At 64.4% G+C, this 115,343-nt stretch carries 98 protein-coding genes and 2 pseudogenes (1 of these 100 running past the window's edge); 43 read left to right on the top strand and 57 right to left on the bottom strand.

Features of this window, described 5'->3' with window-relative positions; translation table 11 throughout:
* The 3 genes from BLS11_RS16935 to BLS11_RS16925 form a co-directional block, all read left to right on the top strand.
* Positions 1–354 carry the 3' end of a glycerate kinase type-2 family protein gene (locus tag BLS11_RS16935; protein ID WP_092538979.1) on the top strand. 972 nt of this gene lie to the left of the window's left edge, so 354 of the gene's 1,326 nt are visible here — the last part of the coding sequence; the start codon falls outside the window, past its left edge; it ends in the stop codon at positions 352–354.
* Positions 355–498: 144 nt separating this feature from the next.
* Positions 499–1,848 carry a nickel pincer cofactor-dependent isomerase, group 22 gene (locus tag BLS11_RS16930; RefSeq protein ID WP_092538978.1) on the top strand — a complete coding sequence of 450 codons (1,350 nt, stop codon included), beginning with the start codon at positions 499–501 and terminating at the stop codon, positions 1,846–1,848.
* A gap of 297 nt (positions 1,849–2,145) precedes the next feature.
* Entirely contained in the window at positions 2,146–3,243 is a 1,098-nt protein-coding gene (locus tag BLS11_RS16925; protein ID WP_092538977.1) for a Gfo/Idh/MocA family protein, read from the top strand.
* Positions 3,244–3,318: 75 nt separating this feature from the next.
* On the opposite strand, the gene BLS11_RS16920 is transcribed toward BLS11_RS16925, so the two are convergent.
* The 8 genes from BLS11_RS16920 to BLS11_RS16890 form a co-directional block, all read right to left on the bottom strand.
* Positions 3,319–4,128 (bottom strand): aldo/keto reductase, encoded by an 810-nt coding sequence (locus BLS11_RS16920; RefSeq protein WP_092538976.1) that lies wholly within the window; start codon positions 4,126–4,128, stop codon positions 3,319–3,321.
* Between the two features lie 81 nt (positions 4,129–4,209).
* Entirely contained in the window at positions 4,210–6,264 is a 2,055-nt protein-coding gene (locus BLS11_RS16915) for an RICIN domain-containing protein (RefSeq protein ID WP_092538975.1), read from the bottom strand.
* A 175-nt stretch (positions 6,265–6,439) separates the two neighbouring features.
* Positions 6,440–6,613 (bottom strand): DUF8005 family protein, encoded by a 174-nt coding sequence (locus BLS11_RS19545; RefSeq protein WP_175454488.1) that lies wholly within the window; start codon positions 6,611–6,613, stop codon positions 6,440–6,442.
* Positions 6,613–7,764, bottom strand: coding sequence for an ABC transporter ATP-binding protein (locus BLS11_RS16910; protein WP_092538974.1), 1,152 nt, complete (start codon positions 7,762–7,764; stop codon positions 6,613–6,615). The genes BLS11_RS19545 and BLS11_RS16910 overlap by 1 nt, the downstream gene beginning before the upstream one ends.
* Before the next feature lie 6 nt (positions 7,765–7,770).
* Positions 7,771–8,682 (bottom strand): carbohydrate ABC transporter permease, encoded by a 912-nt coding sequence (locus tag BLS11_RS16905; RefSeq protein ID WP_092538973.1) that lies wholly within the window; start codon positions 8,680–8,682, stop codon positions 7,771–7,773.
* Positions 8,675–9,631: a carbohydrate ABC transporter permease gene (locus BLS11_RS16900; RefSeq protein WP_092538972.1), complete on the bottom strand. Its 957-nt coding sequence runs from the start codon at positions 9,629–9,631 to the stop codon at positions 8,675–8,677. Before BLS11_RS16900 ends, BLS11_RS16905 begins: the two co-directional genes overlap by 8 nt.
* Before the next feature lie 79 nt (positions 9,632–9,710).
* Complete coding sequence (locus tag BLS11_RS16895; protein ID WP_092538971.1) at positions 9,711–11,213, bottom strand: extracellular solute-binding protein; 1,503 nt, start codon at positions 11,211–11,213, stop codon at positions 9,711–9,713.
* 145 nt (positions 11,214–11,358) lie between these two features.
* A complete protein-coding gene (locus BLS11_RS16890) occupies positions 11,359–12,708 on the bottom strand; it encodes an extracellular solute-binding protein (protein WP_217629037.1) in 1,350 nt (449 codons plus the stop codon).
* A 302-nt stretch (positions 12,709–13,010) separates the two neighbouring features.
* Between BLS11_RS16890 and BLS11_RS16885 the strand changes: the two genes are divergently transcribed.
* From BLS11_RS16885 to BLS11_RS19765, 3 genes are all read left to right on the top strand, one after another.
* Positions 13,011–14,522 (top strand): hypothetical protein, encoded by a 1,512-nt coding sequence (locus BLS11_RS16885; protein ID WP_092538969.1) that lies wholly within the window; start codon positions 13,011–13,013, stop codon positions 14,520–14,522.
* A gap of 355 nt (positions 14,523–14,877) precedes the next feature.
* A complete protein-coding gene (locus tag BLS11_RS16880) occupies positions 14,878–15,645 on the top strand; it encodes an IclR family transcriptional regulator (protein WP_092538968.1) in 768 nt (255 codons plus the stop codon).
* 1,159 nt (positions 15,646–16,804) lie between these two features.
* The gene (locus tag BLS11_RS19765) at positions 16,805–17,113 is read left to right on the top strand and encodes a hypothetical protein (protein WP_139172817.1); all 309 of its coding nucleotides are present in this window, start codon (positions 16,805–16,807) and stop codon (positions 17,111–17,113) included.
* Positions 17,114–18,418: 1,305 nt separating this feature from the next.
* Here the strand turns inward: BLS11_RS19765 and BLS11_RS16870 are convergent.
* The 4 genes from BLS11_RS16870 to BLS11_RS16855 form a co-directional block, all read right to left on the bottom strand.
* The gene (locus tag BLS11_RS16870) at positions 18,419–19,000 is read right to left on the bottom strand and encodes a DUF8130 domain-containing protein (protein WP_092538966.1); all 582 of its coding nucleotides are present in this window, start codon (positions 18,998–19,000) and stop codon (positions 18,419–18,421) included.
* Positions 18,997–19,752, bottom strand: a complete 756-nt coding sequence (locus BLS11_RS16865) for an ABC transporter ATP-binding protein (RefSeq protein ID WP_092538965.1) — start codon at positions 19,750–19,752, stop codon at positions 18,997–18,999. The genes BLS11_RS16870 and BLS11_RS16865 overlap by 4 nt, the downstream gene beginning before the upstream one ends.
* Positions 19,749–20,633 carry an ABC transporter permease subunit gene (locus BLS11_RS16860; protein ID WP_092538964.1) on the bottom strand — a complete coding sequence of 295 codons (885 nt, stop codon included), beginning with the start codon at positions 20,631–20,633 and terminating at the stop codon, positions 19,749–19,751. The genes BLS11_RS16865 and BLS11_RS16860 overlap by 4 nt, the downstream gene beginning before the upstream one ends.
* A 203-nt stretch (positions 20,634–20,836) precedes the next feature.
* Complete coding sequence (locus BLS11_RS16855) at positions 20,837–21,655, bottom strand: DUF8102 family protein (protein ID WP_147280965.1); 819 nt, start codon at positions 21,653–21,655, stop codon at positions 20,837–20,839.
* Between the two features lie 154 nt (positions 21,656–21,809).
* On the opposite strand from BLS11_RS16855, the gene BLS11_RS16850 reads away from it, so the two are divergent.
* Together BLS11_RS16850 and BLS11_RS16845 are read left to right on the top strand one after the other, a co-directional pair.
* Entirely contained in the window at positions 21,810–22,763 is a 954-nt protein-coding gene (locus BLS11_RS16850) for an ABC transporter ATP-binding protein (protein WP_092539109.1), read from the top strand.
* A gap of 2 nt (positions 22,764–22,765) precedes the next feature.
* Positions 22,766–23,614: an ABC transporter permease gene (locus tag BLS11_RS16845; protein ID WP_175454486.1), complete on the top strand. Its 849-nt coding sequence runs from the start codon at positions 22,766–22,768 to the stop codon at positions 23,612–23,614.
* Positions 23,615–23,657: 43 nt separating this feature from the next.
* On the opposite strand, the gene BLS11_RS16840 is transcribed toward BLS11_RS16845, so the two are convergent.
* The 3 genes from BLS11_RS16840 to BLS11_RS16830 are packed head-to-tail and all read right to left on the bottom strand — an operon-like array spanning position 23,658 to position 26,687.
* Positions 23,658–24,179, bottom strand: coding sequence for a DUF7519 family protein (locus BLS11_RS16840; RefSeq protein ID WP_175454485.1), 522 nt, complete (start codon positions 24,177–24,179; stop codon positions 23,658–23,660).
* A complete protein-coding gene (locus BLS11_RS16835; protein WP_309473059.1) occupies positions 24,169–26,121 on the bottom strand; it encodes a DUF58 domain-containing protein in 1,953 nt (650 codons plus the stop codon). Before BLS11_RS16835 ends, BLS11_RS16840 begins: the two co-directional genes overlap by 11 nt.
* Positions 26,122–26,138: 17 nt before the next feature.
* The gene (locus BLS11_RS16830) at positions 26,139–26,687 is read right to left on the bottom strand and encodes a DUF4129 domain-containing protein (protein ID WP_175454484.1); all 549 of its coding nucleotides are present in this window, start codon (positions 26,685–26,687) and stop codon (positions 26,139–26,141) included.
* Positions 26,688–27,419: 732 nt separating this feature from the next.
* On the opposite strand from BLS11_RS16830, the gene BLS11_RS16825 reads away from it, so the two are divergent.
* Positions 27,420–27,869 (top strand): DUF5518 domain-containing protein, encoded by a 450-nt coding sequence (locus BLS11_RS16825; RefSeq protein ID WP_092538959.1) that lies wholly within the window; start codon positions 27,420–27,422, stop codon positions 27,867–27,869.
* Between the two features lie 63 nt (positions 27,870–27,932).
* Here the strand turns inward: BLS11_RS16825 and BLS11_RS16820 are convergent, their stop codons facing one another.
* A complete protein-coding gene (locus tag BLS11_RS16820) occupies positions 27,933–28,535 on the bottom strand; it encodes a hypothetical protein (RefSeq protein WP_217629036.1) in 603 nt (200 codons plus the stop codon).
* A gap of 384 nt (positions 28,536–28,919) precedes the next feature.
* On the opposite strand from BLS11_RS16820, the gene BLS11_RS16815 reads away from it, so the two are divergent.
* From BLS11_RS16815 to BLS11_RS19120, 3 genes and pseudogenes are all read left to right on the top strand, one after another.
* Positions 28,920–30,305 (top strand): DolP-mannose mannosyltransferase, encoded by a 1,386-nt coding sequence (locus tag BLS11_RS16815; protein ID WP_217629035.1) that lies wholly within the window; start codon positions 28,920–28,922, stop codon positions 30,303–30,305.
* Between the two features lie 620 nt (positions 30,306–30,925).
* Positions 30,926–32,116 carry an MFS transporter gene (locus BLS11_RS16810; RefSeq protein WP_092538957.1) on the top strand — a complete coding sequence of 397 codons (1,191 nt, stop codon included), beginning with the start codon at positions 30,926–30,928 and terminating at the stop codon, positions 32,114–32,116.
* 262 nt (positions 32,117–32,378) lie between these two features.
* Positions 32,379–32,498 (top strand): annotated as a pseudogene (locus BLS11_RS19120) (IclR family transcriptional regulator); the annotation flags it as partial.
* Positions 32,499–32,601: 103 nt separating this feature from the next.
* On the opposite strand, the gene BLS11_RS16800 reads toward BLS11_RS19120, so the two are convergent.
* The 3 genes from BLS11_RS16800 to BLS11_RS16790 all read right to left on the bottom strand — a co-directional run bounded on the left by BLS11_RS16800 (position 32,602) and on the right by BLS11_RS16790 (position 36,470).
* Positions 32,602–33,828, bottom strand: a complete 1,227-nt coding sequence (locus tag BLS11_RS16800; protein ID WP_092538955.1) for an iron-containing alcohol dehydrogenase family protein — start codon at positions 33,826–33,828, stop codon at positions 32,602–32,604.
* Positions 33,829–34,017: 189 nt separating this feature from the next.
* Positions 34,018–35,115, bottom strand: a complete 1,098-nt coding sequence (locus BLS11_RS16795) for a Gfo/Idh/MocA family protein (RefSeq protein ID WP_092538954.1) — start codon at positions 35,113–35,115, stop codon at positions 34,018–34,020.
* Between the two features lie 155 nt (positions 35,116–35,270).
* Positions 35,271–36,470: an AGE family epimerase/isomerase gene (locus tag BLS11_RS16790; RefSeq protein WP_092538953.1), complete on the bottom strand. Its 1,200-nt coding sequence runs from the start codon at positions 36,468–36,470 to the stop codon at positions 35,271–35,273.
* 126 nt (positions 36,471–36,596) lie between these two features.
* Here BLS11_RS16790 and BLS11_RS16785 point away from each other — a divergent pair, with 126 nt between their 5' ends.
* The gene (locus BLS11_RS16785) at positions 36,597–38,831 is read left to right on the top strand and encodes a glycoside hydrolase family 3 N-terminal domain-containing protein (RefSeq protein ID WP_092538952.1); all 2,235 of its coding nucleotides are present in this window, start codon (positions 36,597–36,599) and stop codon (positions 38,829–38,831) included.
* A gap of 76 nt (positions 38,832–38,907) precedes the next feature.
* Positions 38,908–39,588, top strand: a complete 681-nt coding sequence (locus BLS11_RS16780; RefSeq protein ID WP_092538951.1) for a hypothetical protein — start codon at positions 38,908–38,910, stop codon at positions 39,586–39,588.
* A 271-nt stretch (positions 39,589–39,859) separates the two neighbouring features.
* On the opposite strand, the gene BLS11_RS16775 is transcribed toward BLS11_RS16780, so the two are convergent.
* On the bottom strand, positions 39,860–40,708 hold the full coding sequence (locus BLS11_RS16775; protein ID WP_092538950.1) for a fumarylacetoacetate hydrolase family protein: 849 nt from the start codon (positions 40,706–40,708) through the stop codon (positions 39,860–39,862).
* A gap of 159 nt (positions 40,709–40,867) precedes the next feature.
* On the opposite strand from BLS11_RS16775, the gene BLS11_RS16770 reads away from it, so the two are divergent.
* A complete protein-coding gene (locus tag BLS11_RS16770; RefSeq protein WP_092538949.1) occupies positions 40,868–41,638 on the top strand; it encodes an IclR family transcriptional regulator in 771 nt (256 codons plus the stop codon).
* 716 nt (positions 41,639–42,354) lie between these two features.
* On the opposite strand, the gene BLS11_RS16765 is transcribed toward BLS11_RS16770, so the two are convergent.
* From BLS11_RS16765 to BLS11_RS16755, 3 genes are all read right to left on the bottom strand, one after another.
* On the bottom strand, positions 42,355–43,263 hold the full coding sequence (locus BLS11_RS16765; RefSeq protein ID WP_092538948.1) for an AEC family transporter: 909 nt from the start codon (positions 43,261–43,263) through the stop codon (positions 42,355–42,357).
* 137 nt (positions 43,264–43,400) lie between these two features.
* The gene (locus BLS11_RS16760; protein ID WP_092538947.1) at positions 43,401–44,432 is read right to left on the bottom strand and encodes an SGNH/GDSL hydrolase family protein; all 1,032 of its coding nucleotides are present in this window, start codon (positions 44,430–44,432) and stop codon (positions 43,401–43,403) included.
* 508 nt (positions 44,433–44,940) lie between these two features.
* A complete protein-coding gene (locus BLS11_RS16755; protein ID WP_092538946.1) occupies positions 44,941–45,879 on the bottom strand; it encodes a dihydrodipicolinate synthase family protein in 939 nt (312 codons plus the stop codon).
* A gap of 225 nt (positions 45,880–46,104) precedes the next feature.
* On the opposite strand from BLS11_RS16755, the gene BLS11_RS16750 reads away from it, so the two are divergent.
* The 3 genes from BLS11_RS16750 to BLS11_RS16740 all read left to right on the top strand — a co-directional run bounded on the left by BLS11_RS16750 (position 46,105) and on the right by BLS11_RS16740 (position 49,550).
* Positions 46,105–46,944, top strand: coding sequence for an NAD-dependent epimerase/dehydratase family protein (locus tag BLS11_RS16750; RefSeq protein ID WP_092538945.1), 840 nt, complete (start codon positions 46,105–46,107; stop codon positions 46,942–46,944).
* Between the two features lie 264 nt (positions 46,945–47,208).
* Entirely contained in the window at positions 47,209–48,822 is a 1,614-nt protein-coding gene (locus BLS11_RS16745) for a glycosyl hydrolase family 28 protein (RefSeq protein WP_092538944.1), read from the top strand.
* 206 nt (positions 48,823–49,028) lie between these two features.
* Positions 49,029–49,550 (top strand): GNAT family N-acetyltransferase, encoded by a 522-nt coding sequence (locus tag BLS11_RS16740; protein WP_092538943.1) that lies wholly within the window; start codon positions 49,029–49,031, stop codon positions 49,548–49,550.
* A gap of 233 nt (positions 49,551–49,783) precedes the next feature.
* On the opposite strand, the gene BLS11_RS16735 is transcribed toward BLS11_RS16740, so the two are convergent.
* Entirely contained in the window at positions 49,784–50,161 is a 378-nt protein-coding gene (locus tag BLS11_RS16735; RefSeq protein WP_092539106.1) for a RidA family protein, read from the bottom strand.
* Positions 50,162–50,571: 410 nt separating this feature from the next.
* Here BLS11_RS16735 and BLS11_RS16730 point away from each other — a divergent pair, with 410 nt between their 5' ends.
* From BLS11_RS16730 to BLS11_RS16720, 3 genes are all read left to right on the top strand, one after another.
* Complete coding sequence (locus tag BLS11_RS16730) at positions 50,572–51,291, top strand: helix-turn-helix domain-containing protein (protein WP_092538942.1); 720 nt, start codon at positions 50,572–50,574, stop codon at positions 51,289–51,291.
* Positions 51,292–51,407: 116 nt separating this feature from the next.
* Positions 51,408–51,797, top strand: a complete 390-nt coding sequence (locus tag BLS11_RS16725; RefSeq protein WP_092538941.1) for a DoxX family membrane protein — start codon at positions 51,408–51,410, stop codon at positions 51,795–51,797.
* A 621-nt stretch (positions 51,798–52,418) separates the two neighbouring features.
* Entirely contained in the window at positions 52,419–54,245 is a 1,827-nt protein-coding gene (locus BLS11_RS16720; RefSeq protein ID WP_092538940.1) for an ABC transporter substrate-binding protein, read from the top strand.
* Positions 54,246–54,450: 205 nt separating this feature from the next.
* Here the strand turns inward: BLS11_RS16720 and BLS11_RS16715 are convergent, their stop codons facing one another.
* A complete protein-coding gene (locus BLS11_RS16715) occupies positions 54,451–55,470 on the bottom strand; it encodes an SGNH/GDSL hydrolase family protein (RefSeq protein WP_092538939.1) in 1,020 nt (339 codons plus the stop codon).
* Positions 55,471–55,668: 198 nt separating this feature from the next.
* On the opposite strand from BLS11_RS16715, the gene BLS11_RS16710 reads away from it, so the two are divergent.
* Positions 55,669–58,023 carry a glycoside hydrolase family 2 TIM barrel-domain containing protein gene (locus BLS11_RS16710; protein WP_394327406.1) on the top strand — a complete coding sequence of 785 codons (2,355 nt, stop codon included), beginning with the start codon at positions 55,669–55,671 and terminating at the stop codon, positions 58,021–58,023.
* 252 nt (positions 58,024–58,275) lie between these two features.
* Here the strand turns inward: BLS11_RS16710 and BLS11_RS16705 are convergent, their stop codons facing one another.
* The 5 genes from BLS11_RS16705 to BLS11_RS16685 all read right to left on the bottom strand — a co-directional run bounded on the left by BLS11_RS16705 (position 58,276) and on the right by BLS11_RS16685 (position 63,731).
* Complete coding sequence (locus tag BLS11_RS16705; RefSeq protein ID WP_092538937.1) at positions 58,276–59,448, bottom strand: ABC transporter permease; 1,173 nt, start codon at positions 59,446–59,448, stop codon at positions 58,276–58,278.
* A gap of 85 nt (positions 59,449–59,533) precedes the next feature.
* Entirely contained in the window at positions 59,534–60,715 is a 1,182-nt protein-coding gene (locus BLS11_RS16700) for an ABC transporter permease (RefSeq protein WP_092538936.1), read from the bottom strand.
* Positions 60,716–60,803: 88 nt separating this feature from the next.
* On the bottom strand, positions 60,804–61,592 hold the full coding sequence (locus tag BLS11_RS16695; protein ID WP_092538935.1) for an ABC transporter ATP-binding protein: 789 nt from the start codon (positions 61,590–61,592) through the stop codon (positions 60,804–60,806).
* 6 nt (positions 61,593–61,598) lie between these two features.
* Entirely contained in the window at positions 61,599–62,774 is a 1,176-nt protein-coding gene (locus BLS11_RS16690) for a COG1361 family protein (protein WP_092538934.1), read from the bottom strand.
* Positions 62,775–62,942: 168 nt separating this feature from the next.
* Positions 62,943–63,731 (bottom strand): DUF6498-containing protein, encoded by a 789-nt coding sequence (locus tag BLS11_RS16685; protein ID WP_092538933.1) that lies wholly within the window; start codon positions 63,729–63,731, stop codon positions 62,943–62,945.
* Positions 63,732–63,841: 110 nt separating this feature from the next.
* Here BLS11_RS16685 and BLS11_RS16680 point away from each other — a divergent pair, with 110 nt between their 5' ends.
* The 4 genes from BLS11_RS16680 to gfo6 all read left to right on the top strand — a co-directional run bounded on the left by BLS11_RS16680 (position 63,842) and on the right by gfo6 (position 69,148).
* Positions 63,842–65,014 carry an outer membrane protein assembly factor BamB family protein gene (locus tag BLS11_RS16680; protein WP_092538932.1) on the top strand — a complete coding sequence of 391 codons (1,173 nt, stop codon included), beginning with the start codon at positions 63,842–63,844 and terminating at the stop codon, positions 65,012–65,014.
* The gene (locus BLS11_RS16675) at positions 65,004–66,281 is read left to right on the top strand and encodes an outer membrane protein assembly factor BamB family protein (protein WP_092538931.1); all 1,278 of its coding nucleotides are present in this window, start codon (positions 65,004–65,006) and stop codon (positions 66,279–66,281) included. The genes BLS11_RS16680 and BLS11_RS16675 overlap by 11 nt, the downstream gene beginning before the upstream one ends.
* A gap of 255 nt (positions 66,282–66,536) precedes the next feature.
* Positions 66,537–67,808, top strand: coding sequence for an Nramp family divalent metal transporter (locus BLS11_RS16670; protein ID WP_092538930.1), 1,272 nt, complete (start codon positions 66,537–66,539; stop codon positions 67,806–67,808).
* A 269-nt stretch (positions 67,809–68,077) separates the two neighbouring features.
* Positions 68,078–69,148 carry a D-xylose 1-dehydrogenase Gfo6 gene (gfo6, locus tag BLS11_RS16665; RefSeq protein ID WP_092538929.1) on the top strand — a complete coding sequence of 357 codons (1,071 nt, stop codon included), beginning with the start codon at positions 68,078–68,080 and terminating at the stop codon, positions 69,146–69,148.
* Between the two features lie 136 nt (positions 69,149–69,284).
* Here the strand turns inward: gfo6 and BLS11_RS19110 are convergent, their stop codons facing one another.
* Both BLS11_RS19110 and BLS11_RS16660 read right to left on the bottom strand, forming a co-directional pair.
* A complete protein-coding gene (locus BLS11_RS19110) occupies positions 69,285–69,560 on the bottom strand; it encodes a hypothetical protein (protein WP_139172815.1) in 276 nt (91 codons plus the stop codon).
* A 116-nt stretch (positions 69,561–69,676) separates the two neighbouring features.
* The gene (locus BLS11_RS16660; RefSeq protein WP_139172814.1) at positions 69,677–69,940 is read right to left on the bottom strand and encodes a hypothetical protein; all 264 of its coding nucleotides are present in this window, start codon (positions 69,938–69,940) and stop codon (positions 69,677–69,679) included.
* 222 nt (positions 69,941–70,162) lie between these two features.
* Between BLS11_RS16660 and BLS11_RS16655 the strand changes: the two genes are divergently transcribed.
* On the top strand, positions 70,163–71,335 hold the full coding sequence (locus BLS11_RS16655; RefSeq protein ID WP_092538927.1) for an inorganic phosphate transporter: 1,173 nt from the start codon (positions 70,163–70,165) through the stop codon (positions 71,333–71,335).
* 59 nt (positions 71,336–71,394) lie between these two features.
* Here the strand turns inward: BLS11_RS16655 and BLS11_RS20030 are convergent, their stop codons facing one another.
* Complete coding sequence (locus tag BLS11_RS20030) at positions 71,395–72,297, bottom strand: MarR family transcriptional regulator (protein WP_092538926.1); 903 nt, start codon at positions 72,295–72,297, stop codon at positions 71,395–71,397.
* Positions 72,298–72,665: 368 nt separating this feature from the next.
* On the opposite strand from BLS11_RS20030, the pseudogene BLS11_RS16645 reads away from it, so the two are divergent.
* The 3 genes and pseudogenes from BLS11_RS16645 to BLS11_RS16635 all read left to right on the top strand — a co-directional run.
* Positions 72,666–73,217 (top strand): annotated as a pseudogene (locus tag BLS11_RS16645) (amidohydrolase family protein); the annotation flags it as partial.
* 60 nt (positions 73,218–73,277) lie between these two features.
* Positions 73,278–74,084 carry a cyclase family protein gene (locus BLS11_RS16640; protein WP_092538924.1) on the top strand — a complete coding sequence of 269 codons (807 nt, stop codon included), beginning with the start codon at positions 73,278–73,280 and terminating at the stop codon, positions 74,082–74,084.
* Positions 74,081–75,049 (top strand): fumarylacetoacetate hydrolase family protein, encoded by a 969-nt coding sequence (locus BLS11_RS16635; protein WP_092538923.1) that lies wholly within the window; start codon positions 74,081–74,083, stop codon positions 75,047–75,049. The genes BLS11_RS16640 and BLS11_RS16635 overlap by 4 nt, the downstream gene beginning before the upstream one ends.
* A 130-nt stretch (positions 75,050–75,179) precedes the next feature.
* Here the strand turns inward: BLS11_RS16635 and rhcB are convergent, their stop codons facing one another.
* The 7 genes from rhcB to rhcE form a co-directional block, all read right to left on the bottom strand.
* A complete protein-coding gene (rhcB, locus tag BLS11_RS16630; RefSeq protein ID WP_092538922.1) occupies positions 75,180–75,977 on the bottom strand; it encodes an L-rhamnose 1-dehydrogenase in 798 nt (265 codons plus the stop codon).
* Between the two features lie 69 nt (positions 75,978–76,046).
* Positions 76,047–76,895: a 2,4-diketo-3-deoxy-L-rhamnonate hydrolase gene (gene rhcF / locus BLS11_RS16625; RefSeq protein WP_092538921.1), complete on the bottom strand. Its 849-nt coding sequence runs from the start codon at positions 76,893–76,895 to the stop codon at positions 76,047–76,049.
* A gap of 50 nt (positions 76,896–76,945) precedes the next feature.
* Positions 76,946–77,704: an IclR family transcriptional regulator gene (locus BLS11_RS16620; RefSeq protein ID WP_092538920.1), complete on the bottom strand. Its 759-nt coding sequence runs from the start codon at positions 77,702–77,704 to the stop codon at positions 76,946–76,948.
* A gap of 292 nt (positions 77,705–77,996) precedes the next feature.
* Positions 77,997–81,266, bottom strand: a complete 3,270-nt coding sequence (locus BLS11_RS16615; protein ID WP_092538919.1) for an alpha-L-rhamnosidase — start codon at positions 81,264–81,266, stop codon at positions 77,997–77,999.
* A 439-nt stretch (positions 81,267–81,705) separates the two neighbouring features.
* Positions 81,706–82,734, bottom strand: a complete 1,029-nt coding sequence (locus tag BLS11_RS16610) for an LLM class flavin-dependent oxidoreductase (RefSeq protein ID WP_092538918.1) — start codon at positions 82,732–82,734, stop codon at positions 81,706–81,708.
* Between the two features lie 2 nt (positions 82,735–82,736).
* Positions 82,737–83,942 (bottom strand): enolase C-terminal domain-like protein, encoded by a 1,206-nt coding sequence (locus tag BLS11_RS16605; protein WP_092538917.1) that lies wholly within the window; start codon positions 83,940–83,942, stop codon positions 82,737–82,739.
* A 125-nt stretch (positions 83,943–84,067) separates the two neighbouring features.
* Positions 84,068–85,102, bottom strand: coding sequence for a 2-keto-3-deoxy-L-rhamnonate dehydrogenase (gene rhcE, locus BLS11_RS16600; protein WP_092538916.1), 1,035 nt, complete (start codon positions 85,100–85,102; stop codon positions 84,068–84,070).
* 187 nt (positions 85,103–85,289) lie between these two features.
* Here rhcE and BLS11_RS16595 point away from each other — a divergent pair, with 187 nt between their 5' ends.
* From BLS11_RS16595 to BLS11_RS16580, 4 genes are all read left to right on the top strand, one after another.
* Positions 85,290–85,814 (top strand): LUD domain-containing protein, encoded by a 525-nt coding sequence (locus BLS11_RS16595; protein ID WP_092538915.1) that lies wholly within the window; start codon positions 85,290–85,292, stop codon positions 85,812–85,814.
* Positions 85,815–85,816: 2 nt separating this feature from the next.
* Complete coding sequence (locus BLS11_RS16590; protein ID WP_092538914.1) at positions 85,817–88,054, top strand: LUD domain-containing protein; 2,238 nt, start codon at positions 85,817–85,819, stop codon at positions 88,052–88,054.
* Positions 88,055–88,944: 890 nt separating this feature from the next.
* Positions 88,945–89,742: an IclR family transcriptional regulator gene (locus BLS11_RS16585; RefSeq protein WP_092538913.1), complete on the top strand. Its 798-nt coding sequence runs from the start codon at positions 88,945–88,947 to the stop codon at positions 89,740–89,742.
* Positions 89,743–90,152: 410 nt separating this feature from the next.
* Positions 90,153–90,551 carry a DUF7475 family protein gene (locus BLS11_RS16580; RefSeq protein ID WP_092538912.1) on the top strand — a complete coding sequence of 133 codons (399 nt, stop codon included), beginning with the start codon at positions 90,153–90,155 and terminating at the stop codon, positions 90,549–90,551.
* Positions 90,552–90,562: 11 nt separating this feature from the next.
* On the opposite strand, the gene BLS11_RS16575 is transcribed toward BLS11_RS16580, so the two are convergent.
* From BLS11_RS16575 to BLS11_RS16560, 4 genes are all read right to left on the bottom strand, one after another.
* Positions 90,563–91,492: an ABC transporter ATP-binding protein gene (locus tag BLS11_RS16575; RefSeq protein WP_092538911.1), complete on the bottom strand. Its 930-nt coding sequence runs from the start codon at positions 91,490–91,492 to the stop codon at positions 90,563–90,565.
* A complete protein-coding gene (locus tag BLS11_RS16570) occupies positions 91,492–92,604 on the bottom strand; it encodes a FecCD family ABC transporter permease (RefSeq protein WP_092538910.1) in 1,113 nt (370 codons plus the stop codon). Before BLS11_RS16570 ends, BLS11_RS16575 begins: the two co-directional genes overlap by 1 nt.
* Positions 92,605–92,607: 3 nt before the next feature.
* Positions 92,608–93,819: an ABC transporter substrate-binding protein gene (locus BLS11_RS16565; RefSeq protein ID WP_092538909.1), complete on the bottom strand. Its 1,212-nt coding sequence runs from the start codon at positions 93,817–93,819 to the stop codon at positions 92,608–92,610.
* A 776-nt stretch (positions 93,820–94,595) separates the two neighbouring features.
* Positions 94,596–94,877: a hypothetical protein gene (locus BLS11_RS16560; protein ID WP_092538908.1), complete on the bottom strand. Its 282-nt coding sequence runs from the start codon at positions 94,875–94,877 to the stop codon at positions 94,596–94,598.
* A gap of 449 nt (positions 94,878–95,326) precedes the next feature.
* On the opposite strand from BLS11_RS16560, the gene fer reads away from it, so the two are divergent.
* Complete coding sequence (fer, locus tag BLS11_RS19890) at positions 95,327–96,016, top strand: ferredoxin Fer (RefSeq protein WP_092538907.1); 690 nt, start codon at positions 95,327–95,329, stop codon at positions 96,014–96,016.
* Positions 96,017–96,045: 29 nt separating this feature from the next.
* On the opposite strand, the gene BLS11_RS16550 is transcribed toward fer, so the two are convergent.
* Positions 96,046–97,506, bottom strand: coding sequence for a C1 domain-containing protein (locus BLS11_RS16550; RefSeq protein ID WP_092538906.1), 1,461 nt, complete (start codon positions 97,504–97,506; stop codon positions 96,046–96,048).
* Positions 97,507–97,550: 44 nt separating this feature from the next.
* The gene (locus BLS11_RS16545; RefSeq protein ID WP_245698996.1) at positions 97,551–98,870 is read right to left on the bottom strand and encodes a cytochrome P450; all 1,320 of its coding nucleotides are present in this window, start codon (positions 98,868–98,870) and stop codon (positions 97,551–97,553) included.
* A gap of 139 nt (positions 98,871–99,009) precedes the next feature.
* Here BLS11_RS16545 and BLS11_RS16540 point away from each other — a divergent pair, with 139 nt between their 5' ends.
* The 3 genes from BLS11_RS16540 (at position 99,010) to BLS11_RS16530 (ending at position 102,361) form a co-directional block, all read left to right on the top strand.
* On the top strand, positions 99,010–99,669 hold the full coding sequence (locus BLS11_RS16540; RefSeq protein ID WP_092538904.1) for a helix-turn-helix domain-containing protein: 660 nt from the start codon (positions 99,010–99,012) through the stop codon (positions 99,667–99,669).
* A 159-nt stretch (positions 99,670–99,828) separates the two neighbouring features.
* Positions 99,829–100,707 (top strand): metallophosphoesterase, encoded by an 879-nt coding sequence (locus BLS11_RS19640; protein WP_217629034.1) that lies wholly within the window; start codon positions 99,829–99,831, stop codon positions 100,705–100,707.
* Between the two features lie 202 nt (positions 100,708–100,909).
* Positions 100,910–102,361 (top strand): MATE family efflux transporter, encoded by a 1,452-nt coding sequence (locus BLS11_RS16530; RefSeq protein ID WP_092538903.1) that lies wholly within the window; start codon positions 100,910–100,912, stop codon positions 102,359–102,361.
* 24 nt (positions 102,362–102,385) lie between these two features.
* Here the strand turns inward: BLS11_RS16530 and BLS11_RS16525 are convergent, their stop codons facing one another.
* Together BLS11_RS16525 and BLS11_RS16520 are read right to left on the bottom strand one after the other, a co-directional pair.
* Positions 102,386–102,865 carry a hypothetical protein gene (locus BLS11_RS16525; protein WP_092538902.1) on the bottom strand — a complete coding sequence of 160 codons (480 nt, stop codon included), beginning with the start codon at positions 102,863–102,865 and terminating at the stop codon, positions 102,386–102,388.
* A 114-nt stretch (positions 102,866–102,979) separates the two neighbouring features.
* Entirely contained in the window at positions 102,980–103,390 is a 411-nt protein-coding gene (locus BLS11_RS16520; protein WP_092538901.1) for a helix-turn-helix domain-containing protein, read from the bottom strand.
* Positions 103,391–103,524: 134 nt separating this feature from the next.
* On the opposite strand from BLS11_RS16520, the gene BLS11_RS16515 reads away from it, so the two are divergent.
* The gene (locus tag BLS11_RS16515) at positions 103,525–104,103 is read left to right on the top strand and encodes a DUF8170 family protein (RefSeq protein ID WP_092539105.1); all 579 of its coding nucleotides are present in this window, start codon (positions 103,525–103,527) and stop codon (positions 104,101–104,103) included.
* 212 nt (positions 104,104–104,315) lie between these two features.
* On the opposite strand, the gene BLS11_RS16510 is transcribed toward BLS11_RS16515, so the two are convergent.
* The 4 genes from BLS11_RS16510 to BLS11_RS16500 all read right to left on the bottom strand — a co-directional run bounded on the left by BLS11_RS16510 (position 104,316) and on the right by BLS11_RS16500 (position 107,067).
* Positions 104,316–105,155, bottom strand: a complete 840-nt coding sequence (locus tag BLS11_RS16510; RefSeq protein ID WP_092538900.1) for an ABC transporter permease — start codon at positions 105,153–105,155, stop codon at positions 104,316–104,318.
* Positions 105,152–106,210: an ATP-binding cassette domain-containing protein gene (locus BLS11_RS16505; RefSeq protein ID WP_092538899.1), complete on the bottom strand. Its 1,059-nt coding sequence runs from the start codon at positions 106,208–106,210 to the stop codon at positions 105,152–105,154. The genes BLS11_RS16510 and BLS11_RS16505 overlap by 4 nt, the downstream gene beginning before the upstream one ends.
* Entirely contained in the window at positions 106,207–106,359 is a 153-nt protein-coding gene (locus tag BLS11_RS19535; RefSeq protein ID WP_175454482.1) for a hypothetical protein, read from the bottom strand. Before BLS11_RS19535 ends, BLS11_RS16505 begins: the two co-directional genes overlap by 4 nt.
* A 234-nt stretch (positions 106,360–106,593) precedes the next feature.
* Complete coding sequence (locus BLS11_RS16500; RefSeq protein ID WP_092538898.1) at positions 106,594–107,067, bottom strand: FKBP-type peptidyl-prolyl cis-trans isomerase; 474 nt, start codon at positions 107,065–107,067, stop codon at positions 106,594–106,596.
* Positions 107,068–107,173: 106 nt separating this feature from the next.
* Between BLS11_RS16500 and BLS11_RS19885 the strand changes: the two genes are divergently transcribed.
* Positions 107,174–107,302, top strand: a complete 129-nt coding sequence (locus BLS11_RS19885; protein WP_258555548.1) for a hypothetical protein — start codon at positions 107,174–107,176, stop codon at positions 107,300–107,302.
* A gap of 68 nt (positions 107,303–107,370) precedes the next feature.
* On the opposite strand, the gene BLS11_RS16495 is transcribed toward BLS11_RS19885, so the two are convergent.
* A complete protein-coding gene (locus BLS11_RS16495) occupies positions 107,371–107,766 on the bottom strand; it encodes a DCC1-like thiol-disulfide oxidoreductase family protein (protein ID WP_092538897.1) in 396 nt (131 codons plus the stop codon).
* A gap of 189 nt (positions 107,767–107,955) precedes the next feature.
* Positions 107,956–108,645: an RNA ligase partner protein gene (locus BLS11_RS16490; RefSeq protein WP_092538896.1), complete on the bottom strand. Its 690-nt coding sequence runs from the start codon at positions 108,643–108,645 to the stop codon at positions 107,956–107,958.
* A 119-nt stretch (positions 108,646–108,764) separates the two neighbouring features.
* On the opposite strand from BLS11_RS16490, the gene BLS11_RS16485 reads away from it, so the two are divergent.
* Entirely contained in the window at positions 108,765–109,892 is a 1,128-nt protein-coding gene (locus BLS11_RS16485; RefSeq protein WP_092538895.1) for an RNA ligase, read from the top strand.
* Between the two features lie 125 nt (positions 109,893–110,017).
* Here the strand turns inward: BLS11_RS16485 and BLS11_RS16480 are convergent, their stop codons facing one another.
* The 3 genes from BLS11_RS16480 to BLS11_RS16470 all read right to left on the bottom strand — a co-directional run bounded on the left by BLS11_RS16480 (position 110,018) and on the right by BLS11_RS16470 (position 113,420).
* On the bottom strand, positions 110,018–110,476 hold the full coding sequence (locus tag BLS11_RS16480; protein WP_092538894.1) for a hypothetical protein: 459 nt from the start codon (positions 110,474–110,476) through the stop codon (positions 110,018–110,020).
* The gene (locus tag BLS11_RS16475; protein ID WP_092538893.1) at positions 110,476–111,414 is read right to left on the bottom strand and encodes a complex I NDUFA9 subunit family protein; all 939 of its coding nucleotides are present in this window, start codon (positions 111,412–111,414) and stop codon (positions 110,476–110,478) included. The genes BLS11_RS16480 and BLS11_RS16475 overlap by 1 nt, the downstream gene beginning before the upstream one ends.
* Before the next feature lie 143 nt (positions 111,415–111,557).
* On the bottom strand, positions 111,558–113,420 hold the full coding sequence (locus BLS11_RS16470; RefSeq protein WP_092539104.1) for a glycoside hydrolase family 15 protein: 1,863 nt from the start codon (positions 113,418–113,420) through the stop codon (positions 111,558–111,560).
* Between the two features lie 72 nt (positions 113,421–113,492).
* Between BLS11_RS16470 and BLS11_RS16465 the strand changes: the two genes are divergently transcribed.
* The gene (locus tag BLS11_RS16465) at positions 113,493–114,896 is read left to right on the top strand and encodes a dihydrolipoyl dehydrogenase family protein (RefSeq protein ID WP_092538892.1); all 1,404 of its coding nucleotides are present in this window, start codon (positions 113,493–113,495) and stop codon (positions 114,894–114,896) included.
* A gap of 83 nt (positions 114,897–114,979) precedes the next feature.
* A partial coding sequence (locus BLS11_RS16460) for an NAD-dependent epimerase/dehydratase family protein (protein ID WP_139172813.1) occupies positions 114,980–115,343 on the top strand: 364 nt, incomplete at its 3' end.

Here is a 115,343-nt window from a genome sequence, read left to right as displayed (position 1 = left end):
ACGGGAAATCCGGTCGAACCGCCGGCGGTCCTCCTCGGCGGCGGCGAGTGCACCGTCAGCGTCGCGGGCGAGGGGGGACGCGGCGGGCCGAACCAGGAACTCGTCCTCTCGGCGGCGCTCGAACTCGACGAACCGCACGTCGTCGCCGCCGTCGACACCGACGGCGAGGACGGAAGTTCGGACGTCGCGGGTGCGGTCGCCGACGACTCGACGGCGACGGACGCCGAGGACGCGCGGGCGCACCTCGCGGCGAACGACGCCGGGACGTACCTCTCCGACGCCGGTGCGACGATTCGCACGGGGCCGACCGGTACGAACGTCAACGACGTCGTCGTGGTCGTCGTCCCCGAGTGAGTTCCGTCGCCACTCGCTCACGACCGTATCGGTCAGCGTGCCGATGCCCTCGATTTCGGCTTCCGACTCGACTGACGAGGGGACGGACGCGTGCGCGTGGCGCTCACGGACAGGTTTATGTCGAAACATTTCGAATATTTCGCCATGAGCTCCGACAGCGGTGAGAGTCCGGCGAACCATCTCTCTGTTCCGGAGGACGTCATCCTCGAAGCGTGCGGACATCCGGAGTTACCCGAGATGGGAGTCATCGAACAGGTGTGGGAGACGGATCCGATCCCGCCCGGCGAGGTGGGCGAACGCGCCGCGGACGCCGTCGAATCGCTCTCCTTTGCCGGCGTCCCCGACGGCGGCACGGTGGCGCTCGGCGTCGGGAGTCGCGGCATCCACAACCTCCCCGACATCGTCGCGGGCGTCGTCGCCGCCGTCTCCGATGCGGGCTACGAACCGTTCGTCTTCCCGGCGATGGGAAGCCACGGCGGCGCGACCGGCGAGGGGCAACGGGAGATGCTGAACGAACTCGGCGTGACCGAGGAGCGAATCGGTTGCGAGATTCGGTCGAGCATGGACGTCGTCGAAGTCGGGCGGACGCCCGACCGCGACGTGCCGGTCGTCGCCGACGCCAACGCCGTCGAGGCCGACGCCATCGTCCCGATCAACCGCGTGAAGCCGCACACGGACTTCGACGGCTCCGTCGAGAGCGGTCTCTCGAAGATGCTCGTCATCGGGATGGGCAAACAGCGCGGCGCACAGATCGCCCACAAGTGGGCCGTCGACTGGAGTTTCCGGAACATGATCCCGGAGATAACGGAGCAGTTGTTGGCGGAACTCCCCGTCGTCGGCGGCGTCGCCATCGTCGAGGACCAACACGACGAGACGACGCTCGTCGAGGGGGTGCCGCCGAGCGGCTTCCTCGACCGGGAGCGGGAACTGCTGGAACTCGCGTACGACCTCATGCCGAAACTCCCGTTCGACGAACTCGACTTGGTGGTGTTCGACCGCCAGGGCAAGGAGATAAGCGGGCAGGGTATGGACACGAACGTCATCGGCAGGCGGCCGTTCTCCATCAACGAACCCGCCCCGGAGAAACCTGACATAAAGCGCATCTACACGCGCGCGTTGACGGAGAAGACCCACGGCAACGCGATGGGGATGGGTTCCGCCGACGTCGTCCACGAGGACATCGCCGCCGACCTGGAGGCGACGACGACGCTCATCAACGCGCTCACCGCCAGCACCATCCGCGGCGTGAAACTCCCGCCGGTCGTCGAGTCGGACCGCGCGGGGATGGTCGCCGCGCTTTCGACCATCGGCGTCGTCGACCCCGACACTGTGCGCGTGATCCGCGCCGCCGACACGATGCACCTGCACCGCATGTACGCCTCGACCGCGCTCGTCGAGGAGGCTCGTTCGCGCGACGACCTGCGCGTCGTCGAGGAACCCGAACCGATCGCGTTCGAGGACGGGCAGTTCGCCGCCCCGTCGCTCCGCGAATAACCGCTCTCCTCTCGGGTCACTCTCCGGGCGCACCGCCCGTCCCGAGTGGGGTCCCGGCGTCGCATTCTCGCGTCCGGTTCTATTCTCGCGGGAGTGCGTCGTTCCGTACGGAGACCGCACGTACGACGCGGACCGAGGCGGTGAGACGGCCCCCATTCAAAGATTTATTACGACTGGTACTGTTAGGTCAATCACGGCAATCCGAAAAAGCCGGTGGTGGACCGTTTCAGTAGCTGTGAATGCTGTATCCGGCTGCTACAGCGACATCCGCGACCGGTGACGGAGGTAGCTACAGCTATGACATATCGAGCAGGCGTCATCGGTACGGGCGGTATCGCAGGGATGGGTATCCTCGGCATGCACGACGAGGAGGCCATCGGAAAAGAGAAAATCGACGCGAGCCACGCCGGCGGGTACGCGAGCACCGACGAGATAGAACTCGTCGCCGTCGCGGACGTCGACGAGGAGAACCTCGCGACGTTCGGCGAGGCGTGGGACATCCCCACGGAGCGCCAGTATCTCGGCCACGAGTCGATGCTCGCGGAGGAGGACCTCGACGTGGTCTCCATCTGTACGCCGTCGTTTCTCCACCACGAACACGCGATAGACGCCGCGCGGTCGGCCGCCGCGCCCGACGTCATCTGGTGTGAGAAGCCCATCGCCTCGCAGGTCAGCGCCGCGGAGGAGATGGTGGCGGCCTGCGAGGAGACCGACACCGAACTGGTCGTCAACCACTCGTTCCGGTTCACCGACAAACTCCAGCGGCTTCACAACCTCATCCACGAGGAGAACCTGCTCGGCGAGGTCAAATCCGTGAGCACCCAGTACCGCATGGAACTGATGCGCAACTCGACGCACGTGCTCGATACGCTCGTCTACCTGTTAGACGCGCGCGCGGAACGGGTGAGCGGCTACATCACGGGCGAGAACGAGGCCCTCGACGCCTTAGACGTCGACGAGGAGGTCGTCGACGCCGGGGGCGGCGGGCACATCGTCATGGACGACGGGTCGTTCGTCACCGTCGACTGCACCATCCCCCGCGACATCTCGTCGATGACGTTCAACTTCATCGGGACCGAGGGGAAACTGTACATGAACAACGACGACGGCGAGTGGCGCTACTGGGCCTTAGAGGACGGCGAGCACGTCGAGCGACCGCTTCCCGGTGTCGACGGCGCGTGGACGTGGGAGGACGACTACAAGCGCTCGTTCGCGAACGCGGCGAGACACGTCGAGGACCTCCTGAACGGCGAGGCCGAGAACTACTCGCCGGGTGTCGACGCCGCTCGCTCGCTCGAAATCATCGTCGGGTTCTACCTCTCGCACTACACCTCTTCGACCATCGACGTTCCGCTGGCCAAACCGCTCCGCGAGATTTCGATCACGTCGTGGTGACCTCGTCGGCGTCCGCGCCGCGACGGTGAGGGCGGCCGGTCACCTGCTTCGATTCGATTCTACTTCTTCACTCGGTCACTCGTCCAGCCACGGCGCGCCCTCGCGCTCGACGAAGCGCTCGGACTGATCCAGGTCGTCTATCCGTTCGATCTCGTCGTCGTCGAGGTCGAGGTCGAGCGCGCCGAAGTTGTCGCGGATGTGTTCCTCGCTCGACGCCTTCGGGATGGCGCGGACGTTCTCCTTCGAGAGGAGCCACGCGAGAGACACCTGCGCCGGACTGGCGTCGTGCGCCTCGGCGATGTCGACGATCTCGTCGATGTCGAACACGTTACCGCGGGCCAGCGGCGAGTACGCGACGTGGTAGTAGTCGTGCTCTTTCGCGTGCGCCCGGAGTTCCTCCTGCGGGAGGAGCGGATGCGTCTCGGCCTGGTGGGCGAAAAGCGGCGCGTCGAGGTGGTCGACGGCCTCCTCGATCAGTTCGACGCTGAAGTTGCTGACGCCGACGTGGTCGATGAGGCCGCGGTCGACGAGTTCGTCGAACCCCGCCATCGTCTCGGCCGCGTCGTAGTTGCCGACCGGCCAGTGGACGTACAGCAAGTCGAGGTAGTCGAGGCCGAGACGGTCGAGGCTGACCTCCAGACCCTCGATGACCTCGTCGTGCGCGAGGCCGAACTTCTCGGCGTGGACCTTCGTCGCGACGAACACGTCGTCGCGGTCCACGTCGGCCGCGGCGATACCTTCGCCGACGGCCTCCTCGTTGCCGTAGTACTGCGCGGTGTCGATGTGACGGTACCCCATCTCGAGCGCGGTTCGGACGCTCTCGGCACAGGCGTCCGGGTCGGTGTTCTGCCACGTTCCGAGCCCTATCGCTGGTAAGTCGGCCATACCAAACGAGTCCTCTGGAGTCGGCATATTTCTTTGGGTCTCCGTCGGACCGGCCGCGCCGCTACCGCACGCCGCGACCGCTCACACCTCCTCGAACAGCCAGATCTGGTTCGCGCGCCCCTCCCAATCGCCTTCGACGACGTTAGCGCCGTCGTCGGTCGAACCGTCCTCGACCTGCAGTCGGCCGTCGTCGGTCTTGATCTGGTGGCCGTTCTCGTAGCGTTCGAGCGTGAACGACTGCCCGGTGCCCTGTCGGGCGTCCCCGTTCGAGACGGTGAGCCCCCGTCCGCTGTGTTCGGCCGCGATACCGGAGGCGTAGACCCGCCAGCCGGTATCCTCGCGGTCGCTGACGCTTACCTTCCATCTCTGGTGGGGTTCGTCGTTCCAGGTCCCCTGCTGTACGTTCGCGCCCATCGATTCGGCTCCGTCGGCGACCTCCATCACCTTCCCGCTGTGCGCCGCGACGATGCGGTAGGTCCCCGACTCGACGTCCGGGACGGACTCCTCCCAGATCTCATCTCTGTCGAACTCGCGGTCGGTCGTCCCTTGCGGCCGGTCGACGACGTACTCGAGCGTCACCGACTCGCCGGGGTCGGTCCGCCAGTCGAACACCAGATCCCACTGCGATCCGGTCCACTCGAACCACTCTTCCCAGGCGAACGCGGCGTCGGGTCCGTCCAGGGGTTGAGCGCGGACGGAGAGCGACGACGCCCGATGCGTCGTCACCCCCTCGACGCGCCCGGCGGGCGACGCGCCGGGGTCGAGCGTCACGGTCCCCGAGGCGAGGCCGCCGCCGACGTTTCTGTCGACGATAGTCGTCTCGGAGGCGACCTCGATCAGTTCCTCCGTCCCGCCGCCGCGGACGTCGTTGTCGAGGAACCGGTTGTGCAGGCACGCCCCTCGCTCTCTGATGGCGTGCGTCTGACTCCGCTCCTCTTCGGGGCGTTCGTCGACGATGCGGAGGTTGCCGAGCGAGATGGACTCGTTTATCTCCGAGGTGGTCCCCTGGAGACCGATCGACCAGATGTTGACGCCGGCGCCGTCGACGTTTTTGATGACGCCCCCGAGGATGTTGACGTTCCGCACGTCCACCAGCAGTATCCCCGCCTTCCGGCCGCCGTTGACGTGGACCTCGCCGACGGTCACGTCGCGCGTCCCCGTGATTATCGATACGCCGCGGACGCCGCCCCGACTGACGACGCGCCCGCAGGTGACGTTCCGACACCCGTTCGCCAACCGGAAGGTGGCGTAGTCGAACGTCGGGTTCTTCCCGATGACCTGTCCGACCGTCGCGTCGAACGTCTCGTTGAGGAGTAGGACCGAACTCCCCGGGTCGACGCCGACGACCTGTCCGATCTGGATTCGCGTGACGTCGTACGTCTCGATGCCGTGGTGACCCGTCTCGGCGACGTACGCGGTGTCTATCTGTACGTCCTCCGTCCCGCCCTGGATGCGAACGCCCTGCACCGTGACGCCCTCTATCCAGAGGTGACCGAGGCGGACCCGCGAGCAGTCGTCCACGAACACCGCTCTGCTCGCGGGCCCCTTCACCGTCAGCCGCGGAATCTCGACGTTCTCGGCGCCGACCGCGGAGAACAGGTCGTCGGTCTCGCCTTCGACCGTGATTTCGCCGGCCACGTCGACGGTCGTGTGGCTCGGCAGGTCGACGCCGGTGACCTCGTCCGTCGCGTCGACCACGCCGCCCGACGCGACGAGGACTCGCTCGGCCGTCTCCCGGTCGTCGCTCAGACTGTCCACCGCGGCCTGCACCGCGGCCATCAGTTCCTCCTCGGTGGCGACGGTTCCGTCCGGCCCGTCGGCCTGATAGACGCCCTCGGAGTCCCGCCAGACGACGACGTCCGCCTCACGTGCGCTGGTGTAGAGGTGGTCGGGGTCCGCGCTGCGGAGATTCGTCAGCCGGTTGCCGTCGGCGTCGACGTCGCCCTCCCACGTTCGCCAGGGTTGGTTCGCGTTCCCGCCGCCCTGCGCTTCCTGCCGTGCGAGCGCCGGTTCGCTCCCGACCGCACCGAACCCGGCCACCCCGAGCGCAGCCATCATCGCTCGGCGACCGAGTCGAAGTCCGTCCGATTCGATACCCGCCTCTTCGCGTCCGTCGGATTCTATCTCTCTCGTCATAGTATACTGAGGCGTGATAACACGCCACAATTATCTATCACGTTGCCGCGAATTATAAGTTAGGAACTGTCGACGGAACTGAACGAATTCGTCGCGCTCGGCGCTGAAAAGGGACGAAATCGACACAGCCAGCTCTCGGAACCGCTCGGATCGAACGGCGCGAATGGGGGGTGAGTTACACCAACTGCCGCCGCTTGTCGTCGTCCTCCTCGTCGCTGCGGATCCACGCGTACAGTTTGGGCAGGAAGCGATACCGAAGGTCGAAGTACAGCGACACCGCGCCGTAGGCCCAGAGGCCGAACAGAGCGGTCATCGCGACGATGTAGAGCATCCCCTCCGTCGTCAACATCAGACCTCACCTCCGACGGTCGTCTCGCCGCCGGACGTCGCCGATCCGACGAGACTGTGAGCGACGGCGTCGCCCGTCGTCCCTTCGAAGACGTGGATGTTGTCGCGGGCGAACACGACGTCGACGGTCTCGCCCGCTTCGAGCGTCTTGTCGGGGGCGGCGCTCATGAGCAGTTCTTTGGCGTCGTCACCCTCCCCGATGAGCAGGTAGGCGTACGTTTGGTCCCCGACCGGTTCGAGCACGTCGACGTTCACCGTGACCGGCGTACTCGGGTGCGCGAGGGCTCCGGCGTCCTCCGCGAGGTAGATGTCCTCAGGTCGGACGCCGACGGTGACGGAGTCGCCGTCCTGCAGTCCGATGGTCCCGGGGTCGAACCCGACGTCGAACTCCCCGACGTCGAGGGAGTTTCCGGACACGCGCCCGTCGAACATGTTCATCGACGGGCTCCCGATGAACTGCGCGACGAAGGTGTTCGCGGGCTGGTTGTAGCAGACCAGCGGGGGCGAACACTGCTGGAGTTCCCCGTCGTTGATGATGGCGATTCGGTCGGACATCGTCATCGCCTCCTCCTGGTCGTGCGTCACGTAGATGGAGGTGACGCCGAGTTCCTTCTGGAGTCGCTGGATCTCGGTCCGCATCGAGACTCGGAGCTTGGCGTCGAGGTTCGCCAGCGGTTCGTCCATCAGGAACACCTCGGGTTCGCGCACGATGGCGCGGGCGATACCGACGCGCTGCTGTTGTCCGCCGGAGAGTTCGTCCGGGCTCCGGTCGAGCATCCCCTCCAACTGGACGATTTCGACCGCCTCCTGCACCCGCCGGTCGATCTCCTCTTTGTCGTAGTTGCGCAGTCTGAGACCGAACGAGATGTTCTCGTAGACGGTCATGTGCGGGAACAGCGCGATGTTCTGGAACACCATCGCGATGTCCCGGTCCTTCGGCGGTTTGCGCGTCACGTCGACGCCGTCTATCTCGATCGTACCGCTCGTGGGGGTGGTCAGTCCGGCGATGGTCTCCAGGGTCGTCGACTTGCCGCACCCGGACGGTCCGACGAGGGTCACGAACTCTCCGTCTTCGATTGTCAGGTCCATTCCCTCGACTGCGACGACGTCGTCGTACTGTTTGCGAACGTTTGTTAGGTTAACGTCTCCCATGTGTAATCACTCCTTGAGTCCGCCAGCGGTGAGTCCGCTGACGATGTGTTCTTGCGCTAGTATCACGAGCACTGCGATCGGGATCACTCCCATGAGGCTCGCAGCGGCCATGAGGTTGTACTGCGTGGTGTACTGCTGCTGGAAGTTCAGGATGCCGTAGACCAGCACCGCCCAGTTCTCCGGCGACCCGTCCGTCATGATGAACGAGAAGAAGAACTCGCGGTAGACGCCGATGAACACGATGATCGCGGCGGTGACGACGCCGGGCGCCGACAGCGGCATGATGACGCGGAACAGCGCTCCGAGTCGCGTCGTCCCCTCCACCCTCGCGGCGTCCTCCAGTCCGTCGGGAATCTGACTGTAGAACGTCGTGAGGATGAAGATGGTGATGGGGAGGCTGAGCATCGTGAAGGGGAACACCATCCCCCACGGCGTGTTGTAGAGGTCCGGCGTCGAGAATCCGAGGGCGCTGAGCGACCCCGTCAACAGCTCGAACAGCGGGATGAGGAACGCGATGCCCGGGAAGTACGAGATGACCAACAGCAAGAGTAGTAACGGTCCCTTCCCGGGGAAGTCGATGCGACCGAACGCGTACCCCGCCAGGCTCCCCAACGTGATGCACACGACCACCGTGATGGACGCGATGATGATGCTGTTGAAGATGTAGTGGTGCAGGGGGTACTGCTGGAAGACGGTGATGAACACGCTCGGGTCGAAGTTCTCCGGGACGACTCCCATCTGGTAGAGCTGATCGCTCGGCGTTATCGCCAGCACGAACAGCCAGTAGAACGGGAACAGCGTGATGATGATGAACGACGCCAACCCGACGTAGAAGCCGAGTCGGTAGATGTCGCCCGCGTTGTACACGGCGTATTTGACGGCGCGGCCGGCGAGACCGCTGTACTCGTTTTTACTCATTCGTCATCGACTCCCTGAATCTGAGGACGTACAGCATCACGATCGCGCCGATGAGGAGCGCGGTGAGGAACGCGATGGCTGACGCGGTCGGCCAGCGCTGCTGTCTGAACGTCGCGACGACGAGACACGTGAGCGTCGGGACGGTCCCGCACCCCGCGGACGCCTCGACGATCCCGTAGATCTTCATCGAACTGATCGTGTAGAAGATCATCCCGATGAACAGCACCGGCTTGACCAGCGGCAGGGTGATGTACCGGAACTGCTGCCACTTCGTCGCGCCCGCGACCTTCGCCACGTCGTAGAGGCTCCGGTCGATGCTCGCCAATCCCGCCATGATGATGAGCGCGATGAACGGAATTTTGCGCCAGATATCGATGAGGATGACGATGATCGTCGAGTCCCGACTGCTGACCAGCGGGTTCGCCGAGAACAGCCCGAGGTTCGCGAGGGGTTCGACGAAGAAACTGATCGACGGCTGGAACAGGAGGTAGAACATCATCCCCTGGATTACGATCGGAACCGACCACGGGAGGATGACGATGGTACGGGCGTACGCGCGTCCGCGGAACTCCTTGTTGAGGATGAGCGCCATCCCGAGTCCGAGCAGCGTCCCGATTCCGACGCTCACGACGGTGATGAGCACCGTGAGGAAGAGCGCGCTGGAGAACGGGTTCTGCAGGTCCATGAACGGATAGCTCAGGATCGAGTTCAGGTCCCCGTTGAGGAGTTGGACGTAGTTCTCGACCGCGACGAACTCGCCGACGGGGTCGATCCCGGTCAGGTCGTCGTCGTGGAGCGAGAAGAACAGCGTTCTGGCCAGCGGGTAGAACGCGAGCACCGAGAGCGTCACGAACACCGGTGCGATGAGGAGGTACCCGTACGTGTCCTCCTCCAACTGCTCTATCTTGTAAAAGATGGGCGATACTACCTGCTGTATCTTGTTCGTCATAGTCTGTGTGTTACCGTATCCCTATCACAGCGGCTTGAACGTTTCGACGTGGCGACACCGACGGGTCCCGATGACGGACTCATGACTCCTGCTGTTCGATCTGCTTGACTTGGTCTTGCGCCGCCGCCGCGGCGTCTTCGGGCGTCTTCTCCCGGTTGAGGCAGGCCTGGAACTCCTGGCCGATGGCCGACTTTTGGGCGTCCCAGACGGCGTTGATCGGCGGTGCGAACTGATTTTTCGCCTGATACTTGAGCGTATCGAGGTACCGGCTCATGACGTCGACGTTCGTCGCCTCCTCGATGAGGCCGGGCTTGGGGGGCGCCTCGCCCGTCACCTCGAACACCTTGAGGTAGTACTCGTCGGTCGTCATCGCCTTGATGACCTCCAGCGTCGCTCCGAGCTTCTCCGTGTTCGGGTTCACCGAGAGGTGCCAACCGCCGAGCTTGGCGTTCGAACCGCCCGTTCCCTTGTACTTCGCGTCGGATTCGGAGACGCCGTACGGGTACGGCATCACTCCCATATCCTTGCCGAAGGCGTCCTCGGCGCCGAACTTCGCGATGGCGAACGTCCAGTTGCGGTGCATGATCGCTTCGCCCGCGGAGAACGATTCCAGCGAGGGGTTCGTGTCCCACCCGAGCGACTCGGAGGGCAGGATGCCTCCCGACAGACCGTCGATGCTGTGTTCGTCCTCGTTCCCGTACATGAACGTGCGTAACTGTCGGAGCGTGTCGATGACGGGGCCGTCGTCGAGGGTCACCGGCCGGTCGCCGATGGGACCGTCCTGGTTCGAGACGTCTCCGAAGTAGTTGCCGCCGTTCGTCATCAGGTGTTCGTACCCGGTGATGCTACCTGCGTTCCGCTGGTTCATCGCGGTCGTGTACCCGTGGTCGGTGCCGGCTTGCTCTTGGGTATCCTTCGTCACCTCGGCGAATCGCTTCCACGTGAGCGGTTCGGTCGCCCAGTTCTCCCCTTCGGGGTCGTACCCGGCCTCCTCGACGAGGTCCTTCCGGTAGACGATCGTCGGGATGCCCATTATCTGCGGGAAGCCGTACAGTCCGCCGTCCCACGTCATCGAATCGACGATCACCTGCGAGTGGTCGTCGAGTTCCCCGAGTTTCTCCTCGCTCAGCACCTGATTCAGATCGAGGAGCCACTCTCGCGGCGCGAAGAACGGGGTGTAGGCGAAGTTGGTCAACATCAGGTCCGGCGTCGACCGACCGGCCGAGAGTATCTGGTTGTACCGGTCCTGAAGGTCGTCCGCTCCCCAGACGGTCGTGGTGAAGTTGACGTCGATGCTCTTGGGGAGCCCCACGTCGTACAGCGTCTGCATGAGCGTCTCCTTGCTATTTCCGAACAGCGGCGCGGTGCTGTACTCGACGGTCACGTCCGACCCGTCGTACTCCGCGTCCTCCGGCGCAACCGTGTTCTCGCCGTTACTCTGACCGCTTCCGCCGCCGCTAGAACAACCGGCCAAACCGACGGTGATCCCGGCTGAGGCGGCCGCCGAGAGGAATCGGCGACGCGAAGCGTAGGAACCGTCGCTTCGACTACCTGTCTCGACCGCATCGCTATCACGAACCATACCATGCGTATCGCGCCAAAACTGATAAAACTATCCTTAACAATTGGGGCGGCCGGAGAGATACGGAGACGGCCACTCGGCGCGCGCAGGTTCGCCGAACGCCTTCCGAAGTCGGTTGCAGTCGGCGAACGGCGGGGAGGCGGGGTTACGACTCCTGCTGTTCGATCTGCTTGACTTGGTCTTGCGCCGCCGCGACGGCGTCCTCGGGCGACTTCTCCTGATTGAGGCAGGCGTGGAACTCTTGGCCGATGGCCGACTTTTGGGCGTCCCAGACGGCGTTGATCGGCGGTGCGAACTGGTTTTTCGCCTGGTACTGGAGCGTATCGAGATACCGACTCATGACGTCTATCTCCTGTGCGCGGTCAGACTCGAACAGTCCCGGTTTGGGCGGCGTCGAACCCAACTCCTCGAATATCGTGAGGTAGAACTCGTCGGTCGTCATCGCTTTGATGACTTCGACGGTCGCGGCCAGTCGCTCGGTGTTCGGGTTTATCGAGAGGTGCCAGCCGCCGAGTTTGGCGTTCGACCCGCCCGCGCCCTCGTACGGCGCCTTCTTTTCGGTCATCCCGTAGGGGAACGGCATGACGCCGAGGTCCTCGCCGAAGTTCTCTTCGCTCCCGTACTGCGCGATGGCGAACGACCAGTTGCGGTGCGTGACCGCCTCGCCCGCGGAGAACGACTCCATCGACGGGTTCGTGTCCCACCCGAGCGCCTCGGAGGGCGTGATTCCGCCGGCGAGTCCGTCGAGAGCGTGGTCGTCGTCGCTCCCGTAGAGGAACGTCCGGAACTGACGCAGCGTGTGGATGGTCCGCTCGTCGTCGACGGTGACCGGGCGGTCGCCGATGGGGCCGTTCTGATTCGACATGTCGCCGAAGTAGTTGCCGCCGTTCGTCACCAGATGCTCGTACCCCGAGATGGACCCGAGGTTTCGCTGGTTCATCGCGGTCGTGTACCCGTGGTCGGTGCCGGCTTGCTCTTGGGTGTCCTTCGTCACCTCGGCGAATCGCTCCCACGTGAGCGGTTCGGTCGCCCAGTTCTCCCCTTCGGGGTCGTACCCGGCTTCCTTGACGAGGTCTTTCCGGTACTGGATGGTCGGAATGTCGATGAACTGTGGGATGCCGTACAGCCCACCGTCCCACCGCATCGAGTCGACCATCACCTGCGAGTAGTCGTTCTCGAGTGCGTTCAGTTTCTCCTCGCCGAACACCTGCGTGAGGTCGAGCAACCAGCCTCTCGGGGCGAAGAAGGGCGTGTACGCGAAGTTCGTCAGCATCATGTCCGGCGTCTTGCGGCCCGCCGAGAGAATCTGGTTGTAGCGGGCTTGGAGGTCGTCGGCACCCCAAACGGTCGTCGAGAACTCGACGTTGATGCTCTCGGGGAGACCCACGTCGTACAGCGTCTGCTGGATCATGTCGGAGACGTTTCCGAACAGCGGCGCGGTACTGTACTCGACGGTTACGTCGGACCCGTCGTACTCTAAATCGCCCTCTGTCACGGATCGACCGCCTCCGCCCGCTCCGTTCCCGTTCTCTGAGCCGCCCCCGGACGAACACCCGGCTAGACCCACCGCGAGGCCCGTCGCACCGGCGGCGGCGACGAACCGACGCCGTGAGACGGGGCGGTCGGCGGTACGATTAGATCGACTGATATCGTTGCTGTCGCGTCTCATACCGGTACATGAACTATGATTAAATATAAAACTACTGCTCGGAGGGTCGGGTAAACCTGTAGGTCATAAAATATAAGTATCGAAGATAAGATTTCCAATTGCGCTGTGGTACTACAGCGCATAGTCCCATGAGTAACGACAACGACACGACCGACGACGCATCGTCATCCGACTACAGACTTCCGCGACGCGGCGCACTGACACTCCTCGGTGCCGCGGGGTTGGGCGGACTCGCGGCCGGGTCCGCGACGGCAGAAGAGGGCGACGACGGCGGCGACGGCGGCGGCAATCAACCGTGGTATCGGTGGGAGTCGGACGTCGACGCCGGCGAACACGCGTTGAGCAACCTCGGTGCGCTCTCGATGGCGGCGAACGACGCGGAGATATCCGACTTCGCCGGGGAGAACCTCTCGGTGGACGAGGGCGTTCTGAACGCCGGCGGCGGGACGCCGGAGTCCATCCACGTGGTGACCGAGTACCCCGGCGAGACGCTCGATCAGAAACTCGAAAACGTCTTCGCGGAACTCCCGGACGGCGACGACATCCCGAATCAACAGCCCGGACACCGAATCGTGATTCCGGCACCCGACCCGGACGACGCCGCCGCGGCCGACGGACTCCCGGCGTGGCGCGTCGAGTCGCCCATCGTCGTCGGGAAGAACACGGGGAAACTCGTCTTCGACATGGGCTGGACGCTCATCTACGCCACCGAGTCGATAGAGAGCTTCTTCGTCATCGGCCCGGACGAGAAGACGGAGAACATCACGCTCAACGGCGGGATGTTCTACGCGCAGGAGAACCTCGAACGCTCCTTCGTGGATATCCAGGGTATCGGCCACATGCACATCTCCCGGATGTACCTCCAGAATCTGGAGGGGCGCAACACCGTTCCGGCCGGGATTCGCCTCAAGGACTACCACGGGAGCAGCGAACTCACCGTCACCGACACGGAGGTTACGGGCTGTCGCGACGCGTTCCTCGCAGAACACGGCAGTGAGGACGTCCCGTACGGGCCCGCCTTCGACCTCGACATCTACAACTGGCGCGGCGGGGGCGGCGAGCACAGCATCCGAATCGACGGCGGCGTCGCCATCAACCTCGACTCGATCCAGTGCGGCGGTCACCCGCTCCAGTCGGTCAGCGAGAGCATCGTCAAGTTGGAGAACTCGGTCACGTCGACCCGGAAGGTCTCCATCTCGAACGTCCGCGAGCGTCACAACGCGATGGAGTACCACAGCGGCGTCCACGTCGCCGACGTGACAGACGGCGCCGGGGACAGGCACGACGGCGTCTACGTCCAGAACGTCGACTGTTACAACGCGGAGTACGGCACCGACGTCGAGTACGTGACCCACCTGGACCAGCAGAACGTCCGGCCGAAACCGACGGTCGGCGACGAGGTGTCCGGGTCGACGCGCTGGTTCGACGACGGCGTCGAACGGCACGAGACGGCCCAGTCGTACGCGTTCCACGCCGGCGACGGCCCCTCCCTCGTCGTCGACGAGGACGACGTTCGCGTCCCCGGAGACGGAAACGGCGTCGTCCTGACGACGCCCGACGGGTCGGGGCAGTACCTCCTTCACGTCGACAACGACGGCGAACTCGTCACCGAAGCCGTCGAGCAGGACGACGGCGAGTAGACGCCCGGCGCTCGGACGAACGGGTCGGACAGTTCGTCCGCGCCGCGGCATCGCCTCGCCTGCAACGGTGAACGCCGCCGACCCCGTCACCATCTCTTCCGCGTCGATTCGGTCGTTCGCCGCGGAGAGTCGTTTGTCGTCGGTGTCCTCGGCGAGAAACGCGCCCGTACCGGGTCGGGCCCGCGAGTTCCGGACGGAGACGGTCGATGTCCCCGCGAGGTGAGTCGGAGAGCGTCGTCACGCCGGAGTGATTCGCCTCCGAAGAGCGGTTGTGCCGACGAGCGTCCAGTTATACTGGACGACGGTCAGTATGCGTGTGAATAGATTTATCATGAACGGACAGGTAGAATCACCCATGGTCGACCAGGAAAACCCCAACGAGGTCAAAACCGCGCGGACGACGTTCAGAATTCTCGAAGAGTTGAAGCGCCGAAACGAGGCGACGGTGACCGAGTTGACGGACGCCGTCGACCTCTCGAAGAGTAGCGTCCACAACTACCTCAGTACGCTCGAACGGGACGGATACGTCGTGAAATCCGGTAACACCTATCGGGTCGGACTCCGACTCCTCGACCTCGGGGGCCACGCCCGGCGGAAGAAGCAGATATACGACATCGCAAAGGAGGAGGTCACGGCGCTCGCCGAGGAGACGGGGGAACTGGCGAACCTGCTGGTCGAAGAGCACGGGATGGGCGTCTACCTCCACCGAGCGCACGGGGTCGACGCGGTGAAGACCGACTCCTACATCGGACAACGGGTGTACCTCCACAACACCGGCCTCGGAAACGCGATACTCGCCCACCTCCCCCGCGACCGGGTGGACCGGATACTCGACCGTCACGGGATGCCCGCCTCGACCGACCGAACCATTACGGACCGAAACGAACTGTTCGAGGAGTTAGAGCGCGTCCGCGAGAACGGGTACGCGCTCGACGACGAGGCGCGCGTCAAAGGACTCCGTTGCGTAGCCGTCCCGATAATCAACAACAACGACGAGGTAGAAGGAGCGATCAGCGTCTCCGGACCGACCAGTCGGTTTCAGGACGAGCGCTTCCGGGAGGAACTGCCCGCGAAACTCCAGAGCGTCGCCAACGTCATCGAACTCAACATCACCTACACGTAATCGTCGTTTATTAGCCAATAGCCGTTTCACTTTGGCAGCCTCTCGTCCAGCGATACTGAATGATCATATTGTAATTATCTATCGACGTCATTTGCGTAATTCTCCAGTATTAACACTCCGATAGTATTCGCAGATACTGAATTGGATTTAGTATAAGTGAACGAGGGAGCACAATAGATGAAAGAGATGAATTCCAGATATCAGCTACAATCAGAATTCTGAATCAGTAACCGGAGTGAAAGTGAGACGAAGGACGAAATTGGTGAGTTATATTGGACGAATCGCCACGGAGCGAAAGGAAACGGAGGGTAGCGATGTCTGTCACGTTCGATTAGGGCGTGTTAGCGTCAGTCTCGTTACTCCGGATAGGCCGTCTATTACGATAATAGGAGTGTAATGCCTCGGATTCGGTTCTAGTTGTGGCACTCCTATCGCATTCGTGAAGTGGCTCTCTCCGGGGTCTCATTTTTCTCTCCGCTATAGCTTGAGGCGTCCGCACAGCGCTGTAACCGACCCGTCGTCAACGAGGGTCAACCAACATCGCGAATATCGGTCTCGGAACTGGAGTTCAGACGGTGGGCTGTCAACCGGTTCCGACGGAGTTCGACGGTGGGCGGCAACTGATATCCGACGAAGGATCGAATTGCTGCGCTTCTGCGTTGAAATAGGTATATCGGTGTCTGTGCCGCCGATTTAGTGGCCGAAACGAAAGCACCGGCATCCCGTTCGATTCTATCGCCCTACGCGAAAGTGGGACTCCTCGTTCCGGATACCTCCTCTACGGACTCATGCCTCAGGTATCACGCTTTCCGCGCACCGAAACACAATAATGAACCACATCGCGCTATACAAAATATCGAGGCGGCCGTTTACCAAACCTCGGAGGATGAATTTGCTGCGCGGCTTATTTACAGCGTAGAAGGAGTCTCTGACCACTAGGGGTGCGTACGTGGCGCTATCCACATCGTTAAACTACCTCGATTTGATATCACGAACGATGCCCTCCAGACGCGAACTCCTCGCAGGAGTAGTCGGTAGCGTGGGTATGACTGCTGGCTGTCTCGGTAACGAGGACCCCATCGCTCGTTGCGGCAGTCGAGGAGTGGGAGGCGATTCCCAACATCTCCGCCGGGTCGCACCGATAGAAGGTAACGAACGAGTGGCTCTTGGAGTACTGGTTTCGACCCAAGCCGTTTCTGAGGACGCCTATCACGCGATCAGGATACGCGACAGCGACGGCAACCTCGTTTCCTCGGTTCCGCTGTTGAGCAATCGTGATATGAGCGGTGTCGATTCCGAGGACTACTCGGTGTTTGGTTCTGGAGAAGGCGAACTGTACGCAGTGCCTCTCGGTCGCCCGCCAGTTCACGGCGAATACACGGTCGCATTAGTCGATCCGGACGATGCCCAAATTGCGGCCGTACGCATCCGGTTCAATTGCTACGCGGACGACGGGACGCTTCCATAGTCGATAATTAGCCAAGTCCGATAGAGAACCTGCGCTCTATCCCTTACACTTCGGCTCTGTCGAAAGATACGTTGTTCTTTGCCAGTCGCTACCGGTCAGGCGGTGAATCTATATTTGTCATCCAAAACGGAAATATCTAAATCAGTCAGTTCGATCCATTCGTATGGCTCCCTATTCCGCAACCGACTCCCTCCGTCGGGCTCTCAGCAGCGAGTACCTCAAACTCTACTTCGTAGTAATTGGTGGTGGAATTATACTCGGCATCAGCTGGCAACCATTGTCAGTACTATTTGACCCAGCCGTGCTATTTGGGCGGATGTCGCCCGAAGTCGTGCTTCCTCCGATTCTCATCGGAGTAGTTCTGTTTTCTATCGGGATGGTAATCGTATTGAGCGGTTGCACGGCGATTCTTTGGAGAACAGTCAACGGTCAAACGTAGTCAGAAAGTAACTTTTGTAGAGGAGTCGTATGTATATGCACCTCTGCTGAATGTCGAGTTCGTTCTCGAAGTCAGCGGGTTGAGTAAGGAGAAGCGGTGCCGATACCGCTGGCGCGGAGCAACGCGAGGTACTCGACGAGATGTCTAACGAACTAACTCGAGAAAGCCCGCCGCCGCGCAGAAATCCGCTATCGATTGCCTTGACGCAATTGCGTGTGAGCGGTGAGGAGAGGAGTGGACGTGAGACCCGAGTAAACCTAATATGCCAACAGACAGAACTCGCGGTCATGTCAGATAATTTGAGATCTACCATCAACGGGTTCTTCGGCAAGGAGGAACTCAACCATCCGATCCTCACTGGGTGTATAATAGCCCTGCTCCCACCGATCGGAATTATACTAACGTATCTATTTCTTACACCCTTGTTCACATCTGGTATAGGGTCTCTAAGTTTCGTTTCCGTCCTCGCTACGGTTGTTGGAGGGACTCTCTTACCAGTCCCGTTTATCGCTCTCTTCGTCTATTTCGAGTGAGGAGAGATGAGACTCCACCTGGCAGAGAGTAGTTCTGATGTGTAGCAGGAACCGAACTGAGGAAGAATGACCACTTCGATTCCTCGTCTCGATGGCGGTTTATTCTAAAAACACTAATGTTTCTGCTGAACTGCGAGTGTCCGGGCAGACCCGCCGCTCATCGGGAGGACATCAAACGAGAGACGAGCCCCTCCAACCTCTGTCTGCTTCTTCAGCATCGTCAGAACAGCATTCGCGATGACGAGGGGTGACCGGTCGTACTCACCAGTCGATCCGACCTGCACGAGGAGGCCAACCGCCCTCCGGATCGAGTACGTACGGATCGATCGACCGTTACAGCGGGAGTTGGCTCACTTCTTCGATGGTTACAGCGACGCGCGGGTCGAACGTCGTCCACTCGTTCCCGGTGGAGTACTCCGACTCGTTCCCGTCGAACGTCTGTACTACGTAGTAGGTTCCCGGACGTGAGAGATCGTCTCCGTACAGGTGATACAGCGTGGTCGCAGACGCACCTGCGTCGAGCGTTCGAGTCAGTGGCTCGCCGTCGACCCGCATCGACGCACGACCCGGCCCGACCTCGACGGAATCGCTTTCCTCGTAGGCCGGCGAGTAGAGATGGACGTCGAGCCGATTCTCGTCCGATGTGGACGAAGTAGTGAGCGAGAGAGCACCGAACGGCCAAACGCCGTAGCTCCGGATCTGGACCGGTCGCTCGCCCTGGTTCGTGAGCGTAAGTTCCAGATCGGCCGGATGCTCGATGACGGCCCCCGGAGTAGTGATGCGTACCGACAGCGCAAGCGGACCGGGGGAAGACTCCACGGTCGCATCCGTCACGCGGTACTCCGTATCGCCGAGGCAGCCTGCGAGTCCTACCAGAGATAGCGCGCCCGTGGCGAGGACGGCTCGACGCTTCACTCTAATTCACCTCCCCGATCGACGCCGGAGTCGGTCAGTGCGACGAAGATGTCCTCCATCGACGCATCACCGGACAGGTCCGCTCGGTCGCGTAACTCGTCGAGGGTTCCTTCCGCAACTAACCGACCGCCGTGGAGGACGCCAACGCGGTCGCAGACGAGTTCGACCTGTCCGAGCACGTGCGACGAGAAGAAAACCGTCGCACCGCGCTCGTTCTCCTCGTGAACGATCCTGCGCACTCGGCGTGCCCCGTTGGGATCGAGGCCGGAGAACGGTTCGTCGAGGATCAACAGCTCCGGCTCGCCAACGAGCGCCATCGCGAGTGCGAGACGCTGCTGCATCCCCCGCGAATACTCCCCCACGGGCATCTCCATCGAATCGGCGAGTCCGACCCGCGAGAGGAGTCGCTCGGGGTCGTCGTCTCGTCCTTTGGTTTCGGCGACGAACGTCACGTGTTGGCGAGCCGACCGGCCCTCGTAGAGACCGAACCGATCGGGGAGGACGCCGAGCCGTTCGTGAACTGCGACTAAATCGTCACGCGGGTCGCAACCGAGAACGCGCGCCGATCCTTCTGTGAGACGGAGGTAGTCGAGAAGGAGCCCGATCGTCGTCGATTTGCCCGCGCCGTTCGGACCGAGGAAGCCGTACGTCTCTCCGCTCTCCACGGTGAGACTGAGACCGTCGACTGCACGCGTACTCCCGTACTGCTTCGTCAACCCGTCCGTCTCGATTGCGAACTCCGACTCGCTCATAGCGCGTCACCCCGTTCGAACGCGAAACGAGCGACCCCGAGTGGAACAATCAGCCAGACGAGCAGTATAACGAGACCCACCGCCGGATGGAGGTACCACGGAACCGGCGCTCCCTGGAACGCCGACTCGACGACGAACGCGTTGATGCCCACTCCGGGCGTGAGTTTCATCTGGACGATCTGAAAGAGTTCCGTGGAGTTTCCGACGCCGAGAATCCAGTTCGTCACGGCTTTGTAGGCGCCGGTCGGTGCGAGACGGAGCGCGAAAAACAACGGTCCGTTCGCCGGGGGACTGTACGGATCGACTGGAGTCCCAGTCACGGCCGAATAAACCGTCGAGACGATCTGATTCCAGAACATCGAAACGAGGAAGTACGCCACGATTGCACTCGCGGCGGCCACAGTTCGCTGTGTGACCGCCGAGAGCAGAATCCCGAGCACGACGAAGACGGCGACGAGGAGAAGCGTCGCGAGAAGCGTCGCGAGGAAGGGGAGTATGGCGAACGGACCGTGGTCGACGAATCCGGCGGTTACGAGAGCGAACACGGCGAGAAGGGTAGCCGCGCCGATACCGAGGAACCGTCCGAATGCCTTTCCGAAGACTATGTGCGTCCGCGTTAGCGGCAACGCGAGGAGGAGCTTGATACTCCCACTGGTTCGCTCGCCGATGAGCGACTGATAGCAGAGGAGGAGGACACCGGTCGGAAGGAAGAGGCTCGCACCGATCTGGATGTACCCGATCGTGATGTTCCTGCCGACAGCTTCCCAGCCGGCGTACGTGGGGCGATACCCCCAGAGGACGACGAGTAGCGCCAGTATCCACGTTCCCTTGGAGAAGAGGACTGTTCGACACTCTTGACGCGCAAGCGGGGACCACTGCACAAACAAGGGACCGGAGACAGTGACAAAATACCTATTGGTTCGACCGTCACTCGTCGGAAGGTGACTGGAACTGGAGAGAGAATCCGCGACGCTACGAGCGGTGGGTGTCGAGTTGGGTTCTCCACCGCCTGATTCGAACGGACACGTCTCAAACACGTCCACCGGGATCGCGGGATAGCGCTCGATACGCCGCGTTTCACTGATTACAGTTCCTCCCAGGACTCTCGTAGCGTCTCTTTAGGGTCCTCGAACAGGTTCGTAACTGCTCCTCGCACCGCCGCTTCGGGATTCCTCATTAACTTCCTGAAGGCGGGAAGAACGTCGTGTTTCAACGCCTGTGCTGCCACGATAAGCAACCATCCGATCATGCTCACGGCGAGAATAGCCATGAGCAACGACGAGACGGGAGCGGTTGCCCCTAAGAGGTTTCCACTGACGTACCAGTCGAAGATTCCGATGAGTGCGAGCGGGATAAACGCACTCGCGCCCAGTTTAGCCAATCTATCCGCGCGCGTGTCCCAGCGTCCCGTTCCAACCCGTTCCTTCACCTCGGCTTCGGTTTCGCGTCGAATCTCGGCCGCGGTTCGAAGCTCGACTCGGCTCAGGGTCTCGGTTCCCGTCGTCGCATCCGAGACTGTTTCGGCGCGCGTTCGGGCCTCCTCGATCACTTCCGCCCGGTCGATGCCGTGGAGTTCGCGGAGTCGTTCGACGACGAGAGTGGTGTCTGCGAGCGCCGTCCGCAACTCATCGTCGGGCGTCTCGTCGAACGTCAGCGCGAACTGCCGATCCGGATAGTCAGCGAGGAGGTGAAAATCGAAGAGACCGGACCTGATCCGCTCGCGGATGCGTTGTTGGTCACGGCGTTTCTTCTCCTCGACGAGTTCGTCGAAGTCGTCTCGAATCCGGTTCCGTTGTGTCTTCGTGAGCAACGACGCCGAGTTACCGGCCATGTTTCGAATACCGCCGGTACAGGTATTAGATTCACCGATCGTTAGAGTTACGAGGGAATTGCTGTATCGCAATACCGTGTTGCTGAGGGCGTACGTCGAGGATATACTCCTCCCGTCCGTAGCGGGCCGAATATGCGTATATCGGGCGTATATAGCCATATACTGGCGATATACGATACAAACGGTCTCGGCCCTTTATTATCTGAGGATCGTTCGGGGTGAGGTGATGACTGCGATCACGACCAACCGACTGACCAAACGATACGGCGGTGTGACCGCTGTGAACGATCTCGACCTCACCGTGGAAGAAGGCGAGGTGTTCGGCTTCCTCGGGCCGAACGGCGCGGGGAAATCGACGACGATCAACGTACTGCTCGGATTCACGTCCCCGACCGCTGGCCGAGCGACCGTCCTCGGACGCGATGCCGTCACCGAATCGAAATCCGTGCGTTCCCGGATCGGGCTCCTTCCGGAGGGGTATCATCTCTACGAGAATCTGACTGGACGCCACCACATCGTCTCGGCCATAGAGACGAAGCGCGCCAGCGACGACCCAGACAGGATTCTCGAGCGTGTTGGGTTAGCCTCTGACGCTGCCCACCGCCCTGTCGGTGGCTATTCGAAGGGGATGGCCCAACGGCTCACACTCGGAATCGCACTCGTCGGGAATCCGGAGCTCCTCATCTTGGACGAGCCATCGAGCGGCCTCGACCCAACGGGCATCAAGCACGTCCGTGAGATCGTCCGCGAAGAGGCCGATCGAGGCACGACTGTGTTCTTCTCTTCGCATCACCTCGAACAGGTAGAGAAGGTCTGCGATCGAATCGGCATCATGCGAGACGGATCGCTCGCGACGGTCGGCGATATCGATACGCTTCGCGAAAAGACGGGAGGGAACGTCATCACGGTAACCGTCGAATCGCCGCCAGACGCGGCACGGGTCCGTGATATCGCCGGTGTGTCTGATGTCACAGTGACCGAGACGACTGTCCGACTGGCGTGCACGCCGGAAGCGGAGCAGATTCAAATCCTCAATCGACTGGACCGATTCACGACGGTGCAGGAGTTCGAAACGGAAGATACGTCGCTGGAATCACTCTTCGAGACGTTCACGAGCGACGATGCTACCGTAGACCACGACACCGACGACCGTTCCGGCGTCGACGCCGGAGGTGAATGACCGTGGGCGTCTACACCGTCGCCAGAGACGATTTCAAAAACGGCGCAAAGTCGTATTTGATTGTCGGTATCGTGACGGCGTTCCTCGGGCTGACCGCCTTCACGTTCGCCTCGGAGAGCTCCATCTACGAGTATCCGGTTCGTGCCCTCTGGGACGTTCAGAAAGCGGTTATTCTCGTCGAGCCGATTCTCGTGGCTGCGCTGTGCTATCAGGCAATCGTCGGAGACCGAACCAGCGGCCGAATCAAGTTCACCATGGGGCTTCCGAACACCCGCGCCGAGTACTTCGCCGGGAAGGTCTTGGCACGAGGTGGCTTCGTGATCGCTGCAACGGTCGGCAGCCTCGTGCTCGGCTACGTCATCTCCGCTGTCGCGTTTACCAAGCCGCCGAACGTTCTGCGGTTCGCTCTCTTCACCGGATCGACGGCGCTCTTCTTGGTAACGTTCACGAGTATCTTCATGGCGATTTCCGCGTCAGTGGACAGCCAGCCAGCAGCGATGCTCGCCTCCTTCGGCGCCTACTTCGTTCTCGTCCCGTTCGTCCTCGGCGTTGCGCCGTACATGAATTTGGAGACACTTCTCGGTGCTATCGGCGATACAACGGGGACGTCGGTCACCCAGTCTACGGAGCGTCTCGTGAAGAGTTTGACCCCGTATCCGGCGTACGGTGGCATTGTAGAACCGGTCTTTGCCACTGTTGCAGAGCGGTACGAATATATTCCACAGCCCTCGCCGAGTGAGCGACAGCGACTACACGCCAAAACGTGGTTCGATCTGCTCTCCCTCGTGGGGTGGTCGCTCGTCTCACTCCTCTTCGGATACCTCAGTTTCAGAGAGAAAGACCTCACATGAGTTCCGACCGTCGAGGTCGAACAGACCCAGCGGTAGGCGAGGTTTACGATCGGGTCCATCCCTGAAGCGCGACGAGTAACGCCACGACGCCGACGAGAAGCGCGAAGAGTGCGAGAACCGGCTGCCGTCCAGTCATACCGAGGAACACAGCATAGCCGACGCTCGACCCGGCCGCGAACACGACGATACAACTGACCGCACGAATGATCTCGATGCGGAATGTCGACACTCCGCGTCCGAGTTCCGCGGCGATGCTGAACCCGTTACGTCCGACGCTCCACGCGACGACTAAGAGAAACGAAGCGGCGAGAAGGAACACGGGGGCCGTCCCGAGCAGTCCTGCGAGAAGGACCGCGCCGAAGAGCGCTCCGACCCCGAGCGAGAACAGACGGGTAGACCCCCGTACGAGACTGACAGCAGTGAGAACGATGCCGGTTATGCTCGCACCGAGGGGGTAGACAGAGACCGCTGTGATGAAGAGCACCCCCAGGGTCGCCACGAGCGCGATAGCGCTACTCAACGTCGGCGGCGTCTCGGAGGCGACCCATCGACCGCTACACTTCACGGCGCATCACCCCTGCGAACGACTCGGTGGGGTTCCAGTCTACGACCGGAATCTGAGCGTTCCGGAGACTACTGAGACGAAACCGCCGCTCGAGTACCGCATAGCCCCAGTCGCAACTCGGCTTCGAGGAGGCCGATGCCGTCGGATCCGGGCTGACCACGGAGACGGCGTAGCCGTAGGCATCGAGCCGTCGCGCCACGCCCGCCGCGGCATCATCGCAGAGTGGCGAGATAAAGATAATCTGCGTGTCGAGAGAGAGGCGCTGAGACAGCACTCGGAGCGCCGCAGTCGAATCAAAGTCGCCGTCGGGAGCGGTCCACCCGAACGACGGATGACCCGCGAGCGTGTTCTGAATCCGACGGTGATGCGCGTCACCGACGCTCGGTGCCAGCCAACACGAACGCGGTGAGAGTGCCATAAGCCCGACCGGAACGCTCTCCGCGAGCAGTCGAGACGTGATGTGGTGTCCGGCAGTAACGCCCTTCCGGATGATCGGCTCGTCACCGTCACGTGACGCCGTAACGTACGCCTCCGCGCGCGCATCGATGAGAACGAGAACGTTCTCGAGACGGGTTTCGTGGAAGTCAACCGTGGTGAGTTCGCCGGTCTTCGCTTTACGCTTCCAGTCGATTCGCGAGAGAGGGTCGCCAGGTCGGTGGTCACGAACCGAGTGGAACTCGACGCCCGACCCCGCGACCGTCGACCGGGCCCGACCGGCGTGGACCGTCGTTCGCCGTCGAGGCGGGTTGTCTACGGGGTGAGTTGGAAGCCGACAGGAGAGCGTCGTGGCCGCGGTTTCGACGAGAGTCTCGCGTTTGTATATTCCGGTCACGTCGCGCGTGATTAGGAGTGCGGGGTCGAACGCGTGGACACCGTAAACGGCCTCGACCGAGTACGTGAACGTCGCCTCCTTTCCGGGGCGAAGAGCAGTACTGAAGCGTGGCGACCCTTCGACGACGGTGAGTCCGGCGGGGACACCGTCGATTAGCCGGAGGTCCGTAATCGTCGTGTCGCTTACGTTTCGAACGACGACGGTCACCTCTACCTCCGCTCCCGGGTCGGGTTCGTCGTCGCTGAGCGTTCGCCTGACATCGATAGCTCCCGTCGGTGCAGAAGCGACACGGGCGTATCCGGCAACTGTAATCCCGAACACGGCGAGGAGGAAGAGCGCCGGACGAAGCGTCAGGACGCCGAGACCGCCCGCCGCAAGCGCCGCTGCGGTCACGACGCGTGTGTCTCCGGTTCGGAACTCTCGAGTCGACTCGTCGGCGTCCGGAGGCCAGTACTGCCGGACCGAGACCGGCGGAGAGTCGTCGAGCGCTCGTCGAGCCGAGTCGGAAAGCGAGGACGAGACATCGATCGCGGCCGATCGGCCGGCGATTTCGGCGATTGCGTGCCGCGCCCGCCGAGCGAACACGGGCTCGGTCCGCCGCAGCATTCGGAGCTGTTGGCGGAGTGAGAGCGTCGGCACGACGTCGTCGGAGAAGAACGCCGTCGCTCGGCCGTCATCCGACCACCTCCCGTCGTCGAGCAGCGTCTCGATTTCCGTGCGTGTCCAGTCTTCCGTCCGCGAGAGCACTCGTACCGCCGCTTCTCGGAGCTCGGTACGGAGCTGAAGACGGTTCGTCGGTTCCTCTTCACGCCTATCGGTCCACTCGATCGTATCGAGGCGTCGCGCGAGTGTCGCTCCGACCTCCCTATACTGGGGCCGGTTCTCCGGAGTCGGAAGTCCAACGCCGTCCGATCGGTGCCCGTCTCCGCCTTCTGCAGACGAGCGAGTGCCGGCGAGGGCGTATCCAGCGGCGAAAACGAGAGATAGTACTCCGATGAGGGCGAACGGTACCGTCCGGACTGCTCCGGACGGAGAGATGATACCGCCGAGTGACGGCAGTACGATGAGCAGGATACCGAGAAGGCTCGACGTGAGGCCGAGAGCCAGCACGGAGCGACGCATCCGGCTCATGGTTCGGGCGGGGAGTCGGACTGATTCGAGTTGTCCCGTGGAGCGACCTGACGAATCCCCTCGAGCGCTTCCCGTGCGCGCTGTTCGTGCTCGGTAGTCGGTGTCGTTCCGCCGTACCGTACGTTGCGGAACGTCTCGGTAAGAGCGGCGACGTGAGACGCCGGAAATCCTGATTCGACCGCGGCCTCGGCGAGTTCAGCGGGCGTCTTGTTGTCCACCGTGTCGACGTCGAGGGCGGCAATCATAGCCTGCCACGCGCGATAGACGCCGTTCGTCGGCGGTACGTTCCGTGCGCCCGGTGACGGCGTGTGCGGCGTCCGTTCCTCGACGAGGGAATCGGCCTCGTCGTCAACCGCGACGTCTGCGGACGACTCGTCGCTGGTGAGACGCCACAGGACGAGTGCCGCGCCGAAGAACAGCAGAACGACGCCGAGGACGAGACGGGGAAGTACGCCGCCGGACCGTGTCTGTTCGTCTCGAAGATCGTTTCCGACGTTCACCTCCGGGAGGACGAGGTGGGCGCTCTCCGAACCACCGGTCAGCATTTGGCCCTTCGCAGTACCCTTCCCTCCGGAAGTTAGATCGTCCCCACTTCCGGACTTTGGTGTATCGTTCGGATGGGCGGAGTGTAGCGTACCCGCGGCTACACCGAGGGCCGTGAGAGCGAACACGGTGAGGAGGAGGGTAGCGACGTGGGACCGATTCAGGGACATCTGACGGTACCGATATATTGTCATTGAAGGAATAAGAATCCAACTGAATAGGTTCAGAGGACACCTACTTCGAGGGGCAACGCGTTCCCGACGGACGAGTCCCGGTCAAAAACGACAGTCGATTTCCCGTTTTTCGGACTTCTCTGAGCAGGTCGAGGTTCCCAGTGGGGCCGGTAGACCGTCGGAGGCGAAGCAGAAACGGACTGTATCGCGGGTCGGCGAGTGTATCGGCCTCCCGCGTGTGAAATAATAAGTCGAAACGGACGTACCTCTGCGTTTCCGAGAGGCTCCCCCACTGCGACGGCGGCCGAACAGACCGCCGCCCCGGGGACCGACCGTCTCGAAGTGCATCCCCGTTATACCGAACAGTCGGTGAAGCGTGCTCGGCGAGAAGTGCTGGATTGTCATCCCGTATCGCGCGAGGCCGACTCCGAATATCGGGCCTATGACGGGGACGACCGTCGCAAAAACGCCCGGATCCGGTTTCGCTTCGCTCCCGCTTTCCTCCGTGGATTCGATGGAGCCGTACGGAGGAATTATGTATTTCTATCGACAATACCACGTATGCCCAAAATAGGTCCCGTCGCGTTCGAAGTAAGCGACACGTGGAAGTACGCCCTCCTCGGGGGACTGGCTTCGATTCCGTTTACGACCCTCGGATACTTGGAGACCGGTTCCGAACTGTCGCTGTCCCCGGTACTGTTCGGGGGTCTGCTCGCCGGATATCTGGCTCAGCGAAACACCGGAACGAGTAGCGGCGTCGGGTTCCGAGCCGGACTGGTCGGCGGGCTTCCGGTCCTCTTGGTGTTGGCCGACGTTCTCGCGGCCACGTCGGGACTCGCCGGTCCGACGTGGTTCGTCGCGGTGGGCATCGCGCTCGCACTCGGGTTCGTCGCCGTCGTCGCCGCGTTGGTCTTCGGACTGTCCGGACTCGTCGGTGTAATCGGCGGGAGAATCGGCGGCTGGCTGGCCGGTTCCGGTGGCCGGCGGCACCCACCAGCCATCAGCACCTGAGGCGGCCGTATTCCCTCGTCGCGACGACTGCGACAACCACCCCCGCACGCGTCGTTCCGTTCGTCAGTTGTCTCCCGCGCCGAACTCGCGTTTGAGCAGTTCGATCAAGTTCGAGTTCGACGCCCGAGTCCCGTAGACGCGAACGGAATCGAATCCGGCGTAGCCGTGCTTTCCGCCGTCGTCGCGCTCCCAGTAGAGCCAGCCGGTCTCCTCCTCGCCGTCGAACCCCGCCTCGCCGACCGGAAAACGCAAGACTAGCGCCTCGTGGTCGTCGCCGGAGTCGCTCTCGACGCGGGTGACCTCTCCCTCGTCTCTCGGCCGTGCGCCCTCCCCGTCCTGTACTGCGAATCGCGGCCCGAACCGATAGCGGACGGGTTCGTCGGTGGGGTCGAACGTCTTGCGTTCGCCGTCGCCGTCGAGGAACTCGGAGGGATGGACGACGACAGACACCGACTCGTGGTCGTCCACGTCGATGAAGTTCTCCTCGTTTCCGGGTTGGATATCGATATCGAGTTTGTCGGGGAAGTGCGCCGCCGCAACGCCGCTCAGAGCGGGAATAGAAGCGACCGACATCGCCGTCCCGAGAGTCCCTTTGAGCAGTCGTCGCCGCGTCGTAGAGTCGTACGCCTCTCCGTCGTCTGTCGGGCCCGATTGCCTTTCGTTCATGCGACGGACCGTGCTGCGGAGCGCGGTAGTATGGCGATTTTGGTCCGACCGGCGAATGTCGATTACCACGGCGGGACCTAACCTGTCCGGGGGTAAATTCCGGGCCGAAGCCGCGGCTGATTCGAATTCGTCCCGTCAACCGGGACGGAACGCCACCGTTGGGCGTCGCCAAACCCGCGTTTATCGGGCGCGAACTACCAACGACCAGAGTTGTGTCGAGCATCCCTCTTCCGACCCCAGTCGCGTTCGCGAGACGTTCACGACGGGCGATACGCTCTCGTCGTCGCGTACGCGACCGGTTAACGACAGATTATCGTCATTTCAGGTATCTGTTTACGGGTTATAGTATCCGTTATTAATACAAACGAATCTGTACGGGGAGGCGTGAGCAGGAAACAATTGGACGCCGCTCTAAGTCTGGAGTGGTTACCGGCTCTCGCTCCGGTCGACCAGTGGTTAGCCCTCCCCGTTCTGACCGCCGCGGTCGTAGAGCTGTACTTTTTCTTCGATATCACGCTCGGAAGCGCTCGACCGCCGATGACGCCCGACGCCGGAATCTTCCAACACATCGGGTGGTTCCTGACGCGAGGTGCCCGCCTGTACGTGGACGCGTGGGAGGTGAAACCGCCGCTCTCCTACGAGACGACCGGGCTCCTCGCCCTCCTCTCGGGGGGCGACGTGTATCTCCTCCACTTGCTGAACGTGTTGTTGATGATGGTCACCGCCTGCGGCATCGTCGGACTCGTCGCCGTTCTCGTTTGGCACAGCACGCGCGACCGATTCGCCGCGTCGCTCGCCGGGTTCTCGATGTTCCTCCTGCCGGGCTTTCTGGTTCGACCCGCCTACGGCTTCAAATCGAAGTACGCGTTAGTGTTTGCGGGGTTGTTGGCGATTTACGCGTACACCCGCGGGTACCCTGCTCTCAGCGGTGCGGCCGCCGCGGCCAGCGTCGGCTACTGGCAGGCGGCGATCATCTTCCCGTGTATCGTCGTCGGAATGGCCCTCAAGGACGGCGACCGAAGGAACCTCCTCCGCACTATCGCCGGCGGAGTCGCGTTCACCGCCGCGATGCTGTTGCCGGTGGTGTTCCTCTGGGACTCCACGTCGGAGATGCTGGTACAGACCGTCCTCGTCCCGATTTCGGTGAGCGAATCGACGCCGCTTCTGAACCGTCTCGCCGGCGGCGTCATCCACTTCAAGTGGGCATCGCCGCTCGTCCTCCTCGGCGCGGCCGGTCTCGTCCGAGTCGCGGTGGACGTGCTGACCGACCGGAACGACCCCATCGGGCGCGACGACTGGTGGATTCTCGCCGGCGCGGGGTGGTTCGGGTTCATCATCCTCTTCGTGGACTTCGAAATCGGCGGGTACACGGACCTGATTCCGCCCTTAGCGTTCCTCGCAATCGGCGTCGGCGTCGTCGCCGCGCGTCTCGACGACGTCCGTCGGCGACGGTATCTCGGCGGGGCAGTCGCGGCCGTTCTCGTGGTGAACGTCGTCCTGTTGGGGAGTTTCGGGCTCGTGTTCTCGCCCGTCGAGACGCCCGGCCCGGTTCCCATGGACGACCTGCAGACGAACGACCGGGCCGAGGAGGTACAGGCGATAGACTCCGTCCCCGAGATTCGGTACATCTACTGGAACCGCATCGAACCGTCGACGTGCCACTACAGGCTCTCTCTGATGGAGGTTCAGTGGCTCGAAAAGACGCAACCGCAGTCCGGCCAGCAGTGCATGGACTTCGGAACCGCCCGAGACGCCCTCGGACACGGGTAATCCGCGTTCGGACGGCCGCGTGCGAGCAGTTGCGCCCCCCTCGTCTCGGCTCTTTCCCTCGTCTCGGAGCAGTCTCTCCCTCGCCCGACGACCCCCGATACGTCGGAGGCTCGACCCACCGGATTCGAACGGCGGTCGCTCCGAACGCCGGGCAGGTGGTAGTACCAGACTGACTGGAAATCCACAGCTCAACTAGAGAATTGGTGTGTTACAAGAATACGGGTGTAATCCCGCGAGACGGCCGACGCGTAGAGAGGAGAGAGGGTAGTCCGCAGTCGGAACGAAACGAGAAGTACGTGTAGGTGGTGTAACGCCGGCAGAGGATTACATATATACTCATACAGCAGGATTCTCCTCCAATTCCTCTTCGGTGATGTATGCCGAGATACGGGGCGCGTATCATTGATATCGTATCTTCAATAGCCACTACTTCCTTATTTTCTAGATACCAGATTGCGTTTTTAATCTCCGCATCTGACTCCTAATTTGAGGTGGTACAGGTAATTATGTTTGCCCCGAGACGATTCCGGAGAGGACGGGTAGCCGACGGACGGGAGAACCGAACGGCCGTTCCGGAACCCGACGGTTTTAGCGTCTGCCCGAGAAGTGTCCCGTCGGGAATGGGCATCTACCGAGTCGTATCGCTAATCTTCGTCTGGCAGTTGGCCGCGAGCATCTGCTACTACGCGGTGTTCGCGGCGACGCCGTTCTTCCGCGACCAGTTCGGGCTTTCGGGAACGGCCGTCGGGTTGGTCGTCACGTCGCTCACGCTCGGGTACGCGGTGTTTCTGCTCCCACTCGGAGCGCTCACGGACCGGTTCGGCGAACACCGAACGCTCACCGTCGGCTTGCTCGGACTCTCCCTCGCGTCGATTTTCGTCGCCCGAGCGTGGTCGTACCCGGCGTTGCTCGTCAGCGCGTTCCTGCTCGGGTCGCTCTACGGGACGGCGATGCCCGGGACGAACAAGGCGATCTTCGACAGCACGCCGCCCGGGCGGCAGAACCTCGCCGTCGGGGTGAAACAGGTCGGCGTCACCGCCGGAAGCGGGGCGAGCGCGCTTCTCGTCACCGGTATCGCCGGCGTGTTGTACTGGGAGGTAGGATTCTACGCCGCCGCGGTGAGCGGACTCGCCGTCGCGGTGACGTTTTGGCTCGTCTACCGCGGGTCCGACAGCACCGAAGAGGCGAGTTACCCCGACTTCGGCAGGCTACTTCGGAACCGCCCCTACCGCTCGCTCGCCGCCGCCGGCGTCTGCCTCGGCGCGGGTCTCTTCACCACCACGGGGTACACGATACTCTACATCGACGAGTCGGTGGGCGCGTCCGTCGCCTTCGGCGGCATCGTCCTCGCGGCGCTACAGGTGTCCGGAAGCGCCGGGCGAGTCCTCACGGGGTGGTTGAGCGACGCGCTTCCGGGGGAGCCCCGCCGCCGAATCGGCTCGATTCTGCTCGTCCAGTCGCTCGCGAGCGCGGCGCTTTTCGTCGGCGTGGCCTTCGTCGAGGGGACGACGCTCGCCGCCGCGGCGTTCGTCGTCCTCGGTTTCTTCGTCCTCGGCTTCACCGGCGTCTACTACTCCTGCATGGCGACGCTCGTCTCGGCGGACGAGATGGGCGGAGCGACGGGCGGCGGGCAGTTGGCGCTCACCTCGGGTGCGCTGTTCGCGCCGCCGGCGTTCGGCTACCTCTCGGACGCCGTCGGCTACCGGTGGAGTTGGCTTATGCTCGCGGCACTCGCACTCGTCGGTGCCGTGTTCGTCGTCCGGGTCCTCCTCACCGAACCGCCGGAGGACGTCACCGCGGCCGCGGACTGACGGCGGCAGCGAGCGACGAACCCCGCGGCGAACTCGCTCAGGCGTCGCTCCGGCGACTCAGATGGCACGGTAGCTTACTCCACCACCTCGGCAGTTGAGCGTTCGGCTCCCCGGCCCTCGCCGTCGTTCGACGTTATCGACCACACTTTAGTTCGTTCGAGTCCTCCCTCTCGCCATGAGCGAACCCGACGACGCGGGCGAGGTAGACACCGTCCGTTCGGCTCGGACGATGTTCGACGTCGTGGAGTGTCTGAAGGTCGGCGGCGGGATGAGCGTCTCCGGCCCGTCGCACCGACTGAAAGGCGAGTGGTTCGAAGAGGAGTTGCCGGACTTCCTCCTCGGCGCGGCGAACGAACTCGAACTGAACATCGAGTACTCGTAGTCGTTCGAAATTATCGAACCGAAACGATAGTTCGGACGCGCGTCGTCGGTCGCCGCCCGCGTCCATCGTCGCGTCCTCCCGGTGGAGAGCCCACCCGGGGCGTTCACCACGCCGCTTCGAGAATCTCCGTAATCTCCGCCACCGTCGGGTCAACACCCTCGGGCGCGGCGTCCATCAGTCCGTCCCCGCGAATCTCTTCGGCGACGCTCGGGAGGTGGTCGCGTTCGAGGCCGTCCATCTCCCGCAGGCGGGTGGGGAGTTCGAGGTCGTCGCGGACGCCGACGACGGCATCGACGACGGCGCCAGCCACCTCCTCGTCGCTCTTGTCGTCGGTGCGGACGTCGAACGCCTCCGCCAACAGGTCGCGACGGGCGTCCGCCTCGTCGAAGACGTACCGCAGGACGTGCGGCGTCACGATGCCGTGGACCGTCCCTTGGTGCGCGTCGTAGTCGTGGGAGAACCCGTGTCCGAAGGCGTGGACGATGGAGGCCTTGTACCGCCCGGGCGTCGAGATGCCGTACTGGACGTTCACGACGCCCGAGAGCGTTTCGAGCAGTCGCTCGTCGTCCATCGGGTCGTCCCGAAGGGTCCCGAGACCGGACTGCAGGAGTCGGAGGCCGCGGACGGCCGTCCCGTCGGTGACGGGCGTCGCGTACGGCGAGTACAGCATCTCCACACCCTTGTTGAAGCCGTTCATCGCCGACGGCGCGAGGACGGACGCCGGCGTCGTCCGGTAGAGGTCGGGGTCGTAAAAGAGCGCCGCGGGCATCAGGCGGGAGTCGCTCACCGACCCGTTCGGAATCTCTCGGTCGGGGGCTTCCCCGGGGTCGAGCGTGAGTTTCACGCCCGCGATGACCGAGAGGTCCGCGCCCGCGAGCGTCGTCGGGACGGCCGCGACGGGCGCCGGGTCGCCGTCCGGCGCGACGGGGACGGTCCCCTCCTCGATTGCCGCCTCGGCCGTCTCCGCCGGCGGCGCGTCGTGCGATAGCAGCGCGCTCATCGTCTTCGCCGTGTCCAGACTGCTGCCGCCGCCGACGGCGACGAGAACGTCCACGTCGTGCACGCGTGCGACCCGTGCGCCCTCGACGGCCGTCTTCAGATACTTCTCTGGCGTCGTCTCGTCGAACAGTTCGACCAGCGCATCGCCGAGTCCGTCGCGGACGGGGTCCATCACGCCCGGCGTCGAACCGACCGTCGAACCGGAGACGACCATCGCCCGCGAGAGGTTCCGTCGGGTGAGTTCGTCGCCGAGGCCCGCGACGCACCCCTCGCCGCAGACTATCTTGCCGGGACTGTACTCGAACTCGAACTGCGGTCCGTCGGTGGTCATTACTCGACTTACATCCGTGAGAGGGATAAAAAGTGCGGAGCAGGGGGCCGTAGCGGTGGTTTACGCGCGAATCGGACGGTCATTACAGATGTAGAAGTGTAACCCCGTCTGAATACCGTAGAATCAGGGGCCGACGTCGCCCGAGGGGACGCCTCCCCCGAGAGCGAATCGAAAGCGGAGGGATTCAGGTCAGTCGTTCGACGGTTCGGGCGCTAGCTCGCCGGATTCTACCATCGCCTCGAACGGATGGTCGTCGGCGTCGAACGGGAGGTCGACCCGCCCGCGACGCCGGACGGACTCATAGCCCGCGAACAGGATTTCCGCGGTGTTGAGTCCGAGACGGCCGCTCAGCGTCGGCTCTCTGCCTTCTTCGAGCGCGTCGAACACCTCCGCTATCGCCCGGTCGTGGTAGTGTGACCCGAATCGGTCCGTCTCCGTCCCCGTGCGGTGCATCGTCTCGGTGCCGACGTCCACGGGGCTGCGTTCGCCGCCGCGTTCGAGTTCGAGCATCGGACCGCCCTCGACGTTGATTCGGACGACGCCCTCGGTGCCCCGGAGGAGGAACGCCGCGTCGGTGAAGTCGCTCCCCTCGCCCGACGAGAGGACGCCGTAGACGCCGTTCTCGTAGCGCCACTGCGCCCACATCTGGTTTTCTTGGTGTGAACCGAACCGAACGTCCTCCTCGCGGTAGTCGAGCGCCGCGATGACCCACTCGGCGGGGTGTTCGTCGTTGAACATCCCCGCCAGGTCGACCGTGTGCGCGCCGGTGTCGTAGAAGTCCCCCCACCCGATTTCGATCCGCGTCAGGTCGCCGATTCGGCCGTCGTCGAGCAGGCGTTTCGCCTCGGTGAACGGCGCGCCGAAGCGTCGCTGGCGGTTGAACGTGAGTTGCACGTCGCACTCTCGGCACTCTCGGACCATCTCGCGGGCGTCCGCCAACGAGTCGGCCATCGGCTTCTCGCAGTGAACGGCGGAGACGACGCCGCTTCGCGCGCAGTCGACCACCACGTCGCGGTGGATAGCCGGCGGGACGCAGACGCTCACCACGTCCGGTTCCGCCTCCGAGAGCATCCGTTCGTAGTCCTCGTAGACGCCCGTCTCGGGCACGCCGAACGTCGCGGCGAACGCCTCGGCGTTCTCGCGGACGATGTCGGCGCACGCGACGAGTTCGCAGCGGTCGTCGGTCGCGTACGCTTCCGCGTGTCGATACCCCATGGCGAACCCCTCGACCGTGGGGTTGCTCGGGTCCGGCCCGGTTCCAACGACGGCGACTGTGTATCCGTTCATATCCGTGTACGTCGTGACAGACAGAGCACATAGTCATTTCGTCGCAGACACCGCCCGCAAGCGGTCTCACGGCGTCGGTCGGAGACGCCGAAGCGTCGAATCGCGGCCTACGAAGGAGCAGGTCGGGGAAGAATCTCCGGAACGGGGCGGTCCGCTCAGACGGCGTCCAACGCCCGCAGGGCCTCGTAGCAGGAGTTCACGTGGTGGTAGCCGCTCTTGACCTTCGGCGTCTCGTCGATGGTCGGGTGGACGTCGCCGTCGGGCGTGAGGCGTTCGTAGCGGATGCCGAGCGAGTGGTTCGTCGCGTACTCGTCGAGGTAGGCGTGGATGGTGTCGAACCACTCCCAGTAGTCGTCGTCGCCGGTGGCCGCGCCGAGGCGGGCGGCCGCCCCGAGACCCTCCTCCAGCGCCCACGTGTACTTGTCCTCGACGATGGGCGACCCGTCGCGGTCGAACGTGTAGTAGAACCCGCCGCGTTCGTCGTCCCACCCGTCCTCGACGGCCGCCTCGAAGAATCTCTCCGCGCGGTCGATGTACCAGTCCGCGTCGTCGTGTTCGTCGAGTTGGACGAGCAGTTTCGACCACTCCAAGAGGTGGCCGGGCTGGTAGCCCCACGGGCGGAACAGGTCGGCCTTCTGGTCGCGGTTGTACTCCCAATCGACCGCCCAGTCCTCGGTGAAGTGCTCCCACAGCAAGCCGTCGGCGGCGTCCGCCCTGTCGAGGGCTATCTTCTCCGCGACGGTGGTCGCGCGGTCGAGGCAGCGGTCGTCGCCGACCGCCTCGTACGCCGCCAGCAACGCCTCGCAGGCGTGCATGTTGGCGTTCTGCCCGCGGTAGGACGGTTCGACCGGGTCCCACTCGGCCGTCCGGTTGCTCGCGTACGCGCCGTGCTCCGGTTCGAAGAACCGGTCGTCGAGTAGGTCCGCCGTCTCGGTGACGAGGTGTTCGACGTTGCCGATGCCCGCGCGTGCGGCCGTCGCGTACGCGAGGAGGACGAACGCGTGGCCGTAGGTCGCCCGGGTGTCGTCCACGACGTCGCGGCCCTCGAACTGCCAGCCGTAGCCGTCGTGTTCCTCGTCGTACGCGACGTTTCGGAGGTACGAGAGGCCGTGTTCGGCGGCCGGTTCGCACCAGACCGGGCCGTCCAACAGTTTCCCGACGCTGAACCCGAAGACGAACCGCGCCGTCGGGACGAGGTGTTTCGTTCGCTGGTCGTAGACGGCCCCGTCGATGTCGCTGACCTGTGCGGTGTAGCCGCCGAAGTGTGTGTCCAGCGACCGCTCTCTGTGGAAGTCGAGGACGCCGAGAGCGTCCCGACGCAACCACGCGGGCGTTCGGTACGGCGTGTCTGTCATAGCGGACTCTCGTCGTCGCGGTCAAAAAAGTCACCGCACCGTCGCGGGCCGCCGGAGTCCGTCGTCGGTGGTTGGAATCGCTGACTGTTCCCCAGAGGTTATGTCGCCGGTAGGACAGTTAGGGGCATGGACTCCGACACGGAGAACGGCCGGCGGTCCGACGGAGCGCTTCCGGACGTTTCGGCGGACGACATCGACGAGTTGCTCGCGGAGATGACCCTCGAGGAGAAGGCGGGGCAACTCGCCGGAACGTACGTCGGGAAGCTAGGTACCGAGAAGACGTTCGAGGACGCCGAGCGAGAAATCGCCGAGAGCCACATCGGCGCTGTGTCGCCGTTCGGTATCGGCATCACGACGCTCGACGAACCCGCACGGGCCGCGGAGGCGGCGAACCGCCTCCAACGGCACGCAATCGAGGAGACGCGCCTCGGAATCCCGCTTTTGGTCCCCGTAGACGCCGTCCACGGGCACGCGTACATCAACGGCGCGACCATCTTCCCGCACAACGTCGGGATGGCCGCGGCGCGCGACACCGAACTGGTCGAACGCGGCGGCGAGGTGACCGCTCGGGAGGCGCGTGCGACGGGCGCGACGCTGAACTACGGGCCGACGGTGGACGTGGCCCGCGACCAGCGCTGGGGGCGGGTGTTCGAGACGTACGGCGAGAGTCCGTACCTCTGTGGCGAACTCGCCGCCGCGGAGGCGCGCGGCCTGCGCGGGTCAGACGATAACGACCCGACCATCGCAACGACGGCGAAGCACTTCCCCGCCTACGGGAAACCGGAACGCGGCGAGGACGCCTCGGTGGTCGAGGTGTCCGAATCCACGTTCCGGCGGACGTTCCTCCCGGCGTTCGAGCGAGTTCTGGCGGAGGGCGTCGACGTGGTGATGCCGTGTTACAACTCCATCGACGGCGAACCGGCCCACGGGTCAGAGCGCTTCCTGACGGACCTCCTGCGCGGCGAACTCGGCTTCGACGGCTTCGTCACCTCCGACTGGGGCGGCGTGGACCACCTCCACGAGGACCACCGCACCTCGGACTCGCGGCGCACCTCCGCGTTCCAGGCGTTCACCGCCGGGTTAGACCTCGTCTCCGTCGGCGGCCCCGACTACGCCGAGGAGTTAGTCGAACTCGTCCGAGCGGAGGAGTTGTCGGAACGCCGCCTCGACGAGAGCGTTCGCCGCGTCCTCGAACTGAAGGCGCGACTCGGCCTGTTCGAGGACCCCTACGTCGAACCCGACGCCGTGACGGAGGCGCTTTCGGCCGAGGACCACCGCGACGCGTCGCTGGAGGCGGCCCGCGAGTCGATGACGCTCCTGAAGAACGACGGCGTCCTCCCACTCTCCGAGTCGTTGGACGACGTACTCGTGACGGGGCCGAACGCCGACGACCTGCACCACCAGTTCGGCGGATGGAGCGTGATGGACGATTCGAACCTGCAGGGCGTGACAGTCCGGGAGGGCGTCGAGAACGTGGTCGGCGCGGAGTCGGTGACGTACGAGGAGGGGGCGACCATCACCGAGGACGCGGGCATCGATGCCGCCGCGGACGCGGCCGAGAGCGCCGACGCCGCCGTCGTCGTCCTCGGCGAGGACTGGTACATCCACGAGTTCGGCCCCCAGCAGATGAACCGTCCGACCGGCGAGTTCCCGACGCGGACGCGGTTGGAACTGCCCGAGGCCCAACGGGACCTGCTGGAAGCGGTACGGGAGACGGGGACGCCGACGGTTCTCGTCCTCGTGTCGGGCCGTCCCCTCTCGATTCCGTGGGCCGACGAGAACGTCCCGGGCATCCTCGCGGCGTACTACCCCGGGATGGACGGCGGGACGGCCGTGGCCGAGACGCTGTTCGGCCGCCACAACCCGAGCGGTCGCCTCCCCGTCTCCGTCCCGCGGTCCGCGGCGCACCTGCCGACGCTGTTCGACCACCTGCCGCACCCGACGCCCATCGGCGCGGACGAACACCCCGACTCGTACGACCCCCTCTACCCGTTCGGCCACGGCCTGAGCTTCACCGACTTCGAGGTGTCGGACCTGACGCTCTCCGCCGAGAGCGTCGGCCCCGCGGGGACGGTGACGGCGTCGGTGACCGTCGAGAACGTCGGTGACCGCGCGGGCGAGCGGTCGGTGGACCTGTTCGTCGAAGACGCGGTCAGTTCGCGCGTCACGCCCGTCCGGGAGCACGTCGGGTTCGCCAAGGCGTCACTGGACCCCGGCGAATCGGCCGAACTGGAGATGACGGTGCCCGTCGAATCCCTCGCCGTGCGCGCCGGCGACTGCGACCGGGTCGAACCCGGCGAGTTCGTCTTCTCCTGCGAGGGGGAGACGGCGTCGCTGACCGTCGAACGCGGGCGGAACTGAGGCGTCGGTCCGCCCCCGTTGGGACGGGGGATTTGCTCCCCGAAACTGATATGTTCTGTCAGACCGACTGTCGGGTATGCGTCCCCACGCAACCACCGCGGTCGTAATCGCCCTCCTCCTCGCGCTATCCGCCGTCGCCGCCGTTCCGTCCGCGGACGCGCGGGCGCCTCCGACGCCGGTCTGCGGCGTCTGTTCGCTCGACCGAACGGCGCCGGACGGAACCCCCGTCACGGCCGGCGACAGCACGTTGACCGTCTCGCTCCACGAGAACGGTTCGACGACGTGGCGGGCGAACGTCGAACTCGCGTCCGGAAGCGACGCCCTCGCCGAGAACGAGTCGTTCCGGCGCGCAGTCGTCGAGGAGGTGACGAGGCGGAGCGTCGCGGACCCCGAGGCGATTTACAGTCGAATCGACGGCGAGACGCTCATCGTCCGCTACCGCGACACCGGCGCAACGGAATCGCCTGCCGGAACAATCGTGTTCTCGCCCTTGTCCCCCGAGGGGCCCGACGTCCCGTTCGCCATGGGCGGCGAGGGGCCGCGCTACCTCGGAACCGACCGATTCACGCTCCGCGCGCCGCCCGGGTACGAACTCCGCGGCGACGCGAACGCGGCCGACGGGGGACGGAGCCTCGTCTGGACCCGCGACGGCGACGAGCGAACGTTCCTCGACGTGACCGACGACCCCGTCGCCGTCGATTCCGACGCCGTCGGACCGGGCATCCGGGCGTGGGTCGCGCGACTGCTCGTCGGGTAACCGACCGGAACGACTACCCCTCTTCTTGCGCTCACGACGGGACGACGACTCTCAAGCGGACGCAGTCGCTTCGACCGACCGGAGATAGCAATCGAGAGAGTAACAACTGTGAGTCAGAAATCATAACGGACGTATTTGTTAATTCCTGTCGAGGTAACGATAGCCGCAGGTCGCGATATCCGTCGAGAGAGAACCGCTGCAGAGGAGAGTGAGAGAGACGGAGCGCCGTCACCGCGCGCCACCGAACGTTCCTGCGCGGCCGAGACCGGACTCAGTCGTCGGCGACGACGGAGTTCGTCAGGTCGCCGATGCCCTCCACGGAGACGGTGACGGAGTCGCCCGCCTCGAGGAGTTCCGGCGGGTCCCGGAAGATGCCGACGCCGCCGGGCGTCCCCGTCGAGATGACGTCGCCGGGTTCCAGCGTCATCCGATGGGAGAGGTACTCGACGAGTTCGCCGACGTCGAAGATGAACTCCGCCGTCGTCGAGGACTGCTTCACGTCGCCGTTGACGGTACACTCGACGTCGAGGTCGTTAGGGTCGAGTTCGTCGCCGGTGACGAGGGCCGGACCCATCGGCGCGAACGTGTCGTAGCTCTTCCCCCGGAAGAACTGTTCGTCCTCGAACTGAGCGTCGCGCGCGCTCACGTCGTTGACGACGGTGTACCCGGCCACGTAGTCGTCGGCGTCGGCCGCGTCGACGTTTCGAGTGGTCCGTCCGACGACGACGCCGAGTTCCACCTCGTAGTCCACCTGTTCGACGTCCGCGGGGTGGACGATGGGGTCCTCGGGGTTCGTCACCGCCGAGGGCGCCTTCGCGAAGAGCATCGGCTTCTCGGGCACCTCCTCGTCCTGTTCCGCGGCGTGGTCGTGGTAGTTGAGTCCGACGCAGATTATCTTGCCCGGCCGGGGAACCGGCGCTAACACCTTCACGTCCTCGGCGTCGTGCGTCGGGAGCGACTCCCCTTCGACCGCGTCCCGGACTCGGTTCCGATAGCCCGCGGAGGCGACGTCGCCGTACGAGGGCGCGCCCGTCGCGTGCGCCCGCAGGTCGTGAATTCGGTCGTCTTCTCGAACGCCCCACGCGACGCTTCCGTCGGCAGTGAATCGTACGAATCGCATCACCCGGTCGTGCGACGCACTCCGGCATAATTCTTCGGGAGCGAACGTGTCTCGCCCGCGACGCAGGGGGCCAACTAGCCGACGAGGAGGTCGGACGAGGTCCGCTCTCGTTCCCCGCTCGGGAACAAATTTATGGGTGGTCGTGCCGTCGGTTGTCGTATGGCAAACGCAAACGAACGCCGGGGGCGCACCATCCGTTCGGTAAAGATAGCGTTCAATATAATCGACCTCCTGCAGGAACGGGGTCGAATCGGGGTGACCGAAATCGCGGACGAACTCGGCCACTCCAAGAGCACCGTCCACAGTCACCTCCGAACGCTGGAGGAGCGAAAGATACTCGTCCGAGAGACGGACGGCTACCGCCTCAGCCTCCGCTTTCTCGACATGGCGACGCACGTCAGAGAACAGGTCGGCAACTACGACGTCATCCGAGAGGAGGTCGATTCCCTGGCCGAGGAGACGGGCGAAATCGTTCAGTTCGGCATCGAGGAGCACGGACAGGTGTCGTACCTCTACAAGGCCGCCGGCGAGTACGCCGTCGAAACCCGCTCCCGGGTGGGGACGCAGGCGCCCATGTACTCCACGTCGTTAGGGAAGACCATCCTCGCGTACCTCCCGCCGGAACGCACCGAGGAGATTGTCCGGTCGATGTCGTTCGAACCGATGACCGCCAACACGGTGACGAGCGAAGAGGAACTGTACGAGAACCTCGAAGCCATCCGCGAACGGGGGTTCGGCATCGACGACGAGGAGAACATCGAAGGCCTTCGCTGCGTCTCCGCGCCGGTCAAGAACGACGAGGCGATCCTCGGCGCGGTCAGCATCACCGGTCCGTCGAGTCGTTTCACGAAGGACCAACTCCACGGGGAACTCTCGGATCACGTCCGCCGGGCGGCCAACGTCATCGAACTGAACACGAAGTTCTCGTGAGTCGGGCGACCGACGGTCCTCTCCGTCTCTGCTCCCTCCGACGCCCCGCCTCGCATCTCTCCGCTCTCATCGCCTGTTACCTCCGGCCCCCTCCGTCGCCTCGCGACTCCGCCCGGGCGTTCCCGCCATCCGAACTCCAACGGTCGGGGCGACGCAACGTCTCACCGGCGAATCGGTCCCTCGCGGCCGAATCTGCCCGCGGAAGCGGACACCGTCTTCGGCGTCCACCTCGTCAGGTCGTGACCCGCCCACCGTCCGGCGTCTCGGATGCTGAGGGAGTGGGTTCCCGATTCGGGAACGCCGAATCGTCGCGGGCGGCGGCCCGCGGTCGGTAGTCTCGGAAACTCCTCCCTCCTCGATGGAATTGCGGTGCGGCGGTGGCGTCAGCCGGGGGTCACGGAAGTCTAAGGAGTAATGCGTGAAACATCACAGTCTGTCGGTGGCCGGACGACGGGGATAGGCTACGAGTATCGGTTGTACGGGGTAGCGGCGACCGTTGCGGCCGGTCCGCCAAGGAACGGACGGACCGGCCTCCCGCGGAGGGCGACATGGATAGACGGTGCTGGTTGAACATCTCCGCGGGCGGTGGCGGCGGTCGGTCGCAGTGTGATGTGTGGGAGCGACGACATCACAGTCCCGGCGTCGAACGCGGGACGGTACGCAACTGCGCGGCGAAGATAATAAAACTATCGAACATTATATTTCCGGCGGGCGCATCAGAGGAGGAACCGGAGCACCGCGAGGAGCGTTCCGACCGAGACGACGGTGGTCACGAACACGTTCATCGAGGCCAACCGGGGGTCGCCGCCGAGTTCGGTCGCGTAGACGAACGTCGAGACGGCCGTCGGCGCGGCGAGCATCGTCACGCCCGCTTGGACGGTGGACCAGTCCGACCCCATCGCCGAGAACACGAGGAGCGCGAGAATCGGCATGAGGAACACCTTCAGCCCGACCACGGACCCGACCGTGCGGACGTCGAACGACCCCGTCTCCGCGGAGAGAGACGCGCCGACGCAGACGAGGGCGACGGGAAGCGCGAGACTCGCAACCGCGTCCAACCCGGCGGCGACCACCGAGGGGACCCCGAGTCCGAAGTACGAGAACAGCAGTCCGGTCACGAGAGCCGGGATGACCGGCGTCTTGAACATCTCGACCAGTTCGTCCCTGAACGCCACGTCCGCGTCGTTGATGGAGACGAGTACCGCGACGGTGACGGGGACCTGCGTGAGGGACCCGACGCCGAGGATGATGCTCGCCTTCGCTGTGGTGAGAGGTCCGAAGGTGGAGGCGACGAGGGGGAGTCCGAGGAAGCCGAAGTTGCTGTGGTACGACTGGACGATGGCGACGCTTCGGGCCCCGCGCCCCGCGACGGACCGGTGGACGAGGAGGCTGACGCCTATCATCAGGAACATCACCGCCCACAGGCCGAGCATCAGCGTCGGCGTGACGACTTCGCTGATGGGTTGGGCGTACGTCGAGGAGAACACCAAGGCCGGGAGAGCGACGTAGAACGCGAAGACGGTGAGTCTGTCGCGCCGAGACTCGGTGACGACGCCCGTAGACTTGGCGACGAGGCCGACGCCGAGGAGCGCGAGCATGTAACCCAACTTCAGTACGACACTCATGGTCGGTCGGAGTGCCGTCGGGGGTTTGTCTCTTGCGTTCTCGGGGGCGACGGTCGCCGAACCGTATTTGTACCTCCTCACCGTAGACGGTCGCAGGAGCCGATTTTACGCGGTTAGCGGTTGGGCCAACCGGTGCGTCAGGCCGACGACTCCACCGCCGGCAGGAGGGGCTTCAACTCGCGTGCGAGGTTCTCGCCCATCCGCACCATGGCGTCGTCGCCGGGGTGGACGAGGTCCGTCGTCAGTCCGGCGGCCGTCGGAAGCACGTCCGGACCCTCGACGAGGTGGACGTTCTCGCGGTCGGAGCCGGCGACGACGGACCGGAGCGCCTCTCGGAAGCGTTCGCACTCCTCGCCCTCCTCGTGGTCGACGCGGTAGTCGCGGGCGTTCGGGAAGATGGTGATGCAGGCGACGGGCCGGTCGGGGTGTGCCCCCGCGACGGTGTCGACCATCGCGGCCGCCCGTTCGCGGAACGTTTCGACCGAGAACGTCCCGACCATGTTCACCGAGAGCGAGAGCGTCGCCACGTCCCAGTCGTCCCGGCCCGCGATGTGTTCGGCCATCGCCTCGTCGCAGTAGGCGGTGCCGCAGGAGCCGAGATTTATCGGGTCCGCGCCGAGTCGCCGCGCCGTCTGATTGACGTACGTGAGCGTCTCGCTACCGGGCGCTTCGCCCTCCGTTATCGAAGTGCCGTAGGCGAGGTACCGTAGCGAGGGCACCTCCGACTCCCGGGGAGGGCGTACCTCTCCCTCGACGCCGTGGAAGCGGACGTGTCCGCCCCGGTGTTCCCCCGGGAGGACGAGGCGACAGAGGTGCGGGTCGTACCGGAGGCCATCTCGAACGGAGGGGCGCAGGTCGGTGAGTTTCTCGGGGCGTTCGAGCTCGATGGTCCGGGGTTCCTCCCCGACGACGACTTCCTCGCCGGCGGCCTGAAAGTCGCCCCAGAACGGTCGAACGACGCTGTCGCGAACGCGAGAGGAGAGCGTCACTCGCACGGGTCCGTCGGGAACGAACCGGAGTTCGACGCCGGCGGGATGGCACATCCGGGTCCGTGCGCCCTCGTTCAGTCGAGTCCGAACGTCCTCGGGCACTCGCTGGAGTCGCAGGCCGTCGCCTTCGACGTCTCGAAGCGCTCGAACGTTGTGAAACTGGATACCGTCTCGTCGCATGTACGCTCTCCTGCGCGGCACACCTACTTATCGGTGTCCCCGACGCCGAGGCGCGGTCGGACGAATCGCCCGGCGCACTCGGCCGCGGCCGCCGTACCTCGGTTCCCCGCCGCCGAACCGTTACGGGTGTAGATCTGTAACACATCACCCGGCGTACGTCCGTTCGAGGGGGATTTTCGCGCCGGTAGAACCGTCTCAGAACGACGAATCAGCGACGAAAATCGGTTGAACGTCCGATAGTCGGCAGACACGAGCCTTTGTGAAAATTTCCCCTCTCGGGAACAGTCGGGCGGGGTTTCGGCCCGGCCGGGAGTACCCCCCTGATTCCGTTCCCCAACCGCGAACGGATCGGCTGTCGAGAATGGGTCTGCTCGCAGTGTTTCGGAGGCGACGGCGCTCTGATGGTGAAAGCCGAGGACACGAGGTCGGTACCGCGACGCGGTGGGAGATGCGACGAAGGGACTGCTCGGGACGGAGAACCGGACGGCGACGCGGCGGTCGGACGGCGTTAGTCGAGTACTCGCTCGATATCGTCGTCGAGGTTGGCGTAGAGTTGCTCGGCGCGGCGTTCGTCTTCGGGCGAGAGCGACCGGATCGGTTCCCTGACCGGCCCCCCGTGGAGGCCGGCGAGTTCGAGGCCCTTCTTCACGGCGGAGACGCTTATCGCACCCGGAATTTCGTTGTCTTCGCCGGTGGAGTCGCGGAAGTTCTGGAAGGGAAGCGCGATGTTCCGGATCTTCCGGGCGCGTTCCCAGTCTTCGGCTTCGAGGGCGTCGTACAGTGCGAGTCCGACCTCCGGTCGGAAGTTGCTGACGCCGGCGGAGAATCCCTCGATGCCCTCGTTCCAAAACGCGACGGCGTACGGTTCCGCGAGGCCGTCGACCCACACCACGTCGTCCGCGCCGGCCTCGACCCCGGCGCCCAGTTTCACCGGGTCCTTCAAGGCGTACTTGATGCCGACCACGCCGTCGACGCGAGTGAGGTCGCGGAGGTACGCGACGGACGGGTCGAACCCTTTGACGTAGGGAACGAGCGGTGTGTCGGTGACTTCGTCGAGTTTCTCGTAGTAGCGGATGAGCCCGCGTTCGTGGACGTAGGAGTGGTCGGGCGGCATTATCATCATCCCGTCCACGCCGATTCTGTCGTACGCCTCGATGAGTTCCCGAGCGTTCGCGGTGGACCCGCCGACGCCCGCGAGGACGCAGGCGTCGGACGGAACCGCATCGACGCTCGTTTCCGTCACCTCGATGCGTTCCCGGTGCGAGAGGGAGTGGTACTCGCTGATGTTCGCGGCCGCGAGGAACGTCTCTATCCCCTCCTCGGAGAGCGTCCGCGCGTTCTCCGCCAGCTTGTGGTGGACGACGCGTAACTCGTCGTCGAACGGCGTCAGCAGCCCGGCTGCGACGCCGCGCAGGCGTCGCCGTAGGTTCGCCTCTGACAGTGGCATGAGTGGTACTCTCAAAGTCTTCGTATATAAACTCTCCGTCAGTACGTAACTGTCGCCCCGCTCTACGGCGGAGAACGGCCGAATCGGGCGTTCGAGGAGGCCCGTTTGCGGCGGAGTTCGTCGCCGGACGAGAACCGTCGTCGGAGAGAACGCCTCGCGGGGACGGGGCGGAGCGCTCTCGTGCGAACCCATCAACTTATTACGGACACGTCGGAGTGAGAAGGCATGGACGTGCTGATGACCGGCGCGTACGGTCGGTGCGGCACTGCAGTGATAGACCACCTCCACGACCGAGACGAGTACGACTTCACGTACTTCAATCGGTCCGACCGCCCGGAGGACCACCCCTACGGCGGCTACGACACCGTCGTCGGAGACGTCGCCGACGCCGTTGCGCTTCGGTCCGCCGCGGAGGGGCAGGACGCGATGGTCCACATGGCGGCGTACCCGGACACTGACGGCAGTTGGGACGACGTGTTCGAACCGAACATCATCGGGATGTACAACGCCTTAGAGGCCGCGCGCGAGGCGGAGATGGAGTCGTTCGTCTTCCTCTCGACGAACCACGTCATGGGCGGGTACGAACAGGAGTTCGCCCCCGACATCTACTACCCCGACCACGACTTGGTCCTCGACCACACCGACCCGGTCCGTCCGGACTCCTTCTACGGGATGACGAAGGCCTACGGCGAGGACATGGGTCGCTACTACCTCGAGAACTACGAGTACCCGAAGCAGTTCTACGCGCTTCGAGTGTGCACCGTAAACATGCCCGAGTACGACCACCCTTACGGGGACGCGGAACACGCCGTCGACGAGGGCAGGACGGAACGCGGAAGCGCCGAGTACGAGGAGATGGTCGCCCGCATGAAGGCGATGTGGCAGTCCCGCCGCGACTTCGCCCACGAGATAGACTGCTGTCTGCGGGACGACGACGTGGAGTTCGGCATCTTCAGCGGCGTCAGCGACAACCAACGCCGGTGGTACGACTTGGAACACGCCCGCGCCCGCATCGGCTACAACCCGCAGGACGACGGCGAAGAGTGGGATAGCCCGCCGGAGTGAGCCTCGTCGCTTCGCACCCCGTTCGGACGGTGTCTCTGGCGGGGGATGCAGGGGGTCCGGCGAGTAGGCGGGGGTGAAGGAGGCCCCTCGTTCGACCGGACGGTCGATGTTCGGGGTGTGGATTCGCGCGTTCCCCGACGCGCGAACGGTGTCGTATCGCTGTCGGTCCGTCATCAGGAAGAGGACGTTCGGCTGGTCGTCCGGCACCCGCGTCACTTCGACCACCGGTATCGTAAAGGCGCGGCCGGACGCCTCGACGAGTACATGCCACCCGTAGCGAGTGCGTACGACGTGACAGAGTTCGGCGACCCGGACGACGGCCTCCACACCGACGCGTTCCGGGGTGCGATAGACGCCTGCGCGGACGCCGGCGGCGGCACCGTCGTCGTCCCGAGCGGCGAATATACGACGGGGACGATTCGCCTGCGGAGTGACGTGACACTTCGCTTGGAGGCGGGCGCGGTGGTGCGCCCGACGACGGAGGAGTCGGCGTTCACCTCGAAGTACGTCGGCCCGGACGGCGAGCGCGTGTTCCTCCTCGCGGAGGACGCAGAAAACGTCGCCATCGTCGGCGAGGGCGAGTTCGACGGCCGCGGCACGGAGTTCATGCGGATGGACGCCCCGATTCAGGGCCACTCCGACGAGAGCACGAGCCACCCCCTCGTCTCGAACGGTCCGCACGAGGCCCGACAGGGAGAGCGATACCTCGCCCGAAGCGACGGAACGGAGGGGTGGCCCGTCGCGAAACCCGACTTCAGACCGGGGCCGATGTTCCGGTTCGACCGCTGCACGGACGTGACGGTGCGGGACGTGACGCTCCGGGACATGCCGGCGTGGACGCTGAGTTTCCACGGGTCCGAGGAGATAGACGTACTCGGGGTGGATATCCTCAACCACATGCTCATCCCGAACTGCGACGGCGTCCACATCGGCGACAGTCGGAACGTCCACGTCTCCGACTGCACCATCCGGTCGTGCGACGACAGCATCACGTTCGGCGCGCGGCCCGACGTGGAGACGACGTGCGAGAGCGTCACCGTCACGAACTGCACGCTCTCCTCCAGCGCCTGCGCCATCAAGTTCGGGTCGGGCACCGACGACACCATCCGCGACTGCGTGTTTCAGAACATCGTCGTACAGGAGTCGAACCGGGGACTCGGCATCCAACACCGCGACTCGGGCGACGTGGAGAACGTGCTCTTCACCGACATCGTCGTCGACTCGAACCTGCTCCCCGGCCCGTGGTGGGGGAAGGGCGAACCCATCCACGTCTCCTCCGTCCCCCGCGACGATGACACCGAACTCGGCGCGATTCGCAACGTCCGCTTCGAGAACGTCGTCGCCCGGAGCGAGAACGGCGCACTCGTCTACGGTGCCGAGGGATCGGACATCGAGAACGTGACGTTCGACGACGTGCGCATCGAACTCACCGGCAGCGAGAACGCCGAACTCGTCGGCGGGAACTTCGACCTGCAACCCACGTCCGTCGTGCCCCCCATCTTCGAAAACGACATCGCGGGCGTCCACGTCGAGAACGCCCGGAACGTGGCGATGCGCGACCTGGAACTCTCGTGGGGTGACGACCTGCCGGAGTACTACCGGGACGGACTGACCTGCTCGAACGTCGAGGGAGTGCTCGTCGAGGGGTTCGTCGGCAGACAGGCCCACCGCGAGGGGAACGACGGCGCGGCGGTCCGCCTCTCGAACACCCGCGACATCACCGTTCGGGACTCGCGCGCCGCCGACGGGACGACGACGTTCCTCGCCCTCGACGGGACGGAGGACGAACGCCTGCTGACGAGCAACGACGTACTCGACGCCGAGACTCCCGGCGACGTCGAACGGTTCGAGACGTCGGGGAACGTCCCCCCACTGTGAGCGACGAGCGTCGCGCCCCCGCCGCGTCTTCGACGTCCGTCGGTACTTTCGGAGGGCGATCCGGCCCGGTAGAGTCCAATTAATTGTATTCGAGTATGCGCCAAGCACGCAGGACGGACCGGAATGCGAACCGAAGCGAAGACGGAGTTGTCGACGGTCGAGGAAGGAGAAGTACGACTAAGCGGGGACCTCGCGTACTGGTCCGTATGGAAATCCGCCGGCTCCCCGCCGACGAGGCCGCAGTCCGCCGCTACGTCGAGGAACTGTGGCTTCCCTACCACCGCCACCTCGAAGCGACCGTCGACGCCCACGCCCTCGCCGACGATATCGACCTCGTCGCCGAGGAGACCGAGTTCCGACTCGACCTGCTCGAAACCGAGAGCCACCGAACGTGGATTGCGGTCGACGGAACCGATAGCGACGGGTCGAGAGGCGGCCTCGACGGCGAACTCGCCGGCTTCGTCGCCACCGACGTCGACGAGTCGCCGGTCGTGTTCGACCGTCCGGACCGACTGGTCGTCGGCGATATCTACGTCCGCGGGCCGTACCGCGGTCGGGGCATCGCCCGCGAACTTCTCTCCCGCGCCGCAAAGCGGGCGCGAGAGACCGGATGTTCGGAGCTCACACTCGACGTCGACGCCGATAACGAGCACGCTCGCTCCGTGTACGAAACGCTCGGCTTCGAGACGCGACGCCGTCAGATGACCGTCGCCGCGGAGGAGTTGTAGGTCGTTCCGGTACCGATCCGCGCACTACCGGACGGCGCTCGAACGGTCGGCTCCGACGTTCGTCCGCGCGGCCCGACGGACCGTTCGGACAGAAATATTTGTATTTTGAGGGTGCCTCCGTCGTGGGCTGTCCATTGGGTCTGTCGGGAGTGCCCGAACGGGGGAGTGCCGCTACCGGTCGAACGAGGCGTCGTGGTCCGACGCCGTGCGTCCGTCCGAGTCGTCGACCGTCCTCACCTATCGACGCCCGTCGCTTCGATCTGCACGTCGGCGTCGTTCGGGAGTGCGCCGACGCCGACGACGGTCATCGAGGGTCGTCGTCCGTCGAAGAACTCCTCGTACGCGGACTCCACCTCCGGGAGTCGGTCCATCTTCGTGAGGTACACCGTCGTCCGCATGATGTCGTCGGCTTCGACGTCGGACTCAGCGGCGACGGACGTGACCCGGTCGAGGGCGGCTATCGTCTGTTCTTTCACGCCGCGCCGCAACGCCGTCCGTTCGTCGGGCGTCTGCCCGTCGAAGAAGACGAGTTGGAGTCCCCGCTTTCGGACGCCGTATCCGCCGAGTGCGCTCAGTCTGTCGCTTTCGTGTCGTGTTACGTTCTTCTGCATAGAGTCTGTGTTATCGAGTTTCGTTCGCAGTCCGAGGAGTTCGTCGCGCGAACGACGACCGAATCGGCCCGTCGCGGCGTGGCGCTTGCGACTCCCGTCCGTGTGCGTCACCTATCGGACAGAGAGGGACGGAACGTGTCTGGTGCCCGGAGTCGTGGCGGCGGCCGTCCGCCGGGGACGGTGCGCCGCCCGGTTCGGTCCTCGCGCGTTCGCCGGGACGTTCGGTGTCGCTCATCGTACGCTTCATCACGTCGTACGGCGGTCGCGGACTTGTGAATACCGTTGGCTATAGCTAGGATGGGTTTCGGATGAGGTACAAGCCGCCAATACCGGTCGTTTTTCACCCCTACGTCCCTTGAGACTCAGTTAGCAGGAACTAGATGCCTTCCAAAACCCAGTCAGCGGATCAGATGCGCGAGTTCGAGTTCATCGTCCACTTCGAGGACGGGAGCGACGACCTGATGGACGTCTTCGCGGAGTATCCGTCGTTGACGATGCGGTCGTCGGTCTGCACCTCGACGGAGCGCTCGATGTGGCGCATCGACCACGCGCGCGGCCCGAGCGAAGCGCTCGAACGACTCGACGACATCTTCTTGGACGAGACGCGGTGCAACGAGTGTCTCGACGTTTCGAACTGCCACACGCACCGCGAGTACCACGTCCTCGACCGGAAGGCCAACTCCCGGACGGTGTACACCTACCGCGACGAGGTGCACCGCTGTCACTCGATTCCGCACCACGTCGTCGACCACGTCGGCGACGGCGTCGTCTTCGAGTCGCGGCGCGCCGGGCGGGAGTACCGGTGGCGCATCCTCTACCCCGGCGACCAGCCCATCGGCGAACTGTACTCGGCCATCGAGGAGAACCTGCGCGACGGCCTCCACCTCAAGGTGTCTCACCTGAGTCGCGCGGGCAACTGGGACACGGAGTCGCAGGTGGCCGCGGAACTCTCGCCCGCCCACTGGGAGACGTTGGAGACGGCGGTCGAACGCGGCTACTACTCCCGTCCCAGAGAGGTGACCGTCGCCGACCTCGCGGAACTACTCGACACGCCGCGTTCGACCGTTCAGTACCGCCTCCGGACGGCGGAGGACCTCATCGTCCGGCGGTTCGTCGAGTCGTCGCTGTGAGCGGTCGCTCCGCGCACCTCCGTTCGACGAGACGACCGTTTTCGGGGTACCGAGCCCCGGGTATCGGCGTTTCTGGGGCCACAGGATTCAAGCAAATACGGCGCGAGAACCGACACATGACCACCGAGACGACCGAAACCGACGGCGCACCCTCTTTGCTCGGTCGCCTGCTGTTCGCGGCGGGGGTCGGCTCTCTCGCCGTCGATACGTTCCGCAACCTCGAAGGACAGATAGCGTACGCCGAGTCGAAGGACGTGCCGAACGCGGAGACGATGGTGCCGTTCACCGGCGGGATGCTCGCGTTCGGGAGTCTCGGCATCGCCCTGTGGCGACTGCCGACGCTCTCTGCGGGCGCGGTGGCGACGTTCCTCGCGGGCGTCACGCCGGTGATGCACGACTACTGGAACGCCGACGAGGACGAGCGCAGTTCGCAGAAGATCGCGTTCATGAAGAACCTCTCGCTGTTCGGGGCGGCGCTGGTCTTCCTGCGGGAAGCGCGGAAGTAACGCGTTCCACCCCCGCTTAAGAGGGGGTCACCGGCGAGAAGTCCCACAGAGAAGGCGGCTACTCGACGGCGAAGTCCCCTATCGGGACGGAGCTCTCACCGTCGTCGTCAGTGACGAGTTCGCCTTCGCGATACTCGCCGTCCGGATCGCCGTCCTCGTTGTCCGTCATGGGATTCGTACGCCGTGGTTCGGCGACGAAGCCGGGACCAAACCGATTCCGCGGATAACTACTCGGATTCTCGGCGTGTGCGCCGTCGTCTGTATCTCCTCGGCGTTCTCAATATCAGAATTAATCGCCGAGAACTGATTACACGCCTATCAGTGTAATGTTGAGCGTAACGGGTTCATCTGGCACAATCCGATTCAGTTCGGAAGCGGCGTTTTTCTCACATATAGAACGAAAGGAGAATCTCTCGGCGGCAGAGCGTACGTAACGGACCGTAGAAGTGTGAATCGACGTATCCGTTCTACGTGTCCGTTCTCTATCGTAGAATTTTGGCGGTGGCGGGCGCGATTCGTTAATTTGCCTGCCCCAAAAGGAGGACCGAGCTACCCTCGCTCCCTCTTCATGTCTGACAGATGAAAAATTATAAATAATTATGATGTATACTGCAGAAGCGCATGAGTAGTGGTACCAATACTGACAAAAGCGGCTTCGCGCGGAGGCACTTCCTCAAACTAAGCGGGACGGCAGGTGCAGTTACGCTCGCGGGATGTTCGTCGGAGCCCTCGGCCGAGGGTGGCGGAAACGTGAGCACTCTCACCGGCGGCGAAGGTTCTGTTTCCACCGACTCGGGTGGGTCCGCCGCCTCGGACGAGCAGAGTTTGACCATACCGTCTCGGTTTATCCCGGCCGAGACACAGTGGAATCCGTACGCTCCGAGTAATTACGCTGAGGTGGCCGGAAAGATGGTGTTCGATCCCTTCCTCAGGTACAATCAGAAAACGGAGGAGCTTATTCCGTACGTTCTCCGAGACTGGCAGAAGGACGGAAAGACGCTCACGATGAGCATCAGGGAGGGGCAGACGTGGCACAACGGAGACCCCGTTACGGCGGAGGATTTCGTCACTAAGTTTACGATCGACAAGGGGTTCGGCTACGAGATCACGAACTACATCGACAGTGTCGAGGCGGTCGACGAATCGACGATAACGTACACGCTCAAGAAGGACTACGGAGAAAAGACGATCTTAGTCGTGGTTGCCGGGAAGTGGATGAATACTCCCGCAAGCAAGTACGGCGAGTTCGCTGAGCGGTTCCGTAACGCCTCCTCCGAAGAAGAGAAACAGGCGGTTCAAGGCGACGTGCAGGACTATCAGCCGAGCGAACCGCTCGGATGTGGGCCGTGCGAATACAGATCCGCAAACCAACAAGTACTGACGTTAACGAAGTACGAGGACCATCCGGATGCGGGCCAGATAGCGTTTCCGGTGTACGAACTCGAATACTTCGCGTCGAGCCAGCAGAAATGGGCTGCGATGAAAAACGGGAGGAACATCGATATCGTGGACGGCTTCACGCCGATTCGCATCGTGAAGACGTTCCCCGATTACGTGCGTGAGTACAAGGTTCCGACCTACAACGGGTACGGACTCGGATTCAACCACGACGACGAGGACTTCGGCAAGCGGAACGTTCGGCGTGCGATCGCGTACGTGGTCAACCGACAGCGGATGGCGGAACTCGCCGACCCCCTAAAAACCGCGGTCACGAAACCGGTCGGCCTCGGCAGCTTCATCACGGACACGTGGAAAGAGAATCTGGGGGGTGACGTCAAGATGTACGATTCGTACACGGACACGGAGAAAGCGGCGGCCCTCTTACGGAAAGAAGGGTATTCGAAGACGGGCGGGCAGTGGCACAAGCCGAGCGGAGAGCAACTCACCCTCTCGATTCCCTCACCGTCGGGCTGGAGCGACGTTACCAGCTTCACGACGACTCTCGCACAGATGCTGTCCGACTTCGGCATCGAGGCGGAGAACAGAGCCGTCGAAAACACGACGTTCTTCGGGCAGTACTGGGGAACCTCGAACTTCAAAGTCATCCCGTGGTTCTGGAACAACTCCGGGAAAACGAAGCCGTTCTTCAGTCTCTCGTGGATACTAACGAGTAACACGGTGATGTCTAACCTAAACTACGGAGAACAGCCGAAGGCGCCGCCGGTCGGGGAGCCGAACGGTGAGGTGTCCCCGGTCAACGTCCGAGAGACCCTTCGTAACCTCAGTACGACGAGCGACGAGGCCGAAGCGCAGGAGTACGTACGAGAACTCGCCTGGGTCGTCAACCAGAATCTTCCGATGCTCCCGTTGATCGAAAAGATCCATCCGAGTTTCTGGAACGGACGGGACTGGAACATCCCTCCCGCCGACACGGACAAAAAGTTCGTCGACTGGTGTAGCTACTGGTTCCCGCGTATCGGAGCGGTCTCGCCGGTCCAGCAACAGTAAGACGATGGGAGACCCGCTTACGTGGCCCGCTTCCGCCGTACGCCGTTTCCAGTGAGGCGTCATCGCGTGACGCTCGCGAGCGAATCCCCGAGCGAGACGTACGGGGTAGTCGACGCCGGTTCGGCCCGGCCTGAAACCGCCGCTGGAATCGGTCCAGCGCGCCGAGAGGCCGTCTCAGGGATCGCTGGGAGACCGTCCGACGTGGCTACCGCTCGGCTCTCCTCTCAAGATGGGACGCTAACCCTTCCCCGATAGCTTCCATTCCGGCATCTCCCGGGTGGAGGAGATCCGCGGTCAGTTCGGAGACGTTCGTCAGTTCCGTCCCTTCTACGAGGGACAGGTTAGAGTGGTGAGAGTCGGCAACGATAGAGCGCAACGTCGCGCGGAAGTTAGCGGCGCGTTCGGAATCGTCACCGGTGACGGTGTCCGCGAAGTAGGGGAAGAGAGTCACGCACACGATCGGTTTGCGGGGGTGGGAGTTCGCTATCTCATCGATGAATCGGCTAGTCCGCTTCCGGAACTGGGGGAGAGTAAACCCTCGGTTCGCCATGTTCACCGAGAGCGAAAGCGTCGCCACGTCCCAATCGTCGCGACCCGCGATGTGCTCCGCCAGAGACAGGTCACAGAACGCTGATCCCGAACAGCCGAAGTTCAGCGCGTCGTATCCGAGTTCTCGCGCGGCACGCGCAACGTAGTTTAGATGCGGTGCCGACGCTGCGGCGCCTTCAGTAATGGACGTCCCGTATGCGAGATACCGCCGAGGAGGCACTTCATCGCACGTGGGAGGCCGACAGTCACCGGCAACGTCGTGGAGAGCGACCGCCGGAGTACGCTCGAATACGAGCCGACAGACACGAGGATCGAATCTGCCCGTTTCTTCGCCAGTGTCGAGTTCGCTTAACCGATCCGGGACGGTGAACGTAAGCGTCTCGGGGGCGGGACCGATCTCGATTGGGTTCCACGGCTGAAACGACCCCCAGAACGGACGGATCTGCGCTTTATCGGCCGCGGACAGGGTGATATCGATAGTAGCGTCCGGCCGGTCGGGGACGAACCGAATTTCGCTCCCCGTCGGATGTCGGACGCGTTCGCGGGCGTCGACGTTAAGGCCCGCTCCGACAGTCTCCGGGACGCGGCACAACCGGTCACCGCCGGCGGTCCAGTCTGCCGGTGCCAGCTCCGCGACGTTATGCAGGGTGACAGACGGGTACTTCTCGACCCTCATTCGAATGTGCCAACTACTCGAACCGTACTCATATCATTCTACCGCCGCCCACCGATGAAAAGTATCTCACGCTCGACGGACGGAGTCCTCTCGATTCGAGTCGTTGACGAAGCCGATCGACCGACTCGCTCGGGGACTGATTAACGTACGCGAATAATAATCAAGCAATTGACTGATCGAAAGCTAATTGAGACGCCTGTGAAATGTGATCATGTGTCAAGAGAGGCAGACCTTTCCCCGGAATATCGGCACGTTCGTCGCTTAGAGACAGACTGGCGCTTCCACCGTGGCGACCTCGACGACGGTGCCGACCCGGAGTTCGACGATAGCGGCTGGGAAGTCGTCGAAGTCCCCCACGACTGGAGCATTAGCGGTCCGTTCGATTCCGAGAATCCCGGCGGGCGACAACAGGGCTTCGCTCCCGGTGGTGTGGGCTGGTACCGCCGTGGACTCCCGGACGACATAAACCGGGACGCAACCATCCGATTCGGCGGAGTCTACCGAAACTTCGACGTGTACATCGACGGTGAGCACGTCGGTCATCGCCCGTACGGTTACTCGACGGTGAACTACGATCTCTCCGAGGTCGGCGTTGACGGTGGCGAGACGCTCGCCGTTCGCGTCGACAACGACGAGTACCCGCACAGTCGCTGGTACACCGGGTCGGGTATCTATCGCGACGTGTACCTGATCGAAACCGATCCGGTCGCCGTGGCACCATTCGGGACTGACGTTCGTACGACCTCCGTCGATTGCCGAGGCGCCGACGTCCGGTTGCGAACCGACGTGAGGAACGCCGAGTCGACTGCGGTCGACTGCGAACTCAAAACCGAGATCGTCGGTCCGGACGGAGAGGCGGTTGCGACTGCACGGAGCGAATCACCCGTCGGAGCCAACGAGAGACGCGAGTTCGAACAGCGCGTCTCGATCTCCGACCCCGAGCGGTGGACACTGCAGAATCCAACCCGGTATTTCGCTCACAGCGTCGTTTACCGCGGAGGAACGCCCGTAGACGACTACGTCACTCCCTTCGGCGTCCGCACGTTCGAGTGGACCGCCGACAGCGGCTTCTTTCTCAACGGCGAGTCGACCACGATAAAAGGAGTCAACCTCCACCACGATGCCGGATGTCTCGGCGCGGCAGTCACCGAGAGCGCGCTAACGCGCCGCCTCGAAACCCTCCGAGAGATGGGTTGTAACGCCGTTCGGACCGCGCACAACCCGCCGCAGCCCGAACTGCTCGACTTGTGTGACCGGATGGGGTTCCTCGTCATCGACGAGGCGTTCGACAAGTGGCGCTACGAGGGCGCTGACGAGTGGTTCGACGAGTGGTGGTACCGCGATCTCTCGGCGATGATCGACCGCGACCGGAACCATCCGTCGGTCGTCTGCTGGAGCGTCGGGAACGAGAGCTACGACCACGGCGAAGACGAGATGATCGAGGACCTCGAAATGCTCGCGGACGCCGCTCGGGAGATGGACCCCACCCGCCCCGTCACCTACGGCAGTCCGGGATGGGGCGACGACACCCAAAGCGTCCTTGAGAAGACGAAGCGCGTCGCGGACCACGTTGACGTACTCTGTTGCAACTACCAGGAACACTGGTACGACGACTACTGCGCGGAGGGCATCGATCTGCCTATCGTCGGTTCCGAGTGTCGGCCGTTCTTCCGCGGATCCGGCGACGATCCCCTCGCGTTCGTTCCGCGAAACCCGTGGTACGACGTAGCTGAGAAGGAGTACGTGAGTGGACAGTTTATCTGGCCCGGAATCGATTACCTCGGTGAATCGCGCGAGTGGCCGAGTAAGGGGTGGCCCACGGGACTGATCGACACTACCGGCGCAATCAAACCGTCCGGAAGGTTCCATCAAGCCGCGTGGTCCGAGGAACCGATGGTCTTCGCCGCACCGATCGACCCCGGGCGCGATCGTCCTGCCGCGCGTTCACCTTGGAGTTGGCCGCCGGTGTCGGCTCACTGGAACTTCCCCGACCGAGAGGACTCCCGCGGATTCGTGAACGTGTTCACGTTTACGAACGCCGAATCAGTCGCACTCTATCAGAACGGTGAACTGCTCGGCGCTCAGCGCGCGGACGACTTCGGCCCGCGCCCGATCGAGTGGTACGTCCCCTACGAGGCCGGGACGCTCCGTGCGGTGGCCGAAGAGGACGGCGAAGTGGTCGCCGAACACGAACTGGAAACGGCGGGCGCTCCCGGTCGAATCGAACTCGACGCGGACCGAGAGACTGTCACCGCGGACGGGCGTGATCTGGTGTACGTCGAGGCGACCGTCACCGACGGTAACGGAGTACGTGTCCCCCGCGCAGATAACGAGGTTCGATTCAGCGTCTCGGGCGCAGGTGAGATCGCCGGCGTCGACAACGGGAATCTCGACAGCGACGAGTCTTGGGTCGGCGACACTCGGTCAGCGTATCACGGCACCTGCATCACGGTCGTCCGCGCTGACCGTGAGGGTGGGACGGTCGAGATCGAAGCCGAAGCAGACGGGATAGTCGACGACAGCGTCACCGTGACGGTCGAGGACGAGGCGTGATTGCCGGAACGGGGCCGGAACCGCACTCGATTCGAACGCTCCGTGGAAATCGTCGGAGGGTCACGATTTTAGCCGATAGTGTAATCGGACCCCAAAGTAGCTGTCGTCCGGTTCGTCGAGCAAGCCTCCGAGTTGCTCGTCAGACGGTCTCGCGATGCTTCTCGGAGTTCTCGAAGCTCTATCGGACAGTATCGTCTCGCGGCTTCGATTCGGCGCGAGCGACCGAACCGGGACGATGCCCGGGTCGCCCCGTCACCCCCGGAGTGCGTCGACGGGCCGTTCGTTCGCCGCCCGCCACGCGGGGTACACCCCGGCGAGTACGCTCGTCACGATGCCGAACGCCACCGCCCCGACCAAGTACAGGAGCGCGGACCGGGTGAACGCGAACGGGTCGCCGAGGAATATCGAGTTCGCCGCGAGGGCCACTCCGAAGGCGATCGTAACCCCGACTGCGGCACCCAACGTCCCCAACAGCGCCGCTTCGAGGAGGAGTATCCACACGATGTCTCGTTTCGTGTAGCCCACCGCCCGCAGGACGCCGATCTCTTCGCGTCGCTTGATGACGGCCATCAGCATCGTGTTCGTGATCGAGACGCCGGCGACGAGCAGCGAGATGGACCCCAATCCGGTGAGGAACGTGTTGATCCCGTTCACGATGGTCTTGAAGAGGCGGACGAGGGAGGTGAGTTCGAGCACCAGCAGTCTGTCCTTCCTGTCGTTGAACCGTTCGCGGAGGGCTTCCGCGACGTCCTCCGCTCTGTCCGTCGACCGGGTCGTGATCCGTATCTGGCTGTACCGCTTGTCTTCGAGTTCCTCGATCGGGAGGTACACGTCGCTGGACCCGACCGACTGCGTCTCCGCGAGTACGGCCGCGACGCGATACGTCCGTTCGGTCGCGCCGGACCCGGACGAGTTCCCCTCCTGTCGAACGAGGGTGACCCGGTCACCGGGCGCGACGTTTCGGTCGGTCGCGAACTCGTTGGAGACGACGAGGCTCCGCCGCCAATCGTCCGGTACTCCGCCGCGAGCGACCTCGGATATCGTCCGAGGGTCTTCGAGATACGTGACCGACACCGTATCGCGGGTGTCGTCGCGTTGTACGACGTCTACCTCACCGCCCCTCGTCGCGACGACACCGGCGGGACCGACCGTCTCGTTTATCGCCTTCACGTCCTCGCGGTCGAAGTGCGACCGCTCCATGTCGAACCCGGGGGAGACGAAGACGTTCGTCGCCCCCTGATCCTGGATGGTCTGGAGTTGACTCTGCTTGAACGCCGCGCCGCCGGCACCGATCGCTCCGATGGCGACGACGCCGATGAGGATGGACGCGGCCGCGAGTATCGACCGAACCTTCGCACGCGAGATGTTCCGGCGGGCGATGACGAGCCTCGGGAACCGTCCCGCGATTCGGTAGAGCCAACTCATCGTCGTCCACCCCGCGACTCGTCGGGGACCGGCACCCGGCGGCGGACCGAGGCGCGCCGCCGAGAGGCGTCGCAGTTCCGCCGCATCAGTCGAGCGCCTCCACGGGTCGTTTGTTCGCCGCCTTCCACGCGGGGTAGACGCCCGCGAGCACGGACGTTCCGATTCCGAAGAGGGCTCCGACCGCGATGTACTGTATCCCGGTGGCCGTGAACGCCAGCGGATCACCCACGAGCACCTGATTGAGTACCATCCCGAGACCGACTGCGATCGGGACGCCCACCGCGGCCCCCACCAGGCCGAGGATGGCCGACTCGGCGATGAGGAGACTGACGACTGCGGTCTTCGGATAGCCGACGGCACGCATCACGCCGATTTCCTGTTCGCGCTCGATGGCCGACATCAACATCGTGTTGGCGATAGTGACCGCCGCGACGAGCAGGGATATCGACCCCACGCCGATGAGGAACTTGTTGATGGCTCCGAAGAGTTGCTCGAACTGGTCCCGTTGCTCTTGGACTTTCTCGACGTCGACGTTCCGTTTCCGCGTGTTGAACTCCGATTCGAGGCTCGCGGCCGCCTCGTCTATCGACCCGGTTCTCGGATTCACCCTGACGATGGCTTGGTCGTATGCGGACTCCTCGAACTGTTCGATGGGGACGAACACGGCGCGGTCGGCCTGTAACTGGTCGGCGAACCCTTGCGGTTCGAGGACCGCCGCGACTCGGAACGACCGGTCGAAGCTCCCGTTGACCATCACGGTCACCTGATCTCCCGGTTGGATGTCGTTGTTCTCCGCGACCCGGGAGCCGACGACCACGCTCCGCCGCCAGTTGTCCGGGATAGATCCCGACTGCGCCTCGTAGAACGCCCCGGGGTCGCCGATTCCCTTTATCTGTGCCGTCGCGATGACGCCCCCCGACGGCGTCTGTACGACCGCGTCCCACCGTTCCACGACGGGGAGAACCGTCGCTCCGTCGGTCGCTTGGCGCATCCGGTCGATTTCGTCGTCGGAGAAGTTTCGCCCGACGGAACCGCTCCCGTCCGCGTAGTAGACGGGGTCGACGGTCGCGGTGCCGCCGAATCCCTCGTACGCCTCCATTTGGTCCTGCTTGAACGCTTCCCCGCCGGCACCGATCGTTCCGATGGCGACGACGCCGATGACGACTGCGACCACCGCGAGGGTCGACCGGGCGGACGCGCGCGACAGGTTTCGCCGGGCGAGTACGAGGGTCGGAAACCGCGCCGCGAGGCGACGGAATCGGCTCACGAGCCGTCACCTCCGACCGACGGGCGAGACCGCCGGTCTCGGGCGGACGGCGCTTCGGACGGGCGGTGATGCGTCGTTCTCGCCGGCATCACTGTTCGTTCTCCACGCGGCCGCCTTCGGTTGCGTTCTGGACTTCGCCGTCTACGAGATTCACCACGCGGTCGGCCTCTTCGGCGACGTACGCGTCGTGGGTGACCGTGACGACGGCCACGTCTTCCTCGGCGCGGAGTTCGTCGAACAGGGCGAGGATTCGGTCGCCGGTGTCTCGGTCGAGGTTCCCCGTCGGTTCGTCGGCCAGCAGAATCGCCGGGTCGTTTATCAGCGACCGCGCGATAGCGACCCGCTGTTTCTGCCCGCCGGACAGTTCGTCGGGGTAGTGGTCGAGTCGGTCACCGAGTCCGACGCGGCGCAGCAGATCCGTCGCACGTTCGCGAGTCGCGACGGGGGTTCTGTCGAGCATCCGCGGCATCTCCACGTTCTCGAGCGCAGTCAGCGTCGGAATCAGGTAGAAACTCTGGAAGACGAACCCGATAGTCTGCTTTCGCTTGCTCGTCCGGTCGCCGTCGGAGAGCGTCGACACGTCCGTCCCTCGGAGCCGAACCGTCCCGCCGGTCGGGACGTCGAGCAACCCGAGGAGGTTGAGCAGCGTCGACTTCCCGCTACCCGACGGTCCGACGATAGCGACGAAGTCGGAGGGGCCGATGCTGAAGTCGATGCCCTTCAGCGCTCGAACGATCTGATTTCCCGTCTGATACTCCTTCACGACGCGCTCCCCGCGGATGATCACGTCGTCAGAGTCGCCCCGAGAGCGCGGAGTTCTCTCGCGGCCTTCGTTCGCTTGCTCCGCGTCGTCGGAGACGGAGGTGTCCCGTGTCATCTGTCGTCATCTCCGCCAGAAGAAGACGATTGCGCCGACGAGAAGCACCGCGGCGCCTCCGATCGGGAGCAGCGGAAGTCCGCCTTCTTGGGAGGGTTGCGGCCTCACCGCTCGACGGTCGACGCTGACGTCGGTGGTGAACGACCGCTCGACGCCGCCGACGGTGTACCGAACCTTCACGGGGACGGACGAGACGTTCCCTTCGACGTCCGATCGGAGCGTGAACGACGAGAAGTCGCTCTCGTCGATGCTGCCGACGAAGTACTTGCTTTGCTCCACGCTCGACGAGTTAGCGACCGAGACGACGACGCCCTCGACGGAACTGGACCCGACGTTCCCCGCCGTGGCGGATACCTCCAACGTACCGCCGCTCTGGGTCGCTTGGAGGTCCGTCAGGACGATTTCGCCGGAGTTCGACGGCGCCGCGAAGTTAGTCGAGTACGTCCGGGTGACGCAGTGTTGAACGCCCCGATCCGTGTAGTGGAGCGTCAGGTTCACCGGATGCGTCCCCTCCTCGGAGACGCTCGCGGGGAGCCTGAACGTGGTGGCGTTCCCCGCCGCTAACTGCGCTCTCACGCGTTCGTTCGCGCTGAAGTTCACCTCCGGGGAGGACGAGACGATTCGAACCTGTCTGAGGTCGCGGTCGAGGCCGTTCGCGACCGTCACGTTGACCGACCGAGTAGCGCCCGGAACAGCCTTCTCCGCCGAGACCTCTAGTTGGGGCCGCTCCGGTTCCTTCACGTCGACTGTGAGCGGGTAGCGGACGCTGACGGTGGAACCATTCGCCTGCTTTCCGGTGACGATGACCCGCAGTTTCTTCGTGCCCGGCTCCTCGAACGAGACGGACAGCGGAACCGAGATGTTGCCGCCGACGGTGACGGTTCCGACGTCTTCGACCCGAGCGATATCATCCGAACTTCCAGGTTGTCGGACGTAAACGTCGGTTATCTCGACGATACTCGGGCTGTTTCTTCCGTTCGTGATCGTCGTTTCGATCGTCGTCTGCTGACCCGGTGCGGGATCTTCCGGGGAGACGTCGACGTTCGCGATAGCGAGGTGAGCGTCTGCGGCTTTCGCCGAACCCGTCGCGACGGGAAGAGCCGCGGACGAGAGGACGAGGGCCGCGACCAAGAACCACGAGACGACGGACGAAACGCGGTTACTCGACTCTTCGGAGGACATCTTCGAGTTGAGGGGAGGGGTTGTGTTCGGGGACTGTCATTAGCGTTTGGGCCATATACGTTCACTCTACATAAATTCACGTCATCTTAGTGTCAGTTACTGGGCGGGACAGCTCGTCGGCGGCGGCCGACCGCTCGGCGAACTCGCCTGCGACGACGAGGCGCCGACTCACCGCTCTCGCGGATTCTCCGGGAGGAACCACGTCGCGAATCCGGTCGGTTCCGTCTCGTTCTCGACGCGGAACCGCGACCACTCGACTGCGACCTTTCCGACGACTAGCGCCACCGCGAACAGGACCACGAGGTCGATATCGGGGACGAGACCACCGACGGTCTCTCGAACGAACAGGACGAGGAACAGGAGCGTGAAACCGCCGACCGAGCCGAGCAGTAGCACGTAGACGACCCAAAAGAACAGAACCCGACCGGGAATTTCGAGCACCATGTGAGCGGACATCTCCTCGTACTGCCCCTCCCGGAAGAACTCGCGGTAGAGCCGGTACCAATCGGAGAGAATCATCCCGACCGCCGTCAGCACGAGCGACGGCGAACGGAGGACCTCGACGACTTGCGGATACTCGACAAGGAAGATTCCGAGGAAAGCGAAGCCGGTGGCGAGCGTCCACAGGATCAAGCGGACGTTCCGCGGGTAGATCGGCGGGAGCGAACCCGGGAGGTCGATGGGGCGGGAGTCGCGCGTCCACTTCTGATCGCGCTCGGTGTCGGGACTGACGCCCGGGAGATAGAAACTTCGGCCGTCGAGCACGACCGGAAGTCGGGCGAACAGCGCCGCGACGCCGTACACGAGAAATCCGGTTCCGATCTCCAACCAGTAGATCGCAAACAGTTCGACGACACGCCAATCCAGTCGCAGAATTCCGAACAGCGGAAACAGGTTCGCGAGAAGCGTCGGGAGGAACGACGCGGATTCGACCCCCTTGAACGGATTCGGCGGCATGATTCGTAGCGACGAGTGGTGGTTGAGACGCTTTCAGAGTAACGTTCGAAGTCCGTTCGCGTATTTGAAATTAACAAGACTGATACCAGTTGACTCGAAAGCGGCGGCCGATGGTCCCGTACACGCGGCGAGACGCCCTCAAGACCCTCCCAGCGCTCGCGCTCGGTCTCTCCGGATGTAGTAGCCTCGCGGGAAGCGACCACGCTCTGCCCGTTCCGACGGCGTGGAGCGCGGAACTACCGCGTGCGTCGGTCGGCGTCCGAACGGCCGACGAGACGGTCGTCTTCGGCTCTCGAAGTCCGTTTTCGAGCGACCCGATGCTGAGCGCTATCGATACGACCACCGGCGAGACGCGGTGGACGGTCTCCGGTCCGAGCGAGCGGTGCTCGCCGGTCGCAACGGGCGACGACCACGCTTACATCCTCTCGAAGACCGGAGCGGTGTTCGCAGTCGACCACTGGACGGGTGAGCGCGTCTGGGAGGCGTCGATTCGAGCGGTGAACCGAGCCGACCCGGGAGTCGTCCAGTTCGCCCCGGTCGTAGTCGGGGAGAGCGTCGTCGTTCCCGTCTCCGGGACCGAAAACGACGTTCCCGACAGACTCGTCGGGTTCGCGCGGTCGGACGGGAGCCGACGGTTCAGCGTCGACTTCCCCGCCTCGATTGCGGGTGCCCCGGCGGGCGACGACCGCGGAGTCGTCGTCCCGCTGCTGGACGGGACGCTCCGCCGCGTCGCGACCGACGGGGCGGAGACGTGGCGTCTCGACCGCGGGGCACCGATGTCGGACGTGGCGACCGACGGCGACGCCGCCTACGTCGGGAGCGCAGCCGAATCCGTGTCGGCGGTCGACCTCGCGACCGGCGAGACGCGGTGGACGAGCGATATCGAGAACACCGTCTTCACTCGACCGCTCGTCACCGACGGGCGGGTGTTCGTCGGCGCGGCGGACTACTACCTCTACGCGTTCGACGCGGCGACCGGAGAGCGACTGTGGCGGAGGGAGACGCCGAACGCAATCACGACGGGGCCGACGGTGGTCGACGAGACGCTGGTGACGCTGTCGGGCGGCGACGTTCGAGTTCGCGGGTCGAGCGGGACCGTACCGTTCGCTCCGACGGTGTTGTCCGTTCACGGTATCGACGGAACGCAGTTCGACGAGTGGCGGTTCGAGGGCTACTTGGACGGCGGACAGCTCGGGTGGGTCGCAGCCATCGGTGACGGCGTCTACGTGGGACAGGAGTGGCAGGTCGCCCGACTCGCTCCGGAGGTACTGGATGCGGCATAACCCCGCCGACCGAACCGACGAGACGACGGGTTCCGAGTCCGCTTCGGGTAGCCGGAGGAGAACCGTCTCCCGTCGACGCGCACTGAGCGGTATCGCGGCTCTCGGGTCGCTCGCAGTCGCCGGCTGTCTCTCGGTGCCCCGAATCGGTGGCGTCGAACCGCAGTGGCGACGAGAGTTCCCCGACGCAAGCGCCGCAAGCCCGCTTACAGTCTCGGGGAACCGCGTGCTCGTCGGCGCCCAAGACAAAGCGCTGTACGGCCTCGACGCCGAGGACGGGACGACCGCACTCCGATACGAAACGGGCGGTCCTATCGAAGCGCGCCCGGCGGCGTCCGGCGACGGCGGACCGTACCACGTCCACAGCACCGACGGCGACGTCTACACTGTCGATACGGACGGACAGTTGCTCTGGCGGGAGGAGGGCCCCCACAGGCGCGGGACGGTGGCGAGTAACGGGTCGCTTCTCGCGCACCTCGACGCCGCCACCGATACCGTCCGGGGGTTCGACGCACGAAGCGGAGACGGGCGGTTCGAACGCGCCATCGCAGGGTATCGACTCACCGGACTGCTCGAAGGGACGTTCGTCTTCCGAGAGGAGGTGAGCGGCGACCGGACGCGCCTCGTCGCACTGGCGACGGGCGACGGGAGCCCCCGTTGGCAGACGGAGGTGAGAGCCCAGTATCCGAGCTTCGCCGTCGACGAACGGATAGCGGTGTCGGCTCGCGAATCGACCGTACGGGCGTACGACACCCGGACCGGAGCGGTCGTCTGGCGGTCGACGGTCGACGGAGTTCGGTCGTACCGCGCACCGACGCTCGGCCGACACGCGTATCTCCGAAACCGCCGGCCCGACTCGGACGACGAGCTACTCGCCCTCGACCGACAGACCGGCTCGGTCGCGTGGCGAAACACCGCCGGATACGATATCCAGCGCGTCGAGTCGACCGACGATGCGGTGTTCGTCGGGAGTCGCGTCGACGACCCCGACGGAGGGATACTCGGCCGTATCGACCGTTTCGATCTGGACGGGACGCGTCGGTGGAGTTCCGTGACGGATGCCCCGGAGGTGGGGGAACTCGTCGTGACCGGCGACTCGGTCGTCCTCTCCGGCGGGCGACAGGCGGTGGTACTCGCCCGCGCCACCGGGACCGAGCGATGGTCGCACGAACCCGAGTCGGCCAGTCGTCTGAGTCTGACAGCGACCGACGGCCAGCTCTACGTCTCCTATCTCGACGACGGAGCGGTCGCACGCTTTCCGACGTCGTGAAGCCGGGTCGACGAGTACCGGAACGGACGAGCCAACAGTGGAGCAGAACAGATCGAAGCGACGCAGATGGGGGACCCAATCAGAGAACCGGACGAGGAACTCTGTGCCGGTGTAGCCGACGCCGACGAACTCGATTCGCTCCACGCGACGGCGGGACGGTGTTCAGAATACGTTTCGGGAGGCGCGGGAATCCGGCGTGCGGGGTGCGTTCCTGACGGCCAAATGAACTTTCACCGGCGAATCTGAGGAAATATTATGGCAGCGAGCGACACGCACGACGGAACCGACGGAGGGGACGAACCGAAGTGGTCGCTTATCGGACCGGGACTGCTCGTCGCTGCCACCGGCGTCGGCGCGGGCGATTTGGTCGCCGCCCTCGTCGCCGGCAGCAGGTACGGACTGAACTTCGTGTGGGCCATCGTGCTCGGCGTGGCCGTCAAGTTCGCGCTGAACGAAGGGGTGGGGCGGTACCACCTCGTAAGCGGGGAGACCCTCCTCGAGGGTATCGACTCGTTGGGCCGGTGGGCGACGGGGTTCTTCGGCGGCTACACGGTCATCTGGGGGTTCGTTTACGGCGCGGCCGTCGCCGCCTCCTGTTCGCTGGCTGCGAACGCGCTGTTTCCGAGCATCCCATTCTGGGTGTACGTCGTCGCCCACCCCATCGCCGGGTGCGTGCTGGTGCTGTTGAACCGCTACGAGACGTTCGAGAGCATCATCACCGCCTTCGTCGCGCTCATGTTCGTGAGCGTCATCGGTTCGGCGGTGCTGGTCCTCCCGCAACTCGGCGACATCGTGGCCACGGGAATCCCCGCGCTCCCGGAGGGGTCGGTCGTCTACGCCCTCGGACTCGTCGGCGGTGCCGGCGGAACCATCACGATGGCGTCGTACGGCTACTGGCTCGCCGAGAAGGACTGGAACAGTCCGCGCCACATCACCACGATGCGGCTCGACGCCTCCTCGGCGTACGTCATCACGGGAATATTCTCCATCGCGCTGATCGTGATGAGCGCGGCGCTCCTGTACGGGACGAGCGCGTCCGTCTCCGGGGAGGAGGGACTCATCGTCCTCGCGAGCAACCTCGGCAACGAGCTACACCCGCTCCTGCGAACGGGGTTCCTCGTCGGCTTCTGGGCCGCCTCGTTCACCTCCCTGCTCGGCGTCTGGCACGGCGTCTCCTACCTGTTCGCCGACTTCGTCGAGACGGTGACCGAGGACACCATCAAGCCGACGGACGAGTCGGAACTCGGCGAGACGAAGTGGTACAAACTCTACGTGCTCTGGCTGACGTTCCCGCCGATGCTCCTGTACTTCTTCGGACGGCCGGTGTTCCTCATCGTGCTGTACGGCGCCCTCGGGGCGGTGATCATGCCGTTCCTCGCCGTCGTCCTCCTGTTGCTCCTCAACTCCGATGCGGTCAGCCCGGGACGGTGGAACCACTGGCTCTCGAACTCGATGCTCGTCCTCAGTGCGCTCATCTTCCTCGTGCTGATGGTGGTTCAGATCTCCCAACTCCTCTCCGGCGGGTAGCGGGACCGGGAGTCGGCCGCTCAGCCGTCGGTCCGCTCTCCGCCTCCCTCAGTACCGGTATCTCTGTCCTCGCCGTCGCCTCGTTTTTCGGGAGGTGCGTGGGTTCGCGGGCACCGACGGGACCGTCGGTCATCTCCTCGGTGCACACGACGGTAGAGGCACCGGCGCGAGACGACGCAGTCGCCACTGGTAACGCAGTATTCGATCGGCTGGTTGGGGTGGTTCCTCGTTCGTGAAGATTATCTGTTACGAGTACCGAATCCTCGTTCATGGAGTTCGATCTCGACAGCTTCAGTGCTCGCGACTGGGAAAGCCCCACGGACGCCGATCCGATTCGATTCGCCATGGTCGGACTCGGGTGGTGGACGCGCGAGCAAGCGATCCCCGCCGTCGAAAACGCGGACTACTGCACGACGACGGTCTTGGTCAGTTCCGATACGGAAAAGGCCGACGAGGTCGCGGCTGACCTCGAAGGTATCGAGGAGACTCTCACCTACGAAGCGTACGCCGACGGCGCGGCGACCGACGCCTACGACGCGGTGTACGTCTGTACGCCGAACGGTCTCCATCGCGACCACGTCGAAGCCGCAGCGACGCACGACAAGGCGGTTCTCTGCGAGAAGCCCTTGGAAGCGACCGTCGAGGACGCCCGGGCGTCTGTCGACACCTGCCAGGAGGCAGATGTTCCGCTGATGGTCGCTTACCGACTCCAGACCGAACCGGCGGTCCGCCGCGCGCGAGAACTGATCCGAGACGGCGCCATCGGAGACGTTGTTTCGATACTCGGGCACATGTCGGATACGATCCTCGACGCCGTCGACGAAACGAGTTGGCGGTTCGACCCCGACCTTGCCGGGGGGACGACGCTCAACGATATCGGGATCTACCCGCTGAATACGATCCGGTTCGTTCTGGAGGAGGACCCCCAGGCGGTGTACGCCCGGACGGAGTCCGAACAACCGGCCTACGAGGGAACCGACGAGCACGCGGCGTTCCAGCTAGAGTTCCCCGACGGCAAACTCGCCTCGTGTACGGTTACGCACAGCGCGACGGTAACCTCGAGCCTCCGATTCGTCGGTACCGAAGGCGAACTGAGCATCGAGGGGCTGTTCTTCCCGAACACTCAGAAGGTGCTCAGGGTGTCCGGACCGGACATCGAGGGCGAGTACCGGCCGGAACCGGTCGACCAGATGCGCGAGGAGTTCGATTACTTCGCCAACCGCCTCCAGCGTGGTCTCGACATCGAACCCGACGGCGAACACGGGATGGTCGACATGCGCGCTATCCGCGCCCTCTACGACTCCGCCGAGCAGGGACGACGCGTCGAACTCGATCTGTGAACGGGGAGTCCCGCGAACCGTTCTCTCACGAGCGGAGATAGGATCCATCGGCTGATAAGCACTTTACCGTACTGAACGAATTGAACCCTCTGTAGGTAGCGGCTCGTCACCAAGCAAATAGAGCCATCACGGCTAGTCAAACAGAAGATGTTCTTCTGAGTCGAAGAGAGCAGAGGAGGCTCGAAGCGAGAGATAGACCCATCAGCCAGAAGACGGCCGTGCTGACCCGGGAGGAGACTGTCCAGCGGCGAAAGAGACCGAATAGGCACAGACCGGATGCGTAGGCCAGCATCGAAAACGTGAACCGCAGTTTTCTGATCCGGCTCCTCTCCGGTCGACGTATCCAAACCCACACAATTGTGAACGGTGCGGGTCCGACGAGAACGAGAGTGAGAACGATGGTGAGTTCCATAGCAGTCATTGTGGAGCCTTCGAGGAAATACTTTCAGAAGCTACTCACGAAATCGAGGCGAACTCTTTCCAGTCTGGTTTAGAGTGAAGCAGCCGCTCAGTGTTTTTATTTTGCAGTCAGAGTAACTCCGGTATCTGTAGCAAGAGAAAACCCACAACGCTCAAAATCACGGCCCAAAATCCTATCTTTCCGATGTCGAAGTCAGACGGAGAGCCTGTGAGTATCTCGTATACTGACGCGATTATCATTCCGACTCCGGCGATACTAGCTAAGATGATTGGCAGGCTTGTACTCCCATCGACGATAGCTGCAATTGATCTGAGTGCGAAGGCTGCACCGTAGATTGCTAAACATATGTAAAATATGTAAAACCGATTCATAACGGAGTAATGATAGTATCCCGGCATAAGTGTGAGGAGTTATATGAGACACACCATACAGAAGTAAACTATCTCACGCTGAGGATATACGCTCACTTCGTCACTTAATCTACTGAGCGGCAAGTTCGATCGCGGTCGTTCTAACCCCGAAAGGAAACGCTACGCGCGTACGTCGAGAGTACGACCCGAATTATTTTCAATACTGCGTCAGACTTTTTTGACATGATCTCGACACTATTAGTTCTCGGCATCGCGGCCGCGGCGTTCGTCGGGTTCAACATAGGCGGCTCTTCCACCGGCGTCGCGTGGGGGCCGTCTATCGGTGCGGACATCATCGAGAAGAGCACCGCCGCGGCGTTCATGGTGGTCTTCGTTCTGATCGGCGGATGGACGGTCGGTCGGAACGTGACGACGACGCTCGGGAAAGATATCGTTCCGCAGTCCGCGTTCTCCATCGAGGCGAGCATCGTCGTTCTGTCGTTCATCGGCCTCGGGATGTTGTTCGCCAACCTCTACGGAGTTCCTATCTCGACGTCGATGACCGCGGTCGGGGCCATCGCGGGACTCGGACTCGCCACGAACTCGCTCGATTGGTCGATCATGCGGGAGATCATCATGTGGTGGCTCCTCGCGCCGATAATCGGCTTTTGGTGCGGCGGCGTCGTCGGCCGGTATCTGTATCCGCGGTTGAGCCGTTCCTTCGAGGTTCGCCGGTCGGGCGGACCGTTACTCACGGTGGAGACGGACGGAACTCTCCCGACCCCGAGGTTCGGACCCGGTACCTCGCGTCGAGAGTTCGTGAGTACGGGAACCGCGTTCGTCATCGCCTGTTATATGTCGTTTAGCGCCGGTGCCAGCAACGTCGCGAACGCCGTCGCTCCGTTGGTCGGCGGGGGCGTGATAGGTTCGAGTCGGGCCGTACTCCTCGGAACGGCGGCTATCGGGGTGGGCGCGTTCACCATCGCGCGCCGGACGATGGAGTCGGTGGGGAACGGGCTGACCGACCTCCCGCTCTTTGCGGCTACGGTCGTGATGCTCATCGCCGCCAGCATCACGGCCGTCGCATCGTGGTTGGGGAACCCGATCAGCCTGGCGCTCTCGACGGTCATGACCATCGTCGGTCTGGGGTGGGGACGCGCCTCCCGGACGGAGACAGCCAGAGAGATTGTGAGAGGGGATGCCGACGGAGAGGCGTCCACCGACGCGGTGCCCGTCGAGGCGAGCGACGAAGCGAACTCGGCCGGACGGGAGGCGGTCGGTGATGCCCGAAACGCGGGCGAACTGTTCGACCCCTCAGCCGTGATACGATTCGTGGGGTTCTGGATAGCCGGCCCGTCCGCCGCGACGGTGTTATCGTACCTGACGTTCGCCTTCGTCCCGATTCTGAGCGGTTGAGGTCCCGACTAGGGGCACCCCGCCTTCGGCGAACGAAGCCCCAGACGCCCGGATGGAGTTTACATCGAACACCGAGGAGCATCCACCAGACGGCGACACCCATTGCGTACCCGAGCCTCGGTCGCTTCAAGACACGAGAGGGTCAGAGACTTCCGTTCCGAACGTCGGCGAGACGCTGGCGGTCGTCCAACTGCTCGTCTCGGCCGAAACCTCGGAGAACAGTTGTTCCGCAGCGCTTCCTTCGGAGTGGCTGAGCAGAATCGCCCCCGACGAATCGGCCGTCTCGGCGAGGGTGACCGAGAATGGAACGGTTCGGAGGTTCGGTACAACTCGAAATAATCGGTCCGGAGGAGGTCCCGCGCTGGTTCCTCGTACGTATTTAAAACAGAATCCGTAATATTGTCTGATAAGACCATTATCACCGCCTCGTTGTTCGTCTCGGTTCTGTGCGTGTCGAGGTAATCGAACATGACTCCATCGAGGACGGTGCAGACTTTGACCGCGTTTTCGATGACTTGCCGGTTCTTGCATCCCGGAGAGTCTACCGTGTATGGGTCGTTCAAACGCACCTCCGCACCCTCCAAGATCGGGGAGTCGAACGAGAGTTCGTCGCCTAATTCGCGTTTTATCGTTTCCAGTCGAGAGAGGTTGTCGATTCGCTCTACGTATTCGCTGTGGCTCTCGCAGACCTCTCGACCGAACTCCGTCAGTTCGTAGTCACTCTCGCGTCGTTGCACCAACCGCTGCTCCTCGAACGTTTCGATAATCCGATGGACGGTCGGACGCGAGATGTCCATCCGTTCGCTCAGTTCCGTCTGAGTCGTCGGATTATCCTTCAACGCCCTCAACACTTCGAAGCGTTTGGCGAGAATCTCGACTAGCTTCGAAGAATCACGGGAGGTCGGCGTACCATCTACTACCGGACGCAAGGGTGATGATTTGAACGCATACAATATTGTCATTTCCCCTCAATTCAATACAGACGTTCCGTTATAGCAGGTGGTCCACCGTCCGACAGGTAGTGTGTCTAACTGATATATTGATCCGAACCGCCTCTACCGCCGTCGCGCACCGAAGTCGTGCCATGGTCCGCATCCTATCGACGAAGTTCCGAGGCTTCCGCAAATCACTCCTCTCTTTTCAACTCGTGAACAGTAGTGCGCGATACGGTCTCACACTCGTTCTACCGCCGCGAGTCCGGACGATGAAACAGACAAACTCGGACCTTCTCGTTCCCCGCGTCCGAGTCGGATCGGAGGCCCCTCACCGGGATTACACTCCTATCTCTGTAACGCACCGTCCCCGGTGAACCCGCCTCACCGACCCGGAGGTCGAACCGGTTCTCGACGTTGCGGACCGAACGGGTGCACCGCTGTTAGTCCACCCGAAACTCGACGATTCCGTCCACCCGGACGCACTCGACGACGCGTATCGGCTGAACGCCATCTTCGGCCGGGAAGTCGCCCTCTGCGAGAGCCTCTGTAAGGTGATTCACCACGGGGTTCTGGACCGCTATCCGAACCTCACCCTCGTGTACCACCACTTGGGCGGGAACATCGCGAGTATGTTCGGGCGGGTACACGTCCAACTGGACGCGAATCGGTGGCCTCAACAGGACTCGGTGCTCGACTTCGACGACTTCGAGCAGACGCTCACGGACCGAATCTACGTCGACACCTCGGGGTTCTTCGGGTACGCCGCTCCGCTTCGCGCCGCCCTCGAAGTGTTCCCGTCGTCGCAGATACTCTTCGGGACGGACACGCCGTACGAACCCCGTTCGACTGGCGAGGCGCGACGGTTCGCCTCTACCGTCAGCGACGTCGCATCGAAGTCAGAAGCGCGGCGCATCCTCGGCGAGAACGCGCGGAGTCTCCTCACCTAACGCCCGATGCGCCGAGAGGAGAATAATAACTATATGCGTCCGCGGTGTTTACCAAATGACATGTGGAGTCAACTGGCAAGCGGAGATGCGCGGATACTCGACCTCAGCATCTCCATCGAAGCGGACGTCGAGAGCGAACCGTGGCCGCCGGAGATAAACTACGAAGACCACGAAGACGGCGCAGAAACGCTCGCAGCCACCCTTCGACAGCAGGGGTTCGACGTGGACGCCGAAGACTTCCCCGGCGGACTCGGGTTGGCGGCGGAGTTTCTCACCGCGACGCCGCACACGGCGACTCACATGGACGCACCGTGGCACTACGGCCCGGAGGTAGACGGCGACCCCGCCAAGACCATCGACGAGGTGCCGTTGTCGTGGGGGATCGGGAACGCCGTCGTCCTCGATTTCACGTGGAAGGAACCGCGGAGCGAGATCAGCGCCGAAGAGATCGAAGTTCAACTCGAGGAACTCGACCACGAGCTTTCGGCCGGCGAAATCGTGCTCGTACAGACGGGAGCAGACGAATTGTGGGGGACGCACGAGTACCTCACCGAGTATCCCGGCATGAGCGCCGAGGGCACGAAGTTCCTCGTCGAGCAGGGAGTGAAAGTGGTCGGAACCGACGCCTACGGGTTCGACAAGCCGTTCGTCGAGATGGGGCGTCGATTCGAGGAGACGGGGGACAGCGACGAACTGTGGCCGGCCCACTTCGCGGGCCGTGAGGTGGAGTACTGTCAGATCGAGAAGATGGCGAACCTCGACGCCCTCCCGCGACGCACCGAGATACCGCTTCTCGCGATTCCGGTGTCCATCGAGAACGGAAGCGGCGGATGGGTTCGACCGATCGCCGTCATCGAGGAACCATGAAACTCGCAACCTTCGAGGTAGAGACCGATGTCGGTCGGTTCCGACGCGTCGGCGTGGTAGACGAGGCGTCGTTGCTGGACGTTACGGCCGGCTATTCGTACGTCCTCGACGCCGAGGGGACCCCGAAACCGACCGAACGTGCGAGGAGTATCGTGCCGCCCGACGCCCTCGAACTCCTTCGGGTGGGAGACGACGCTATCGACGCCGCGCGAACCGTTCTCGACGCGGATATCCCCCGAGGGGACGACGTTCGGGCGCCCGACGGAGCGCGGGTCAGGTACGACGAAGACGAGGTGCGACTGCTCAGTCCGCTTCCGCGGCCGAACTCGATTCGGGACTTCTCCGTCTTCGAGGGGCACGCCGACCACGTCGAGAAGCCCGACGTATGGTACGACATCCCCGTCTACTACAAGGGGAATCCGGATAGCGTCGTCCGTCCGGGCGCCGACGTACCGTGGCCCGCGTGGGAGAACAAGCTCGACTTCGAGCTCGAAGTCGCGGCGATCATCGGGTCGCCCGGCGAGAACATCGACGCCGAGGACGCCATGGACCACGTCGCCGGCTTCACGATTTTCAACGATTTCACCGCGCGGGACACGCAGTTCCGAGAGATGGAGATGCCGCTCGGACCGGCGAAAGGGAAGGACTTCGCCAACGGATTCGGCCCGTATCTCGTCACGTCCGACGCGTTCGAGGCGGACGGTGCGGCGGTCCGAGCGCGAGTCAACGGCGACCGGTGGATGTCCGGGAGTCTCTCTGAGATGTACCACTCGTGGGGGGAGATGATCGAGTACGCATCGAGAGACGAAACGCTGCACCCGGGAGATATCCTCGGTTGCGGAACGGTCCCCGGCGGGTGCTGTCTGGACCTCGACCGATGGATCGAACCCGGCGATACGATCGAACTGGAGGTCGACGGAATCGGAACGCTCAGTCACACGGTAACGCCTTCAGGAGACGAGTAGTCTGACCGCCGAGATGCGAGAGTCTCTAACCCACGGCGGTTCCGTCCGCGCGGACCGTAGCCGGTGAGACACCCGTTCCGGTAATGTCGGATTCAGCCGTTCGAACGCGCAACCCGTGAGTCGGGGTCGGTTAGCCTTTGAGGTAGCCCCCGTCGACGGCGATGGACTCCCCCGTAATCCAGTCGCCCTCCTCGGAGAGCAGAAGGACGGCGACGTGACCGACTTCCTCGGGTTGCCCGATTCGGTCGAGGATGTGGTCGTCGAGCGCCTCCGAGAGAACCTCGTCGGGCGACTTCGCCGACTGGTCGGCGTGCTCCGCGAGCCACTCCTCCACCATCGGCGTCTCGACGGTTCCGGGCTTGATGGCGTTGACCGTGATTCCGTGGTCGCTCAGTTCCTTCGCGAGGACGGTGGTGAACGCGAGGACCGCCGCCTTCGAGGCACCGTACGCTCCCTGACCCTCGAACGGTCGCTCCGCGCCCACCGAGGAGACGTTTACGATGCTCCCGGCGGTGTCCGCCTCGACCATCGCTCGCGCGACGGTCTTCGAGACGAGAAACGTTCCCTTGGCGTTCACGTCGAAGTGGGCGTCCCACGCCTCCTCCGTCGTCTCCAACAGGGGAACCGCCTGCTGGACACCCGCGTTGTTCACCAGTCCGGTTATCCGTCCGAGTTCGTTCGACGCCGCTTCGACGGCGGTTTCGACGGACGAGCGGTCCGTCACGTCGACGTCGTACACCGCCGCTTCGTTCCCCGTTTGACGAACCTGCGCCGCAGTCTCGGCGGCGACGTCCGGTTTCGTATCGAAGAGAGAGACGTCGGCACCCGCCCGCGCACATCTGACGGCGATACCTCGGCCGATTCCCCGCGCACCGCCGGTAACGACGATGTGCTGTCCCGCTAAACGGTCGTCTGACTGCGTCGTCATGGACGAACGGTAGCGACCTCTCCCACAAATAGATGCATGAACGGCCGCCCGCCGGCCGCGAACCGCGGGCTACCGCTGCTCCGCGGCGACGGAGTTCGTCAGCGTTCCGATGCCCTCGATTTCGACGTCGACGGTGTCGCCGGGTTCGAGGAGTTCCGGCGGGTCGCGGAAGATACCGACGCCGCCCGGCGTCCCCGTCGAGATGACGTCGCCCGGTCGGAGGGTGGTGATTCCGCTGATGTACTCGACGAGTTCCTCGACGTCGAAGATGAACTCCTCGGTGGACGACTCCTGCTTCGTCTCGCCGTTGACGCGGCAGGCGACGTCCAACTCGTTCGGGTTCAGGTCGCGTTGGGGAACGAGCGTCGGCCCCATCGGGGCGAACGTGTCGTAGCTCTTCCCGCGGAAGAACTGCTCGTCCTCGAACTGGGCGTCGCGCGCGCTGACGTCGTTTACCGCCGTGTAGCCGGCGACGTACTCCAGTGCCTCGTCGGCGGACACCTTCTTCGCCGTCTTCCCGATGACGACGCCGAGTTCCACCTCGTAGTCCACCTGTTCGACGGCGTCGGGGTGGACGATGGGGTCGCCGGGGTTGGTGACCGCCGCGCCCGCCTTCCCGAACAGGAGCGGTCGCTCCGGGACCTCTTTGTCCTGTTCCTCCGCGTGGTCGTGGTAGTTGAGCCCGACGCAGACTATCTTCCCCGGACGGGGGACGGGCGCGAGCAGTTTCGCCTCCGACTCCGGAATCGCCCTGTCCTCGGCGGCGTCCACGGCGTCTTCGACGACGCGGAGGAAGCCGGGGCTGGTCAACTGCTGGTAGGAGACGTCTTCGCGGAGGCCGGTCAGCGGTACTACCTCGTCGTCGCGGCGAACTCCCCACTGGGGGGCTCCGCCGGTCGTGTATCGAACGAGCTGCATCGACTGTCAGTGACGGGGGACGGTACCTAATTGTTGTGCTTCGGCGGGAGTCAGGAGTACGTGAGGTTCACCTCGATGACGTTCGCACTCCGGAGAATCTGCTCGGGGACCTCTGTCGTGAACCGCTCCTTTCGCATTCGGCTCTTCGGGCCGGAGACGCTCACGGCCGCGATAGCGTAGTCCTCCTCGTCCAGTATCGGCGCTGCGACGCACCGCATCCCCTTGACGCGTTCCTCGTCGTCGTAGGCGTACCCTCGCTCTCGTACTTGTTCGAGGGTGTCGAAAAGCTCCGCTCGGTCCGAGATGGTACTGGACGTCACCTCCGGGAGGCCGTGTCGGTCCAGTATGGCTTCGACCTCCTCGCGCGGCCGATGGGCCATGATGGTCTTTCCGAGCGCAGTCGTCTGCAGGGGGACGCGCATCCCGTCGTGGGTGTCCAACTGGACGGCGTCTTGTCCCCGAGAGCGGTACAGAAAGACGCCGAGCCCGTGTTCCTCGATCATGAGATTCGCGTGCTCGCCGGTCGCCTGCGCGAGGTCGTCTATCTCGGGGCGGGCAACGTTGAACACCTTCTTTCTGGACCGCGCTTGGTCGCCGAGTTGGAGGAACCGAGTGCTCACGTGGTACGTACTGCCCTCCTTGACGAGGTATCCCTCGCCTTCGAGCGTCCGGAGGTGGTCGTGGACGGTACTCGTCGGTTTCTCCAACCGCTGGGCCACCTCCGAGACGCCCGCCCCGTCGAGTTCCCGGAGGAGGTCGATTATCTCGAAGGCGATCTTCACAGCCTTAATCGGCGCCGTGTCACTCATACGTAACACATGATGGTTATAGTCAAAAAGTATTCCGGCATCGTCGGACCCTTCCGACGGAACGAACGACGGGAGAGTCGAAGCACCCGAGACTGTTCTACGGTGTATCGGCTACGAGCGATCGGAAGGAGGCGATGACGGGAGTTACCGGCGCGTGTGGAAACCTCTTCGGTATTACCGGAAACCAGTAGGACAGTCAGGTGCGGACGAACGCGAGTCGGCTACGCGCCGAGGAGAAAGCCGCGTCCCGTCACGTCTCGGTTCTCTTACTTCGAACGCCGGGGCGGCGGGGTTATTCGACGACGAACCCGTACTCCCCCGCGCCGACTTCGACGACGACGTCGTCGCCGTCGCGTTCGACCGAGAGGATGCCGTCGGGCGCGCCCTCGGACAGTCGGACGTCCGATTCGGTCACCGTGCTCTCGGCCGCGTCGGGGAGTCGGACCGTCGCTCGGCCGTTCCACGGGACGGTCACCGACAGTTCGTACTCGCCTTCGCCGTCGCGCTCCCAATCGACCGACAGTTCGCCGGTTTGCGCCTCGACGCTCGCCGACACCCAATCGAGGTCCTCGACCATCGACGGCGCGATAGTCACGTGGTCGGTGATCGGCCGGTCGCCGAGTCGAATCCCGGCGAGCACCTCGTAGAAGAACTCCGAGACGTGCGTGAACGGCGAGTGGTTCAGCGAGTTCATGCCGGACCCGACGCTCTCGTCAGAGTTCCACCGCTCCCACATCGTCGTCGCGTCGTTGCGGACCATGTACACCCACCCGGGCTGTTCGGGTTGGCTGACGACCCGATACGCCAGGTCGGCGTAGCCGTGGGTCGCCAGCGTGTGTATCAGCGGTCGCGTCCCGAGGAAGCCGGTTCTGAGCTTCCCGCCGTCGGAGCGAACCTTCTCGGCGAGGTTCTCGGCGACGCGGTCGACGTGGTCGTCGGGCACCATCCCGAGGAACAACGGGACGGCGTACGAGGACTGGGTCCCCGGACCGTACGTCCCCGATTCGGGGTCGAAGTAGCGGTCGTTGAAGGCGTCTGCGACGTGCTCGGCGCGTTCGCGGTAGCTCTCGGCGTCCGTCTCGTTACCGAGCACACGGGCGACCTTGGCGAAGGTGTCCACGACCTGATAGAGGAAGGCGGTGTTGTACAGGTGGTGAGGCAGTCCGCGGCGCCCGTCGGTGTTCTCGAAGGCCAGCCAGTCGCCGAACTTCCCGTAGTCGTCGGGGAGGATGCCGTCCTCGGTGTTCTCGTACCAGTAATCGACGTACTCGCGCATCCCCTCGTACTGCTCGCGGAGGATTCCCTCGTCGCCGTCGTGCAGGTAGAGGTACCACGGGACCACCACGCGCGTGATGGACCACGTGGGGTCCGCGGGGTCCTCGACGGCCTTGTTGGGGATGACGTCGGGGACGTAGCCCATCTCCGTGGCGACGTCGTCGTGGTCGCGGGCCCACTTCTCGTCGAAGCGGACGGCGTCGAAGTTGAAGAGCAGCGACCGGGTGGAGATGTGGGCGTCTCCCGTCCACCCGAAGCGCTCGTCGCGTTGGGGGCAGTCCTCCGGAATCGAGTGCGTGTTGCTGCGGAGCCCCCAGACGGCGTTGTGCTGGAGTTGGTTCAGTTCCTCGTTCGAGCAGGCGAACTCCCCCCGTCGGTCCATCGCCGTGTGAACGGCCTTCGCGGTCACCGCCTCCGGGTCGAACTCGCCGGGGTAGCCCGTCACCTGCGCGTACCGGAAGCCGTGGTACGTGAAGCGCGGTTCGTACGTCTCCGTCGCCTCGCCGCGGGCGACGTACGTGTCCGTCGCGTCGGCCGTCCGGAGGTCGGTCGTAGAGAGGTCGCCGTCCTCGGTGAGTGCCTCCGCGTGGCGGACGGTCACCTCGTCGCCCGCGTCGGGGTCGTCGATACGCAGTTCCACCCACCCGGTGAGATTCTGGCCGAAGTCGAGAATCGGACCCTCCGGACGGTCGTGGACCGCCTCGACGTCGAAGGTGTCGACGACCCGCATCGGTTCGATGCGTTCCGGGCGAAGCGTCCCGCCGGGGGCATCGACGACGGTCGCGTTCTCCCACGACGACGCGTCGTACTCGGGGGTACGCCAGCCGTCCTCCTCCCGTCGGGCGTCGTACGTCTCGCCGTCGTAGATGTCGTTCGCGAGAATCGGGCTGTCCGCCGCCTTCCAGTCCGCGTTGGTCGCGATACGCCGCGTCGTCCCGTCTTCGAACTCCACTGTGAGTACCGCGCGGGCGCGCGGTGAACCGTCGTTGACCCAGTAGGAACTGCTCTTTGCGAACCACCCGCGACCGAGCCAGAGGCCGACGGCGTTCGAACCCTCGCGGAGTCGGTCGGTGAGGTCGTGACTCGTGTAGAGGACGCGCTGTTCGTAGTCCGTCCACGCCGGGTCGAGTTTTCGGTCGCCGACCCGGTCGCCGTTGACGTGCAGTTCGCCGTAGCCGACGGCGGCGACGTGCATCCGCGCCGAACGGACGGGTTTGTCGAGGTCGAACTCCGTCCGGAGGAGCGGCGACGTGGAGCCGGTCTGTGACTCCGTCCGTCCGTTCACCAAGTGGTCGCGGCCCCACGTGTCGGTTTCGAACGACGAGGACGCCTCGACGAAGCTGTCGGTCGCGAGTTCGGCTCCGTCGGGACCTTCCACTGAGAGGGCGGCGAGCGCGAAGCACTCCCACGCGCTGGCCGCCACGACGCGCCGGTCGTCGCTGCGGATGTGAGACGTGTCCCACGTCGAGGGGGTGACCTCGAAGAGGTCGGTCGCCGTGACCCGGACGTATCGACCGCTGACGTCGAGGCCGTCGTGGGTCTCGACGGGAACGCTCTCGTCGGGGACGCCCTCCGGTTCCTCCTCCGTGTCGTCGTCTTCGAACTCGACTTCTGCGACGACCGTCGCGTCGCCGAAGTCGGGGTCGTCGGCCACCTCGACTCGGTAAGCGTCGGGGAATCCGAACCCCTCGATGGGGTTCTCCGACCACGAGATCGTAACCGCGGTGTCGTCCGGCGTCCTGACGATGTCGACGGGTTCGGTCCCGTAGAGGGAAATAGCGGAGATATCGCGGGACTCGCCCAAGTCAACCTCCACCCACTCGTCGCCGTTCTCGTCCGGACTGCGCCACTGGCTCCGCCAGCCGTTCGTGTCGCCTTCGCCGGGTTGGTGGGCGATCCACTCGCCCCGCCAACTCTCGGGGTCCAACGCCGTCGCGAACCGCGCCGGTTCGGCCCACTCCGTCTCGCGGTCGGCGGTCCACACCTTCACCGACCAGTAGTAGGTCTCGTCGGCGCCGAGGGTCGGACCGTCGTAGTCGACGTTGGTCGCGCGCCCCGACTCGACGCGGCCGGAGTCCCAGAGCGTTCCGCGACCGGCGGCGACGGCGTCGCGGTCCCGGCCGACGACGAGTCGGTAGGCTCGTTGCGTGGCGCCCCGGTCGTCGGTCGCGAGGCGCCACGAGAACCGCGGCGACTCGGTCGGGTCGACGTTCTCGGGCGCGGCCTCGAACTCGACGCGCAAGTCTGTCGGTCGGTGGAGCCTCTCCTGGTCGGCAGACGTTGACATAGATGGAACTGTGTATATGATAAGGTAAATCTTTGCACTCAGGCCCGGAACACCGATTCTCCGGGAGAACCGACGGTACCGAAGCGGTCGGTTCGTCGCGCGGGTAATGATTTAATGGGAAAGTCTTAATGTCTACAAGTGGGATGACTACGTATCGCATGGGCGAGCTTAACTTAGAGCATCTGACGAAAGAGTTCGGAGAGGAGGGCGGAGAACGCATCGTCGCCGACGGCCCCGGCGAGGACGAACCCGGTGAAGAACGGCAGCATCGACACCGTGACGGCGAGACTCATCAGTAGGACCGCGAACGGGTTGCGTACCGTCAGTCACGTGACCCGAACCACCGTGTCGGCGTATTTCATACCCCCTCTCCATCAGGCATCGGTAATACTCCTGTGGTTGACGCCGAGGCGAACGCAACGAAAAATCGCCCGACGCCTCAGGCGAACTGCGGAATCACTTCGTCGGCGAACAGTTCCATCCCCTCGGTGTCGGGGAAATCGATGAACCACCCTTGGAACTTCGTCACGCCCGCGTCGATGCGCCTCTCGATGGCTTCGGCGCACTCCTCGGGCGTCCCCATGACGAAGAACTCCCGGGCGTCTTCCTCCGTCTCGATGTTCGCTTGGTCCTGATACTCCTCTTCGAACTGGATGGGGAGCATCAGGTCGAGCATCCGGTCGAGTTTCTCCTCGTCGCGGGTGCAGATGACGTGTCCGTCCCAAGAGTACTCTATCTCGTCGGGGTCCCTGCCGACCGTCTCGCAGTGGTCCTCGATGACGCTAATCTTGTGCTCTAACGTCTCCACGTCGCCGTTGAACACGTCCGTGTTCCACACGTCGGCGTGCTTTGCGACCAACTTCAGCGTCACCTCCTCGCCCTGTCCGCCGACGAGTATGGGCGGGTGGGGGTCCTGTACCGGCGGCGGCGAGCAGTACGCGTCGTCGATTTGGTAGCGCTCGCCGTCGAAACTCGCGCCGTCGCTCCCGGCCTCCCACATCCGCTTCATCAGACGGATGGACTCGTCTAACCGCATCAAGCGCTCGAACCCGTCGCGGTACTCCCAGCCGTAGGCGTCGTACTCGGGTTCGTGCCACCCCGCACCGAGTCCGAGTTCGAGTCGGCCCTCGGAGATGACGTCGAGCGTGGCGGCCATCTTCGCCACCAAGGCGGGGTTGCGGTAGTCGTTACAGAGCACCAGCGACCCCACGTTGACGTCGTCGGTGAATCCCGCAATCGCGCTCAACAGCGTCCAACACTCGTACTCGGCGTGGTCGCGGCCGAGCATCAGGTGGTCCGGCGCCCACACCGCGTCGAAGCCGAGTTCCTCCGCCGTCTCGACGCCCATCTTCGTCGTCTCCCAATCGAGGGACTCGTAGGACGGCGTGTCCCGGTGGACGGGGTCGGTGCCCGACTCCGGCGCGCCCGCGAACACCGGCACGTTGTACTCGAAGCTGATGTCCGGCATGGTCACTCCACGGCGAAGTGGTCCAACGCCTCGCGGTTGAGTTCGGCGCTCAGGCCGACGCCGTCCGGGAGGGGGATGACGCCGTCCTCCGCGTTCGGCGGGTGCTGGTAGATGGCGTCGGCGTACGTCGACTCTTTGTCGCCCTGCTGTTCTTTGTACCACTCGGGGATGGGGAAGTACTCCGCCATCGGGGAGTTCGCGGAGGCGGCGATGAAGTGCAGGTGCGGGTTCGTCCCCGAGTGCGGGATTACGGGCACGTCGCGCGCACTGGCCATCGCGTCGACCCGCAGCAGTTCGGTCAGTCCGCCCATGCGGTGGACGTCGGGTTGGAGGATGTCGACAGTCTCCTTCTCCAGCATCTCCTTGTACCCCCAGCGGGTGAACTCGTGTTCGCCGCCGGAGATGGGCACGTCCGTCGACGCGCGGACCTCGGCGTAGCCGTCTAAGTCGTCGGGGATGACGGGCTCTTCGACCCACTCCATGTCGTACTTCTCCAGTCGCTTCAGCATCTTCTTCGCGTAGCGGACGGTCCAGCCCATGTACGCGTCGCCGGCGACCTTGATGTCGTGGCCGACGGCGTCCCGCACCGTCTTCACGATCTCCTCGTTCTTCTCCATACCCGCCCGTCCCGCCTCCGGACCGTACTGGAAGCGGAGTTTCATCGCGTCGAAGCCCTGCTCGACGTACTCGAGCGCCTCTCGTTCCAGCGTTTCGAGGTCGACGGGGTGGAGGTTGCTCGCGTAGGCGGGGATTTCGTCCTGCACGGGACCGCCGAGGAGTTCGTAGACGGGCTTGTCGGCCTCTTTCCCGGCGATGTCCCACAGAGCGAGGTCGACGGCGCTGATGGCTTCGATGGCCGCGCCCTTCCGCCCGAACGGGATGGTCGCGCGGTACATCATGTCCCAGAGCTTCTCCCGTTCTCGGGGGTCCTCGCCGACGACGAGTTTCGAGAGCGTCTCCTCGACGATGGTTGCGATGGCACCGGTCGCCCAGTTGCCGTGGCCGACGCCCGTGATGCCGGCGTCAGTCTCGACTTCGACCACCACGTCGCCGACGGGGCCCATCCACTTGCGGCGGGCCTGCGGGTTGTCGCCGTCGGCGTTGTTGTACTCGTCGTACTTGCTCATGACCGTCACGAGGGGGAACTCGACGAACTCGCCCCACGACTCGGTACTCACTTTCGTCGCCGAAATGTCTGTAATCTCCATCGGTAGTTTCGTATCGGCACCACCACGCGGTAACCTAAAGAATTTTCCATCGCAGACTCCGCTGGGCGGTGCAGTGCGTGCGCTCTCGACTCGGGGCCGACGGCGCGCACGACTGAGACGGTGGGTCAGCGGTCGAACTGGAACACCGGCTTGCAGGTCTCGGAACTGAGGAACGCCTCGAACGCCGACGCGGGGTCGTCGGTGTCGTACGACGTGTCGAGGATTTTGTCGACGGCGATGTCGCCGCGTTCCATCAGCCTGAGCGCCTGTTCGAAGTTCGTCCACGTCGACCCGTACGAGGTGTTGACCTCGATTTCGCCGCGGACGACCGGCGTGAGGCTGACTTCGCTGGTGTCGTTGGGGATGCCCACGACGACCACCTGCCCGCCCTTCCGGGTGTGCTGGGTCGCCGTCCCGACGCCGGTGTGGTGACCCGTCGCGTCGAACACCACGTCGAACCCGACGCCGTCGGTGAGCGAATCGACGTAGTCGTCGATTCCGGAGTCCGACTGGACGTTGACCGTCTCGATGCCCATATCTTCGAGTAGCGGCAGTCGGTACTTGGTGTCCTGTTCGAGGCCGGAGACGACGACGTTCGCGCCGAGGGAGTCCGCGACGGCGGCGACGAGGACGCCTATCGGCCCCGGCCCTTCGACGAGAACGTTGTCTCCCGGCGTCGCGTTCGACTGACTGAGGACCGCACGCGCCGCGATGCTCGTCGGTTCCGTGATGGCCGCGTGTCTGAGCGGAACGCTCTCGGGGACGGCGTGGAGATGTTCGGGCGCGACGGCGACGTACTCGGTGTACGCTCCGTCCCGGTGCATCCCGGTGATGGAGAAGTTCTGACAGACGTTCGGCTGTCCGTTCTTACACTGGAAGCAGTGGCCGCAGTCGTGAATCGGTTCCTCGACGACTTTGTCGCCCTCCGCGAACTCCTCCACGTCGGAACCGACCTCGACGACTTCACCGGAGTACTCGTGGCCCATGATGCGCGGGATGGGTATCCACTCGTATCCGCCGTCGTACTTGTACGCGTGAGCGTCGCTCCCGCATAGTCCGGCCGTGTGGACTTTCACGAGCACTTCGTCTGCGTCTGGAGAGGGGGCTTGACGCTCCTGCGTCTCTACGGAGCGAGGCCCGGTCTGAACGATTGCTTTCATAGTTGCTGGTAATGGTCGGGGTAGTCGACTCAGTAAAGCCATACGGGTAGGCGGGCTAATAATTTTGGGTACAGCGGGGGTGCGTCCGGATAACGGTAAATCGGGCGGGTCGCCGACGGAGACCGCGGCGCTGGGCGGTGTTACAACCGAAACTAAATAGTGGTGCGGCGCTCGCGTTCGCATACTGATGTCGTCATCCGCACTCTCGCGGTTCGAGTCCGTACTGGACGAGTTGGGCGTGTCCGTAACGCGCGTCGACGGAACGGAGTTCCGGAGCCGCGTCGACGAACTCGTCGACTCACCCGCCGTCGGCGTCGCCCTCGAGGAGACGTTCGACGACCCCGAACTCGCCCTGTCCGGGACGTCCGTCGAAGTCGACCCGACGCCCGCGACGCTTCGAGCGGCGAAAACAGGTGTGACCGGGGCGAGCCTCGGAATCGCCGACTACGGGTCGCTCGTCCTCTCGGTCACCGACCGCGCCAGCGAACTCGTGAGTCTGTTCGTGGACCGTCACGTTGCCGTCGTCCGAGAGGGAGACGTCGAGCGAGACATGGAGTCGGCGATTCGGTCGGTCGGATCGGAGTTCCGTCGGACGAAGGGAAGCGCCGTCCTCGCGACCGGACCGAGCGCGACGGCCGACATGGGGGCGTTGGTGAAGGGAGCGCACGGACCGCGGGAGGTCCGCGTCGTCGTTCTCACGGGGGGCGAGTGACGATGTCCAAGGCCGACGACATCCGCAGGCTGATGCGGACCGAGGGCGCGGCGGTGGCGGAGAACACGCGGGCGTTCAACGAGGGTCGGTACCGGTCGGTCGCCGACCTCGAAGACTACGAGTCGCTGAAGGACGAGGCCCGCGCCGTCAAGGAGGACGCCATCGAACGCCTTCCGGAACTCGTCGAGGAACTCCGGGAGAGCGTCGAGGCCAACGGCGGGACGGTGTACATCGCCGACGACGCCGAGGACGCCAACGACTACATCCGCTCGGTCGTCTCGGACCGAGACGCCGACCGCGTCGTGAAGTCGAAGTCGATGACCACCGAGGAGATAGAGGTCAACGACGTGCTCGAAGCCGACGGCGTGGACGTGGTGGAGACCGACCTCGGCGAGTGGGTGCTCCAACTCGCGGAGGAAGCGCCCTCGCACATCGTCGCACCGGCCATCCACAAATCGAGGGAGGCCATCGCCGACCTGTTCGACGAACGGTTCGACCCCCAAGAACCCCTCGAAACCGCGGAAGACCTCACGTACTTCGCGCGAGAGAGACTCGGCGAGCAGATAGTCGACGCGGAGGTGGGGATGACGGGCGCGAACTTCATCACCGCCGACACCGGGACGATGGCACTCGTCACGAGTGAGGGTAACGCGCGAAAGACCGTCGCCGCGACGGACACGCAGATAACCGTCGCGGGTGTCGAGAAGGTGATTCCGTCCGTCGAGGACCTCCAACCGTTCGTCGAACTCATCGGTCGGTCCGGGACGGGACAGGACATCACCTCCTACGTCTCGCTTCTCACGCCGCCCGTGGACACCCCGGTCGTCGACTTCGACGACGACACCACACCGCTGTCGGAGTTCGACGCCGACCGGGAGTTCCACCTCGTTCTCATCGACAACGGCCGCATGGAGATGCGCGAGGACGAACACCTCGAGGAGACGCTGTACTGCATTCGATGCTCGGCGTGTTCGAACTCCTGTGCGAACTTCCAGAGCGTCGGCGGGCACGCCTTCGGCGGCGAAACCTACTCGGGCGGCATCGCGACGGGATGGGAGGCGGGGATCGAGGGATCCGACACCGCCGCGGAGTTCAACGACCTCTGTACCGGCTGTACGCGGTGCGTCAACGCCTGCCCGGTGAAGATAGACATCCCGTGGATAAACACGGTCGTTCGCGACCGGATCAACCGCGGAGACGAGACGGAGTTCGACTGGTTGGTCGAGGGGTTGACGCCGGACGAGGAACCCGGCGGCGTCGACGTCCAAAAGCGGTTCTTCGGCAACTTCGAGACGGTGGCGAAACTCGGAAGCGCGACGGCGCCGCTCTCGAACTGGCTCGCCGACACCGACGCGTCCCGGTGGGCGATGGAGAAGGTGCTCGGTATCGATCCCCGGCGCGACCTGCCGGAGTTCGAACGGGAGACGTTGGTCGAGTGGTTCGAGAAGCGAGGCGGCGCGGCCGCCTCGAAGGAGCGGGCGGCGCGAGCAGAGCGCGACTCCCGCGCGACGAGTCCCGAACGACGCGCCGTCCTCTACCCCGACCTCTACACGAACCACGTGCAGGTCGAACGCGGGAAGGCCGCCGTCCGCGCCCTCGAAGCACTCGGCGTGGCGGTGGTCGTTCCGTCGGTGGCCTCCAGCGGTCGCGCCCCCTTCTCGCAGGGGATGGTCGATACCGCGGCCGACCACGCAGAGCGCGTCACCGAGACGCTCACGCCGTACGTCGATGACGGCTACGACGTCGTCGTCGTCGAACCGAGCGACCACGCCATGTTCACGCGGGAGTACGAACGACTCGTCGACGGCGACGCCTTCGCGCTACTCTCTGAGAACAGCTACGAGGTTCTGGAGTACGTCTACGGCCTCCTGGAGAACGGTGCCGACGCCGACGCACTCGCCACCGGCGACGGCGAGGGTATCGCCTACCACAGCCACTGTCAACAGCGAACCCTCGGCTTGGAGACGTACACCGTCGCCGTCCTGAACGCGTGCGGCTACGACGTCGTCACCTCGGACGTGGAGTGCTGCGGGATGGCGGGGAGTTTCGGCTACAAGTCCGAGTACTACGAACTCAGCATGGACGTCGGCGACCGACTCAGGGGCCAACTGGAGGCCGACGGCGTCGACGACCGACGGGTCGTCGCCAGCGGTACCTCCTGTCTCGAACAGATAGGCGCCCTGCTCGAACGACAGCCACGTCACCCGGTCGAACTACTCGTAGAGGAGTTGCCTCGATAGCTTTCGAGGAGACTACGAAACGCGAGGACGAGAGAGATGGCGAGGCCGTCCACGGGTCCGCGGGCCCCCGGCGTACGCCATCTTCGGTCCGAAGATGGCTCCGACGGCAACGTGGGCGTCCGATCATACCGGAACTGGGCGTCGAATCCCCTCCTTCAATATTCATACGTCCGTCGGGGAAGGGAGAAAATTCCGTGATTACCTGCGAGAAGCGGCCCCGTTAAAACGTACTCGACGAAAATCATCCGATAATATCGAATAAAGGTGTCCGACCCGAGTTCGCCTCGCAAACCGGCTCGCGCCCGAGAACGCGGGGAAAACCTCGTACGTCGCACCGAGGGTACCGATACCACGGGCAAATTCTTCGAAGGCTCGGCCCGAACGAACCACGTTCATTTCGCAGGTGTCGGACACCGGAGAGAGACGTTCGCTTCGGGCGCTCTAGCTCGAAGAACGGAATAGCAGTTCCGTCTCTTTCGAAGGAATTCCGTCGGGAAGCGTTCCGACAATAGCGGATGCCGTTCCGGAGGTGTCGGAGTGCGCTCCTCGCGGAGCGATTCGGGTCCAACCACCTTCGTAGCGTCTCGTGGCCCATCAGTAGACGCGTAAGTGGGCGCATTACGAGCATAGTACTGTAATTGAGCCGAGGAGAATCGCTTTCCGGAGGGCGATTCCTTCGAGAGGCACCGAGAACGGACGAACCGCGGCGACGAGAGCGTCGGCGGTGGGACTCGAAGCGACGCTTCACGGGGAAAGAGGGACGCTCTCGTCCGTCGAACGGATCGAGAGACTCTCGCTGACATCACCGGGAGACCGGAGACGGACGTACCGTTAGGGAGCGAGTTTGTCGTTTTCCGACGATTTATACGGGTCTAACGAGAGGCCGGTGTATGGGCTCCCCACCTCTCAAAACGGTCGCGCGGGCGTTTAGAGTGCTGCAGGTTCTCGACGAACAGGAGGGGGCGCGTCCGTCCGAAGTCGCCGCCGAACTCGGGGTCACGAGGGCGACGGCGCACGATTACCTCGCCTCGTTAGCGGAGGTCGGATTCGTCTCCCGGAACGATGGACTGTACGAACTCGGCTACCGGTTCCTGCAGTTGGGGAACCGAAAGAAGTACCGCGGTCGGTTGTTTCGCGCTTCGATTCGCTCCCTGGTAGACCTCTACAGAGAAACGGGCGAACTCGTCCAACTCGGCGTCGAAGAACAGGGAGAGTGGGTGCTTCTCCACGCGGAAACCGACCGGGGGCGGGTCGGCCCCAGTCCGTACAGCGGTTTTCGGACGCCGCTTCACACCCACGCCGCCGGGAAGGTGATACTGGCGGAGTTCTCGGAGGAACGCCGGAACGAGTTACTGGACGGAGATTCGCTTCCTGCAGTAACCGAACAGACGACAACTGACCCCGCGACGCTTCGGCGGGAACTCGACCGGATCGCGGACGACGGATACGCCGTCGATTGGGACGAACAGGCCGTCGGAGTCGGATTCGTCGCGTGCCCACTCACCGTCGATAACGAGACGGTAGGGAGCATCTCGATCGGAGGCCCGACCAGTAAATTTCAGCGTGAGGAGTACCGCGAAACGCTCGTCCGGAAGTTAGAGGCGGCGGCGGACGACATCTCTGTTACCTACCGGCAGTTACTGAATCGACGGTCTCCCCTCCCTACAGATTCGTTCGAGAATATCTGACGAATCCACTCTGAATCGTCTCTCGCGTTCACGGATACCATAGTTCAACCCCGTAACGCGCAAGACAAAACACCTGTTACAGCGCTACTTCTGTAACGGTATCTCCGAAGGAGACCGGCAGGCGTTAGAGATATCCTTACGGTATGCTCCGTTACGGAACGTCGACCGGCCGACGTGAATCGGAAATCCCTGTCGCCAAGAGGCGAACTCGCCGAGACACCCGACGGGTCGTACTGATACCTGTCATACATTCCGTCTGTTCGGTCGTATCCGAGCCGTCGGCGCGCCTACGGCGGTCTAACGTTTCTTTCACGCGACTACGGACGGTTCTCGACTCCTTACAAATTCGATAGGTTAGCCCAACCTGAACGTGGAAAAACATATCATTCAAAACACCCATATTACTACCGATGTCCGAGGCAACAACTAACACGCCCGGCAACTCGTTGATCACGGGCGTACCGTCGGGAGTCGTACCGTACGTGATGATCGCTGCAGCGCTCGTTTCGGCGGGAATCCACCTCTGGCTCGTTCCCGTCGTGGTGGCGTTCGACACCACGCAAGCCGTCCTGTTCGTCCTCGCCGCCGTCGGCTTCATCGCAGGGGTGGCGGTCTACGTGACTCGATACTGGCGTCGCGAGTTCTACGTCTTCATGGTCCTCCTCGCCCTCGCTCAGATAGTCGCGTACTTCGTCATGGGCGGCCCGGCGAACGCGATGGCCTTCGTCTCCAAAGCCGCCGAGGCCGTCGTCGCACTCGCCGCCGCGTACCTCTATACGACCGCCGAGCCGTCGGGAAGTGCGATTTGAGGCGGCGTTAGTCAGTCGCCGCCGCCGGCGGCACCGTCCTCGCTCCGAACGTCGTCGTCGAGGGGTTCTAACGGCACTATCTGCGGACCGTACTCCGTGTCCACGACCGCCGCGTCGATGTCGAAGACGTCGGCGAGGAGCCGTCTCGTGACGACTTCCTCGGGCGGCCCGCGGGCGTACACCGAGCCGTCCTTGAGCGCGACGACGTTGTCGGCGTACCGCGCCGCTTGCCCGATGTCGTGGAGGACGAGCACGACGGTCATCTCGCTCTCGTCGCGGAGCGTCTCCACGATCTGCATCACCTCGAGTTGGTGGTGCGGGTCGAGGAACGTGGTCGGTTCGTCGAGCAGTAACACGTCGGTGTCCTGTGCGAGCGCCATCGCTATCCACACCAACTGCTTTTGGCCGCCGCTGAGGCTATCGACGTCGCGTTCGCGGAGGTGCTCGATGCCGGCGAGTCGGATGGCGTCGTCGACGGCCGCCCGGTCCTCGTCCGACAGCGACTCGAAGAACCCTGTGTGGGGGTAGCGCCCGCGCTCGACGAGGTCCCCGACCGAGATTCCCGCGGGGACGGCGTTCTCTTGGGAGAGCAACCCGAGCTTGCGGGCGAGCTCTTTCGACCCGTACGAGTCGACAGCTCGCCCGTCGAGCAGGACCGTCCCGTCGTCGGGCGAAATCTTGTTCGCGAGACCTTTGAGCAGCGTGCTTTTGCCGCTTCCGTTCGGGCCGATGAGCGCGGTCACCTCGTCCGGCGGGACGGCGATCGACTCCCCGTCGATGACCGGTTCGTCCAGTCCGGGATAGCCGACGACGAGGTCCGTTCCGCTGAAGGCGGTGTCCGTCGTATCCGGCGGAGCCGTACCGCCGCCGTCTGCGGGTCGTTCCGTGGATTCCCCGTCGGCCGACTCCCGTTCGACTCGGGGTGGGCGTCCCTCGGTCATCAGACACCACCCAAGTTCGCCTTCTTCCGCATGAGATAGAGGAAGTACGGACCGCCGACGATGCCGGTGATGACGCCGACCGGGAGCTGGACCGGGCTCAACGCGAGTCGAGCGCCGACGTCCGCGCCGACCAACAGCGCCGGGCCCAGGAACAGACAGCCCAAAAGCAGCGTCTTCGAATCGCTGCCGACGATGTTGCGCACCATGTGCGGGACGATGAGTCCGACGAAGCCGATGAGGCCCGCGACGGCGATCGCGGCCGCCGTCGAGAGGACGCCGATGCCGGCGACCGCGAACCGCACCTTCTCGACGGGCATCCCCAGCGAGTCGGCCCTGTCCTCGCCCAGCAGTAGAACGTCTAACTCCTGTGTCACGGCGAACGCCAGCGCCAGGGCTACGACCGTAAACGGGAGCGCGATTCGGACTTCCTCCCACCCTGCGTTCAGGAGAGTGCCCGAGAGCCACGCCTGCGCGGACATGGCGATGGCGAGGTCGTCGATGAAGAAAAACAGCGCCCGTTGGACGGACCCGAAGACGGTGCCGACCACGACGCCCGCGAGCACGAGTCGCACGGGACTGGTGCCGTTCTTCCACGCGATGGCGTACACGAGCAGGAACGCGAGCCCGCCGCCTATCGCCGCGAGCACTGGCAGCAGCGGCTTGAGGCTGAAGAACGCGGTGAGCGTGACGAGCACGACCAGTCCGGCGCCGTCGCTGACGCCGAGGATGTAGGGGCTCGCGAGTTCGTTGCGCGTGAGTATCTGGAAGATAGCGCCCGAAACCGCGAGGTTCGCGCCGACGATGACGCCGACGAGGATGCGCGGCAGTCGGAGGTTCCACACGACGAGCTGCTGGCGGGTCAGCCACTCCGGGACGTTCGCGCCCAACAGCGCCCACCGCCAGACGTCGGTGCTGAACAGCACCTCCGTATCGAACACCGTGTGCCACGCCTCGCCCAGCGTCAGCGGGTACGCGCCGAAGCTCACCTGCAGAATCGTCGACGCCAGCAGGATTCCGAGGCTGCCGACGACGATGAGACCGAGCTTCGAGGTGGCGTACCAGTCGCGTCCCCTGACGCGGAGCTGCGCGAGTCGGTCGAATACCTTCGCCATCTCCTAGAAGTTTCCGTTGATGATGTCGCTGACTTCCTGACGGTCGAACAACTGTTCGTCCTCGGGTACGTCGCTGACCGGACCCGGCCACTCGCCGAACCGGTCGGGCCAGACCTGCTTTGCGGCCGCCTCCGTGGCGAAGAGGTCGACGATGGGACCCTGATACTGGCCGCCGATACGGATGAAGTTCCCTTCCTGAACGGCGGTGAGGTCCTGCCCGTTCGGATTGTTCTCGAAGGGTTCGACGATGTTACTGACGAACTCCTCGTGCGTGTCGGACGTCAGCGAACCGACGGCGGCGATGTAGTCGGGGTCGTGGTCGAGCAGTTCCTCGTAGCCGATAGTGCCGCCGCCGGGAATCTCCTCGTCGAACCCGTCCTTCAGGCCGAGGCGGTAGAGCGGCTTAGTCTGGTTGTGGTACTGGTGAAGGGGCGAGGGGTAGAACTGCCCGGAGGAGGGGTCGACGCCGCGCCACAGTGCGATGACCGAGGGACGCTCGTCCTCCGGCGGCAGTTGGGACTCGATGTTCTCCACGAACTCGTCGTGCAGCGACTTCCAGGCCCGATACCGCTCTTGGCGCTGGAAGACCTGCGCGACCTTCTCGAAGACATCGTAGAGTCCGTAGTAGGTGTCCTGTTGGTTTCCGAACGGATGGGTCGGTCCGAACCGGATGGACGACCCGACGAACGGGCCGGTCGCGTCCTCGATCTCCTGGATGTCGGAGTCGTCCCAGTCGGTGAAGCGACTCAGCCCCCGGGGGTCGATGAGGTTGACGTCGGGGTCGGCGGCGTAGAAGTTCTCCTTGTCGTACCCCGACTCGGAACCGGACGCCAGCGCCATGATGTCGTCCTCGTTGAAGGTGACGTCCGGGAGGATGTCGTACATCTTCCGCGGCGCGCGAGCCATGTCCGTCGCCGCCACGGGCTGCTTGCCGAGCGCCATCCCGATGTCCAGAAAGACGCTGGGGATGACCGAGTACGTCTCGGGGACTTCCTCGAACGTGAACTCGCCGTGGGGGGCGATCTCGACCGTGTACGGAGTGGCGCTCTCCGTGGTCGTCTCCTCGCCCTCCGTCGGTTGTTCGGTCCGCGTCTCCGCCGCCGTCGTCTGCGCTTCGGTCTCGCTTTCGGAACCGCCTCCGGTGCCGCCGGAGCACCCCGCGAGAGCAGCTAGCAGTCCTGCGCTTCCTGCGAGTACCTGGCGTCTACGTGCCATATAGTTTAGGCTCGCCTAAAACACATTAACAGTTCCGATTTTTAGGATGGCCTAAAACAGAGAGGTCATCCGAAACGAGGCGAGTTTCGGGAGTACCGCTCTCCCGGAGACGGCACCGAATCGGCTGGTGAGAGACGTCTCCGCGTCGATTACGGAACGTACGATCCCCAGCATCCAGATTCGGTTCCGGCACCTCTCGAAGAGTTTGTTTTAGGTTGGCCTAATACATTTTCATTTCGACCGGACCGGTCCCGAGAACGGGAAGAGAAACTTCCCCTCAGGATAGTACGACGCCGCAGTGAACCCGTTCACCGAGTTCGATCGGTAGTCCTTCGACGGAAATAATTAGACAAATCTACGTCCAGTAAAGTGGATGTGCGTGTGTGCGTTCGCCTATCGATGGACGATATCTGCCTCCTACCCGTAGGAATAGCACATCCGTCGATTATCGAGCAGTCTATCGAACGGATCCCGAACTTTGACTCCGTTCGCTGTCGAGTGTAGTCCTCGTCTCGTGGGATATCCTACATAGCCGAGTCAGGAGGCAGTAGCCTAAAGAATTCGCGAGCTCCCTCCGGACGGTTGCCTCCTCGAGTACCACCGAACGTTCGCAGCCACGTTCGTCCAATTACATTTGTTCTCCTAACGAGAGAGAACCGCACGTCGTGTTCGTCGACCGGGGCACGACGATTCTCACCCGGTCGCTTCCGACAGCCGATATCGTCGGGGAGGCGGGGGTGTTCTACTCGCGGGGAGTATCGGGACACGACGCCGAATTAGCCGGAACTGCGCCGCGCGCGCGGAGCGAATCGCTGCAGCAGATAGTTAGCCAGCAGTATCAGAGCCATCAGGAGAGCAATTATCTTGATTCCGCTGGCGGGGGCGACTCCGAGAGGTACTCGGAGCCCGAAAAACTCGACGGCCCCCAGACTCGCGGCGAACAGTCCCAGAATATGTACCGCCAGATTCGCCCACGAACGACTCCCGTACGCGGTTCTCACGTTGTATCCGGACACGCCGAGAATGGTCGCCACCGCTACGATGCCGACGAACTCCATTAGCAGACAATTGAATTTCCATTGATATATATCTGTCTTCCGACTACCCGGCGGACCGTCCGGTCAGGTTGTCCCGAAAGGGGGCGAGAGAAGAGACGCGGACGAAGGAAGGCCCGAGGCGTCTCGGTCGGCGCTCCGAGAGTCGCCGCCGTTTCAGTCGCACGCCCGTACCGGAGGCGCGTCGAACCGGGACACCCCTCGTTCAGGGTGAAAACGCGACCGGCGAGACGCGAGTTCACGGTGAACCGACGAAGTGATTCTGTCGGTAGAGTCCCTCTTCTATGCTATTTAACGGTCTCGGCCGCGTCGAGTCCGCGTTCGGCGTCGCCGACGCCTCCCGCGCCGTTTTCACTCTGAACGAAGGGTCCGAACTCCCTCGGCGGTGCGCAAATTCCCGCGACGGGGCGGCAGGGAGAGGATTTATGATTCTCATCGCCCCACCCCTAGGCGTGGAGTCCCCGTTCGAGATTTTAGGAGTCGATTCGGATGCGGACGACGCGGAAATCGAGCGAGCGTACAGGCGCCGGGTGAAAGAGTCCCACCCGGACCACGGCGGGTCCGCCGAGGAGTTTAAAGCGGTCTACGCGGCGTACAGGGAGATTCTCGACGGATACGAGGAGACCGGTACGGACGACGGCGCGGACGCGGACCGTCCGTGGCGGAGGGGAAACGCGGACGAAACCGGAGGCGACGAGGGCGGCGAGGAGGAGTCCGAGGAGTCGCGCGTCGAGTTCCTCAACTACGAAGTCCTCGACGACCACGGGTGGAAACTGGACGACGACGACCTGTTCGAGAAGGCGTCCGCCGCGGGGTTGGACCCGGCGGACTACGGCGAGATAACGGTCGAACCGAACCAGTCGCTCCTGGAGGCGGCCGAGGAACAGGGGTTCGCGTGGCCGTACGCCTGCCGGGGCGGGGCGTGTGCGAACTGCGCCGTCGCGGTCATCGACGGGGAGATGGAGATGGATTCGAGCAACATCCTCCCCTCCGAGATGATAGCGGACGGAATCAGGCTCTCCTGTCTCAACGGTCCCGTCACCGACGAGATGAAGGTCGTCTACAACGTCAAACACCTCCCGAACCTCGACGAACTCAAACTCCCGCCCGACCGGTTCGAGCGGGCGCATCTCAACGACTGAGCGTGGACCGGACTACCGAGCGAACCCTCTCAGTCTCGCCCGTCGGGCTCCGTCTCCTCGCTCTCGTCTGCGGGCAGTAACGCTTCGTACAGGTCGTCGTCGAGGAGTCCTTCGAGTTCGTCCAACGTAGCGTCGTCTACGTACCCGGACGCGAGTCCGACACCGCCACCGACTATCGCCGCGCGGTTCCGGTCTCCGTACGCTTCGGACCGAGCGGCTTCGCGCGCCGCCAACTCGGCACCCTCGACGATGGCGTCGAAGTCCGCCTCCGCGAACCAGTGCGCGTACTCGGCCGGGACCGCCTCGTCTCCGAGATGTTCAATCGCACCCAAGGCGGCGCCGGTACCCGCACCGGCGGGAACGGGGCTAGCGTCCAAGCGCCGACCAGCGGTCTTCGCGCTGAGTGCGAGCGCGATAGGGTCGATTCGGGCAGCCAGCGAGTCCGGGTGAGCGCTCGCGTACGCGCCCGTCGCCGCCCCACCCGCGGCGATGGCCGCGAGACCGACCGGCGTGGAGATGGGGGCCGAGACGGCGGCCGCCCCGAACCCGAATCCGGCGGCGAGGGTGTACTTCCCCACTTCGGCGGGATCCGCGTTCTGTGCGGTGTACGCGACTCGGTGTCGCAGGTTCGAGAACCGGGACCGGCGAACGGGCAACGCACCGCCGTCTTCGCCTTCACGTTCGTCTTCGCTCGTCGCCTCGCCGGCCGGCGGACCCACGTTCGGCGCGTTCGAGAGCGCGACGAACAGTTCGTCTACGGAGTCCGCTTCGGCGACGAGGTGGTCGAACACCGTCTCCTCGTCCCGTTCGGCGAACAGGTCCGCGACGTCGCGGAGGACCGTCTCGGCGGAGTTGCCGGCCGCGACGACGTCGTCCACGTCTCGGACGAACCGGGCGGCCTCCGTCTCCGCGGAGCTCCGTCCGTCGCTCAGCTCCCGAAGCAACGCCAGCGCGGCGTCCATCTCCTCGTCGGGCGTCCGTTCGAGATGGTACTCGTAGGTGTACCCGTCGGCGAGTTCGACGGAGAGCACGGAGTCCAACCACGACGACTCTCGTTCGATAGCCACCACGTCGGCGAAATCGACGGGGACGAGCTGCGTAGTCGGTGCGTCCGGCGTCACGGACAGGAGGCGGTCCTCGGTCACGAGGAGATGGCCCGACTTCAGGAGTCCCGCCTTCACCGTCCAGGAGTCCTCCGTGAAACTCGTGATTACGGTCTCGCCTAGTCCGAAGACGGCCATCGGCCGTTCCTCGGGGTAGAGGTACCCGCCGAGCGGCCGGTCGTACACGTCGTAATCCGAGCGGACGGCGTCGAACGAGACGCTATCGTGGTCCGCCGCGGCCGCCTGCTCGCTGAGTCGTCTCGTCAGCCCGTCCAGGTACGCGTCCTCCGACGGCGCGCAGTCGACGTCAGTCTCGGCACCGCACTCGACGCATCGTCTCGCCCTCGGAACCGTCTCTCCGCACGCGGAGCACTGGTAGGCGGCCATACCGACAAGCGGGCGCAGAGACGGATATACTGTGCGGCCCGGACTCAGTCGGCCGAACGCTCGCGGGCGACCATCACGACTTCCTCCTTGGGCCGGGAGGTGACCGTCGGTATCACTTCGAGGTTGCGGTCCGAGACCAGTTCGAGGTGGTAGTTCTGGTAGATGGTCGCCAAGAGGAGGCGCGCTTCGAGCATGGCGAACCGGTCGCCGATGCACCGGCGCGGCCCCGCCGCGAACGGGAAGTACGCCAACCGGGGGAGCGACTGCTCTAACTCGTCGGTCCAGCGTTCGGGCTCGAACGAGAGGGCGTCGTCGTACCACCGGGAGTCGCGGTGGACGACCCACTGACTCATCTGGATCGTCGCGCCGGCGGGAATCTCGTACCCGCCGAGCGTGTCGGGTTCGACCGCCTCGCGGACGACTCTCGGTACCGGCGGGTAGAGGCGCATCGACTCTTTGACCACCTGTTCGGTGTACGTCAACTGGGGAACGTCGGCCATCGTCGGCGTCCGGCCGTCGAGCACCTCGTCGAGTTCTGCCACGAGTCGTTGCTCCACTTTCGGGTGTTGCGAGAGGAGGTAGGTAGTGTACGTCAGCGAGACTGCCGTCGTCTCGTGACCGGCCGTGAGGAGCGTGATTATCTCGTCGCGAATCTGGTCGTCGCTGAGGGAGTTGCCCTCCTCGTCGGCCGCCGACAGCAGCATCGAGACGACGTCGTTACCCGGGTCCGCGCGGCGTTCCCGGATGATCTCCGTCACCACGTCGTCGAGCGTCTGTCGCGCCTCGCGCATCTTCCGGCGCGAGGGGAGGGGCACCTCCTCCGGGAGGAGGATGTTCGGAAGACTCGACGTGGCGGGGAGGAACGTATCGATGGCGTCGCTTATCTCCTCGAAGCGGTCCTCGACGTCCACGCCGAACAGCGCCTTCGCGACGATTCGGAGCGTCAACTCCATCATGTCGTCGTGAATCAGTCGCCGTTCGCCGTCCGACCACCGACCGCACATCTCTTCGGTGAAGGCGGTCATCATCTCGGCGTACTCCTCGATGCGGTCCGGGTGGAACGCCGGTTGGACGAGGTGGCGGTTGCGCCGCCACTCCTCGCCTTCGCTGTTGAGGATGCCGTTCCCGGTGAGGGGGCCGAGAATCTTCTGGAAGCTCTCGCCCTTCACGTAGTTCTGGTTGTTCTGCACGAGGACGCGTTCGATGTCGTCGGGGTGGTTGATCTGGTAGACGTCTCCCCGAACGCCGTCCCAGTGGACGACGTCGCCGTACTCCCGGGCCATGCGCGAAGTGAACTCCAGACCGCCGCGAATCATCGCGGGGTCGGCCCCGAGAACCGGAAGTCCGCGTGGGCCCGGCGGCATCTCGTGTTGCATCGACTGTCCCTATGGCGGGGAGCCGTTTGGGGCTGATTCCTAGGATGCTAGAAATCCTTTTAGGTAACGGAGCGAGCAACGCCTATCGAGGCCGCGAGGCGCCGACGACGCCCGCGGAGACGAACCGATGAGATACGCGACGCTCGTACTGACGGAGACGGACGTACAGATAGCGCCGGTTCTGGACCGCTTCGGCCGGTCGGAGTCGGTGGCCATCGAATCGACTCGCCACATGGGACCCATCGAGGACGGCCGGTACGTCGTCCTCGTCGACTTGCGGGGCGACCTCTCGGCGGCGGAGCGGTTGTTGGACGCCGCCGACGAGGTTCTCGGGTACGACGTGACGGGGACGGACGGAAGCGGCGTCGCGTACCTCCGGTGTCGGAGCGTCGGGCTGATAGGCGACCTCCTCTCGCTTCTCTACGCGCACGACATCGTCCTCGACTGGCCGATAGCGCACCGGGAGGTCGACGGGCGACGGGGCTACCGGTTCACGCTCATCGGCACGGGGGCCGGCATCCGACGGGCCGTCTCGGAACTGCCAGCGGCGGTCGAACTGGAACTCGAAGAGATAGGGACGTACCGACCGACCGCCGGGGAGTTCGCCGAGGTACTGACGGACGGGCAGGCGGAACTTCTGGAACTCGCCGTTCGGGAGGGGTACTACGAGGTGCCGCGCGAGACGACTCACCGGGAACTCGCGTCGGAACTCGGCCTCTCTGCGGGCACGGTGAGCGACAGACTCCAGCGAATCGAGCGCCGACTCGTCACGGCGTACGTCGAGTGAAGCGCGTCGGCGGGGCGTCGCGGCGAGACCGTTCGAGACACGCCGTCCGGAGGCAGCGTCGGCCGAGACTGCGACGACCCGAGCGATTATGGTTCCGCTCTCGGACGGTCGGTGTATGAAACTCGTAAACAGCGTTTCCGTCGCCGGGCCGGTGATGCGATGACGCTCGCCCCCGAATCGCTCTCGGATATCGACGCGGACGCGCCGACGGTGGTGTCCGTCTCCGACATCCACGGCTACCTCTCGGACGCGAAGTCGGCGCTCGAACTGGTCGGCGAGGCGTTCGACCGGCCCCTCGTGGACGCCGACGAGGAGGGGCGACTCCACTGGGCCGGCGGCGACGAGTACGTCCTCGTCTTCCTCGGCGACACCGTAGACCGCGGCCCGTCGAACACCGAGACGTTGGAGACGGTGTGGCGACTCCGCGAGGAGGCCCCGCCGGGCCACGTCGTCCACCTCCTCGGGAACCACGAGGCGAACGTGCTCTTTCCCCACGTCTACCACTGGGAGTACTGGTACTCCGCCGACCCGCCGGCGGAGATACGGAAGCGGATACTCGAAGACGTCGCCGCCGGACGACTCGCCGTCGCGTTCGAGGCGTACGGGCGGACGTACGTCCACGCCGGGTCGAACCGGCCGTTCTCCGTCGCGGCGGTGAACGAGACGCTCCGCGGGGCCGGCGAGAAACTGAAGCGCGGGCTCGAATCCGGCACCGAGGGGTGGGTCGACGCACAGGAGGAGGCGTACGGCGACGCCGAGAGCGTCGTCGGAATGGGTTCGGAGAGCGTCAGAGGGGCCGACGCCGGCCTCGTCTGGATGGACTTCCAGCACATGGCCGAGGACGCCCCGCCGCAGGTCGTCGGCCACACGAAGACCGACCGTCCCACCCGAAAGGGAGCGGTCGTCAACGCGAACACCATCCGCGTGAACGAGGGCACGCCGGGCGGCGAGTCGGTGACGGTGGCGACCGAATCCGCCATCGAGGCGCTGGTCCGGGGGTCCGACGGGTCGGTGGAGCGAGTGTCGCTGTCGGAGTGAGCGTCGAACGTCGGGGCACAATCGGCGGCCGTCCGAGCGTCCGTACCGTGGCCGTCGGTGCCACGGTTGCCGTTCCCGATATTCGAAGTAGAATCCCTGAGACAAGCGATAACGTGCGAATAAATCCTGAAATACACCCCAGATATGAAGCGCTTTAGGGCCTCGAATCGAAACACTCGCTGTGGCAGTTCTAGGAAGGCGATTGCCGAATCCGTTTCGTTGGGTTCTCCTCTCGGTCGGTTATCTGCTCGCGCGGTTCGGGCTGATTAGCTCCCGGCGCGTCGAGCAGACGACAGACTTGGCGTGGCCGCGAATCGTCACCGGAATCACCCGGATGTCGAAGTCCGCGGCGGACGTGGCGATGGTCGGCATCGCCCTCGGTCCGGCCGCCATCGCGGGCGTCGGGTTCGCGACGCCGTTCTGGGGCGTCGTGTTCGCCGCCGGGAGCGGCATCGCCGGCGCGACTATCAGCCTCGTCTCACAGCGGTTCGGCGCCGGCGCGAGCGACAGGCTCTCGCTTGCGGTGACGACGAGCGCGCTCATCGCCGTCGCCGTGACGCTCCCCCTCGCCGCCCTCTACGCGGCGGTTCCCGAGACGCTCGTCGGACTCGTCGGCGGCGAGGGCGCGTCGCTGGCGTACGGCGCGGACTACCTCCGAGTCGTCGCTCTCGGCGTCCCCTTCGCCGGTCTCAACCTCATCGCGAGTCGGACGCTCGTCGGCGCGGACGACGCGTGGACGCCCATGATGGTCCGCGGGGGCGGCGCCGTCGTCAACATCGGCATAAACGCGGCGTTGATATTCGGCCTCGGGATGGGCGTCGTCGGCGCGGCAATCGGAACGGTGGTCGCGAACGTCCTCGCTCTCGCCGTGTTCGCGGTCGGACTGGCCGGGTACCGACTCCCGGTGCTCGGCGAGTTCCCCATCTCCGTCGATATCGGACGGCCGTACGCGACGGCCGACGAGGTGCGCGACGTCCTCGACATCGGCGCGCCCCTCGTGTTCACGAACGTCGCTCGACGGGCGGCGCAGTTCCCGATGCTCGCCCTTATCGCCATGTTCGGCCCGAACGTCGTCGCCGCGTACGTCATCGCCCGCCGCGTCCGCGACCTGATGGACACCCCCGGGTGGGGCTTCTCGATAGCGTCCAGCAGTCTCGTCGGTCAAGAACTCGGCATCGGTGACGAGAAGGGCGCGGACGCGTACGGGCGCGACGTCATCGTGTTCGGCACCGCCGTCTACCTCCTCGTGGCGGCGTCCGTCCTCCTCTTCGCCGAACAGGTGGGGAGCGTCTACGTCAACGACCCCACCATCCTCCCGATGGTGACGACGTTCATCGTCGTCGCCTGCGTCAGCGTCGTGTTCCGCGGCGTCTCCGGCGGTGCGACCGGACCGCTCCGCGCAAGCGGCGACACGAGTTGGCCGTTCTACGGGCAGGTGCTCGGACTGTACGTGTTCGCGCTGCCCGTCATCTACCTCGGCGCCGCCTCGGTGCCGCTTCCCTACCTGAGCGCCGTGACGCCGCTGGGAATCGGCGCGCTGTACGCCGGCCTCGTCTTGGAGACGTTCGTCCCCGCCGTCGTCACCTACCACCGCTACGCCGCCGGCCACTGGAAGGCCATCAGCCGGTCGTACCGGCCGGAACCCGCCGACTGAGTCTCGAACCTCTTTTCCGACTCTTCACTCCCCCGAACCGTCGGGTCCGCGACTCGCCTCCACGGAGAGGGCTACCGCACCGACGAGAAGGAACAGCGTCGGGGGCAGGAAGTACCGCCCGACGCTCAGAAATCCGACGCCGGAGGCGGCGAGACCGGCGAAAACCGTCGTCCACGCGAGGCGACGGCGACCGGTCCACACCGCGACGGCACCGACGGCGACGAGTCCGAGGAGCACCGCCGGCCAGACGAACAGTTCCGGGGCTCTGCCGCCCGCGCCGTCGAGGACGTACGCCAGTCCGCCGGGACAGGTCCGCGCGGCGGCCGCGGCCGCAGCCACCTCGCCGCCCCGACCGTTCGTTCCCTCGCCGGCGGCGGAGTCCGCCGGGCAGGCGACGGCCCCGACGACGCCGCTCAGAGCGAGAACGCCGTACAGCCCGGTCGCCGCGGCGGCCCCCGCGGCGATTCGGGCGACGCGTAGGGCGGAGAAGTCGGACGGAGACACGGCGAGTAGTAGGGAAAGCTCGGTCTTTACGACACCCGTCGGCGGAGGAGACAGCGAGTGGCGTCGCCGCCGGCGACCGTCGGAAGTCCGAAGGAAGAGAGAGCGGCGAGCGATTCAGCGCTCGGGTCGGGGCGCGTTCTCGTACCGCTCGATTTCGTCGGTCTTCTCGACCCGTTCGTACACCGTCTGAAGCGTCTCCTCGGCCCGGAGCAGTTTGTGTTCTTCGAGGAACCGGCGACCCGCGTCGCTGATGCCGTAGAACTTGTACGGCAGGTCGTTGCGCCGGCGGTCCTCGGGGAGCGACACCTCCTCGACGACGCCCGCGTCGACGAGTTTCCGGAGGTGTTGGCGAATCGTCGTCCGACTCCTGCTGGGGTTCACGTAGTCGAGTTCTTTCAGCGTCGGCAACCCCGACGGGTGACCGAGGATGTCCTGTACGAGCGAGAAGCGCGTCTCCTGCGTCACGACGTTGAGTCGCTCTCGCACGGAGTCTAAGTCGCTCGGCGGTCGGTCGGGAGTGCTCATTACGTCTGCGTTCGGGCAGTTCGTCCAAAAGCGTTTCGCTCAAACGCGAATTAGTTAGAAGCGATACGGTGTGGAGCGATGTAGTCGGCGACTCAGTCGGTACATTGAAGCGCGGCGAACGGGAGTTCGAGACGATGAGCGAGGAGTCGGTCACCGTCGAGGAACTCGCCGAGAGAGCCGACCGATATCTGCGGGACGCGTCGCTCACGCCGGAGGAGTACGAGGCCCTCAAACACAGCGTCGCGGAACTCGCGCCGATTTTCTCCGCCGACCGGGCGTACTTCGTCCTCGGGAGTTACGGGCAACCGGAGATTCGCCGCCTCCAACTGGTGAAGGACCGCTTGAACCGCCGTCCGGGCGCGTACGCCTTCCTGATGGTCGACGTTCGGAGCGAGTGGACCAACACCTACCTGAAGTTCCGGATTCTCGCGGACTACGCCGACGCCATCGTCGGCGTCGCGGAACACGCACACGGCGGGTTCCTCGTCGAACAGGGCTACTTCACCGCACTGGAGGAATACTTCCGGAAGACTCACGTCCTCAAGCGGGAGTACGAGGGCCTGGACGCCGAGTCGGTGGACACCGACGCGGACGTCGACCGCCCGTACAGCGGGATGCAGACGGCCATCTTCGAGATGCTGGCCGACGCCGGGCGGTTGTGTCGGTGGGAGACGGAGGAGGACCTGATAGACTGCGCGGAGGACCTTCCGTGACGGCAGGCGGGACGGACGTCCTCCGCGCGTCCGCGGAAACCGGACGCGAACCTCCCAGTCAGGGAGTTCCTGTCGAATCTGCCTATCCACCCGCCTGAACGGGAGAAGCGCGCCGACGAACCCGAACGCGATTCGTTCGTCCGTCACCGCGACCGGAAACCGGCCTCGGAGACGACGGCTCGCATCGAAAAACGAGGTTACTTCGCCGTGTTTCACCGCTCCTGCCGGTACTTCCGCATCGAGAGCGGCGCGAACACGGCGACGATGATGGCAGAGGCGGCGAAGACCCACACGACGTCCGCGAACGCGACGCCGCCGTGCATGAAGCCCCGGGTGGCGTCGACGAGGTGCGTGACGGGATTGAGGGCTACGACGGTCTGAAGCCACGGGGGCATCGTCGCCGGGTCGACGAAGATGTTGCTCACGAACGTGAGCGGGAACAGAAGCACGAAGCTCATCGTCATGACCGACTCCGGCTTCTCGACCGACAGCCCGACGAGAATCCATATCCACGACAGGCTGAACGCGAAGACGAGCACCAGCGCGAGTCCGAGGAGTATCCCGAGGACGCCCGCCCCCGGGCGGAATCCGAGCGCGACGCCGAGTCCGACCACCACGAACGCGGCGATGCAGTACCGGACGACGTCGCCCAAGAGTGCGCCGACGATGGGCGCGGGTTGCCATATCGGGAGCGACTGGAAGCGGTCGAAGAGCCCGTTGTCGAGGTCCGTGTTGAGTCCGAAGCCCGTGTAGACGGTGATGAAGACGATGGTCTGCACCAAGATTCCCGGCAGGAGGAACTGGATGTACTCCTGCGGCGACCCCGCCAGAGCGCCCCCGAAGAGGTAGGTAAACGACAGCGTGAACATGATGGGGAACGCCGTGACGTCGAACAGTTGGAACGGGACGTGCTTGATTTTCAGGAGCGCACGCCACCCGAGGGTGAGCGACGCGGAGACGGCCCCCGCGCGGGGCGGGCGTTCGCTCCGCGAGAGGGCGCCGTCGAACCCGTCCTCGGCGGGGAGCAGAGAGTCCTCCGTCCCGGCGCTCACGGCCGCACCTCCGCCGCCTCGGCGTCCGCCGCATCGCCGCGTTCGCCCCCTTCTCGCGCGGGGCGTCCGGTGAGCGCCAAGAACACCTCGTCGAGACTCGCCTGTCCGAGCGAGAACTCGGCGGCGCGAACGCCGGCGTCGGCGAGTGCGGTCAGCGCTTCCGCGGCGCGCTCCTCGGTCGGGACGCTCACAGAGAGCGTGTCCCGGTCCGCTCCGTCGAGGAGTTCGACGCCGAGGACGTCGGTCAGGATGGTCTCCGCCTCGATTCTCTGACCGGCGTCCCGGAGGCGAACGTCCAATCGGTTCGCGCCCACCGCCGCCTTCAGTTCGCGACTCGTCCCCTCGGCGATGACGCGCCCCTCGTCGACGACGGCGAGTCGGTCGGCCAGTCGGTCAGCCTCGTCGAGGTACTGCGTCGTCAGGAGTACGGTGGTCCCGTGGGCGGCGATGGCGCGCACGATGTCCCAGACCTGATTCCGGCTCCGCGGGTCGAGACCGGTCGTCGGTTCGTCCAAGAACAGGACCTCTGGCGTGACGACGAGGCTCGCCGCGACGTCGAGACGGCGTCGCATGCCGCCGGAGTACGTCCGCACCTGACGGTCTGCGGCGTCCGCGAGACCGAAGGTCGTGAGCAGTTCGTCGGCCCGACTCCGCGCGGCCCGCCACGAGAGTCCGAGAAGTCGGGCCACGAGGACGAGGTTCTCCCGACCGGTGAGGTCCTCGTCGACCGAGGCGTACTGACCCGTGAGAGCCACCTTCGATCGGACCTCGGCCGCCTCGGTCACGACGTCGTGGCCGAGGACGGTCGCGGTGCCCGAGTCCGGGCGGAGCAGCGTCGTGAGCAGCCGGATCGTCGTGGTCTTTCCGGCCCCGTTCGGGCCGAGGAGGCCGTAGACGGTACCGCGCGGAATCCGCAAGTCGACGCCGTCTACGGCGACGACGTCTCCGAAGGACTTCCGCAGACCGATGGTTTCGATGGCGAGGCGTTCCGAGTCGTTCGCCTCGGAGTTCGTCGCCGTTCCGACCGTCGTCTCGCCGAGTTCGCTTCCGTTCATGCCGCCACCGCCGGAGCGCCGAGTTTACCGAGGAACTCGTTGCACCTCGTAGTCGCGTCCGTCCCGATGGTGCGGCGCATCGTCGTGCTCCGCAGGTCGGTCGTCTCGTTCTCCGTCCTCTCTCGTCGGCTGGTACCGTCGTCTATCACTGGTAGTCACTCTCCGGACGGTCGGCCAGCGCATCGAATATCGCGTGGGAATTCAGGGCGTCGTGGGGGGTTCGACCATCCACTAGTTTATACGCTCCGTACCTACTAAACCGTTTACCTAAACCACTGTTTTCGTGTCTTTCAGGCCCCATAGAGCCAGAATCAGCGCCTAAAATATCGGCGGTGATACTCGGTTCGTAACCGGTCCGGAGGGTGCGTCTCTCCGCCCGCGTCTCACTCGACGTCCACGACTTCCACCTCGAAGACGAGCGTCTTACCGGCGAGTTCGTGGTTGAAGTCCACCTCCACGGTGTCGTCTCTGACGGCGGTCACGTCGCCGTGCAGGCCGTTCTGGGCGTGGACGTGCAGGCCAACCTCCGGCGACCGGCCGACCATCCCCTCGAACGACTCCGCGTCGTACTCCCGCACCCTGTCTGCGTCGAACTCGCCGTACGCCTCCTCCGGCGGGACCGTCAGGGTGGCCTCCTCGCCGGCTTCCATCCCGACGACGCCCGTTTCGAGACCCTCGATGACCTCGCCCTCCCCGACCGTAAAGGAGAGCGGCGAGTAGTCGGTCCGGTCTTCGCCGCGCGCCCCCAACAGGCCGGAGTCCTCGGCGACTTCGTAGTCCGACGTGTCGAAAACGCTGCCGTCCTCGAAGCGACCCACGTACTCGACGGTGACGCGGTCGCCCGGTTCGATAGCCATAGTCGGCCGTCGGGCGAGCAACGGCATAAACTCCGCCATCTTCGTCATCCCCGTCCTCGGTCTCGTCAGGAGGATTTTTGACCGTCCCGAATCTAGTCGTTCGTGTATGTCCGCATACGAGGAGTACGAATGCGCGACGTGCGCCGAAGCGTTCAGCGCGTACCCCGACGCGAACGCGACGGCGGGACCGTACTGCTCGCCGGTCTGCGAATCGGAAGCAAAAGACCTCGCGTAGGCTGACAGACGTACCCTACTCGTTCTCCCGCGTTCGCCGACGACTCCCGATAGTTTAGCGACCAGCGCTCACTCGTCGGTTTCCGTCTCGTGCGCCGTCCTCGCCGGCGGCGTCCTCGACAGCACCTTTCCCCAGAAAACACGGTTGTCCGCTCCTTGCCGATACCCCCACTCGCGGAGACCCCTGTAGACCTCGAACTCGCGGAGGCGTTCGACGACGGGTCGAACGAACGACCCCGGACCGGTGCGGAGTAACGCCTCCTCGGTCGACGCGCCGCACGAGTACACCGTTCCCTCGGTCACCAGGTGCGAACACTCGCGGTAATCGTCGGGCAAGCGCTCCCGGAGTTCCGGATTCAACTCGGAGAAGCCGACGGTCCGAACCGTCGCGTAGCCTTCGAAAGCTTCCGCCCACCACGTACAGAACCCGCAGTCGTCGTCGAAGACGAACACCGGATACTCCATAACGCGACAACGGACGAGAGCTACTAATCGGTACTTCTTCCGTCGGGAAACAGAACACGAACGGACCGTTCGTCGGATCGATCGAACGGCGACTCCGACGTCCGGAAGCCGTAGCGCTGTTCGACCGAGCGTCGGCACGGGAGTCGGCGAAGGCCGCTCACCGGTCGACGGCCGTCGACGGTTCTCGCGTCACCGTTCGTAGCCCTCGGCGCCGGTCGCGCGCAGGTACTCCTCCAAGAGCGTCGGAAAGCGCCCGCCTCGGACGTACCGAAGGCCGAACTCGTCCGCCCAGGAGATGATGCCCCTGTCTTCGGTGACGACGCCGGCCTCCAGTTCCCGCGCGAGGACGAGGAGGTCGAAGTCCTCTCGGGAGTCGAGAACGCCCTGTCGGAGCGCCCGTCGGTACTTGTCCCGCATCCGCGAGAGGACGCGGTCGGCCTCCGTCATGTACTCGTTCTCCCCGTCGTCGTCCACCTGTCGCTTCATATCCTCCGGGTCGAGTCGCTCCACCTCCCGGAGCGCTTGTTCGGAGACTCGCAACCCTCGATCGACCCGGTCGCTCATCTCGTCGATGAAGTTGTAGACGACGTTGGCGGGGATGCTGACGCCGTAGCGGTCCGGACTCTTCCGGACGACCCACGTATCGAGCCGCGAGAACACCTCGTCGTCGACGTCCCTGTCGCGCAGCATCGTCCCGAGTTCGTCGTGGATGGACGGCGGCATGTGACAGGAGATGTTGAGTTCCAGCCTCGCGGTCGCGACGAGGTCTAACAGGCGGAGCACCGCCTCTTCGAGCGTCTCCCCGTCTTCGCGAATCTCCTCCGTGATGAACAGGGACGTGTCGAGCACGAACTGTTGGCGCGGGAGGTCGGTCGGCATAGTCGCCAGTTCGCACCTGAGGGGTAAAGGCGTCATCCTCCGCCGACGCAGAACGGCGAGCGTCGGAGTTCGAAGCGACCATCCCGATTCTTTTCACCGGCAAGACCCTCCGCTACTGTATGGACGAACGGGAGTACTACGAGCGGTTGGAGACGACCGCCGAGAATCCGTCGGAACTGTTCGAACACCTCGAACAGCGGTGCGTCGACGGCCGGACGTACTACGTCATGTCCGACGCCCGCCACGGCGTCGAGCGAGGGACCGTCCTCTTCGAGGACGCCGACGCCGTCGTTCGCGGCTACCCCAGTACCCCTCGTATCCTCGTGCTCGACACCGGCGTCTCGTCGTTCTTCGAGGAGGAAGAGACGGTCTTCGCCGAGGAGAAACTCGACGGGTTCAACGTCCGGGTGGCCGACGTCGGCGAACCCCTCGCGTTCACGCGGGGCGGATACGTCTGCCCGTACACGACCGCGCGGGTGCGGGAACTGCTCGACCTGTCGGCGTTCTTCGCCGACCACCCCGAGAAGATGCTCTGTGCGGAACTGATCGGGCCGGAGACGCCGTACACGACGCACGACTACGCGGGGGTCGACACCAACTCAGTGCGGGTGTTCGGCATCCGGGACCGCGAGTCGGGAGCGCCGCTCTCGGTCGAGGAGCGGCGCGCGCTCTGCGAAGAGTACGAGTTCCCCCAGCCGCGCCTCTTCGGGCCGTACGAGACGGCGGCGGCGGCGGAGGAAGTTCGGTCGGTGATCGAAGAACTCGACGCGGCCGACCGGGAGGGCGTGGTGCTGAAATCGCCCGACTGCGAGTCGATGGTCAAGTACACGACCGAGTCGCAACACCACGATGACCTCGCCTACGCGTTCTCGCTCCCTTTCGAACGCGGACGCGACTTCGTCTTCTCGCGCGTCGTCCGAGAGGCGTTTCAGGCCGCAGAGTTCGACGAGGACGACGCTCGTCTCCGGGAACGGGCCCGCGACCTCGGAGAGTCTATCCTTCTCCCCATGGTCGAGACCATCGAGGACGTGAGGGACGGAGAGGCGGCCGGCGAACGGCACACGGTCCGGGGCGACCCGGAGGCCATCGACGCACTCTTCGATCACCTGAGCGACCTGTCGATGACGCTCGAAGTGGAGGATGACTGCCGCGAGGACGGAGAACGGGTCGTAGAGTTCGTCAAGGTCGCCGAGTCGACGACGGACCGCGTTCAGTACTACCTCGAAGGGGGAACGTACGACGAGTGACGAGGAGAGAGGCGCGGCGGTCGGGGAGAGAGGAAGAGAGGCGCGGCGTGGCGGTCGGAGGCGACGCGAGGGTGAGGTGGTGAGGGGAGGGGGTATGGGGGGGAGAGGAGGAGAGGGACTCTACGCTACGTCGCCGTCCGCGGTCCGCCGTCGTCGCCGCGACGCGCCGCGACGGTGAGAGCCACCGCGGCGACCGAGAGAGACAGCGTCGGGAGGACGAAGTACCACCCGATGCTCATGAGGCCGATAATCGAGACGACGACGCCGACGAGGACCGTCAGCCAGACGACGCGGCGGCGGCCGGTCCACGCGGCGGAGACGCCCACCGCGACGACGACGAGAAGAACCATCGCCCAGAAGAACAACACCGGGGCGTTGCCGCCGGCACCGCTCAGCAGGTAGTCGATTCCGGCCGAACACCCCCGTGAGACGGTGGTTTCGCCGCCGTCAGTGCTCGACTGTGAGGTCCAACAGGAGATGGGACCGAACGCGCCCATCAGAGAGAGGAAGCCGAGTCCGCCGGACAGACCTGCGGCGACGGCGGCGACGCGGGCGACCCGCCGAAGCGACGGAACGGCGACCATCACGCCACGCTCTCGGCGGAGTGCGACGACTCCGACTCGGACGCTCCGTCGCCGACGCCGAGGTAGTCCGAGAGCGTCCGGAGGTCACCGGGGCCGACGCCGAACGCGCGAACGTCGTTCTCCGCGACGGTGTTGTCGAACCGGAGCGACCGGTACTGGTCCGCGCCCATCGGGAATCCCGGAATCATCCCGCCGAGGGTGAGTCCGATTCGAGCCAGCACCATCGGGACGGGGAGGACGCGGAGCGACTTCCCCTCCGCGCGGTAGGCGAGTTTCGCCACCTCAGCGAGGGTGAGCACCTCCGGGCCGCCGAGTTCGTACGTCTCCCCGACGTGTTCGTCGCGTTCGACGCAGTCGGCCAGCATCGGCGCGAGGTCACCGAGCCAGATGGGTTGGAAGCGCGTCTTCCCGCCGCCGGGCAACCCCGTCACGTACGGCGTCGTGAGCGTCTTCGTGAAGGAGACGAACTCGCCGCCGTCGCCGAAGACGACCGAGGGGCGGACGACGGCCCACTCCAGCGACGACTCGCGGACGACGCGTTCTGCGGCCCCTTTCGCGCGGATGTAGGCGGTCGGCCCGTCGGGGTCGGCCCCGAGTGCGCTCATCTGCACGAGTCGTTCGACGCCGTGGGCTTCCGCCGCGGCGACGACGTTCTCGGTGCCGCCGCGGTGGACCCTGTCGTGCATCTCGTCGCCGCCGTTCGGTTTGAACAACGGCGAGAGGGCGACGAGGTTGACGACTGCGTCCTGTCCTTCGAACGCCGACTCGATGGAGTCGTAGTCGGTCACGTCACCGCTCACCGCTCGAACGTCGCCTCCGGCGTCGGAGTCTACGTCCGGGTCGCGGGAGAGGACGGTGACGGCGTGTCCGCGTTCGACCAGTTCGCGGCGGAGTTCGGTGCCGACGAATCCCGACCCGCCGACGACGAGAACGTTCATACTACTCGATAGGACGCCGGTGGGTATTACGTCACCGCCGGTCACCTCGGCCACCGAGTGACACAGGTGTCGCGGCGCGGCACGACGGGACGGGGTCACCGGCAGCAGCGCGAGTTCACCGTCGGCGCGGAGGCAGAGCGTCGCTATCCGTCCTCCGGATCTACTGGGTCGCCGAGGCGGACTCCCATCGGCTCCGCCCCCGGCGACTCGTACCCGCGCACGTGACCCAGATAGAGTGTGCTGTTGACGAGTCCGATGTGACTGAACGCTTGGGGATAGTTCCCGAGCTGCGCGCCGGCGTCCGCGTCTACCTCCTCGGCGAGGAGACCGAGCGAACTGACGTACTCGGTGAGCGATTCGAACCGGTCGGCGGCCTCCTCGATGCGTCCGGAGAGCGCGAGCGCGTCGATCAGCCAACACGAGCAGAGGACGAACGCCCCCTCGTCGCCCGGCAGGCCGTCGTCTCCGTCGTACCGTCGTACGAGGACCTCCCCCTCCAAGAGCCGGTCTTCTATCGCCTCGATCGTATTCTGCACTCGCTCGTCGTCGAACGGCAGAAAGCCGACGATAGGTATCAGCAGCCCGGTCGCGTCCAGAGCGTCGGTGTCGTACGCTTGCACGAACGCGCCGACGTCCTCGTCGTACCCGTTTTCGAGTACGTCCTCCTCGATAGTCTCGCGGGTGTCCCGCCACTCGTCGACGGGAGCCTCGTAGCCGTAGGTCGTCGCGACGTCGATACCCCGGTCGAGCGCGACCCAACACATCACCTTCGAGTAGACGAACTGTCTCTCCGCGCCCCGAACTTCCCAGATTCCGGCGTCTGGTTCGTCCCAGACGTCGCGGACGTACTCGACGATGTTTCGAACGGTCTCCCACTCCTCGTCGTCCAACTCGCGGCCGAGTTGGAGCACCTCGTCGACCGCGAGAAGCAGTTCGCCGTAGATGTCGAGTTGCGTCTGGTCGGCCGCGTCGTTGCCGATTCGCACCGGGCGGGAGTTCCGATAGCCGTCGAGGTGGTCGAGTTCGGTCTCGTCGAGGTCCGAATCGCCGTGGAGACCGTACAGCGGTTGAATCGCCTCCGGGTCGTCCGCCCGACAGAGGTCCACGAACCACTCGAAGTACTCGGTCGCTCCCTCGGCGTTTCCGAGACTCGACAGCGCCTGTACGGTGAACCCGGCGTCGCGGAGCCAGTTGAACCGGTAGTCCCAGTTTCTGACGCCGCCGATATCCTCCGGGAGCGACGTCGTGGGTGCGGCCGCGATGGCCCCCGTCTCCTCGTGCGTGAGGAGTTTGAGCGCGAGTCCCGACCGTACCGCGAGGTCGTGCCACGGTCCCTCGAAGATGCAGCCCGACCCCTCGTCGCGACAGGTCTCCACCCACTCTCTCCAGTAGCGTATCGTGTCCGCGAGCGCTCCCTCCGGGTCCGTGTCGGCGTCCTCGGCGCCGGTACAGCGGAGCAACACCCACTCCGTGTCTCCCTCCTCGACGGCGAGCGTGCCGGTCACGCGGTCGTCGGCGACGTCGAGGTCGGTCGGAACCTCCAAGAGCGTCCGTTCGTCGGCACCCTCGGCGCGGACTCCCTTCTCGGTCCGAACGAACGCGGTGTCGGCGCGTCCGTAGTCGAACTTCGGTTCGTACTCGACTTGGAGGTCGACACTCCCCTCGGTGCAGTCGACTTTACGGTAGAGCACCTTCTTCGGGTGGTCGACCTTCCCCGCGGGCGGGAAGAAGTCGGTCACCGTCGCCGTTCCGCCCGCGGCGTCGAACGTCGTTTCGAGGACGTTCGTCCGCTCGACGTACCGTTGGCTCCCCTCGAACGGCCCGGTCGGACTCACCCGAAAGCGGCCGCCTCTGTCGGGGTCGAGAACCGCCGCGAGGATGCTCGGACCCTCGACGTGGGGGAACGGGAACCAGTCGACGGAGCCGTTTGGCGCGACGAGCGCGCACGTCTCCAGATTCCCGACGAATCCGTACTCCTCTATCGGCGTGAACCGCCCGTCGGTCATCGGTACGCGCGTCCCGTCGTTCGCGCTGCCCAAATGCAGAAGTGACGATGGGAGGAATTCACACAGACACCTATGGAGGAGTACGACCTAATTGTTCTGGGCGGCGGCACGGGGAACATCGTCGCCTCGGAGGCCACAGCGGAGGGATTGGACGTGGCGTTGGTCGAACGAGGGAGGCTCGGCGGAACCTGTCTCAACCGGGGCTGTAACCCCTCGAAGCGGCTGATTCACAGCGCGAACGTCGCCGAAACGGTGCGCAACGCCGAGCAGTTCGGCGTCGAGGCGTCTCTCGACGGCGTCGCGTTCGCGGACGTCGTCGACGGCGTCGCGCAGACGATGGCCGAAAAGGCCGAGTCGAAGGCCGAACGCGCCCGAAAGAACGACCGGCTGACGCTCTATCGGGCTGAGGGACGCTTCGTCGACGAACACACCGTCGAGGTGAGCGGCGACGACGACACCGGCGGCGGGCGGCTATCAGCCGACAGAATCGTCCTCGCCGGTGGCTCTCGGCCGACGGTACCCGACTCCATCGACGGGACCGACCGGGTGGACTACCTCACCAGCGCCGAGGTGTTGACCGGCGAAATCGACGGACTCCCCGACCGACTCGTAATCGTCGGCGGCGGGTACATCGCCGTCGAGATGGGTCACTTCTTCTCGCAGATGGGGTCGGACGTGACCATCGTCGGCCACGGCGAGACACTCGTCGACCGGGAAGACGCGGATATCGCCGAACAGGTCACCGACGCCTACCGGGAGGAACACGAACTCCGGTTGGGGTACACGGTGACGGAGATGGCCGACGAGGGCGGCGAAAAGCGCGTCACCGCCGAGTCCGAGGGCGGCGAGGAGATAACCGTCGCGGGCGACGAACTCCTCGTCGCGACCGGACGACGGCCGAACTCGGACCTGTGGAACGTCTCGGCCGCCGGCATCGAGACGGACGAGAAGGGGTTCGTGGAGACGGACGAGTACCTCCGAACGTCCGTCGAGGGGGTGTGGGCCATCGGCGACGTCGCCGGCAACTACATGTTCAAACACTCCGGCGACAAGGAGGCCGAGTACGCCGTCGAAAACGCCGTGCGGGGCAACGAACGGGAGGTGTCCTACCCGGGGATGGCCCACGCGATATTCGGGTCGCCGGAGGTGGGGAGTCTGGGGAAGACGGAGGCCGAGATAGGCGAGGACGTCGAGTACGACGTCGGGACGTACTCCTACGAGGAGCAGGCGTTGGGCGGCGGAATCGACAACAAGGGCGGGTTCGCGAAGGCCATCGTCGCCGACGACGGGGAGATTCTCGGCGTCCACGTCGTCGGCCCGGAGGCGTCGTCGCTCATTCACGAGGTCAGCACCGCCGTCGCCGCGGGGGCGGACGCGACCACCCTCGCCGAGACCATCCACGTCCACCCGGCGCTTTCGGAGGTGGTCCAAGGGGCGTTCCGCGACGTGACAGGCGTCGCCGCGTCCGGGATCTGACGTACCCTGTTGTGATGTTCCCGTAAAAGAGGGATAGGAGGGCCACAACGACTTTTCGCGCGCGAACCGTCTTCGGACGAGAGATGGCACGCATCGCACTCACGGGGGCGGCCGGGAACGTGGGCCGGGAAGTGCTCGACGCGTTCGGCGACGACCACACCGTCGTCCCGTTCACCCACTCGGAGACCGAGGAGATAGAGAGCGAACTCCTCGACGTGACCGACTCCGACGACGTCCGAGAGAAGATAGACGACGTCGACGTCGTGGTTCACCTCGCGGGAGCGTCCTCGCCGGATTCGGAGTGGGAGGCGGTCTCTCAGACCAACATCGAGGGGACGAAGAACGTCCTCGACGCGATGGTCGAGAACGGCGTCGACCGGATGGTGTTCGCGAGTTCGAACCACGCCGTGGGGATGTACAACGCCGCCGACGAACACGACCCCGAGA

Source organism: Halopelagius longus (genome assembly GCF_900100875.1).
Lineage (GTDB): Archaea > Halobacteriota > Halobacteria > Halobacteriales > Haloferacaceae > Halopelagius > Halopelagius longus.
Note: the sequence above shows the minus strand (reverse complement) of the source record. Positions and strands in the feature narration are given on the sequence as shown.

Coding starts and splice junctions, on each gene's coding strand:
- BLS11_RS16930 (WP_092538978.1), top strand. CDS start 499: ATGAGCTCCGACAGCGGTGAGAGTCCGGCGAACCATCTCTCTGTTCCG.
- BLS11_RS16925 (WP_092538977.1), top strand. CDS start 2,146: ATGACATATCGAGCAGGCGTCATCGGTACGGGCGGTATCGCAGGGATG.
- BLS11_RS16920 (WP_092538976.1), bottom strand. CDS start 4,128: ATGGCCGACTTACCAGCGATAGGGCTCGGAACGTGGCAGAACACCGAC.
- BLS11_RS16915 (WP_092538975.1), bottom strand. CDS start 6,264: ATGACGAGAGAGATAGAATCCGACGGACGCGAAGAGGCGGGTATCGAA.
- BLS11_RS19545 (WP_175454488.1), bottom strand. CDS start 6,613: ATGTTGACGACGGAGGGGATGCTCTACATCGTCGCGATGACCGCTCTG.
- BLS11_RS16910 (WP_092538974.1), bottom strand. CDS start 7,764: ATGGGAGACGTTAACCTAACAAACGTTCGCAAACAGTACGACGACGTC.
- BLS11_RS16905 (WP_092538973.1), bottom strand. CDS start 8,682: ATGAGTAAAAACGAGTACAGCGGTCTCGCCGGCCGCGCCGTCAAATAC.
- BLS11_RS16900 (WP_092538972.1), bottom strand. CDS start 9,631: ATGACGAACAAGATACAGCAGGTAGTATCGCCCATCTTTTACAAGATA.
- BLS11_RS16895 (WP_092538971.1), bottom strand. CDS start 11,213: ATGGTTCGTGATAGCGATGCGGTCGAGACAGGTAGTCGAAGCGACGGT.
- BLS11_RS16885 (WP_092538969.1), top strand. CDS start 13,011: ATGAGTAACGACAACGACACGACCGACGACGCATCGTCATCCGACTAC.
- BLS11_RS16880 (WP_092538968.1), top strand. CDS start 14,878: ATGGTCGACCAGGAAAACCCCAACGAGGTCAAAACCGCGCGGACGACG.
- BLS11_RS16865 (WP_092538965.1), bottom strand. CDS start 19,752: ATGAGCGAGTCGGAGTTCGCAATCGAGACGGACGGGTTGACGAAGCAG.
- BLS11_RS16850 (WP_092539109.1), top strand. CDS start 21,810: ATGACTGCGATCACGACCAACCGACTGACCAAACGATACGGCGGTGTG.
- BLS11_RS16830 (WP_175454484.1), bottom strand. CDS start 26,687: ATGCTGACCGGTGGTTCGGAGAGCGCCCACCTCGTCCTCCCGGAGGTG.
- BLS11_RS16825 (WP_092538959.1), top strand. CDS start 27,420: ATGCCCAAAATAGGTCCCGTCGCGTTCGAAGTAAGCGACACGTGGAAG.
- BLS11_RS16820 (WP_217629036.1), bottom strand. CDS start 28,535: ATGAACGAAAGGCAATCGGGCCCGACAGACGACGGAGAGGCGTACGAC.
- BLS11_RS16810 (WP_092538957.1), top strand. CDS start 30,926: ATGGGCATCTACCGAGTCGTATCGCTAATCTTCGTCTGGCAGTTGGCC.
- BLS11_RS16800 (WP_092538955.1), bottom strand. CDS start 33,828: ATGACCACCGACGGACCGCAGTTCGAGTTCGAGTACAGTCCCGGCAAG.
- BLS11_RS16795 (WP_092538954.1), bottom strand. CDS start 35,115: ATGAACGGATACACAGTCGCCGTCGTTGGAACCGGGCCGGACCCGAGC.
- BLS11_RS16790 (WP_092538953.1), bottom strand. CDS start 36,470: ATGACAGACACGCCGTACCGAACGCCCGCGTGGTTGCGTCGGGACGCT.
- BLS11_RS16785 (WP_092538952.1), top strand. CDS start 36,597: ATGGACTCCGACACGGAGAACGGCCGGCGGTCCGACGGAGCGCTTCCG.
- BLS11_RS16780 (WP_092538951.1), top strand. CDS start 38,908: ATGCGTCCCCACGCAACCACCGCGGTCGTAATCGCCCTCCTCCTCGCG.
- BLS11_RS16775 (WP_092538950.1), bottom strand. CDS start 40,708: ATGCGATTCGTACGATTCACTGCCGACGGAAGCGTCGCGTGGGGCGTT.
- BLS11_RS16770 (WP_092538949.1), top strand. CDS start 40,868: ATGGCAAACGCAAACGAACGCCGGGGGCGCACCATCCGTTCGGTAAAG.
- BLS11_RS16765 (WP_092538948.1), bottom strand. CDS start 43,263: ATGAGTGTCGTACTGAAGTTGGGTTACATGCTCGCGCTCCTCGGCGTC.
- BLS11_RS16760 (WP_092538947.1), bottom strand. CDS start 44,432: ATGCGACGAGACGGTATCCAGTTTCACAACGTTCGAGCGCTTCGAGAC.
- BLS11_RS16755 (WP_092538946.1), bottom strand. CDS start 45,879: ATGCCACTGTCAGAGGCGAACCTACGGCGACGCCTGCGCGGCGTCGCA.
- BLS11_RS16750 (WP_092538945.1), top strand. CDS start 46,105: ATGGACGTGCTGATGACCGGCGCGTACGGTCGGTGCGGCACTGCAGTG.
- BLS11_RS16745 (WP_092538944.1), top strand. CDS start 47,209: ATGCCACCCGTAGCGAGTGCGTACGACGTGACAGAGTTCGGCGACCCG.
- BLS11_RS16740 (WP_092538943.1), top strand. CDS start 49,029: ATGGAAATCCGCCGGCTCCCCGCCGACGAGGCCGCAGTCCGCCGCTAC.
- BLS11_RS16735 (WP_092539106.1), bottom strand. CDS start 50,161: ATGCAGAAGAACGTAACACGACACGAAAGCGACAGACTGAGCGCACTC.
- BLS11_RS16730 (WP_092538942.1), top strand. CDS start 50,572: ATGCGCGAGTTCGAGTTCATCGTCCACTTCGAGGACGGGAGCGACGAC.
- BLS11_RS16725 (WP_092538941.1), top strand. CDS start 51,408: ATGACCACCGAGACGACCGAAACCGACGGCGCACCCTCTTTGCTCGGT.
- BLS11_RS16720 (WP_092538940.1), top strand. CDS start 52,419: ATGAGTAGTGGTACCAATACTGACAAAAGCGGCTTCGCGCGGAGGCAC.
- BLS11_RS16715 (WP_092538939.1), bottom strand. CDS start 55,470: ATGAGGGTCGAGAAGTACCCGTCTGTCACCCTGCATAACGTCGCGGAG.
- BLS11_RS16705 (WP_092538937.1), bottom strand. CDS start 59,448: ATGAGTTGGCTCTACCGAATCGCGGGACGGTTCCCGAGGCTCGTCATC.
- BLS11_RS16695 (WP_092538935.1), bottom strand. CDS start 61,592: ATGACACGGGACACCTCCGTCTCCGACGACGCGGAGCAAGCGAACGAA.
- BLS11_RS16690 (WP_092538934.1), bottom strand. CDS start 62,774: ATGTCCTCCGAAGAGTCGAGTAACCGCGTTTCGTCCGTCGTCTCGTGG.
- BLS11_RS16685 (WP_092538933.1), bottom strand. CDS start 63,731: ATGCCGCCGAATCCGTTCAAGGGGGTCGAATCCGCGTCGTTCCTCCCG.
- BLS11_RS16680 (WP_092538932.1), top strand. CDS start 63,842: ATGGTCCCGTACACGCGGCGAGACGCCCTCAAGACCCTCCCAGCGCTC.
- BLS11_RS16675 (WP_092538931.1), top strand. CDS start 65,004: ATGCGGCATAACCCCGCCGACCGAACCGACGAGACGACGGGTTCCGAG.
- BLS11_RS16670 (WP_092538930.1), top strand. CDS start 66,537: ATGGCAGCGAGCGACACGCACGACGGAACCGACGGAGGGGACGAACCG.
- gfo6 (WP_092538929.1), top strand. CDS start 68,078: ATGGAGTTCGATCTCGACAGCTTCAGTGCTCGCGACTGGGAAAGCCCC.
- BLS11_RS19110 (WP_139172815.1), bottom strand. CDS start 69,560: ATGGAACTCACCATCGTTCTCACTCTCGTTCTCGTCGGACCCGCACCG.
- BLS11_RS16660 (WP_139172814.1), bottom strand. CDS start 69,940: ATGAATCGGTTTTACATATTTTACATATGTTTAGCAATCTACGGTGCA.
- BLS11_RS16655 (WP_092538927.1), top strand. CDS start 70,163: ATGATCTCGACACTATTAGTTCTCGGCATCGCGGCCGCGGCGTTCGTC.
- BLS11_RS20030 (WP_092538926.1), bottom strand. CDS start 72,297: ATGACAATATTGTATGCGTTCAAATCATCACCCTTGCGTCCGGTAGTA.
- BLS11_RS16640 (WP_092538924.1), top strand. CDS start 73,278: ATGTGGAGTCAACTGGCAAGCGGAGATGCGCGGATACTCGACCTCAGC.
- BLS11_RS16635 (WP_092538923.1), top strand. CDS start 74,081: ATGAAACTCGCAACCTTCGAGGTAGAGACCGATGTCGGTCGGTTCCGA.
- rhcB (WP_092538922.1), bottom strand. CDS start 75,977: ATGACGACGCAGTCAGACGACCGTTTAGCGGGACAGCACATCGTCGTT.
- rhcF (WP_092538921.1), bottom strand. CDS start 76,895: ATGCAGCTCGTTCGATACACGACCGGCGGAGCCCCCCAGTGGGGAGTT.
- BLS11_RS16620 (WP_092538920.1), bottom strand. CDS start 77,704: ATGAGTGACACGGCGCCGATTAAGGCTGTGAAGATCGCCTTCGAGATA.
- BLS11_RS16615 (WP_092538919.1), bottom strand. CDS start 81,266: ATGTCAACGTCTGCCGACCAGGAGAGGCTCCACCGACCGACAGACTTG.
- BLS11_RS16610 (WP_092538918.1), bottom strand. CDS start 82,734: ATGCCGGACATCAGCTTCGAGTACAACGTGCCGGTGTTCGCGGGCGCG.
- BLS11_RS16605 (WP_092538917.1), bottom strand. CDS start 83,942: ATGGAGATTACAGACATTTCGGCGACGAAAGTGAGTACCGAGTCGTGG.
- rhcE (WP_092538916.1), bottom strand. CDS start 85,102: ATGAAAGCAATCGTTCAGACCGGGCCTCGCTCCGTAGAGACGCAGGAG.
- BLS11_RS16595 (WP_092538915.1), top strand. CDS start 85,290: ATGTCGTCATCCGCACTCTCGCGGTTCGAGTCCGTACTGGACGAGTTG.
- BLS11_RS16590 (WP_092538914.1), top strand. CDS start 85,817: ATGTCCAAGGCCGACGACATCCGCAGGCTGATGCGGACCGAGGGCGCG.
- BLS11_RS16585 (WP_092538913.1), top strand. CDS start 88,945: ATGGGCTCCCCACCTCTCAAAACGGTCGCGCGGGCGTTTAGAGTGCTG.
- BLS11_RS16580 (WP_092538912.1), top strand. CDS start 90,153: ATGTCCGAGGCAACAACTAACACGCCCGGCAACTCGTTGATCACGGGC.
- BLS11_RS16575 (WP_092538911.1), bottom strand. CDS start 91,492: ATGACCGAGGGACGCCCACCCCGAGTCGAACGGGAGTCGGCCGACGGG.
- BLS11_RS16570 (WP_092538910.1), bottom strand. CDS start 92,604: ATGGCGAAGGTATTCGACCGACTCGCGCAGCTCCGCGTCAGGGGACGC.
- BLS11_RS16565 (WP_092538909.1), bottom strand. CDS start 93,819: ATGGCACGTAGACGCCAGGTACTCGCAGGAAGCGCAGGACTGCTAGCT.
- BLS11_RS16560 (WP_092538908.1), bottom strand. CDS start 94,877: ATGGAGTTCGTCGGCATCGTAGCGGTGGCGACCATTCTCGGCGTGTCC.
- BLS11_RS16550 (WP_092538906.1), bottom strand. CDS start 97,506: ATGGCCGCCTACCAGTGCTCCGCGTGCGGAGAGACGGTTCCGAGGGCG.
- BLS11_RS16545 (WP_245698996.1), bottom strand. CDS start 98,870: ATGCCGCCGGGCCCACGCGGACTTCCGGTTCTCGGGGCCGACCCCGCG.
- BLS11_RS16540 (WP_092538904.1), top strand. CDS start 99,010: ATGAGATACGCGACGCTCGTACTGACGGAGACGGACGTACAGATAGCG.
- BLS11_RS19640 (WP_217629034.1), top strand. CDS start 99,829: ATGACGCTCGCCCCCGAATCGCTCTCGGATATCGACGCGGACGCGCCG.
- BLS11_RS16520 (WP_092538901.1), bottom strand. CDS start 103,390: ATGAGCACTCCCGACCGACCGCCGAGCGACTTAGACTCCGTGCGAGAG.
- BLS11_RS16515 (WP_092539105.1), top strand. CDS start 103,525: ATGAGCGAGGAGTCGGTCACCGTCGAGGAACTCGCCGAGAGAGCCGAC.
- BLS11_RS16505 (WP_092538899.1), bottom strand. CDS start 106,210: ATGAACGGAAGCGAACTCGGCGAGACGACGGTCGGAACGGCGACGAAC.
- BLS11_RS16500 (WP_092538898.1), bottom strand. CDS start 107,067: ATGGCTATCGAACCGGGCGACCGCGTCACCGTCGAGTACGTGGGTCGC.
- BLS11_RS19885 (WP_258555548.1), top strand. CDS start 107,174: ATGTCCGCATACGAGGAGTACGAATGCGCGACGTGCGCCGAAGCGTTC.
- BLS11_RS16495 (WP_092538897.1), bottom strand. CDS start 107,766: ATGGAGTATCCGGTGTTCGTCTTCGACGACGACTGCGGGTTCTGTACG.
- BLS11_RS16490 (WP_092538896.1), bottom strand. CDS start 108,645: ATGCCGACCGACCTCCCGCGCCAACAGTTCGTGCTCGACACGTCCCTG.
- BLS11_RS16485 (WP_092538895.1), top strand. CDS start 108,765: ATGGACGAACGGGAGTACTACGAGCGGTTGGAGACGACCGCCGAGAAT.
- BLS11_RS16480 (WP_092538894.1), bottom strand. CDS start 110,476: ATGGTCGCCGTTCCGTCGCTTCGGCGGGTCGCCCGCGTCGCCGCCGTC.
- BLS11_RS16475 (WP_092538893.1), bottom strand. CDS start 111,414: ATGAACGTTCTCGTCGTCGGCGGGTCGGGATTCGTCGGCACCGAACTC.
- BLS11_RS16470 (WP_092539104.1), bottom strand. CDS start 113,420: ATGACCGACGGGCGGTTCACGCCGATAGAGGAGTACGGATTCGTCGGG.
- BLS11_RS16465 (WP_092538892.1), top strand. CDS start 113,493: ATGGAGGAGTACGACCTAATTGTTCTGGGCGGCGGCACGGGGAACATC.